Source organism: Streptomyces sp. NPDC046308 (assembly GCF_055588065.1).
Map to the genome: position 1 here is coordinate 57,672 of NZ_JBVJFB010000012.1, position 109,360 is coordinate 167,031.

General features: G+C 73.0%; 112 protein-coding genes (2 of these 112 only partly in view). 52 read left to right on the forward strand and 60 right to left on the reverse strand.

Annotation, left to right across the window (positions count from 1 at the left end; genetic code table 11):
• The 11 genes from ACZ6JT_RS34090 to ACZ6JT_RS34140 form a co-directional block, all read right to left on the reverse strand.
• Positions 1-3,031, reverse strand: partial view of an amino acid adenylation domain-containing protein gene (locus ACZ6JT_RS34090; protein ID WP_469215910.1) — the 5' portion only. The gene continues 1,664 nt to the left of window position 1, outside the view; only the first 3,031 of its 4,695 coding nucleotides appear in the window; it begins with the start codon at positions 3,029-3,031; its stop codon lies beyond the left edge, outside the window.
• A gap of 52 nt (positions 3,032-3,083) precedes the next feature.
• Positions 3,084-3,914 carry an SDR family NAD(P)-dependent oxidoreductase gene (locus ACZ6JT_RS34095; RefSeq protein WP_469215911.1) on the reverse strand — a complete coding sequence of 277 codons (831 nt, stop codon included), beginning with the start codon at positions 3,912-3,914 and terminating at the stop codon, positions 3,084-3,086.
• A gap of 29 nt (positions 3,915-3,943) precedes the next feature.
• Positions 3,944-5,140: an MFS transporter gene (locus ACZ6JT_RS34100; protein ID WP_469215913.1), complete on the reverse strand. Its 1,197-nt coding sequence runs from the start codon at positions 5,138-5,140 to the stop codon at positions 3,944-3,946.
• 177 nt (positions 5,141-5,317) lie between these two features.
• Positions 5,318-5,893, reverse strand: a complete 576-nt coding sequence (locus ACZ6JT_RS34105) for a streptavidin (protein WP_469215915.1) — start codon at positions 5,891-5,893, stop codon at positions 5,318-5,320.
• Between the two features lie 206 nt (positions 5,894-6,099).
• Positions 6,100-7,665, reverse strand: a complete 1,566-nt coding sequence (locus ACZ6JT_RS34110; protein WP_469215917.1) for a hypothetical protein — start codon at positions 7,663-7,665, stop codon at positions 6,100-6,102.
• Between the two features lie 164 nt (positions 7,666-7,829).
• Positions 7,830-8,024: a hypothetical protein gene (locus tag ACZ6JT_RS34115; RefSeq protein WP_469215919.1), complete on the reverse strand. Its 195-nt coding sequence runs from the start codon at positions 8,022-8,024 to the stop codon at positions 7,830-7,832.
• A gap of 98 nt (positions 8,025-8,122) precedes the next feature.
• Positions 8,123-8,782, reverse strand: coding sequence for an ABC transporter ATP-binding protein (locus ACZ6JT_RS34120; RefSeq protein WP_469215921.1), 660 nt, complete (start codon positions 8,780-8,782; stop codon positions 8,123-8,125).
• A complete protein-coding gene (locus tag ACZ6JT_RS34125) occupies positions 8,775-9,773 on the reverse strand; it encodes an ABC transporter ATP-binding protein (protein ID WP_469216102.1) in 999 nt (332 codons plus the stop codon). Before ACZ6JT_RS34125 ends, ACZ6JT_RS34120 begins: the two co-directional genes overlap by 8 nt.
• Before the next feature lie 47 nt (positions 9,774-9,820).
• The gene (locus ACZ6JT_RS34130; RefSeq protein WP_469215923.1) at positions 9,821-10,693 is read right to left on the reverse strand and encodes an ABC transporter permease; all 873 of its coding nucleotides are present in this window, start codon (positions 10,691-10,693) and stop codon (positions 9,821-9,823) included.
• On the reverse strand, positions 10,686-11,651 hold the full coding sequence (locus ACZ6JT_RS34135; RefSeq protein ID WP_469215925.1) for an ABC transporter permease: 966 nt from the start codon (positions 11,649-11,651) through the stop codon (positions 10,686-10,688). Before ACZ6JT_RS34135 ends, ACZ6JT_RS34130 begins: the two co-directional genes overlap by 8 nt.
• Before the next feature lie 17 nt (positions 11,652-11,668).
• Positions 11,669-13,258 carry an ABC transporter substrate-binding protein gene (locus ACZ6JT_RS34140; RefSeq protein ID WP_469215927.1) on the reverse strand — a complete coding sequence of 530 codons (1,590 nt, stop codon included), beginning with the start codon at positions 13,256-13,258 and terminating at the stop codon, positions 11,669-11,671.
• Between the two features lie 181 nt (positions 13,259-13,439).
• On the opposite strand from ACZ6JT_RS34140, the gene ACZ6JT_RS34145 reads away from it, so the two are divergent.
• The gene (locus tag ACZ6JT_RS34145; RefSeq protein ID WP_469215929.1) at positions 13,440-14,399 is read left to right on the forward strand and encodes a fibronectin type III domain-containing protein; all 960 of its coding nucleotides are present in this window, start codon (positions 13,440-13,442) and stop codon (positions 14,397-14,399) included.
• Between the two features lie 210 nt (positions 14,400-14,609).
• Positions 14,610-16,556 (forward strand): ATP-binding protein, encoded by a 1,947-nt coding sequence (locus ACZ6JT_RS34150; RefSeq protein WP_469215931.1) that lies wholly within the window; start codon positions 14,610-14,612, stop codon positions 16,554-16,556.
• A gap of 158 nt (positions 16,557-16,714) precedes the next feature.
• On the opposite strand, the gene ACZ6JT_RS34155 is transcribed toward ACZ6JT_RS34150, so the two are convergent.
• Positions 16,715-16,900, reverse strand: a complete 186-nt coding sequence (locus ACZ6JT_RS34155; RefSeq protein WP_469215933.1) for a DUF5999 family protein — start codon at positions 16,898-16,900, stop codon at positions 16,715-16,717.
• 156 nt (positions 16,901-17,056) lie between these two features.
• Here ACZ6JT_RS34155 and ACZ6JT_RS34160 point away from each other — a divergent pair, with 156 nt between their 5' ends.
• Positions 17,057-17,494, forward strand: a complete 438-nt coding sequence (locus ACZ6JT_RS34160; RefSeq protein WP_469215935.1) for an SRPBCC family protein — start codon at positions 17,057-17,059, stop codon at positions 17,492-17,494.
• 64 nt (positions 17,495-17,558) lie between these two features.
• Entirely contained in the window at positions 17,559-18,323 is a 765-nt protein-coding gene (locus tag ACZ6JT_RS34165; RefSeq protein WP_469215936.1) for an LppU/SCO3897 family protein, read from the forward strand.
• Positions 18,324-18,374: 51 nt separating this feature from the next.
• Here ACZ6JT_RS34165 and ACZ6JT_RS34170 read toward each other — a convergent pair whose 3' ends face one another.
• Positions 18,375-19,604, reverse strand: a complete 1,230-nt coding sequence (locus tag ACZ6JT_RS34170; RefSeq protein ID WP_469215938.1) for an acyl-CoA dehydrogenase family protein — start codon at positions 19,602-19,604, stop codon at positions 18,375-18,377.
• Positions 19,605-19,809: 205 nt separating this feature from the next.
• On the opposite strand from ACZ6JT_RS34170, the gene ACZ6JT_RS34175 reads away from it, so the two are divergent.
• The gene (locus tag ACZ6JT_RS34175) at positions 19,810-20,457 is read left to right on the forward strand and encodes a TetR/AcrR family transcriptional regulator (protein ID WP_365482252.1); all 648 of its coding nucleotides are present in this window, start codon (positions 19,810-19,812) and stop codon (positions 20,455-20,457) included.
• 114 nt (positions 20,458-20,571) lie between these two features.
• Here the strand turns inward: ACZ6JT_RS34175 and def are convergent, their stop codons facing one another.
• On the reverse strand, positions 20,572-21,117 hold the full coding sequence (gene def / locus ACZ6JT_RS34180; RefSeq protein ID WP_469215940.1) for a peptide deformylase: 546 nt from the start codon (positions 21,115-21,117) through the stop codon (positions 20,572-20,574).
• A 123-nt stretch (positions 21,118-21,240) separates the two neighbouring features.
• On the opposite strand from def, the gene ACZ6JT_RS34185 reads away from it, so the two are divergent.
• The 6 genes from ACZ6JT_RS34185 to ACZ6JT_RS34210 all read left to right on the forward strand — a co-directional run bounded on the left by ACZ6JT_RS34185 (position 21,241) and on the right by ACZ6JT_RS34210 (position 26,509).
• On the forward strand, positions 21,241-22,479 hold the full coding sequence (locus tag ACZ6JT_RS34185) for a MurT ligase domain-containing protein (RefSeq protein ID WP_469215942.1): 1,239 nt from the start codon (positions 21,241-21,243) through the stop codon (positions 22,477-22,479).
• Between the two features lie 28 nt (positions 22,480-22,507).
• Entirely contained in the window at positions 22,508-23,236 is a 729-nt protein-coding gene (locus tag ACZ6JT_RS34190; RefSeq protein WP_030841891.1) for a type 1 glutamine amidotransferase, read from the forward strand.
• Between the two features lie 215 nt (positions 23,237-23,451).
• Positions 23,452-24,477 (forward strand): 6-phosphofructokinase, encoded by a 1,026-nt coding sequence (locus ACZ6JT_RS34195; protein ID WP_030711550.1) that lies wholly within the window; start codon positions 23,452-23,454, stop codon positions 24,475-24,477.
• Positions 24,478-24,566: 89 nt separating this feature from the next.
• Complete coding sequence (locus ACZ6JT_RS34200; protein WP_469215944.1) at positions 24,567-25,523, forward strand: cytochrome c oxidase assembly protein; 957 nt, start codon at positions 24,567-24,569, stop codon at positions 25,521-25,523.
• 32 nt (positions 25,524-25,555) lie between these two features.
• A complete protein-coding gene (locus ACZ6JT_RS34205; protein ID WP_030711544.1) occupies positions 25,556-25,714 on the forward strand; it encodes a hypothetical protein in 159 nt (52 codons plus the stop codon).
• Positions 25,715-25,798: 84 nt separating this feature from the next.
• Positions 25,799-26,509, forward strand: coding sequence for a lysophospholipid acyltransferase family protein (locus tag ACZ6JT_RS34210; RefSeq protein WP_365480592.1), 711 nt, complete (start codon positions 25,799-25,801; stop codon positions 26,507-26,509).
• 29 nt (positions 26,510-26,538) lie between these two features.
• On the opposite strand, the gene ACZ6JT_RS34215 is transcribed toward ACZ6JT_RS34210, so the two are convergent.
• The 7 genes from ACZ6JT_RS34215 to ACZ6JT_RS34245 form a co-directional block, all read right to left on the reverse strand.
• Complete coding sequence (locus ACZ6JT_RS34215; RefSeq protein ID WP_469216104.1) at positions 26,539-28,140, reverse strand: alpha/beta hydrolase; 1,602 nt, start codon at positions 28,138-28,140, stop codon at positions 26,539-26,541.
• A gap of 248 nt (positions 28,141-28,388) precedes the next feature.
• Positions 28,389-29,156 carry an urease accessory protein UreD gene (locus tag ACZ6JT_RS34220; protein ID WP_469215947.1) on the reverse strand — a complete coding sequence of 256 codons (768 nt, stop codon included), beginning with the start codon at positions 29,154-29,156 and terminating at the stop codon, positions 28,389-28,391.
• 44 nt (positions 29,157-29,200) lie between these two features.
• Positions 29,201-29,896 (reverse strand): urease accessory protein UreG, encoded by a 696-nt coding sequence (gene ureG, locus ACZ6JT_RS34225; protein ID WP_469215948.1) that lies wholly within the window; start codon positions 29,894-29,896, stop codon positions 29,201-29,203.
• A 20-nt stretch (positions 29,897-29,916) separates the two neighbouring features.
• Positions 29,917-30,591, reverse strand: coding sequence for an urease accessory protein UreF (locus ACZ6JT_RS34230; protein ID WP_469215950.1), 675 nt, complete (start codon positions 30,589-30,591; stop codon positions 29,917-29,919).
• 31 nt (positions 30,592-30,622) lie between these two features.
• Positions 30,623-32,344, reverse strand: a complete 1,722-nt coding sequence (locus ACZ6JT_RS34235) for an urease subunit alpha (RefSeq protein ID WP_469215952.1) — start codon at positions 32,342-32,344, stop codon at positions 30,623-30,625.
• Entirely contained in the window at positions 32,337-32,648 is a 312-nt protein-coding gene (locus tag ACZ6JT_RS34240) for an urease subunit beta (protein ID WP_386531190.1), read from the reverse strand. Before ACZ6JT_RS34240 ends, ACZ6JT_RS34235 begins: the two co-directional genes overlap by 8 nt.
• Positions 32,649-32,662: 14 nt before the next feature.
• Positions 32,663-32,965, reverse strand: a complete 303-nt coding sequence (locus ACZ6JT_RS34245; RefSeq protein ID WP_469215954.1) for an urease subunit gamma — start codon at positions 32,963-32,965, stop codon at positions 32,663-32,665.
• 352 nt (positions 32,966-33,317) lie between these two features.
• Here ACZ6JT_RS34245 and ACZ6JT_RS34250 point away from each other — a divergent pair, with 352 nt between their 5' ends.
• Positions 33,318-33,710 (forward strand): VOC family protein, encoded by a 393-nt coding sequence (locus ACZ6JT_RS34250; RefSeq protein ID WP_469215956.1) that lies wholly within the window; start codon positions 33,318-33,320, stop codon positions 33,708-33,710.
• 6 nt (positions 33,711-33,716) lie between these two features.
• On the opposite strand, the gene ACZ6JT_RS34255 is transcribed toward ACZ6JT_RS34250, so the two are convergent.
• Positions 33,717-34,172, reverse strand: a complete 456-nt coding sequence (locus ACZ6JT_RS34255) for an ATP-binding protein (protein WP_362856921.1) — start codon at positions 34,170-34,172, stop codon at positions 33,717-33,719.
• Positions 34,173-34,370: 198 nt separating this feature from the next.
• On the opposite strand from ACZ6JT_RS34255, the gene ACZ6JT_RS34260 reads away from it, so the two are divergent.
• Both ACZ6JT_RS34260 and ACZ6JT_RS34265 read left to right on the forward strand, forming a co-directional pair.
• Positions 34,371-35,255, forward strand: coding sequence for a helix-turn-helix domain-containing protein (locus tag ACZ6JT_RS34260; protein ID WP_469215958.1), 885 nt, complete (start codon positions 34,371-34,373; stop codon positions 35,253-35,255).
• Positions 35,256-35,267: 12 nt separating this feature from the next.
• Positions 35,268-35,489, forward strand: coding sequence for a DUF397 domain-containing protein (locus ACZ6JT_RS34265; RefSeq protein ID WP_376614895.1), 222 nt, complete (start codon positions 35,268-35,270; stop codon positions 35,487-35,489).
• Positions 35,490-35,495: 6 nt separating this feature from the next.
• On the opposite strand, the gene ACZ6JT_RS34270 is transcribed toward ACZ6JT_RS34265, so the two are convergent.
• Positions 35,496-36,668: an 8-amino-7-oxononanoate synthase gene (locus ACZ6JT_RS34270; RefSeq protein ID WP_469215960.1), complete on the reverse strand. Its 1,173-nt coding sequence runs from the start codon at positions 36,666-36,668 to the stop codon at positions 35,496-35,498.
• 156 nt (positions 36,669-36,824) lie between these two features.
• Here ACZ6JT_RS34270 and bioB point away from each other — a divergent pair, with 156 nt between their 5' ends.
• From bioB to ACZ6JT_RS34290, 4 genes are all read left to right on the forward strand, one after another.
• Positions 36,825-38,078 (forward strand): biotin synthase BioB, encoded by a 1,254-nt coding sequence (gene bioB / locus ACZ6JT_RS34275; protein ID WP_469215962.1) that lies wholly within the window; start codon positions 36,825-36,827, stop codon positions 38,076-38,078.
• Positions 38,071-39,438, forward strand: coding sequence for an adenosylmethionine--8-amino-7-oxononanoate transaminase (locus ACZ6JT_RS34280; protein WP_469215964.1), 1,368 nt, complete (start codon positions 38,071-38,073; stop codon positions 39,436-39,438). Before bioB ends, ACZ6JT_RS34280 begins: the two co-directional genes overlap by 8 nt.
• A gap of 1 nt (position 39,439) precedes the next feature.
• Positions 39,440-40,183 carry a dethiobiotin synthase gene (bioD, locus tag ACZ6JT_RS34285; RefSeq protein WP_469215966.1) on the forward strand — a complete coding sequence of 248 codons (744 nt, stop codon included), beginning with the start codon at positions 39,440-39,442 and terminating at the stop codon, positions 40,181-40,183.
• 440 nt (positions 40,184-40,623) lie between these two features.
• Positions 40,624-41,310, forward strand: a complete 687-nt coding sequence (locus ACZ6JT_RS34290; RefSeq protein WP_469215968.1) for a class I SAM-dependent methyltransferase — start codon at positions 40,624-40,626, stop codon at positions 41,308-41,310.
• Here the strand turns inward: ACZ6JT_RS34290 and ACZ6JT_RS34295 are convergent.
• The gene (locus ACZ6JT_RS34295) at positions 41,282-41,716 is read right to left on the reverse strand and encodes a GNAT family N-acetyltransferase (protein WP_469215970.1); all 435 of its coding nucleotides are present in this window, start codon (positions 41,714-41,716) and stop codon (positions 41,282-41,284) included. The two genes, ACZ6JT_RS34290 and ACZ6JT_RS34295, sit on opposite strands and share 29 nt — an antisense overlap.
• Positions 41,717-41,920: 204 nt before the next feature.
• Here ACZ6JT_RS34295 and ACZ6JT_RS34300 point away from each other — a divergent pair, with 204 nt between their 5' ends.
• From ACZ6JT_RS34300 to mug, 5 genes are all read left to right on the forward strand, one after another.
• Positions 41,921-43,255, forward strand: a complete 1,335-nt coding sequence (locus ACZ6JT_RS34300) for a hemolysin family protein (protein WP_469215972.1) — start codon at positions 41,921-41,923, stop codon at positions 43,253-43,255.
• Entirely contained in the window at positions 43,252-44,277 is a 1,026-nt protein-coding gene (locus tag ACZ6JT_RS34305; RefSeq protein WP_469215974.1) for a hemolysin family protein, read from the forward strand. Before ACZ6JT_RS34300 ends, ACZ6JT_RS34305 begins: the two co-directional genes overlap by 4 nt.
• A 66-nt stretch (positions 44,278-44,343) precedes the next feature.
• Complete coding sequence (locus tag ACZ6JT_RS34310) at positions 44,344-45,126, forward strand: SGNH/GDSL hydrolase family protein (RefSeq protein WP_469215976.1); 783 nt, start codon at positions 44,344-44,346, stop codon at positions 45,124-45,126.
• Positions 45,127-45,197: 71 nt separating this feature from the next.
• Positions 45,198-46,631 carry an adenylosuccinate lyase gene (gene purB, locus ACZ6JT_RS34315; RefSeq protein ID WP_365480642.1) on the forward strand — a complete coding sequence of 478 codons (1,434 nt, stop codon included), beginning with the start codon at positions 45,198-45,200 and terminating at the stop codon, positions 46,629-46,631.
• On the forward strand, positions 46,628-47,194 hold the full coding sequence (gene mug / locus ACZ6JT_RS34320; protein WP_469216106.1) for a G/U mismatch-specific DNA glycosylase: 567 nt from the start codon (positions 46,628-46,630) through the stop codon (positions 47,192-47,194). The genes purB and mug overlap by 4 nt, the downstream gene beginning before the upstream one ends.
• On the opposite strand, the gene ACZ6JT_RS34325 is transcribed toward mug, so the two are convergent.
• Genes ACZ6JT_RS34325 through ACZ6JT_RS34335 form a run of 3 tightly spaced genes read right to left on the reverse strand, consistent with a single transcriptional unit; the run spans position 47,191 to position 49,362 of the window.
• Positions 47,191-47,628: a hypothetical protein gene (locus ACZ6JT_RS34325; protein ID WP_469215978.1), complete on the reverse strand. Its 438-nt coding sequence runs from the start codon at positions 47,626-47,628 to the stop codon at positions 47,191-47,193. The two genes, mug and ACZ6JT_RS34325, sit on opposite strands and share 4 nt — an antisense overlap.
• A 40-nt stretch (positions 47,629-47,668) precedes the next feature.
• Entirely contained in the window at positions 47,669-48,418 is a 750-nt protein-coding gene (locus ACZ6JT_RS34330) for an ABC transporter permease (RefSeq protein WP_469215980.1), read from the reverse strand.
• Positions 48,419-48,450: 32 nt separating this feature from the next.
• Positions 48,451-49,362, reverse strand: coding sequence for an ABC transporter ATP-binding protein (locus ACZ6JT_RS34335; protein WP_469215982.1), 912 nt, complete (start codon positions 49,360-49,362; stop codon positions 48,451-48,453).
• A 108-nt stretch (positions 49,363-49,470) separates the two neighbouring features.
• On the opposite strand from ACZ6JT_RS34335, the gene ACZ6JT_RS34340 reads away from it, so the two are divergent.
• The 3 genes from ACZ6JT_RS34340 to ACZ6JT_RS34350 all read left to right on the forward strand — a co-directional run bounded on the left by ACZ6JT_RS34340 (position 49,471) and on the right by ACZ6JT_RS34350 (position 52,555).
• On the forward strand, positions 49,471-50,646 hold the full coding sequence (locus ACZ6JT_RS34340; RefSeq protein ID WP_469215984.1) for a sensor histidine kinase: 1,176 nt from the start codon (positions 49,471-49,473) through the stop codon (positions 50,644-50,646).
• Positions 50,647-50,650: 4 nt separating this feature from the next.
• On the forward strand, positions 50,651-51,301 hold the full coding sequence (locus tag ACZ6JT_RS34345) for a response regulator transcription factor (protein ID WP_469215987.1): 651 nt from the start codon (positions 50,651-50,653) through the stop codon (positions 51,299-51,301).
• A gap of 99 nt (positions 51,302-51,400) precedes the next feature.
• Entirely contained in the window at positions 51,401-52,555 is a 1,155-nt protein-coding gene (locus tag ACZ6JT_RS34350; RefSeq protein WP_469215989.1) for an ROK family transcriptional regulator, read from the forward strand.
• A 70-nt stretch (positions 52,556-52,625) separates the two neighbouring features.
• Here the strand turns inward: ACZ6JT_RS34350 and ACZ6JT_RS34355 are convergent, their stop codons facing one another.
• A complete protein-coding gene (locus tag ACZ6JT_RS34355; RefSeq protein WP_469215991.1) occupies positions 52,626-53,396 on the reverse strand; it encodes a GntR family transcriptional regulator in 771 nt (256 codons plus the stop codon).
• 311 nt (positions 53,397-53,707) lie between these two features.
• Here ACZ6JT_RS34355 and ACZ6JT_RS34360 point away from each other — a divergent pair, with 311 nt between their 5' ends.
• The 4 genes from ACZ6JT_RS34360 (at position 53,708) to ACZ6JT_RS34375 (ending at position 59,950) form a co-directional block, all read left to right on the forward strand.
• Entirely contained in the window at positions 53,708-54,559 is an 852-nt protein-coding gene (locus ACZ6JT_RS34360; protein WP_469215993.1) for an alpha/beta fold hydrolase, read from the forward strand.
• Positions 54,560-54,782: 223 nt separating this feature from the next.
• The gene (locus tag ACZ6JT_RS34365) at positions 54,783-56,342 is read left to right on the forward strand and encodes an alkaline phosphatase D family protein (protein ID WP_469216108.1); all 1,560 of its coding nucleotides are present in this window, start codon (positions 54,783-54,785) and stop codon (positions 56,340-56,342) included.
• A 184-nt stretch (positions 56,343-56,526) separates the two neighbouring features.
• A complete protein-coding gene (locus ACZ6JT_RS34370; RefSeq protein WP_469215995.1) occupies positions 56,527-57,975 on the forward strand; it encodes a GNAT family N-acetyltransferase in 1,449 nt (482 codons plus the stop codon).
• 253 nt (positions 57,976-58,228) lie between these two features.
• Entirely contained in the window at positions 58,229-59,950 is a 1,722-nt protein-coding gene (locus tag ACZ6JT_RS34375; RefSeq protein ID WP_469215997.1) for a DUF885 domain-containing protein, read from the forward strand.
• Between the two features lie 135 nt (positions 59,951-60,085).
• Here the strand turns inward: ACZ6JT_RS34375 and ACZ6JT_RS34380 are convergent, their stop codons facing one another.
• Positions 60,086-60,601, reverse strand: a complete 516-nt coding sequence (locus ACZ6JT_RS34380; protein WP_469215998.1) for a rhodanese-like domain-containing protein — start codon at positions 60,599-60,601, stop codon at positions 60,086-60,088.
• A gap of 95 nt (positions 60,602-60,696) precedes the next feature.
• On the opposite strand from ACZ6JT_RS34380, the gene ACZ6JT_RS34385 reads away from it, so the two are divergent.
• A complete protein-coding gene (locus tag ACZ6JT_RS34385; RefSeq protein WP_469216000.1) occupies positions 60,697-61,143 on the forward strand; it encodes an Lrp/AsnC family transcriptional regulator in 447 nt (148 codons plus the stop codon).
• Here the strand turns inward: ACZ6JT_RS34385 and ACZ6JT_RS34390 are convergent.
• From ACZ6JT_RS34390 to ACZ6JT_RS34400, 3 genes are all read right to left on the reverse strand, one after another.
• The gene (locus tag ACZ6JT_RS34390; RefSeq protein WP_469216001.1) at positions 61,133-64,144 is read right to left on the reverse strand and encodes an AAA family ATPase; all 3,012 of its coding nucleotides are present in this window, start codon (positions 64,142-64,144) and stop codon (positions 61,133-61,135) included. The two genes, ACZ6JT_RS34385 and ACZ6JT_RS34390, sit on opposite strands and share 11 nt — an antisense overlap.
• Positions 64,141-65,310 carry an exonuclease SbcCD subunit D gene (locus ACZ6JT_RS34395; protein ID WP_469216003.1) on the reverse strand — a complete coding sequence of 390 codons (1,170 nt, stop codon included), beginning with the start codon at positions 65,308-65,310 and terminating at the stop codon, positions 64,141-64,143. The genes ACZ6JT_RS34390 and ACZ6JT_RS34395 overlap by 4 nt, the downstream gene beginning before the upstream one ends.
• A gap of 85 nt (positions 65,311-65,395) precedes the next feature.
• Positions 65,396-66,022 (reverse strand): YigZ family protein, encoded by a 627-nt coding sequence (locus ACZ6JT_RS34400; RefSeq protein ID WP_469216004.1) that lies wholly within the window; start codon positions 66,020-66,022, stop codon positions 65,396-65,398.
• A 106-nt stretch (positions 66,023-66,128) separates the two neighbouring features.
• Here ACZ6JT_RS34400 and ACZ6JT_RS34405 point away from each other — a divergent pair, with 106 nt between their 5' ends.
• Positions 66,129-66,533 (forward strand): CoA-binding protein, encoded by a 405-nt coding sequence (locus tag ACZ6JT_RS34405; RefSeq protein ID WP_469216005.1) that lies wholly within the window; start codon positions 66,129-66,131, stop codon positions 66,531-66,533.
• Positions 66,534-66,584: 51 nt separating this feature from the next.
• Here ACZ6JT_RS34405 and ACZ6JT_RS34410 read toward each other — a convergent pair whose 3' ends face one another.
• Positions 66,585-67,169: a helix-turn-helix domain-containing protein gene (locus ACZ6JT_RS34410; protein WP_365480693.1), complete on the reverse strand. Its 585-nt coding sequence runs from the start codon at positions 67,167-67,169 to the stop codon at positions 66,585-66,587.
• A 119-nt stretch (positions 67,170-67,288) separates the two neighbouring features.
• On the opposite strand from ACZ6JT_RS34410, the gene ACZ6JT_RS34415 reads away from it, so the two are divergent.
• Positions 67,289-68,155, forward strand: coding sequence for an EamA family transporter (locus tag ACZ6JT_RS34415; RefSeq protein WP_469216008.1), 867 nt, complete (start codon positions 67,289-67,291; stop codon positions 68,153-68,155).
• 59 nt (positions 68,156-68,214) lie between these two features.
• Here ACZ6JT_RS34415 and ACZ6JT_RS34420 read toward each other — a convergent pair whose 3' ends face one another.
• Positions 68,215-68,976 carry an acyltransferase gene (locus ACZ6JT_RS34420; protein WP_469216010.1) on the reverse strand — a complete coding sequence of 254 codons (762 nt, stop codon included), beginning with the start codon at positions 68,974-68,976 and terminating at the stop codon, positions 68,215-68,217.
• Between the two features lie 143 nt (positions 68,977-69,119).
• Between ACZ6JT_RS34420 and ACZ6JT_RS34425 the strand changes: the two genes are divergently transcribed.
• Positions 69,120-69,665, forward strand: coding sequence for a gamma carbonic anhydrase family protein (locus tag ACZ6JT_RS34425; protein ID WP_469216012.1), 546 nt, complete (start codon positions 69,120-69,122; stop codon positions 69,663-69,665).
• A gap of 18 nt (positions 69,666-69,683) precedes the next feature.
• Here ACZ6JT_RS34425 and ACZ6JT_RS34430 read toward each other — a convergent pair whose 3' ends face one another.
• The 5 genes from ACZ6JT_RS34430 to ACZ6JT_RS34450 all read right to left on the reverse strand — a co-directional run bounded on the left by ACZ6JT_RS34430 (position 69,684) and on the right by ACZ6JT_RS34450 (position 74,551).
• The gene (locus ACZ6JT_RS34430) at positions 69,684-70,328 is read right to left on the reverse strand and encodes an ankyrin repeat domain-containing protein (RefSeq protein WP_469216013.1); all 645 of its coding nucleotides are present in this window, start codon (positions 70,326-70,328) and stop codon (positions 69,684-69,686) included.
• A 38-nt stretch (positions 70,329-70,366) separates the two neighbouring features.
• Positions 70,367-71,038, reverse strand: coding sequence for a DedA family protein (locus tag ACZ6JT_RS34435; protein ID WP_469216015.1), 672 nt, complete (start codon positions 71,036-71,038; stop codon positions 70,367-70,369).
• A gap of 55 nt (positions 71,039-71,093) precedes the next feature.
• Positions 71,094-73,622, reverse strand: coding sequence for a beta-glucosidase (locus ACZ6JT_RS34440; protein ID WP_469216017.1), 2,529 nt, complete (start codon positions 73,620-73,622; stop codon positions 71,094-71,096).
• Between the two features lie 116 nt (positions 73,623-73,738).
• Positions 73,739-73,939, reverse strand: a complete 201-nt coding sequence (locus tag ACZ6JT_RS34445; RefSeq protein WP_030711446.1) for a type II toxin-antitoxin system VapB family antitoxin — start codon at positions 73,937-73,939, stop codon at positions 73,739-73,741.
• Between the two features lie 159 nt (positions 73,940-74,098).
• Complete coding sequence (locus ACZ6JT_RS34450) at positions 74,099-74,551, reverse strand: DUF4442 domain-containing protein (RefSeq protein ID WP_189973593.1); 453 nt, start codon at positions 74,549-74,551, stop codon at positions 74,099-74,101.
• A gap of 96 nt (positions 74,552-74,647) precedes the next feature.
• On the opposite strand from ACZ6JT_RS34450, the gene ACZ6JT_RS34455 reads away from it, so the two are divergent.
• Positions 74,648-75,664, forward strand: a complete 1,017-nt coding sequence (locus ACZ6JT_RS34455) for a DUF8017 domain-containing protein (protein WP_469216019.1) — start codon at positions 74,648-74,650, stop codon at positions 75,662-75,664.
• 69 nt (positions 75,665-75,733) lie between these two features.
• Positions 75,734-77,086, forward strand: a complete 1,353-nt coding sequence (locus ACZ6JT_RS34460; RefSeq protein ID WP_469216021.1) for an MFS transporter — start codon at positions 75,734-75,736, stop codon at positions 77,084-77,086.
• A 30-nt stretch (positions 77,087-77,116) separates the two neighbouring features.
• Here ACZ6JT_RS34460 and ACZ6JT_RS34465 read toward each other — a convergent pair whose 3' ends face one another.
• From ACZ6JT_RS34465 to ACZ6JT_RS34480, 4 genes are all read right to left on the reverse strand, one after another.
• Entirely contained in the window at positions 77,117-77,908 is a 792-nt protein-coding gene (locus tag ACZ6JT_RS34465) for a spermidine synthase (protein WP_469216110.1), read from the reverse strand.
• 134 nt (positions 77,909-78,042) lie between these two features.
• Positions 78,043-78,888, reverse strand: coding sequence for a patatin-like phospholipase family protein (locus ACZ6JT_RS34470; RefSeq protein WP_469216023.1), 846 nt, complete (start codon positions 78,886-78,888; stop codon positions 78,043-78,045).
• 104 nt (positions 78,889-78,992) lie between these two features.
• A complete protein-coding gene (gene tuf, locus ACZ6JT_RS34475) occupies positions 78,993-80,177 on the reverse strand; it encodes an elongation factor Tu (RefSeq protein WP_469216025.1) in 1,185 nt (394 codons plus the stop codon).
• Positions 80,178-80,451: 274 nt separating this feature from the next.
• Complete coding sequence (locus ACZ6JT_RS34480) at positions 80,452-81,168, reverse strand: DNA alkylation repair protein (RefSeq protein WP_469216026.1); 717 nt, start codon at positions 81,166-81,168, stop codon at positions 80,452-80,454.
• Positions 81,169-81,217: 49 nt separating this feature from the next.
• Between ACZ6JT_RS34480 and ACZ6JT_RS34485 the strand changes: the two genes are divergently transcribed.
• The 5 genes from ACZ6JT_RS34485 (at position 81,218) to lnt (ending at position 85,333) form a co-directional block, all read left to right on the forward strand.
• Positions 81,218-81,946, forward strand: a complete 729-nt coding sequence (locus ACZ6JT_RS34485) for a TVP38/TMEM64 family protein (protein ID WP_469216028.1) — start codon at positions 81,218-81,220, stop codon at positions 81,944-81,946.
• A gap of 48 nt (positions 81,947-81,994) precedes the next feature.
• Positions 81,995-82,873 (forward strand): undecaprenyl-diphosphate phosphatase, encoded by an 879-nt coding sequence (locus ACZ6JT_RS34490; protein ID WP_469216030.1) that lies wholly within the window; start codon positions 81,995-81,997, stop codon positions 82,871-82,873.
• Between the two features lie 125 nt (positions 82,874-82,998).
• Complete coding sequence (locus ACZ6JT_RS34495) at positions 82,999-83,175, forward strand: hypothetical protein (RefSeq protein WP_365480734.1); 177 nt, start codon at positions 82,999-83,001, stop codon at positions 83,173-83,175.
• Between the two features lie 69 nt (positions 83,176-83,244).
• Positions 83,245-83,712 (forward strand): nuclear transport factor 2 family protein, encoded by a 468-nt coding sequence (locus tag ACZ6JT_RS34500; protein ID WP_469216032.1) that lies wholly within the window; start codon positions 83,245-83,247, stop codon positions 83,710-83,712.
• A 43-nt stretch (positions 83,713-83,755) separates the two neighbouring features.
• Positions 83,756-85,333 (forward strand): apolipoprotein N-acyltransferase, encoded by a 1,578-nt coding sequence (gene lnt / locus ACZ6JT_RS34505; protein WP_469216034.1) that lies wholly within the window; start codon positions 83,756-83,758, stop codon positions 85,331-85,333.
• On the opposite strand, the gene ACZ6JT_RS34510 is transcribed toward lnt, so the two are convergent.
• Entirely contained in the window at positions 85,278-86,183 is a 906-nt protein-coding gene (locus ACZ6JT_RS34510) for a Gfo/Idh/MocA family protein (RefSeq protein WP_469216036.1), read from the reverse strand. The genes lnt and ACZ6JT_RS34510 overlap by 56 nt on opposite strands.
• A gap of 83 nt (positions 86,184-86,266) precedes the next feature.
• On the opposite strand from ACZ6JT_RS34510, the gene ACZ6JT_RS34515 reads away from it, so the two are divergent.
• Together ACZ6JT_RS34515 and ACZ6JT_RS34520 are read left to right on the forward strand one after the other, a co-directional pair.
• A complete protein-coding gene (locus ACZ6JT_RS34515) occupies positions 86,267-86,791 on the forward strand; it encodes a DinB family protein (protein ID WP_469216038.1) in 525 nt (174 codons plus the stop codon).
• A gap of 148 nt (positions 86,792-86,939) precedes the next feature.
• Complete coding sequence (locus ACZ6JT_RS34520; RefSeq protein WP_469216039.1) at positions 86,940-87,458, forward strand: hypothetical protein; 519 nt, start codon at positions 86,940-86,942, stop codon at positions 87,456-87,458.
• Positions 87,459-87,476: 18 nt separating this feature from the next.
• Here the strand turns inward: ACZ6JT_RS34520 and ACZ6JT_RS34525 are convergent, their stop codons facing one another.
• The 8 genes from ACZ6JT_RS34525 to ACZ6JT_RS34560 form a co-directional block, all read right to left on the reverse strand.
• Entirely contained in the window at positions 87,477-88,013 is a 537-nt protein-coding gene (locus ACZ6JT_RS34525) for a hypothetical protein (protein WP_469216040.1), read from the reverse strand.
• Positions 88,014-88,109: 96 nt separating this feature from the next.
• On the reverse strand, positions 88,110-88,778 hold the full coding sequence (locus tag ACZ6JT_RS34530; protein WP_469216112.1) for a uracil-DNA glycosylase: 669 nt from the start codon (positions 88,776-88,778) through the stop codon (positions 88,110-88,112).
• A 110-nt stretch (positions 88,779-88,888) separates the two neighbouring features.
• On the reverse strand, positions 88,889-90,472 hold the full coding sequence (locus ACZ6JT_RS34535) for an ABC transporter substrate-binding protein (RefSeq protein ID WP_469216043.1): 1,584 nt from the start codon (positions 90,470-90,472) through the stop codon (positions 88,889-88,891).
• Positions 90,473-90,624: 152 nt separating this feature from the next.
• Positions 90,625-91,386: an SDR family oxidoreductase gene (locus tag ACZ6JT_RS34540; RefSeq protein WP_365480756.1), complete on the reverse strand. Its 762-nt coding sequence runs from the start codon at positions 91,384-91,386 to the stop codon at positions 90,625-90,627.
• Positions 91,387-91,420: 34 nt separating this feature from the next.
• A complete protein-coding gene (gene fabG / locus ACZ6JT_RS34545) occupies positions 91,421-92,182 on the reverse strand; it encodes a 3-oxoacyl-ACP reductase FabG (RefSeq protein WP_030722338.1) in 762 nt (253 codons plus the stop codon).
• A gap of 199 nt (positions 92,183-92,381) precedes the next feature.
• Complete coding sequence (locus tag ACZ6JT_RS34550; protein ID WP_469216045.1) at positions 92,382-92,765, reverse strand: DUF3037 domain-containing protein; 384 nt, start codon at positions 92,763-92,765, stop codon at positions 92,382-92,384.
• On the reverse strand, positions 92,762-93,601 hold the full coding sequence (locus ACZ6JT_RS34555; protein ID WP_469216047.1) for a HipA family kinase: 840 nt from the start codon (positions 93,599-93,601) through the stop codon (positions 92,762-92,764). Before ACZ6JT_RS34555 ends, ACZ6JT_RS34550 begins: the two co-directional genes overlap by 4 nt.
• An 18-nt stretch (positions 93,602-93,619) precedes the next feature.
• The gene (locus ACZ6JT_RS34560; protein WP_469216048.1) at positions 93,620-94,234 is read right to left on the reverse strand and encodes a cysteine hydrolase family protein; all 615 of its coding nucleotides are present in this window, start codon (positions 94,232-94,234) and stop codon (positions 93,620-93,622) included.
• A gap of 76 nt (positions 94,235-94,310) precedes the next feature.
• Between ACZ6JT_RS34560 and ACZ6JT_RS34565 the strand changes: the two genes are divergently transcribed.
• On the forward strand, positions 94,311-94,784 hold the full coding sequence (locus ACZ6JT_RS34565) for a pyridoxamine 5'-phosphate oxidase family protein (RefSeq protein ID WP_469216049.1): 474 nt from the start codon (positions 94,311-94,313) through the stop codon (positions 94,782-94,784).
• A gap of 4 nt (positions 94,785-94,788) precedes the next feature.
• Here ACZ6JT_RS34565 and ACZ6JT_RS34570 read toward each other — a convergent pair whose 3' ends face one another.
• Positions 94,789-95,691 (reverse strand): LysR family transcriptional regulator, encoded by a 903-nt coding sequence (locus ACZ6JT_RS34570; RefSeq protein ID WP_469216051.1) that lies wholly within the window; start codon positions 95,689-95,691, stop codon positions 94,789-94,791.
• 75 nt (positions 95,692-95,766) lie between these two features.
• Here ACZ6JT_RS34570 and ACZ6JT_RS34575 point away from each other — a divergent pair, with 75 nt between their 5' ends.
• Complete coding sequence (locus ACZ6JT_RS34575) at positions 95,767-96,732, forward strand: DMT family transporter (protein ID WP_469216053.1); 966 nt, start codon at positions 95,767-95,769, stop codon at positions 96,730-96,732.
• A gap of 52 nt (positions 96,733-96,784) precedes the next feature.
• On the forward strand, positions 96,785-97,036 hold the full coding sequence (locus tag ACZ6JT_RS34580) for a hypothetical protein (protein ID WP_469216055.1): 252 nt from the start codon (positions 96,785-96,787) through the stop codon (positions 97,034-97,036).
• A 142-nt stretch (positions 97,037-97,178) separates the two neighbouring features.
• On the opposite strand, the gene ACZ6JT_RS34585 is transcribed toward ACZ6JT_RS34580, so the two are convergent.
• A complete protein-coding gene (locus ACZ6JT_RS34585) occupies positions 97,179-98,513 on the reverse strand; it encodes an aminotransferase class I/II-fold pyridoxal phosphate-dependent enzyme (protein WP_469216057.1) in 1,335 nt (444 codons plus the stop codon).
• A 37-nt stretch (positions 98,514-98,550) separates the two neighbouring features.
• Here ACZ6JT_RS34585 and ACZ6JT_RS34590 point away from each other — a divergent pair, with 37 nt between their 5' ends.
• On the forward strand, positions 98,551-99,252 hold the full coding sequence (locus tag ACZ6JT_RS34590) for a pyridoxamine 5'-phosphate oxidase family protein (protein ID WP_469216059.1): 702 nt from the start codon (positions 98,551-98,553) through the stop codon (positions 99,250-99,252).
• Here ACZ6JT_RS34590 and ACZ6JT_RS34595 read toward each other — a convergent pair.
• Complete coding sequence (locus ACZ6JT_RS34595; RefSeq protein ID WP_469216061.1) at positions 99,234-100,199, reverse strand: DMT family transporter; 966 nt, start codon at positions 100,197-100,199, stop codon at positions 99,234-99,236. The two genes, ACZ6JT_RS34590 and ACZ6JT_RS34595, sit on opposite strands and share 19 nt — an antisense overlap.
• A gap of 161 nt (positions 100,200-100,360) precedes the next feature.
• Positions 100,361-101,335 carry an EamA family transporter gene (locus ACZ6JT_RS34600; protein WP_469216063.1) on the reverse strand — a complete coding sequence of 325 codons (975 nt, stop codon included), beginning with the start codon at positions 101,333-101,335 and terminating at the stop codon, positions 100,361-100,363.
• 172 nt (positions 101,336-101,507) lie between these two features.
• Here ACZ6JT_RS34600 and ACZ6JT_RS34605 point away from each other — a divergent pair, with 172 nt between their 5' ends.
• Complete coding sequence (locus ACZ6JT_RS34605) at positions 101,508-101,936, forward strand: type II toxin-antitoxin system Rv0910 family toxin (protein ID WP_469216065.1); 429 nt, start codon at positions 101,508-101,510, stop codon at positions 101,934-101,936.
• A gap of 88 nt (positions 101,937-102,024) precedes the next feature.
• On the opposite strand, the gene ACZ6JT_RS34610 is transcribed toward ACZ6JT_RS34605, so the two are convergent.
• Entirely contained in the window at positions 102,025-102,648 is a 624-nt protein-coding gene (locus tag ACZ6JT_RS34610; protein WP_469216067.1) for a PadR family transcriptional regulator, read from the reverse strand.
• Between the two features lie 232 nt (positions 102,649-102,880).
• On the opposite strand from ACZ6JT_RS34610, the gene ACZ6JT_RS34615 reads away from it, so the two are divergent.
• Complete coding sequence (locus tag ACZ6JT_RS34615) at positions 102,881-103,624, forward strand: hypothetical protein (protein WP_469216069.1); 744 nt, start codon at positions 102,881-102,883, stop codon at positions 103,622-103,624.
• A gap of 104 nt (positions 103,625-103,728) precedes the next feature.
• Complete coding sequence (locus tag ACZ6JT_RS34620) at positions 103,729-104,571, forward strand: PhzF family phenazine biosynthesis protein (RefSeq protein WP_469216071.1); 843 nt, start codon at positions 103,729-103,731, stop codon at positions 104,569-104,571.
• A gap of 48 nt (positions 104,572-104,619) precedes the next feature.
• Here the strand turns inward: ACZ6JT_RS34620 and ACZ6JT_RS34625 are convergent, their stop codons facing one another.
• The 3 genes from ACZ6JT_RS34625 to ACZ6JT_RS34635 form a co-directional block, all read right to left on the reverse strand.
• Positions 104,620-105,348, reverse strand: coding sequence for a hypothetical protein (locus ACZ6JT_RS34625; protein WP_469216073.1), 729 nt, complete (start codon positions 105,346-105,348; stop codon positions 104,620-104,622).
• Between the two features lie 87 nt (positions 105,349-105,435).
• The gene (locus ACZ6JT_RS34630; protein WP_469216074.1) at positions 105,436-106,257 is read right to left on the reverse strand and encodes a CPBP family intramembrane glutamic endopeptidase; all 822 of its coding nucleotides are present in this window, start codon (positions 106,255-106,257) and stop codon (positions 105,436-105,438) included.
• A 127-nt stretch (positions 106,258-106,384) separates the two neighbouring features.
• Positions 106,385-107,923 (reverse strand): glutamate-cysteine ligase family protein, encoded by a 1,539-nt coding sequence (locus ACZ6JT_RS34635; protein ID WP_469216076.1) that lies wholly within the window; start codon positions 107,921-107,923, stop codon positions 106,385-106,387.
• 494 nt (positions 107,924-108,417) lie between these two features.
• Between ACZ6JT_RS34635 and ACZ6JT_RS34640 the strand changes: the two genes are divergently transcribed.
• On the forward strand, positions 108,418-109,038 hold the full coding sequence (locus ACZ6JT_RS34640; RefSeq protein ID WP_469216078.1) for a hypothetical protein: 621 nt from the start codon (positions 108,418-108,420) through the stop codon (positions 109,036-109,038).
• Between the two features lie 261 nt (positions 109,039-109,299).
• Positions 109,300-109,360: the 5' end (the start) of a DUF5999 family protein gene (locus ACZ6JT_RS34645; protein WP_030009772.1), read on the forward strand. The gene runs 128 nt beyond the window's last position; the window shows 61 of its 189 coding nt (coding positions 1-61); its start codon is at positions 109,300-109,302; its stop codon lies beyond the right edge, outside the window.

Sequence of the window (109,360 nt, forward strand, 5' to 3'; positions counted from 1 at the left end):
TGTACGAGGGGAGCTTGGCCCCGAGGTGGGTGCGCAGCTCGTCGTCGGCGAAGGAGGCCCCGCTCTCGGGTACGGCGTAGCCGATCAGCCGCTTGGCGTCCTGGGCCACGACGACGGCGGCCTTGACCCCGGGGTGGCTGCCGAGCACGGCCTCGATCTCGCCGAGCTCGATCCGGTGGCCGCCAATCTTGACCTGGAAGTCGTCCCGGCCGAGCAGTTCGATGGATCCGTCGGGCAGGTAACGGCCGAGGTCGCCGGTCCGGTACAGGCGCTCGCCGGTGACCGGATGCACGATGAACTGCGCCGCGGTGCGCTCGGGGTCGCCCCAGTAGCCCCGGGCCACGCCCGCACCGCCGATGTGGAGATCGCCGGTGACGTGGTCCGGCTTGTCGGTGAGTTCGGCGTCGAGCACGTGGAAGGTCTGGTTGCGCAGGGGGGTGCCGTAGGGAACGCTGCGCCACGCGGGATCGATGCGGTCGATCGGGTGCCAGATCGACCAGATCGCCGCCTCGGTGGCACCGCCGAGGCTGATCAGGTCGGGCCCCCCGGAGGCGATGGCCCGGACCCGGCCGGGCAGGGTCAGCGGGATCCAGTCACCGCTGAGCAGGGCCGTGCGCAGCGAGCGCGGGAATCCGCCGCCCTGCTGCTCGCAGTGCTCCACCAGCAGTTCGAGCAGCGGCGGCACGGTGTTCCACAGGGTCACCCGGTGCTCGTCCGCGAGCGTGGCCCAGCGGCCGGGGTCGCGCGTCTCGCCGGGTGCGGGCAGCACCAGCGCGCCGCCGGCTCCGAGCACGCCGAAGACGTCGTACACGGACAGGTCGAAGCTGAGCGAGGACAGTCCGAGGACCCGGTCCGCGCGGCCGACGGCGAAGCGGGTGCTGATGTCGTCGATCGTGTTCACCGCGGAGCGGTGGCTGATCATCACGCCCTTGGGGCGGCCGGTCGATCCCGAGGTGAAGATGACGTACGCGAGGTCGTCGGGGCCGGTGACCGGGGCCGGGGCCGGTCCGTCGGGCACGTCCGGCCACGGCTGCCGGTCCACGGCCAGGCCCGTGACGCCGTTCGGTACGTACCCGCCGGGCTGGGTGAGGGCCACCGTCACCCCGCCCGCCCCGATCAGCTGGTCGATGCGCTGGCGCGGGAGGCCGGCGTCCACCGGCAGGTAGGCCGCGCCGGCCCGGAGCACTCCCAGTACGGCCGGGATCTGCTCCCAGCCCTTGTGCATGAGGACGGCGATCAGGGTGTTCGGCGCCGCGCCGAGCTCGCGCAGCCGCCGGGCGATCTGGTCGGCGCGGCGGTCGACTTCGCCGTACGTGAGCGTGGCGTCGGCGGTGATCACGGCCGGCGCATCCGGGTGCGCGGCGGCCTGCCGGCCGACGGCCGCGTGCAGGAGCTCGTCGGGCAGCGGGCCGGCGGTGTCGTTCACGGCCGCGCGTACGGCGAGCTGCCGGGACGGCAGGGCCACCGGCGCGGGCGTCTCCTGCTCCGCGATGCGCTCGACCAGGCCCAGGTAGGCGGCGAACATGTCGTCGAGGACGCCCGCGGGGAACATCTCCTCGACGGCGTCCCAGCTGATCAGCAGATCGCTGCCGCGGGCCACGACCTGGTTGTCGAGGTAGACCTGCGGGGTCTGGGAGATGGCGTACACGGTCTCGAAGACCATGCCTTCGAGGGAGCCGAGGCTGTCCTGCTCGCGCAGCAGGCTGGTGAACACGACGGGCATCCGCGCCTGCGTGCCGTCGCCGCGGCGGGCCAGCTCGCGCTGCACCTCGACACCGCTGAACCGGGCGTGGGCCAGGTCCTGCCGCAGCTGCGCCTGGAGCCGGCCGGCGACCGTGGCCAGGTCCGGGGCGCCGCCGAGGTCGCACTCCAGCAGGATGGTGCTCGTGAAGTCGCCGATCACCCGGTCGATGTCGGCGTGCCGGCGCGGCCGGTCGGCGAGCGTCAAGTTGAGGGTGAAGCGGGAGCTGCGGCTCCAGGTGCGCAGGACCTGCGCGTAGGCGGCGCACAGCAGTACGGAGGGCGTGACGCCGAGGGTGTTCGCGCGGTCCCTGATCTGCCGCCACACCCGGCCGGGCAGCCGGCGCTCGCGGCGCACGAAGGCCGGGGCCCCGGTGTCGGCGATGGCGCGGACGGGCAGTTCGGGGGCCGGCGGCAGCGAGTCCAGGCGGTCGGACCAGTACGCGCGGGCCATCGCGTGGCCGGGCTGCGCACGCTGTGCGGCGACGTCGTCGAGGCAGTCGCGGAAGGTCACCGCGGGGGCCGGGCCGAGGGAGTCGGGGTCGAGGACGAGGCGGATCCACTCGGCCAGCAGGACCTGGATGCTGCCGGCGTCGGCGAAGAGCAGGTCGATGCTGAGGTGGAGGCGGAGCCGGCCCGCGTCCAGCTGGTGGGTGCGTATGTCGTACAGCGGCCAGGTGTGCGGGTCGAAGAGCTGGGCGGCCATCTCCTCGCGGGTCTCGTCGAGACGACATCGGCCGTCGGCTTCCGGGAGCCCGCTCAGGTCGCCGTGGCGGAAGCGGTAGTACGGCACCTCGGGGGCCACCTGCTGGCGGCCGTCGGGGAGCAGCGTCGCCCGCAGCATGCCGTGGCGGCCGATCAGGGTGTTGAAGGCTTCCTCGACGCGTTCGTGGTCCCCGGCGAACAGGTCCACTTCGACGTAGAAGTGGGCGGAGCGCCCGCCGAGGTCGAAACCCCGGCTGCCCAGCCAGTACGCCTGCTGGACGTCGGTGAGGCCGAAGGGCTCGTGGTCCCGCTCGGGTGCCGGAACCAGCTGCGGGACGGACCCGCCGTCCGTACCATGGTTGAGCAGCGCCCCGGCGAGCGTTTCGAGCGTGCAGTGGCCGAAGAACATCTCGAGCGGGAGGTCGACCGTGCACGCGGTGTCGATGGCGGACTTGAGCCGTACGGCGTCCAGCGAGTCGAGGAACAAGGGCTCCTGCGGATCGACCCAACGGTCGTAGTCGCTGTTGACCTCGGCCAACAGGTCTCGTAACCGGTTCAGGCCCTCGTCCTGGTCGGGAATGGGCACAGCGGATTTCTCGGACATCAGTCCCCCGTATCAACCAGCGGGTCATGCTGGTTCAGCGTGATTGCGATGTGGCCTGCGCGTCGGCGACCTTGCGCAGGTAGGAATAGATGCCGCCGTTGCGGGCGATCCAGGCGGTGAGTCGCGGCGAGAGGGCGCTGACCACGTCGGCGACCTTCTCCATCACGGGAGCCACGGTGATCTCCACCTTGTTCTCCCTGACGCACTTCAGCACCGCGCGCGCGACCTCGTCGGGTCCGACCCGGCCGAGCAGCGGCGGCCGCCGGCCCGCCTGCCAGCCGGCGGAGATGCCCACGTCGGCGATCAGCGTGGGGTACACCGCCGACACCCCCACCCCGGTCCCCCGCAGCTCCTCGCGCAGGGACCAGGTGAAGCCGACGAGACCGTGCTTGGCCGAGGAGTTGATGGTGGCGTAGGGGTAGGCCGTACGTCCGCCCACGGAACCGATGTTGACCACGTGCCCGCGTCCGGCGTCGAGCATGTGCGGCAGCACCAGCCTGGTCATCGCCTCGACACCGAAGAGGTTCACCATGAGGACCCTCCTGATGCTCTCCACCGAGGCGTCCTGGAAGCGGGTGATGTGCTCGATGCCGGCATTGTTGACCAGGAGTTCGGGCGGCCCCAGTTCACGGTGGACGGTTTCGACGATCCGCCGCTGCGCCTCCTCGTCGGAAACGTCGGCGGGCACCACGAGCGGCTTGGGTCCGAAACGGCCGGCCCTTTCCGCGGTGGCCCGCAGGCCTTCCTCCGAGCGGGCGACGAGTGCCAATTGGACACCGGCCTTCGCCAAATGCTCGGCGATGTGCGCGCCGACGCCCCGCGAGGCCCCCGTGAGGATTCCCACCACATTGTTCAATTCGCGCACGGACGTGGTCCTTTGCCGAGAGGAGAGGTCTACCGGGACGGTTGGAGCGCGGAACGCCGGGCGGAGAGCACCTGGATCACGACGGCCACGCAGCACAGCAGCGCTCCGGTGAGCGTCACCGCGCCGATGCCGGCGTGGTCGAGCACCGCGCCGCCGAGGACACCGGACAGTCCGATGCCCAGGTACAGTGCCGACGCGTTGAGCGCGAGCAGCAGGCCGCCGGCGCCCGGTGACAGTTCGAGCAGCCGGCGCTGGACCGGCGGGTTGAACCCCCAGCTCGACACGCCCCACACGAACAGCAGCACGGCGGCCATCGCCGTGCTGTGTACCGCGGACAGCGCCGACAGTGCGATCACACTGCCGGAGACGGCCACCAGCAGCGGCACCCGGTAGCCGTACCGGTCGGCCGCGACGCCGCCGAGGACGTTGCCGATCGCACCGCCGATCCCGTAGCCGAACAGCAGCAGGCTCAGCCCGGTGCCGTGCGCGCCGACGGTCTCGGCCAGCACCGGCGCCGCGTACGTGTACACGGTGAACACCCCGAGGCTGGCGGCCAAAGTGATCCCCAGGACGGTGACCACCCGCGTGTCCGCGGCGACTTCGAGGCGCCGGCGCAGCGTCACCCGCGGGGGCGCCGCGACCTCGGGCACCACCACCGCCACGGCCAGCGCGGAGACCGCGCAGAAGGCGGCGACCAGCCAGAAGACTCCCTGGTACCCGAGCGGTCCGACGAGCAGCGTGCCCGCGGGTACGCCGACGATGGTGGCCGTCACCAGGCCGCCGAACACCCAGGCCGCGGCGCGCGCCCGGCGCTCGGGCCCGCTCAGCTCGGCGGCGACCGCGGTGGCCGCCGGGGTGAACACCGCGGCGCCCACGGCGGTGACGATCCGGGCGGCCATCAGGACGCGGAAGTCCGGTGCCACCGCGGCGAGCGCGTTGCCGGCCGCGGCCACCAGCAGGGCGGCGACGATCAGCGGGCGGCGGCGCCATCCGCCGAGGGCCACGGCCAGCAGCGGGGAGCCGATGGCGTAGGCCACCGCGAAGGACGTGGTCAGCAGTCCGGCCGTGGACAGCGGGACCGACAGTTCCGCACTCAGCTGCGGCAGCACGCCGGTGACGACGTAGCCGCTCGTTCCCACTGCGAACGCCCCGAGCGCCAACGTAAAGATCTTGCCCAACACGAAACGAACCCCCTGCCCCGGCCGGTCAGTGCCGAAAGTGATCATGGCACGGGTCCCGAAGGCCACGCGAACCGGAGTCCGAACCACACTCCCACAACAGAACTTGCAGGCCAACGGGGGTTTTGCGCCAAGATCACCTGGCCGGGCGCGGACGTGCGCGACCCGCCCACCAGGGGAACCCCATCGCTGCGGGCGGATCACACGCTCGGCAGTGCGGCCGGATCACTCCCCGTCGGCGGCCGGCGGATTCGCAGAGGTGACGCCCTGCCGGCGCGCCTCCTCGACGGCGGCGGCGGAGGGCTTGACCCGGGTGAACTCGTCGTGGCCGAGGATGGTCGACTTCCACTGGTCGGCGGGGGTCGTGCCGTAGCTCAGCAGCCACTGGGTGACGATCCGCTCCTGGGCACCGCCGACGTACTGGCCGCTCCAGGTGGCGACGGAGTGGGCGTTGCGGTAGGCGTTGCGGTAGGCGACGGTCCAGCCGACGGCGGTCCCGGTGCCGTCGGCGGGGGCGCTGTCGTAGCGGCCGGTCATGACGTAGCGCTTCTCGGCGTTGCCGACCGCGGACTCGTAGGTACCGGTGAACCCGCCGTCGGCGGCCCGGGTCACGACCATGGTCGAACCGAGCTGGTTGTACCAGGTGCCCAGGATGCCGGGGCGGGAGTCCGTCGCCGACCCGGCTGCGTCGGCCTCCGCGGACACGGTCCCCCGGGTGTCCGCCGAAGCGCTGGCGGACACGGTGACGAAGGTCAGGGACATGGCGCACACGGCGACCAGTACTTGGCGTAAACGCGTCACGAGATGATTCCCCCTGTGAGGGCCCAAGGGCCCGCCCGTCGCCCGTGATGGTGGAAGGTCACGGGCGCTTTCGGGGAGCAGCGTAGGGGCGTGACCGGCGGTACGCCGGGGTCGGTCACGCGAATTGTCGGAGTTCATGCGCAGAGTCGGCGTGATGTGTTCGCCCGCCGGCCTCCGGGGAATTCCGGAGGCCGGCGGTCCGTCGGTCAGCTGTCGCGGACCGCGACGATTCCGTTGAAGACGCCGACGTACGCGGTGCCGTCGGGGCCGAGGGTGATCGGGGCCCAGTTGTTGTCGTAGAGCGGGCCGGTTCCGACCAGTTGCCGCCAGCGGCGTTCACCGGTGCGGAAGTCCACGGCCGTGAGGTACCAGCCGTCGATCCCCCAGAAGTTGGGCTCCTTCTCGTAGAAGTAGAGCAGCCCGTTCGCGGTGGAGAGCTTCGGGACCACGGAGGGAGCGCGGATCGCGCTCTCCCACACCGTGTCGCAGCCGCTGCCGTCGGCCCGGACGTCGATGCGGGTCACGCCGCCCACGACCGACTTGCCCAGCAGCAGGGTGGTGGGGTTCTCGTAGCCGTAGTTGTTCTCGACGACGATGCTGTTGCCCCAGGTGATCAGGGAGTTGTCGGTGGTCGAGGCGCCGGAGCCGAAGACCGGCACCTTGCAGACCAGCCGCTGGGCGGCGGGGACGTCCGTGCCCCGCTTGTAGACCAGGACGTTCATCCGGTCGTCGGCGTTGTCGGTGATGGCGACGTATCCGTTGCCGAAGAGGTCCGGGGTGGTTCCCGAACCCTGGTTGACGGAACCGGGCTTGGCGGCGGTCCCGCGGTCGTACGTCTGGCGCCACTGCACCTCGGGGGTGCCGTCGGCGGCGGCGCGGAAGCTGTAGAGCGCGTGGTCGGAGACGATGGAGACGCCGTCCTCGGCGACCGAGAAGGAGTTCTGGATCTCCTCGCCCGGCAGCCGGACGGAGCGGATCACCGAGGTCGCCGGGTCCACGGTGCCGACCCGGCCCTGGCGGGTGACCCACCAGATCCGGCCGTTCCAGTCGGGCATGACCGAGGTCACGGGGTCACAGGTGCCGCTGGGCCACAGGTTGGTCCAGGTCACGCAGTCGTGCGGGACCTGGCCGGTGAGGTCCCAGTCGTTGTCGACGGTGAACTTCCAGCTCCCGTCGGGATTCCGGGAGTGGGCCAGGCGCAGGATGTGCTGACGGGAGTCGGCCAGCACCGCGCGGTCCTGGTCGTCCAGGTAGAAGTATGCACCGCCCGAGGTGTCCTTGAAGATCTTCGCGAAGTCGAGCGAGGTGATCGCCTCGACCGTCGAAGAACGCTGCGGGAGCTGGTACTCCGCGAGCGTGGCGAGCGTACGGGGCTCGAGGAGCTTGACCTTGAAGCCCGAGAAGGTCCCGCACACGGTGACGAGCCGGCCGCCCGCGTCGAAGGTGGCGGTGGCGCATTCGCCGCCCAGTGCGGCGATCTTCTCGCTGGTCACCTGGGGGTTCCTGCCGAGCGGGCCCGACCAGGGTGAGGTGGCGCTGCCGGCCGCGTCGGAGTGCATGCCGCTGCGGCCGTTGGGCGCGAGGTGGGGGTGCTGCGGCGGAGCCTGGCCGGGCAGCGGTGCGGCGGCCGCGGGGCTGCCGTCGTAGTGGCTGATCAGGCGGTGGCCGGGGGCTTTGGGTATCTCCTCGGCCTGGGCCGGCGAGCCGCCGTACATCACCGTGAAGGCGGCGACGACGGGCAGCACGGCGCAGTTCAGCGCTCTTCGGAACATCCAGACTTCCTCCCTGTCTCTTCGGTCTTGTTGACGTTGCGTCTGACATCGCGCCGCGGCCAGACGCTAGATCGCAGTGCCCGAGGAGTCCATGGATGCGCCGGATGATTCACGAAGGCGCAACAGTCGATCAACGCCGTCCCTTTCGAAGGGGACGGCCCGGGTCACGGGCGGAGGCCGGAGACCACGTTCGCGGTGGCCGTCAGTCCGTCGTGGATGGTCCCGGCCACGCTGCTGCTCGCGAGGTAGAAGCCGAGCAGTACGCAGACGAGCGCGTGCGAGAACTTGAGTCCGCCGCCGCGCAGGAAGATCCAAGCGAGGATGAGGAGCAGGACGACCACCGAGAGGGAAATCACCATCGAAACCTCCTTACTCGCCGCCATGGTGGCGCAGGAGGGGGTGCGCTCGGGCGAAACACGTGTCCGCCGTACGGGTGTTGACCGTCCGTGACGGGCGGTCAGTCCTTGACGATCTCGTTCCAGTGGGTCGTGCGGCCGCACCAGCGGCCGAGGAGCACCGGATCGTGACCGACAGCGAGGAGTCCCGCCCCGCTCTCGGCGCGGTACTCCTCGACGACCGCGACCAGGGCCGCGGCGGTGGAGGCGTCCAGCATCGCGGTCATCTCGTCGCAGACCAGCCAGCGCGGACGCAGCACCAGGGCCCGGGCCAGGCAGGCGCGTTGCAGCTGGCCGTCGCTGACCTCGTGGGGACGGCGGGCGAGCAGGTCCGCGCCGAGGCCGACCCGCTCCGCCAACTCGGGCACCACCGTGGCGGCTTCCGCACGCCGTCCGCTCGCGCGGAGGGGTTCGGCGACGAGGTCGCGCAGCCTGAGGCGGGGGTCCGCGGCGAGCCGGGGCTGCTGGAACACGACGCCGACCGCGGTCCGCAGGGAGCGCGGGGCACGGTGGGAGAAGCCGGTCACGGGGCGGCCGTCGAGCACCACGGTCCCGCGGTCGGGGCGGTGCAGCAGGGCCGCGACCCGGGCCAGCGTGGACTTGCCGCAGCCGCTCGGGCCGAGCAGCCCGCGGGACTCGCCGGGCCACAGGGTCAGGTGCGCGCCCCGGACCACGGGCGCGCGGCGGTCGTAGCCCGCGGTGATGTCCTTGAGCTCAAGCACGGTGGCAGGCCACCCCTTCGGTGAGCACGGGCCGCCGGCTGCGGCAGGTCTGGTCGGCGGCCGCGCACCGGACGGCGAAGGCGCAGCCCGCCGGGAGCGCGCCCAGCTCGGGCGCAGTCCCGGGGACCGGCGTGAAGGCGCGTTCGGGGAGCGCGTCGAGGAGGCCCCGGGCGTACGGGTGACGGGGGCCGGGGCTGCCGAAGAAGGCTCCGGCCGGGGTGATTTCGACGATCCGCCCGGCGTACATGACCGCGACGGTGTCGGCGATCCGCTCGGCCGCCGCGAGGTCGTGCGTGATCATCAGTAGCGCGCGGCCGGCCTCACGGGTGCGGGCGCGCAGCTCGTCGACGGTGCGGCGGACCAGGTCGCGGTCGAGGCCCGTGGTCGGCTCGTCGGCGAGGAGCAGCGGCGCGTCACCGACGAGGGCGAGGGCGGTGGCGGCCCGCTGGGCGAGCCCGCCGGAGAGTTCGTGCGGGTGGCGGTCGAGGTGGGTGGCGGGGAAGGCGGCCCGCTCGGCGGCCGCCTCGGCCGCCGCGCGCAGGGCCGCCCTGCCGAACCGCCCGCGGCGTGCGGGCCGCTCCGGCCCGCCGGGCCCGGCGGCCGGGCCGGGCGGACCCGGCGGCCGGGGTCCGGCCGCCGTGGCCGGGCCGGCGCGGCCGGCGTCGGCGGCCAGTTCGCGGACGGTCTCCTCCAGGTGGGCGCGGACGGTGCGGACCGGGGTGAGGTGCGCGGCCGGGCTCTGCGGGACCAGGCCGATGCGCCGGCCCCGTACGGACCGGGCCAGGGTCCGCTCGTCGGCGGCGAGCACGTCCAGCCCGTCGGCGAGCCGGGCCGACCCGGCGGTCTCGGCGTTGCCCGGGAGCAGGCCGAGCAGGGCGGAGGCGAGCACGGACTTGCCGCAGCCGCTCTCGCCGACCAGGGCGAGACACTCCCCGGGCGCCAGGGAGAAGGTGGCGTCGGTGACGGCCTCGACGTACCGGCCCGCGGGCATGCGGAAGCGGACGGAGAGCTGCTCGACGCTGAGCACGGGAGGCGGGGTCACAGGGTCAGCTCCGAGCGGCGGCGGGGGTTCAGGCGCTCGCGCCAGGCGCCCGCGAGTCCGGCGAGGGCCAGCGTCGGGACGATCAGGAGGAGGCCGGGGAAGAGGGTGGGCCACCAGTCGCCGGCGAGCAGCGAGCCGCGGCCGCTCTGCGCGAGGCTGCCCAGGCTCGCCTGGTGGGCGGGGAGTCCGAGGCCCAGGAACGACAGGGCGGACTCGTGCCACATCGCGTGCGGAATCATCAGAACCGCGGCCAGGCCCGCCTGCGGCAGGACGCCCGGCACGAGGTGGCGGACGGCGACCCGCCACCGGGAGGCGCCGCCGGAGACGGCCGCGTCCACGTAGGGGCGGCCGCGCAGGGACAGGACCTCCGCACGGACGATGCGGGCCGTGGACAGCCAGTGGGTCACGGCCACGGAGACCACCACCGGCCACACGCCCGGCCGGAACATCGCCACGATGAAGATGCCGAGGAGCAGGTGCGGGATCGAGGACAGGGTGTCCACGGCCCGCATGACCACCCGGTCCGTCCAGCCGCCCAGGGCGCCCGCGGCCGCGCCCACCGCCGTACCGATCACGGTGGCGACGAGGGCGGCCACCAGGCCGACGAGGAGGGAGAGCCGCAGACCGTGGACGCACCGCAGCAGCAGGTCGCGTCCGACGTCGTCGGTGCCGAAGGGGTGGGCCCACGAGGGTGGCCGGAGCCTGGCCGACAGGTCGACCGCCTGCTGGTCGAGCTGCGCCAGCGGCGGAACGATCAGCACCACCAGCACGATCACCGCCGTCACGAGCGCCGAGGTGCGCACGCGCAGGGTGCGGGTGGAGCGCCGGGTGCGCCCGGCCGGCCGCCACCTGACCGGGGGCTCAGCCATCGAAGCCCACCCTCGGGTCGGCCAGCCCGTACAGCAGGTCGGACAGCAGGTTCCCGGCCAGCACCGCCGCCGTGGCCAGCATCGTGAGGGCGGCCAGCAGCGGGAAGTCCACCGAGGTGGCCGCCTGTACGGTCGCCGCCGCGATGCCCGGCCAGCTGAAGACGGTCTCCACCAGCAGCGCACCGGTGATCAGCTCGGGTACCCGGGATCCGATCAGGGTCAGCACCGGCAGCATGCCGGAGCGGAGCCCGTGCCCGAGCAGGACGCTCCGCTCCGCGAGACCCCGCGCGCGGGCCCCGCGGACGGGGTCCTCCGCCAGCGCGTCGGCCACGCCCTGGCGCACGTACAGGAAGAACCACGGCAGTTGGGAGACGCCCAGCACCAGCGCGGGCAGGACCAGGTGCGAGGCGACCTGCCCGAAGGTGACCGTGTCGCTGCCGGCGTCGGTCAGGCCGCCCGAGGGCAGCGCCCCGAGCCGGACCGAGAAGAACCAGATGGCCAGCAGGCCCAGCCAGAAGGCCGGGGCGGCCTCCAGGGTGTAGGCGAGCGAGGACGCGAGCCGGTCCAGTGGGCCGCCCTGTCGGCGGGCGGCCAGGACACCGAGCACGGTGCCCGCCGACACCGCCACGGCGAACGCGCACGCGGCGAGCAGCGCCGACCAGCCCATCCGCTCCCCGATGACGTCGGCGACGGGCTGGCGCATGACGGAGGAGGTGCCGAGGTCTCCCGTGACCGCCGAGCCGAGCCAGTCCCACCAGCGCGGGACCAGGGCCTGGTCGACTCCGAGGTTGGCCCGGAGCTGGTCGAGTTCGGCCTGCGAGGCGGTGAGGCCCGCGGTGCCGGCGTAGGCCTTCACGGGGTCGAAGGGGGACAGCGCGGCGATGGCGAAGACGCCGAAGGTGACGGCGAGCAGGACCGGGGCGGCGAGGAGGGTCCGCCGCCCCACCATGCGTGCCATCGGCCCCCAGGGGAGGGTCACTTGGCCTTCGGCTTCCAGCTCTCGACGTTCCACCAGGGGCCCGAGCCGAGGCCGTGGTCGTGCGGCTCCACCTGGGTGGTGAGCCCCTCCCAGCGGTCGTTCACGACGTACAGGTGGTCGATGTGGGTGAGGAAGACGTAGCCGGGGTCCTTGACGAGCTCACGTTGCACGGTGTCGTACGCGGCCTTGCGCGCGGCCGGGTCGCCGCTCCTGCGGGCCTCGTCGAGGGCGCGGTCCACGGTCGGGTTGGCGTAGCGGGCCATGTTGTTGAAGCCGTCGCCGCCGAGGGAGGAGGTGAGGAGCAGGTACTGGTCGAAGTCGGGGTCGGCCGGGGACCCGCCGCCGGCGAGGACGGCGTCGGTCTTCATCCGCGGCTCGATGACCTCCCAGGTGCCGGCCTCGGCCTTGACCTCGATGCCGGCCTTCTTCGCGTCGGAGGCGAAGGCGAGTGCGTGGTCCTGGCGGATCTTGTCGCCGGAGGTGTACCAGAGCGGGAAGGAGGCGCGGACCCCGTCCTTGACGCGGATGCCGTCGCCGCCCGCCTTCCAGCCGGCCTCGTCGAGGATCCTCTTCGCCCGGTCGAGGTCGTGACGGCGCTCGGTGCCGGCCGTGAACCACGGGCTGTCGGTGGGCACCGGGCCGAAGGCGGGCTTGCCCGCGCCCTCCAGCAGCTCGTCGACCATGGCCGTGCGGTCCACGGCGATGTCGAGCGCCTGCCGGACCGCCATGTCTCCGGTGACCCGGTGGTGCGTCGGGAGCGTCACGTTGCGGTAGTCGAAGGTCTTGGCCGCGTACGTGCGGCGCGCGGGGTCCTTCTCGAAGCCCTGGGCGAGGTTGGGCGGCAGGATCGCCCCGTCCAGCTCGCCGGAGCGCAGCCGGGTGGCACGCACGTCGTCGTCCTTGACGACGGCCATGGTGAACTTCTTCACCGCGGGCTCGCCGCCCCAGTAGCCGGGGTTGGCCCTGAAGCTGAGCTTCTCGCCCTTGGACCAGGCGGTGAGGACGTACGGGCCGGTGCCGACGGGCCTGGTGGTGAAGTCGCCGCTGTTGACGTCCTGCGCGCCCGCGATGTGCTCGGGGGCGATCGGCAGCACGGTCCGCTCGGCGAACGGGGCGTAGGGGTACTTCAGGGTGAAGACGACGGTGTCCTCACCGCGCGCCTCGACGCCCTCGATCGCGTCCAGCTCGGTCTTGGAGGCGTTGTTCGTCCTCGCGTCGAGGATCGTCCGGTAGGTGAAGACCACGTCCTTGGCGGAGAAGGGCGCCCCGTCGCTGAACCTCACGCCCCCGCGCAGCTTGTAGGTGTACGTGCGGCCGTCTGCGGAGACCTCCGGCAGGGCCTCGGCCAGCGCCGGCTTCAGCTTCATGTCCGCGTCGTGCGTGAGCAGTCCGTCGAAGATCTTCGAGTTGCCGTCCTTGCCGTAGCCCAGCAGCGGGCTGAGGCTCTCGGGCTCGGTGGCTATGCCGACCACCACCGCGTCGGCGGCCGCGGCGGTGCCGCCGGGGCCGGAACAGGCCGCCACGCCCGTGATGAGTGCGGCGGCCAGCGTCGCGCCGGCCGCTCCCCGTACTGTCCGGGCCGTCATGCTCTGCACATCCCTGTTCAAGATCATCCGCTATTGCAAAGAGCTCGCAATAATGCCAGACAGGATCGGAAGAAGACGAACCGGGGCACATCGCCGACGACCGGCCGCAGGGGTCTTGCCGGGCTCCCGCCCTCCGTGCCATATATGTCTAGACCTTTACGGAGCGGAGGAAGGCACCCCCGTGCGACGCAGCGCCGCCCCCACGCTCGCCCTCTGCCTGGCCCTCACCGGCCTCACGGGCCTGACCGCCTGCACCGCGCCCGACACCCAGGCCCCGCCCGCCCCAACCGGACTGACCGCGCAGGCCGGCAGCGCCACCACCGTGCACGTCATGTGGGACGCGGCGGCGGACCGGGACGGGGTGCGCGGCTACCGGGTCTTCGAAGGGGACCGGCTGGTCCGCGAACTCCCGGCCGAGAAGACGATGGTGGACGTCACCGGCCTCTCCCCGCAGACCGGTTACGCCTTCACGGTGCGGGCCGAGGACGCCGCCGGGAACCTCTCCGAGCCCGCTCCCGCCGCCCGCGCGACCACCCCGGCGGCCAAGGCCGAGGACCGCGCGGCGCCGACCGCCCCGGCGGCCACCACCGGCCGCGCGAGCGGCCCCCGGGCCGCCTGGGTGTCCTGGACCGCGGCCACGGACGACACGGGCGTGACGGCGTACGACGTCTACCAGGGCGGCGTCCGGATCCACACCGCCGGCCCGGGCGAGAGCGGCACCGCCCTGAGCGGCCTCCAGCCGGACACCGTCTACACCTTCACCGTCCGGGCCCGGGACGGGGCGGACAACTCCTCCCCCGACGGACCGGCCGTGGACGTGACGACCCCGCCCGCCTCCGGCGACGGGCCCGGCACCGCCCCCTCCGCGTTCGTCGCGGCCGCCTCGCCGGGGGCGGTCACGCTCACTTGGACCGCCCCGGACACCGGCCGCGAGACCACCGAGTACGAGCTGTACGTCAACGGACGGCCCACGACCGTCATCCAGTTCGGAGCGGGCGCCGTGCCCACCGGACGGGTGGAGCACCGGCTCACGGTGACGGAGCCCACAGGCACCGAATGGGCCGTCAAACTGCGGGCCAGGCTGCCCGACGGCAACTGGGGCGCCTTCTCCGCGGAACGGCGGATCACCCTCGTGGCGTGAAATTGAGGCACCGATCCGGCCCGAACGGCACGGTCGGATAAGAAGATCACGCACAATACATCCGTGTTCGGTGAGTACTCGGTCAATGACAATCAGGCAGCATCCGCGGACGACGACCCCCCACCGGGTTCCCGCACGCCGGGGAACCTGCCACCCGAACCGGCGAGCTTCGTCGGCCGGGAACCCGAACTCCGGCTCCTCGGAGATCTTTTGCTCGAGCGGCGGCTGATCACCCTCACCGGGGTGGGCGGGGTCGGCAAGTCCCGCCTCGCCCTGCGGGCCGTCGCCGATCCCCGCCAGTCCCGGCCCGACGGCGTCTGGTGGGTGGAGCTGTCGCCGCTGCGCGATCCCGGCCTGCTCACGGCGACCGTCGCACACGCCGTCGGCCTCGCCGAACACTCCCCGCGCCCGCTCGACGAGGAGTTGTGCGCGTGGATGGCCGACCAGCGGCTCCTCCTCGTCCTCGACACCTGCGAGCACCTGGTGGCCGCCTGCCGCCACCTCGTCGGCGAACTCCTGCAGTCCGCACCGGGACTGACGGTCCTGATCACCTCCCGGGAACCGCTCGGCTCCGCGGCCGAGGAGGTCGTCGAGGTCCGGCCGCTGCCCTGCGAGGGGCCCGACAGCGACGCCCTCGCCCTCTTCCGGGCCCGCGCCCTCGCCGCGACCCCGCAAGCGGTGACCGTCTTCACCGACCCCGTACGGACCGCGCTCGCGGCCGAGGTGTGCCGGCGCCTGGACGGCATCCCGCTCGCGCTGGAACTCGCCGGAGCCCGGCTGCGGTTGTGGACGCTGGAGGAGACGGCCGAGCGGATCGGCGAGCGCTTCGAGATGCTGTCCGGCGCCCGCGCCGCCCTGCCGCCCCGGCACCGGACGATGCGGACCACGATCGGCTGGAGCCACGAACTGTGCGAGCCGCTGGAGCGGTTGCTGTGGGCCCGGCTCTCCGTCTTCACCGGGGACTTCGACGTGGCCGCGGCCCGCGCCGTCTGCGCGGGCGGCCCGCTGCCCGCCGCGCGGGTCGAGCGGGTCCTGGCGGGGCTGGCCGCCAAGTCGGTGGTCCTGCGCACCGATGAGCGGGGCGCGGGCGCCCGCTACCGGCTGCTCGACACGATCCGCGAGTACGGGCAGGACTGGCTGGCCGAACTCGGCGAGGCGCGGCTCGTGAGCGATCGGCACGCCCACTGGTACGCGGCGCTCTGCCAGGCCGCCGACCGGGGCTGGCTCGGCCCGGGCCAGGTGGACTGGTACCGCAGGATCACCGCCGAGCACGCGCAGCTGCGCACGGCCCTGGAGCACCTGCTCACCGCCGACCCGACGGCGGCCCTGGAGATGGCCGGGGCGCTGTGGTTCCACTGGTTCGCCTGCGGACACGCGCACGAGGGCCGGGCCTTCCTGGAACGGGCGCTGCGGTCCGCTCCGCCCACGGGGGCCGCGTACAACCAGGCCCAGTGGGCCCTCGGGCTCACGCTGCTGCTCCAGGGCGACATGGAGGCGGCCGGGCGGATCGCCGAGGAGTGCACGCGGGACGCGGCCCGCCTCGCGGACCCCGAGCGGGAGCTGCGCGCGGCCTATCTGCAGGCGGTGGCGGTCCTCATGCCGGGCGATCCCGTACGGGCGCTGGCGCTGGCGGGTCCGCGGGCCAGGGCGGGCCACGGCGGGCGGACGAGCGGCCCGGGCTGGCTGCTGTGCAAGCTGGCGACCGGCTACGCCCTCTGCGACCAGGGGCGGTTCGAGGAGGCGACCGATGAGGCACGGTCCCTGCGGGAGGCGTGCGCGGAGCTCGGCGAGCGCTGGCTGCGGGCGTACGCGGACTACATCCTGGCGGTGGCCTCGCTGGGCCTGGGCGACCACGGGGAGGCGGCCAGGCACGTGCGGGCGATGCTCTCCGGCAAGCGGCTGCTGGGCGACCGCTTCGGCATCGCGCTGGGCCTGGACGTACTGGCCGCGGCGGTGGCCGGGCTGGGCGACGGAGAACTGGCGGCGCGGCTGCTGGGCACCGGGCACGCCTGGTGGCGCACGGTGGGCCGGCCGCAGATGGGCTCGCCCTCGCTGACGGCCCTGCGGGACCAGGGCGAGCGGCAGGCCCGGGCCGCGATCGGCGACGCCGCGTACGAGACGGCGTTCCGGGGCGGCGCGGCGACGCCCACCGGCTGAGCAGCGGCCGGTGGACGCCGTGCGTACTGGATCGGCTTCGTCGGAGCTCCCGTCAGTACGGGAGGGGTCTGCCCGACGGCGTGCGCAGGTCCAGGTCTCGTGGAGCGGGCTTGGGGACGGGCTTGCGGATCAGCTGCTGGCGCATGCTGCCTCCTCGCTCAGACCAGGGCCGGGCGGCGGGGTTCCACCGTGCGGCTGTCGGGGAGCAGTTCACCGGTGTCGTCGAACACCACGACCCCGTTGCACAGCAGGCTCCAGCCCTGTTCCGGGTGGGAGGCCACGGTGCGCGCGGCGTCGTGATCGGCGCTGTCGGCGGGTGGGCAGGGTGGCTGGTGGGAGCACATGGCGCACCTCCTCGCAAAGTGGGGCGGGAGGGCCGGTGGTCACCCGGTCGATTCCGCGATCCACGGTGGCTGGTGAGTATTGCTGATCGCCACCCCCGGACGGAACCCGTATTCGCGGTCCAGTTCACGGTGTGTATGCCCGATTACCATGCGCTCATGCCCGGTATCCGGATCATTCACCATACGTCTCGGCCACCCGACGAGACCTGGCTGCGGCTCACCGACTGGGAACGCCACGGCGCGCAGGTCCCCCTCACGCGGACGATCATCCGCACGGCGCCCCCGACGCGCGTCGGAACGATCTTCGCCGCCCGCACGGGTGTGGGCAGGATCACTTTCGACGATCCCATGGAGGTCGTGGTCTGGCAGCCCCCGGCGGGCGGCTCGGCGGGGCTCGTCCGGCTGGAGAAGCGCGGCCGGTCCGTGACGGGCTGGGCGGAGATCGAGGTCCGGCCCCTCGCCTCGGGCGGCACGGAGGTCCACTGGCGCGAGGACCTGCGCGTGCGCGGCCTCCCCCGCGCCCTGGACCCCGTGGTCGCGGCGGCGGGCCGGCTGCTCTTCGGGCGGGCCCTCGCCCGGCTGCTGCGGACCTGAGGGCGCGGGCTAGGGTGCCGTGATCACCACGCCGGTGATCATCGACCGACCGAGGAGAATCCCCGTGGCCACTCCGCCACCGCCGCAGCAGGGCGCCGGAGGCCCGTACAGCCCGGCGGGCCCCTACGTACCCCGACAGCCGACCGGGGCCGACGGCCCCGTGTTCACCGGACCGCAGCAGCCGTACGGTGCGTACGCGGCCCACCCGCAGCCGGGCCGGTACGGCTGCACCCTGTGCGGGGCCTGGCCCGCCGCGCCCGCGACCGTACGCGGGCACCAGGGCCTGATCGTGCTGATGCGGTTCCTGAGCTTGCGCGGGCCGTTCTGCCGCGACTGCGGACTCGCCACCTACCGCCGCATGTCCTCGGACACCCTGTGGCAGGGCTGGTGGAGCCCGTTGTCCCTCTTCGTCACGCCGGTGACCCTGCTGATGAACCTCGGCCCGCGGGCGGCCTTCCGCAGACTCGCGCCCCCGGCGGGCGGCTTCCGCCCGCCGCTCGACCCGGGCAGGCCGCTGTGGCGCCGGCCCCCGGTGCTGCTCTTCCTCACACCGGTCCTGCTGCTCTTCCTGGCCGTCCAGGCGCTCCTCGTGATCGGCCTGGTCGTCGACGGCCCGGAGAAGCTCTCGGTGGGGCAGTGCGTGCGCAACGAGGGCAGCTGGACCGACCAGGACCTGGAGGTCGTGTCCTGCGGCTCGTCCCGGGCCCAGTACGAGGTCACCGCCGTACTGGACACGCCCGGCGCGCACTGCGCCCCGCTGGACTACCTCGCCGATCCGAAGTACGGCCCCGACGAGTTCACCAGCGCCTGCCTCACGCCGCTGCGCTGAGACCGGGCCGGGGGGTGTGGAACCCGGGTCCCGCACCCCCCGGCCACAGCACTAGCGGATCGGCATGCCGGAGATCGTGCGGGCGATCACCAGCCGCTGGATCTCGCTGGTGCCCTCGAAGATGGTGTAGATCGCGCTGTCCCGGTGCATGCGCTCCACCGGGTACTCGCGGGTGAAGCCGTTGCCGCCGAGGATCTGGACCGCCTGCGCGGTGACCTTCTTGGCGACCTCGCTCGCGAACAGCTTCGACATCGAGCCCTCGGCCGACTCGAACGGCCGACCTGCGACCGCCATCCAGGAGGCCCGCCACACCAGCAGCCGGGCCGCGTCGATCTGCGTCCGCATGTCGGCGAGCTGGAAGGCCACGCCCTGGTTGTCGATGATCGGGCGGCCGAACTGCGTGCGGGTCCTGGCGTAGTCGAGGGCGACCTCGTACGCCGCGCGCGCGGTGCCCACGGCCATCGCGCCGACCGCCGGCCGGGAGGCCTCGAAGGTGGCCATGGCCGCGTTCTTCACGCGTTCCCCGCCACCGCTGCGGGCGCGCTCGTGGGCCCGCGCGAGGCGCTCGTCCAGCTTCTCCTTGCCGCCGAGCAGGCAGGAACCGGGGATCCGTACGTCCTCCAGCACCACCTCGGCGGTGTGCGAGGCGCGGATGCCGTGCTTCTTGAACTTCTGGCCCTGGGACAGCCCCGGCGTGTTCGGCGGCACGATGAAGGAGGCGTGTCCCTTGGTGCCGAGCTCGGGGTCGACGACGGCGACGACGATGTGGACGTTGGCGATGCCGCCGTTGGTCGCCCAGGTCTTGGTGCCGTTGAGCACCCACTCGTCCTTGGCCTGGTCGTAGACCGCACGGGTGCGCATCGAGCCGACGTCGGAGCCGGCGTCCGGCTCGGAGGAGCAGAAGGCGGCGACCTTCACGTCGTCCGGGGTGCCGTACATCTGCGGGATCCAGGTGCCGATCTGCTCCTCGGTGCCGTTGGCGACGACGCCGATGGCCGCGAGTCCGGTGCCGACGATGGACAGGGCGATGCCCGCGTCCCCCCAGAAGAGCTCCTCCATCGCCATCGGGATGCCGAGGCCCGTCGGGTCGAAGAACTGCTGGGCGTAGAAGTCCAGCGAGTAGATGCCGACCTTCGCGGCCTCCTGGATGACGGGCCAGGGAGTCTCTTCGCGCTCGTCCCATTCGGCGGCCGCGGGTCGCATCACATCGGCGGCGAAGCCGTGGATCCAGTCCCGTACCTGCTTCTGGTCGTCGTTCAGCTCCATGGTGAACTCCGCCATGTCCCCTCCACCTGTCCGTTCTCGTCCCTGCGGGAGGTTACTAGCGGTAACCACCACGAGGGCCACAGTCTGTTACCGGCGAGTAAGGCCTGTCAAGCACGGAGGATTCAGCCGGCGGCGGCCGCCGATTCGATCCCCGGGGTGCACCGGGTGTTACGTTGCGTGGGCGTCACGCACATCGCAAGGGCGGGGAGAGAAACACGTCATGGAGACCACTCAGCAGGCCGGCGAACCGGGAGCGGCCGAACGCCGCCGGCGGGAGCTGCTCGAAGCCGCGGACCGGGTCGTGCTCAGGGACGGCCCCAAGGCCTCCATGAACGCCATCGCGGCCGAGGCCGGCATCACCAAGCCCATCCTGTACCGGCACTTCGGGGACAAGGCGGGCCTCTACCAGGCACTCGCCGTACGGCACACCGACGCCCTGCTCGACTCGCTGCGGGCCGCGCTCGACGCACCCGCCTCCACCCGGCGCCACCGGGTCGAGGCGACCCTCGACACGTACCTCGCCGCCATCGAGGCCCGCCCGCAGGTCTACCGCTTCCTCATGCACCCGGCCGAGGACTCGCACAGCGCGGAGCGCGGCTTCGACGTGGGCCTGCACTCGGCGCCGCTGCTGCGCAGGCTCGGCGAGGAACTGGCCGAGGTGATCGGCGAGCGGGTCGACCTCGGCCCCGGCGGCGAACGCCTGGCCCGGGTCTGGGGCCACGGCATCGTCGGCATGATGCACGCGGCCGGCGACTGGTGGCTCGGCGAACGCCCCTGCGAGCGCGCGGAGCTCGTCGCCGGCCTCACCGACCTCCTCTGGGGCCGCCTCTCCTCCGCCGGCAACCGCGTGGACGGCCCGGGCTTCTGACGAACCCCGGCCGGCGAATTCAGCCCCTCCGGGTGTGAGGAGCGGTCCGGGCGGAGCCCGGTGCCGCTCCTCCAACGCCGGAGGGGCCTGATGTGACTCAGCCGAAGAGACGACCTAGCCCTGAGAGGACCAGGGGGCCTTCCGGATGGCGCGCCGCAGGCGACGGGCTCGCAGGCCGGTCACGCGGTCCGCGTACACGGTCCCCTCCAGGTGGTCGCACTCGTGCTGCAGGCAGCGCGCGAAGAACCCCGTACCGACGACCCGCACGGGCGCCCCGCCCGAGTCGACCCCCTCGACGACCGCCCGGTCGAAGCGCGCCGTCCCCGCCTCCAGGCCCGGCAGGGACAGGCAGCCCTCGGGCCCGAGGAACTCGTCCCCGTCGGCCTCGACCAGCCGCGGGTTGACGATGTGTCCGACGTGGCGGACGTCCTCGTCGTCGGGGCAGTCGTAGACGAAGACCCGCTGTCCGACGCCGATCTGGTTCGCGGCGAGGCCGACGCCCTCCGCGGCGTACATCGTCGCGAACATGTCCTCGATGAGCCGCTCGAGCTCCGGGCCGAATTCGGTGACCTCCGCGCAGGCCGAGTGGAGCACCGGAGCACCCAGCAGGCTCATGGTGCGGACGAGTCCGGTGGTACCGGGAATGGGGCGCTGTCGCATGGCCGTAAGCGTACGACGGGCGACTATATGAGGAGATCCGCGGCGGGGCGGGGGCGCCGCGGTCAAGGCTGCGGCCGGTACTGGATAGGCTGGGGCCGACCGACGCAAGGAGGACAAGGGACGATGGCAGGCAACACGGAGCCGCTTTCGCCGCGGGCCAAGCTGGCCGTGACGGCGGGCAAGGCCGCGGCGGCGGTGTCGCGGGCCGCGGGACGCGGAAGCGGATCGGTGATCGGTGGCAAGGTCGCACTCAAACTCGACCCCGATCTTCTCGGCGCGCTGGCGCAACACCTCGACGTCGTCCTCGTCTCCGCGACGAACGGCAAGACCACGACGACCCGGCTGATCGCGGAGGCCCTGCGGGCCAGCGGTCCGGTCGTCTCCAACGCCCTCGGCGCCAACATGCCGGCCGGCATCACCTCGGCCCTGGCGGGCGGCTCGGACGCCAAGTACGGCGTCATCGAGGTCGACGAGAAGTACCTGGCCGGAGTGGCCCGGGACGTCACCCCCAAGGTGATCGCCCTGCTGAACCTCTCCCGCGACCAGCTGGACCGCGCCGCCGAGACCCGCATGCTCGCGGAGAAGTGGCGCGAAGGACTCCAGGGCTCGAAGGCGGTCATCGTCGCGAACTGCGACGACCCGCTGATCGTGTGGTCCGCCTCCTCCTCGCAGAACGTCGTGTGGGTCGCGGCCGGCCAGGAGTGGAAGGACGACGCCTGGTCGTGCCCCTCCTGCGGCGGTGTCATGCAGCGCCCGGGCGACGACTGGTTCTGCGGCGAGTGCGGTTTCCGCCGCCCGGCCCCGACCTGGGTGCTCTCCGGGGACCACGTGCTGGACCCGCACGGCTCGGCCTGGCCGATCCACCTCCAGCTGCCCGGCCGCGCCAACAAGGCCAACGCCGCCACCTCGGCCGCCGTGGCCGCCGTGTTCGGCGTGCCGCCGCAGGTCGCGCTGGAGCGGATGTACCAGGTGCAGGCCGTCGCCGGCCGCTACGACGTGGTGCACTTCCAGGGCCGTGAGCTGCGGCTGCTGCTCGCGAAGAACCCGGCGGGCTGGCTCGAAACGTTTTCGCTGATCGACCCGCCGCCGACGCCGGTGATCCTCTCGGTGAACGCGCGCGGCGCCGACGGCACGGACACCTCCTGGCTGTGGGACGTGGACTACCCGCGCCTGGCCGGCCACCCGATCTTCGTGATCGGCGACCGCAAGCTGGACCTCGCGGTCCGCCTGGAGGTCGCGGGCCTGGACTTCCGGGTGTGCGAGACCCTCGACGAGGCCGTGCAGCTCGCGCCGCCCGGCCAGATCGAGCTGATCGCCAACTACACCGCCTTCCAGGACGTCCGCCGCCGCGTCGGCAACTAGGCCCGTCACAAACGCAGAGGACAAGAGCATGAGCGACAACAGCCTGCGTCTGGTGTGGGTCTACCCCGACCTGCTCAGCACGTACGGAGACCAGGGCAACGCCCTCGTCGTGGAGCGCCGGGCCCGCCAGCGCGGCCTGGACGTGCAGCGCGTGGACGTGCGCAGCGACCAGCCGATCCCCACTTCGGGCGACATCTACCTGATCGGCGGCGGCGAGGACCGGCCGCAGCGCCTGGCCGCGGAGCGGCTGCTGCGCGACGGCGGTCTGGAGCGCGCCGTCTCGAACGGGGCGATCGTCTTCTCGGTCTGCGCCGGGTACCAGATCCTCGGCAAGGAGTTCGTCAACGACCAGGGCCAGCGCCAGGAGGGCCTCGGCCTGCTGGACGTCGTCACCCTGCGCGGTGAGGGCGAGCGGTGCGTCGGCGACGTCCTCGCCGACATCGACCCGCGCCTGGGGCTGCCGCAGCTGACGGGCTTCGAGAACCACCAGGGCGTCACGCACCTCGGCCCGACGGCCAAGCCGTTCGCCCGGGTCACGATGGGCCGCGGCAACGGCACCGGCGACGGCACCGAAGGCGCGTACAACGACACGGTGTTCGGCACCTACATGCACGGCCCGGTGATGGCCCGCAACCCGCAGATCGCGGACCTGCTGCTGAAGCTGGCCCTCGACGTGAACGCGCTGCCGGCCATAGACGACCGGTGGTACGAGGCGCTGCGCGCGGAGCGCATCGCGGCCGCGACGCAGCCCGCCTAGCACCCGGCGGACCGCTCATCGGGGCGGCCCCGTCATCATGTGTTCGGCCCGGTTTTCCCTAGGGGGAACCGGGCCGACGTGGTTTCGTACGACGAGTGCGACCAGCATGTGGAGGATGGTTCAGCCCACTGCTCCACCGCTTGTAGGGTGGCCGTAGTTCCAACCGGACGACGTGGTCCGGTCGTCGGCCCACGTTGCAAAGGTCTCTCCCTGCCATGCGCATTGGTGTGCTCACTTCCGGTGGCGACTGCCCCGGCCTCAACGCCGTCATCCGCTCCGTCGTGCACCGCGCCGTCGTCGACCACGGCGACGAGGTGATCGGCTTCCTCGACGGCTGGAAGGGCCTGCTGGAGGCGGACTACCGCAAGCTCGACCTCGATGCCGTCGCCGGCATCCTGGCCCGCGGTGGCACCATCCTCGGCTCTTCCCGGGTCCAGCCCGCGCACCTGCGCGACGGCGTGGAGCGTGCCCGCGGGCACGTGGCCGACCTCGGCCTCGACGCGATCATCCCGATCGGCGGCGAGGGCACCCTGAAGGCCGCGAACCTGCTGTCGCAGGCCGGTCTGCCGATCGTCGGCGTCCCGAAGACCATCGACAACGACATCGCCTCCACCGACGTCACCTTCGGCTTCGACACCGCCGTCGGCGTGGCCACGGAGGCCCTGGACCGCCTGAAGACGACCGCCGAGTCCCACCAGCGCGTGATGGTCGTGGAGGTCATGGGCCGCCACACCGGCTGGATCGCCCTGCACTCGGGCATGGCGGCGGGCGCGCACGCGATCGTCGTGCCGGAGCGCCCCTTCGACATCGAGGAGCTGACGGCGATCGTCGGCGAGCGCTTCTCGGCGGGCAAGCGTTTCGCGATCGTCGTCGTCGCCGAGGGCGCCAAGCCGCGCCCCGGGTCGATGGACCTCGAGGAGGGCGGCGTCGACATGTACGGCCACGAGCGGTTCGCCGGCATCGGCAACCGGCTCGCGGTGGAGCTGGAGCACCGCCTGGGCAAGGAGGCCCGGCCGGTGATCCTGGGCCACGTCCAGCGCGGCGGCACGCCCACCGCCTACGACCGCGTCCTCGCCACCCGCTTCGGCTGGCACGCCGTGGAGGCCGCGCACCGCGGCGAGTTCGGCATGCTGACCGCGCTGCGCGGCACGGACATCGAGATGGTGCCGCTGGCCGAGGCGACCTCGACCCTCAAGACGGTGCCGGCCGACCGGTACGACGAGGCCCAGACGGTTCTGTAACCGTATGCCCGTTACGGCCGCCCCCGCGCGCGGGAACGTACGGGGGCGGCACTACTGTGGTGGGGCGCCACAGTCAAGGGAGTGAAGAGATGGACCACAGCGGGCACGGCATGGACATGAACATGGACCTGCCGCCCTTCACTCTCGGACGCGGGCTGGAGTTCTCCTTCGACGCGTTCTTCCTGATCGGCTCGCTGGTGGGGCTCGCCCTGTACGGGTGGGGGGTGCTGCGGCTGCGCCGGCGCGGGGACGCCTGGCCGCTGGGCCGGACCATCGCCTTCACCGCGGGCGTGCTGACCGTGGTCCTGGTGATGTGCACCAAGCTGAACGACTACGGCATGGTCATGTTCAGCGTGCACATGGTCCAGCACATGGTGATCAGCATGATCACCCCGATCCTGCTGCTGCTGGGCGCCCCGGTGACCCTGGCGCTGCGCGCGCTGCCGCCCGCCGCACGCGGCCACAAGGGCCCGCGCGAGCTGCTGCTGGCGCTGCTGCACAGCCGGTACATGCGGGTGGTCACCCACCCCGCCTTCACCATCCCCATGTTCATCGCGAGCCTCTACGCCCTGTACTTCACCCCGCTCTTCGACTTCCTGATGGAGAGCCGCACCGGGCACATCGCGATGATGCTCCACTTCCTCGCCGTCGGCCTGATCTTCTTCTGGCCGATCATGGGCATCGACCCGGGTCCGCACCGTCCGGGCTACGTGATGCGGATGCTGGAGCTCTTCGCCGGCATGCCCTTCCACGCGTTCTTCGGCATCGCCCTGATGATGGCGAGCGAGCCGATGATCAAGACGTACGCGAACCCGCCGGCCTCCCTCGGCATCGACCCGCTCCTCGACCAGCAGTGGGGCGGCGGGATCGCCTGGGCCTTCAGCGAGATCCCCTCGGTGCTCGTCCTGATCGCCCTGGTCTACCAGTGGTACCGCTCCGAGCAGCGGGCGGCGAAGCGCTCCGACCGGGCCGAGGACCGCAACGGCGACAAGGAGCTGGAGGCGTACAACTCGTATCTCGCCTCGCTCCAAGCGCGTGGCCAGTAGCGCAACCGCCCTGTCGCGCGCGACCATGGGGCATGACCGGATCCGTTAAGGCGATGGCCGTCATGACCTTCGCCGCACTGGTGGCCGTCGCCACGTACTCCGTGGCCCTCGGCAGCAACGGCTGGCTGTGGTTCGGCTGGGTGGTGCTGGGGCTGCTGACCGCCGGGATGGCCGCCTCGCGCAATGTCTGAGGTTGGTTCCCACCGCCCCCTCCAGCCCGTGACTCACCGTCCGTAAACTGGCGGTGACAACGGGATATCGACGGGAGCGGCCTGGTGTTCTACCACTTGCTCAAGCACGTGCTGATCGGTCCTCTGCTGAGACTGCTGTTCCGGCCCCGGATCGAGGGCCTGGAGAACATCCCGGCGGAGGGTGCCGCGATCGTCGCGGGCAACCACCTGTCCTTCTCCGACCACTTCCTGATGCCCGCGATCCTGAAGCGGCGGATCACCTTCCTCGCGAAGGCCGAGTACTTCACCGGCCCCGGTGTCAAGGGCCGGCTCACCGCCGCCTTCTTCCGCAGCGCCGGGCAGATCCCGGTGGACCGCTCGAGCAAGAACGCCGGACAGGCGGCGCTGCGCGAGGGGCTGGCGGTGCTGGCCAAGGACGAGCTGCTCGGCATCTACCCGGAAGGGACGCGCTCGCACGACGGGCGGCTCTACAAGGGGAAGGTGGGCGTGGCCGCGATGGCCCTGGGCGCCGGGGTGCCCGTGATCCCCTGCGCGATGGTCGGCACCTTCGAGATCCAGCCGCCCGGGCAGAAGATCCCGAACATCCGGCGGGTGACGATCCGCTTCGGCCGGCCGCTGGACTTCTCCCGGTACGCGGGCATGGAGGGCGAGCGGGCGATCCTGCGGGCTGTCACCGACGAGATCATGTACGCCATCCTCGAACTGTCCGGCCAGGAGTACGTCGACCGGTACGCGGCCGAGGTGAAGGCCGAGGAGGAGGCGGAACGGAAGAAGGCCCGGCGCACCTCGCGCTGAGCCTCCTCCCGTTCCACGACCGCTCCCGGCTAGCGGACCGCCGGGAGCTCCTCACGCGCCGGAAGGTCCGCGGCCGGCGCCTGCGCCGTCAGCGACTTCGCGGCGGCCGGGGCCGGGGCGACCGGAGTGGCGTGCGGAGCGCACTTCACGTCCTTGGCGTCGACCTTGCCGGTGAGCAGGTAGGTGTCGACCCGGGTGTTGATGCAGGGGTTCACCAGGCTGGTGACACCGTGCGAGCCGGCGTTCTGCTCGGTGATCAGGCGCGAGCCGGCCAGTCGCTTGTGCAGGGAGACGGCGCCCTCGTACGGGGTGGCCGCGTCCCGCTCGGACTGGACGATCAGGACCGGCGGCAGACCGCGCTTGGCGCCGACCTCGATCGGGGTGCTCTGCTTGGACTTCCAGGTCGCGCAGGGCAGGTTCATCCAGGCGTTGGACCAGGTGAGGAACGGGTACTTCTGGTGCAGCTTGCTGTTGTCCCGGTCCCACTTGGCCCAGCTGGTGGGCCACTTGGCGTCGGCGCACTCGACCGCGGTGTAGACGGCGTTGCCGTTCTCCGAGGCCGCGTTGCCCTTGGTGTCCGACATGTCCGGGGCGATGGCGTCGACGAGCGCCTGCTCGTCACCCGCCTCGTACGCGGCCCAGGTCTGGGCGACGGGCACCCAGGAGGAGTCGTAGTACGGGGCGCCCTGGAAGAACCCGATCAGCTCGGCCGGACCGACGACCCCGCCGAGCGGGTTGGCCTTGGCCTTGGCGCGCAGCTTCTGGTAGCGCTCCTCGACCTGGGCGCGCGTGGTGCCGAGGTGGAAGGAGGCGTCGTTCTTGGCGACCCAGTCCTGCCAGTCGTTCCAGCGGGTCTGGAAGGCGACGTCCTGGCCGAGGTTGGCCTCGTACCAGATGTTGTCCTGGTCGGGGTCGACCACGCTGTCGACGATCATGCGGCGCACGTGGGTCGGGAAGAGGGTGGCGTAGACCCCGCCCAGATAGGTGCCGTAGGAGACGCCGAGGTAGTTCAGCTTCTGCTCGCCGAGGGCGGCACGGATGACGTCGAGGTCCCGCGCGGTGTTCGGCGTGGTCATGTGCGGCAGCATCTCGCCGCTGCGCTCCTTGCAGCCGTCCGCGTACTCGGCGGCGAGCTTGCGCTGGGCGCGCTTGTCGGCCTCGGAGCCCGGGACCGGGTCCGCCTTGGGGGCCTTGACGAACTCCTGGGGGTCGATGCAGGAGATGGGCGCGGAGTGGCCGACGCCGCGCGGGTCGAAGCCCACGAAGTCGTACGCCTTGGAGGCGTTGACCCACAGCGCGCTCTTGGTGGTGACCCGGCGCGGGAAGCGCATGCCGGAGCCGCCGGGGCCGCCGGGGTTGTAGACGAGGGCGCCCTGGCGCTCCTCCTTGGTGCCCGTGCTGCCGATGCGGTCGACGGCGAGCTCGATGGTCTTGCCGAACGGCTTGGTGTAATCGAGCGGGACCTTCACCCAGCCGCACTGGATGGGCTTCTCGAAGCCCCAGTCCGCGGGGCAGTCCTTCCAGTCGATCCCGGTACGGGCGGCGCGGGCGGCGGCGATCTGGACGCCCACCGCCTCCGCGGCACCGTTGTCACGGCCGGCCGAGGCCGCCGAGGCGGACGGCGCGAGCATCAGGCCCGCCGCCAGCGTGCCGGTGATCAGTGTGGCGGCGCTCCCCAGCGCCGCGTTGCGTATCACGTGGTTGTTCCCCCTGCGTCAGGTGCCGCCGTGGGCGGCCGGGTTGGCCGTTTTCGGTCATCGGCGTGCACAGGGATCCTGTCCTCTGATCCGGGACCGGCGACAGGGCTCGATCGACTTCTTTGCCAACCCGATAACCGGAAAGGCGTGTACCGCTGAGCGGTGCCTGCTGCGTCCCGCTTTCACCACCCGTGGGTACGGCAGGCCGCGTCGAGCAGTTCCCGTAGCCGCAGGGCGTCCGGGGCCAGGGCCGTCACCAGGACGGCCGGACCGGCCAGCGGCGTCACCGCGGCGAACTCGCCCAGGACCGCCGCGACGGGCGGGGCCTCGGCGAAGGCGGGGTCCACGACGAGGAGTTGACCGAGCGCGCGGTGGCCGGCCAGGCCCGCCGGGCCGTCCCAGCCGCCGGGCGCACCGGGGCCGCAGGCGAGTTCCTGGTCCAGCAGCGGACGGCCGCCGCGGGTGACGGTGAGCCGGCTGCTCAGCAGGCCCGGGCCCTCCCCCGCGCGTCCGAGCACCTGCTCCTCGCGCAGCAGCAGCCGGGCGGTGGGGGCCAGCGCGACCCGGGTGCGCACCCGCAGGTCGCTGCCGCGCACCGAGACCAGCGGCTCCGGCAGCCAGCGCACCGACGCCCCGTCCTCCAGGGTCAGGCGTACGTCGTACCGCGCGGGTTCGCCGCCGCGGCCGGGCAGTGCCAGGGTGGCGGCGGCCGAGGCGAGGGCGAGGCGCGCGCCGGGCCCGGCGGCGGCCTCGACGGTGAGGTGGTCCCCGCCCAGCGGCGCGCTCATCGCGCCGACCAGCACGACCCGGGCCTCGGCCCCGGACCCGCGGGTGCGGCGCAGCGCGAGCGGCCCCTCGCCGGCCAGCAGCGGCAGGGCGGTGCCGCCCCGTCCGTCGGCTACGGCGTGGATGCGGGCGGTGGCCCGCAGCCCCGAGGCAGGCACGGGCACGGAGAGCGGAGGGTCCCGGGGCGGGGAGAGGGGCGGCGCGCTGGTCACCGTGCGCTCCAGGCGGTGATCCGCTCGCGCACCCAGGCGGCCACCGGGGCCACCCCTTCCGGTCCGCGCAGCGACTGGAAGGCGACGGGCAGTTCACCGCGCTGCTCGGCGGCGTCGCGGGCCATCCGGCCGAGGTCGGAGCCGACGTACGGGGCGAGGTCGGTCTTGTTGACGACGAGGAGGTCGGCGGTGGTGACGCCGGGGCCGCCCTTGCGGGGGATGTCGTCCCCGCCGGCGACGTCGATGACGAAGATCTGGGCGTCCACGAGGCCGCGGGAGAAGGTGGCGGTGAGGTTGTCCCCGCCGGACTCGACGAGGATCAGGTCGAGCGGGCCGCTCTCCCGGAAGGCGTCCTCCAGTTCCTCGACGGCCTCCAGGTTGGCGGAGATGTCGTCGCGGATGGCGGTGTGCGGGCAGGCGCCGGTCTCGACGGCGGCGATTCGCTCGGGCGGCAGGACGGCCTCGCGGAGCAGGAACTCGGCGTCCTCCCGGGTGTAGATGTCGTTGGTGACGACGGCCATGGACAGTTCGGTGCGCAGCGCGCGGCACAGGGCCGCCACGGTGGCGGTCTTGCCGGAGCCGACGGGCCCGCCGAGGCCGATGCGCAGGGCGCGCCGGGTGCCGTCGGCGCGGAGCGGGGCGGCGCTGTGGGTGTGCCGGTTGGGGTGGGTCACGGCATGGTCGAGGTGCATGGGGGGTGTCTCCTTCGGGGTCAGGATGCGAACAGCCGTACCGGCCAGTCGGCATGAATCTCCGCCGAGATGTCCAGCAGCGGCGAGGAGGCGGCGGGCAGCACCTCCGGCCCTTCGGCGCGGGCGCGCAGCGCGGCCCCGGCGGCCCGGGCGGAGACCGCGTCGAGTTCGGGGGCGAGCCGGGCCAGGACCCCGCTCGCCTCGAAGGGGTCCAGACCGAGCAGCCGTACGGTCGCGGTCGCGGGCCCGCCGACGCTCTCGTACGCCGCCGCGTGCGCGGCGTCGAGCGGCCCGAGCCCGGCCGCCCGGGCCGTGACGCCGAGCACCACGGGCTGGTGGGCGCCGCGCGGGAAGGCGGCGGCCAGAGCCTCCAGTTCGGGGGCGGGCCAGGTGGCGCGGGCGGCGCGCAGCAGCTGCCGCCCGAGTCTGCGGGCGGCGGTGCGCAGGGCGGGTGAGGGCGTGCGGGCGTCGGCGGCGGCGTCGAGTTCCGCCGGGTCGAGCCCGAGGGCGGCGGCCGCCGCCAGCGCGGCCGCGGTGAGTCCGGCGGTGTTCAGCCGGCCCCGGCAGAACTCCTCCAGGGTGGCCGCGTCGTGGATCCGGCCCGCCTTGCAGGCGGCCTCGGCCCCGCCGGAGTGGGCGTGCCCGCCGGCGGGGAAGCGGCCGTCCGCGAGGACGAGCAGGGCGGCGAGGCTCATGGCAGGGGGCCTCTCATCGGGCTGCGCTCCATCAGAAGAGGAAGTACCGCTGGGCCATGGGGAGTTCCGCCGCGGGTGCCGGTTCGACGACCTCCCCGTCGATGGAGACCGTGAAGGTGTCGGCGTCGACCTTGACCCTCGGCATGGCGTCGTTGTTGCGCATGTCGGCCTTGCCCACCTTCCGGGTGCTCTCGATGGCGGTGAACTGCTTCCCCAGTCCGAGGCGTTCGGGCAGTCCGTGGTCGAGGGCGGCCTGTGCGGTGAAGTTCAGCGAGTTCAGGGCGGGGGCGCGGCCGTGGCTGCCGAACATCGGGCGGGGCAGGACGGGCTGCGGGGTGGGGATGGAGGCGTTGGCGTCGCCCATCTGCGCGTAGGCGATCTGGCCGCCCTTGATGACGAGTTCGGGTTTGACGCCGAAGAAGGCCGGGTTCCACAGGACCAGGTCGGCGAGTTTGCCGGTCTCGACCGAGCCGATCTCGCGGGCGAGCCCCTGGGCCACTGCGGGGTTGATCGTGTACTTGGCGACGTAGCGGCGGGCCCGCTGGTTGTCGGCGGGTCCGTCGCCGGGGAGGAAGCCGCGCCGCTTCTTCATCACGTGGGCGGTCTGCCAGGTGCGCAGCACGACCTCGCCGACCCGGCCCATGGCCTGGGAGTCGGAGGAGATGATGGAGATGGCCCCGAGGTCGTGGAGGACGTCCTCGGCGGCGATGGTCGAGGGCCGGATGCGCGATTCGGCGAAGGCGAGGTCCTCGGGGACGGCCGGGTTCAGGTGGTGGCAGACCATCAGCATGTCGAGGTGTTCCTCGACGGTGTTGACGGTGTGCGGCCGGGTGGGGTTGGTGGAGCTCGGCAGGATGTTGGGCTCGGAGACGACGGTGATGATGTCGGGTGCGTGCCCGCCGCCCGCGCCTTCGGTGTGGTACGAGTGGATGGTGCGTCCCGCGATGGCCGCGAGGGTGTCGTCGACGAAGCCGGCCTCGTTGAGGGTGTCGGTGTGGATGGCGACCTGGGCGCCGGTCTCGTCGCAGACGCTCAGGCAGGCGTCGATGACGGCCGGGGTGGACCCCCAGTCCTCGTGGATCTTGAATCCGAGGGCGCCGCCGCGGAGTTGTGAGTGCATGGCCTCGCGGGACATGGTGTTGCCCTTGCCGAGGAGGCCGATGTTGACCGGGTAGGCCTCCAGTGCCGCGAACATCCGGGCCAGGTGCCAGGGTCCGGGCGTGACGGTGGTGGCCTTGGTGCCTTCGGCCGGTCCGGTGCCGCCGCCGACGAGGGTGGTGATACCGGAGGCCAGCGCCTCCTCGATGACCGTCGGGGAGATGAAGTGCACGTGGGCGTCGATGGCGCCGGCGGTGACGATCTTCCCGTTGCCCGCGATGATCTCGGTCTCGGGGCCGATGACGAGTGCCGGGTCGACCCCGTCCATGGTGTCGGGGTTGCCGGCCTTGCCGATGCCGCAGATCCGGCCGTCGCGGATGCCGAGGTCGGCCTTGACGATGCCCCAGTGGTCGAGGACGACGACGCCGGTGATCACGGTGTCGGGGGCGCCCTCCGCGCGGGTGGTGCGGGCCTGCCCCATGGATTCGCGGATCACCTTGCCGCCCCCGAAGACGGCCTCGTCCCCGGCCCGGCCGGGGCCGCCGCTGCGGTCCTCCTCGATCTCGACGAAGAGGTCGGTGTCGGCGAGCCGGATCCGGTCTCCGGCGGTCGGCCCGAAGAGGTCGGCGTACACCTGGCGGGAGATCTCAGCCATCGAGCGGCCCCCCGGTCTCCCCGCGCAGTCCCGGCACGGTGCGCAGGCCGCCCAGCGGTACGAGTTCCACCGCGACCGGGATGCCCGGCTCGAAGCGGACGGCCGTACCGGCGGCGATGTTGAGGCGGAGCCCGCGGGCGGCGGCGCGGTCGAAGTCGAGGCCGGGATTGGCCTCGGCGAAGTGGTAGTGGGAGCCGACCTGGACCGGGCGGTCGGCGGCGTTGAGCACGGTGAGGCGGGTGACGGGGCGGCCCTCGTTGAGGCGCACCGGGCCGTCCCCGTGGGCGATCTCGCCGGGGATCATGCGGGCACTCCTCTTCAGACGATGGGGTCGTGGACGGTCACGAGCTTGGTGCCGTCCGGGAAGGTCGCCTCCACCTGGACGTCGTGGATCATCTCGGGGATCCCCTCCATGACGTCCTCGCGGCGCAGGACGGTGCGGCCGGAGGCCATCAGCTCGGCCACGGTCCGCCCGTCGCGGGCCCCTTCGAGGAGGTGCGACGTGATCAGCGCGATGGCTTCGGGGTGGTTGAGGCGGACCCCGCGCGCCCTTCGCTTCTCGGCCACGTCGGCAGCCACGTGGATGAGCAGTCTCTCCTGCTCGTGGGGTGTCAGATGCACTCGTCATCACCAAGTTTCCGGGACAAGATCAACAGCGCGCCGGAGCGACCCTAGCCGCCTTCAACACTTTGTTGACCTGCACATATCCGAGCCAAGCATGTCTTGCCCAACGCAGGAGAAGGCTTTCCGTCCCGACCACCGCCGCTTTACCGGATCATGGGTGATCATTGGCGGTCGAACGTGGCCGCCACGCTAGGGCCCGCGTTTTTCCGCTGCGTTAACCCACGTTTCGGGCAGGCGCCCGGTTCAACTGCGCCGCCCCAAGAACCCGGTTCCGTATACGGATTCGCGTACGCCCTCGCATACGGCCTCGCACACCGCCCCGCACACGGAATCCCCCTCGAGGAGTCACATGTTCGTCAACCCCGTTCGGCACATCACCTTCGACGCCCTCGACCCCTACCGGGTCGCCGAGTTCTGGTCCGCGGTGACCGGCTTCCCCATCCACCCCGACGACGTGGAGGGGGACGACGAGATCCTGCTGGAGCCGGGGCGGCCCGGGGTGCCCGGACTGCTGTTCATCCGGGTGCCGGACGCCAAGTCCGTCAAGAACCGCGTCCACTTGGACATCGCGCCGCCCACCGGCACCCGGGACGAGACCGTCGAGCGGCTGATCGGGCTCGGCGCGAAGCTCGTGGACGACCGCCGCGACGAGGACGGCGTCATGGGCTGGGTCGTGCTCGCCGACCCCGAGGGCAACGAGCTGTGCATCGAGCGCGGCGCGGTGGAACGCGGCACCGCCTGAGCCCCGTCAGCAGCCGGTGGCGCTCCGCGCCGCCGTCGGCGCCCCGACGGCCCACGGCAGTGCGATCCACACCGTCTTGCCGCCCTCCTCGGTCGGTGTGACCGAGAGCCGGCCGCCGGCCTCCGCGGCGAGCCAGCGGATGATGACCATGCCCCGGCCGTTGTCCTGCTGGACGGCGGCCGGGAGCCGCTTGGGCCAGCGCGGGTGGCTGTCGGTCACCCCCACGCGCAGCCACTCCTGACGCTCCAGCCGGATGTCGACGGTGAAAGTGGGCGACTGGCCGAAAGTGTGCTGTACGGCGTTGGTGGCGAGCTCCGAGACGATCAGCCTGACGCTGTCCGCGGTCTCGGCGTCCTCGGGGAGTCCCCATTCGCTCAGCACGTCCGCCACGTAGCGGCGGGCGGCGGCGACCGAGGCGGGATCGCTCGGCAGAGTGACGGATGCTTCCTGGTGGTCTGCCATGGCGACGGTCCCTTTCCCACCGGAGCGGAACCGCCCCGGATCTGTGCTGGACGCCAGAGTGCCACCCATCGTGCCGCCGCACCTGCCGTTCTCCCAAGATCTGCATATATCTGTCGCTCGATGCGGTGAACTCTGCTACGGAAGAGCGTATTTGGACGGCAGACTGGTGCGAGCTGTGCCGGTTGAAGGGAGGCGGGTGTGCAGCACGGTCCCGCGGTGCGTCGGCGCAAGCTCGGCGAGGAACTGCGTGCCCTGCGTGACCGGTCCGGCCTCACCAGTGGTGAGGCCGCCCGGATCATGGGATGGCACCAGTCGAAAATCAGCCGTATCGAGACAGGCCGCAGCGGTGTGAAGCCGGAGGACATCCGGCTGCTCCTCGACGTCTACGGGGAGGTCGTGAGCCCGGAGCAGCGCGCCCTCCTGGAGGCCCTGTCGGCCTCGGCGGCCGGCCCCGGTCCGGCCGGTGACACCGGGCGGGGCCGCCAGTGGTGGCACGACTACCGCGGGCTGCTGCCCCAGGAGTACCGGGACTTCATCAGCCTGGAGGCGGGCGCCCGGTCGGCCCGCACCGTGGAACTGTCCGTGGTGCCCGGCCTGCTGCAGACCTCCGAGTACGCGCGGGCGGTGACCCGGGCCGCGCTGGGCGGGCTGCCGGAGCCGAAGGTGGACGCGCTGGTCGACGTACGGCTGGCCCGGCAGTCGGTGCTGCGGGCGGATCCGCCGCTGGAGCTGAGCGCGGTCCTGGACGAGGCGGTGCTGCGCCGGCAGATCGGCGGGCCCGGGGTGATGGCCGCCCAGTTGCGGCACCTGGCGGAGGTGGCCCGGCTGCCCCAAGTGTGCCTGCAGGTGCTGCCGTTCAGCGTCGGCGGCCATCTCGGCCTCACCGGACCGTTCGTGATTTTTTCATTTCCGGACATCGCTGATCTGGATGTGGTGGTACTCGACCATTTGACGAGTAGCCTCTATCTGGAGCGGAAGGAAGACCTAGAGGCGTACAGCGCCGCGTTCCGCACCATCCAGGAACACGCCCTCCCGCCCCAGGACTCGTCGGATCTCATCAGCAGGCTTGCTGACGACGCGTAAGGAGGCACCCCCGTGTCCGCAACCCCCTTATCCAGCGGCGGACTTCTGATCAGCGCGCGGTGGCGGCGGAGCAGCCGCAGCACCGGAATGAACAACTGCGTGGAAGCGGCCGCCCTCGGCGGCGGCCTGCTGGCCGTCCGCGACTCCAAGCGGGCGGACGGCCCGGCCGTGCTCTTCACCGGGCCGGCCTGGGACGGCTTCCTCGCCTCCGTACGGGCGGACGCGCGCGCGTAGCTCCGCCTAGCGGTCCGTGGCTCCGGCCGGCGCGGTCCGCAGGATCGTCCCGACCGCCCTGTCGATCTCGTCCCCCGTGAGATCGGCCCGGGCGGTCAGCCGCAGCCGGGAGATGCCGTCCGGCACCGACGGCGGGCGGAAGCACCCCACGGACAGACCTGCCTCGCGGCAGTCGGCGGCCCAGCGCAGTGCCGCCGACGCCGACGGGGCCCGTACCGACACCACGGCCGCGTCCGGCCTGGCCGCGGTCAGGCCGGACGCGGTGAGCCGCCCGTACAGCCGGTCGGCCACCTCGCGGGCGCGGCCCGCCCGCTCCGGTTCACGCCGCAGCAGGCGCAGGCTCGCCAGCGCCGCGCCCGCGGCGGCCGGGGCCAGCCCGGTGTCGAAGATGAAGGTGCGCGCCGTGTTGATCAGGTGTCTGATCACCCTGGCCGGACCGAGCACGGCTCCGCCCTGGCTGCCCAGGGACTTCGACAGGGTCAGCGTGGCCACCACGTAGGGCGCGCCCGCGAGCCCGGCGGCGTGCAGCGCGCCCCGGCCGCCCTCGCCGAGCACGCCCAGTCCGTGCGCGTCGTCCACGATCAGGGCCGCGCCCGCGTCGCGGCAGGCGGCCGCGTACCCGGTGAGCGGGGCGGCGTCCCCGTCCACGGAGAACACCGAGTCGCTGACCAGCAGCGCCCGGCCGTCGTGCGCGGCGAGCGTCTTGCGCGCGGTGTCCGGGTCGGAGTGCGGGATCACGGCGGTCTCGGCGCGCGAGAGCCGACAGCCGTCGACGATCGAGGCGTGGTTGCCGGCGTCGGAGAGGACCAGCGTCCCCCAGTCGCCGAGCGCGGTGACGGCGGCGAGGTTGGCCGCGTACCCGGAGGAGAGGACCAGCGCGGCCTCGAAGCCGCAGAAGTCGGCGAGCTCCCGCTCCAGCTCCGCGTGCAGCTCGGTCGTCCCCGTCACCAGACGCGAACCGGTGGCTCCGGCGCCCCAGCGCTCGGCCGCCTCCCGTGCCCCGCGGATCGTCTCGGGGTGCCGGGACAGGCCGAGGTAGTCGTTGCTCGCGAGGTCGAGGAGCGGCGACACCGGCGGCCGCGGGCGGAGCGTGCGGACCAGCCCCGCCTGTTCCCGCGCGCTCTCCGCGGCATCGATCCAGGCGAAGACATCCTCGGGCTCGGGGGTGTGCTGGGGCATCGGCATGTCCTCGTGTTTTGTCGGCAGTCCACAGACCTGCCCGACCCTAGCGGCCGTGACTTGTGCGCCAGGTGTGGTGATACACACACACCCATCCGGCCATGTTGTGCGATCTCTCCTTGGCCGGGATGGGTGCTGTGGTCCAGGATCGGGTGCATGGACCTGCTGAACACCCTGGTGGACAAGGGGCTGCGGCGCGAGCTGCCGACCCGCGAAGAAGCGCTCGCCGTACTGGCGACTTCTGACGACGAACTGCTCGACGTGGTGGCCGCGGCCGGCAAGGTGCGCCGCCAGTGGTTCGGGCGTCGGGTCAAGCTGAACTACCTGGTCAACCTGAAGTCGGGCCTGTGCCCGGAGGACTGCTCCTACTGCTCCCAGCGCCTGGGGTCGAAGGCGGAGATCCTCAAGTACACGTGGCTGAAGCCGGAAGAGGCCTCCCAGGCCGCCGCCGCCGGTGTCGCGGGCGGCGCGAAGCGGGTCTGCCTGGTCGCGAGCGGCCGCGGGCCGACGGACCGGGACGTGGACCGGGTCGGCAAGACCATCGAGGCGATCAAGGAGCAGAACGAGGGCGTCGAGGTCTGCGCGTGCCTCGGCCTGCTCTCGGACGGCCAGGCGGAGCGGCTGCGCGACGCGGGCGCGGACGCCTACAACCACAACCTGAACACGTCCGAGGCGACGTACGGGGCGATCACCAAGACCCACACCTACGCGGACCGGGTCGACACGGTGCAGAAGGCGCACGCCGCCGGCCTGTCCGCCTGCTCCGGTCTGATCGCGGGCATGGGCGAGACCGACGAGGACCTGGTCGACGTCGTCTTCTCGCTGCGCGAGCTGGACGCGGACTCGGTCCCGGTCAACTTCCTGATCCCCTTCGAGGGCACTCCGCTGGCCAAGGAGTGGAACCTCACCCCGCAGCGCTGCCTGCGGATCCTGGCGATGGCGCGGTTCGTCTGCCCCGACGTCGAGGTCCGCCTCGCCGGCGGGCGCGAGGTGCACCTGCGCTCGCTGCAGCCGCTGGCCCTGCACGTGGTCAACTCGATCTTCCTGGGCGACTACCTGACCAGTGAGGGCCAGGCCGGTCAGGCCGACCTCGACATGATCGCGGACGCCGGTTTCGAGGTGGAGGGCGCCGGTACGACGACCCTTCCCGCGCACCGCTCCGACGCGGCGGCCGCGGCCGCCGCCGGAGGCTGCGGCTCGAACGGCGGCGCGTCGGTCTGCGGTTCGGGCGCGGCCCCGGCCGACGACGCCGAGGCGGCGGGCTGCGGCTCGGCGTGCGGCGGCTGCTCCGGGCACGGGCCCGCGGAGGCGAAGCCCGTACCGGCCCAGGCCGAGGCGGGCCAGGTCCGGCCGGAACTGGTGGCCGTACGCCGTCGCGGCGCGGGAACGGACATCGCTCCCAATGCCTGATCGGCTCCACCCGCTCGACGCGCCTGACCGGCTCGACGCGCCTGACCGGCTCGACGCGCCGTCGGCGGGCGCGGAACTGCTCGCACTGGACCGGCAGCACGTCTGGCACCCGTACGGTCCGATGCCCGGCCGGCAGGAGCCGCTGGTCATCGCCTCCGCCTCGGGCGTGCGGCTGCGCCTCGCCGAGCCCTCCCAGGGGGAGGGCCACGAGGAGCTGGTCGACGGCATGTCCTCCTGGTGGTCGGCCATCCACGGCTACAACCACCCGGTGCTCAACGAGGCCGTGACCACGCAGCTGGGCCGCATGTCGCACGTGATGTTCGGCGGGCTCACCCACGAGCCCGCCGTCCGGCTCGCCACGAAGCTCGTCGAGATCACCCCGCCGGGGCTGGAGCACGTCTTCCTCTCCGACTCGGGCTCGGTGGCCGTCGAGGTCGCGGTCAAGATGTGCCTCCAGTACTGGCGTTCGGTGGGCCGGACGGGCAAGACCCGGCTGCTGACCTGGCGCGGTGGGTACCACGGGGACACCTGGCAGCCGATGGCCGTCTGCGACCCCGAGGGCGGCATGCACGAGCTGTGGCAGGGTCACCTGCCGCGGCAGGTCTTCGCGGACGCGCCGCCCGGCGGTTTCGACACGCCCGTGGACCCGGCGTACGCCGACCACCTGCGGTCCCTGATCGCCGCGCACGCCGACGAACTGGCCGCCGTCATCGTGGAGCCGGTCGTGCAGGGCGCGGGCGGCATGCGCTTCCACCACCCGGGCTACCTGCGGGTGCTGCGGGAACTGTGCGACGAGTACGGCGTCCTCCTCATCCTGGACGAGATCGCGACGGGCTTCGGCCGGACCGGCGCGCTCTTCGCCGCCGACCACGCCGGGATCACCCCGGACGTGATGTGCCTGGGCAAGTCCCTGACCGGCGGCTACCTCACCCTCGCGGCGACCCTGTGCACGGAACGGGTCGCCGACGGGATCTCGCAGGGCGAGGTGCCCGTGCTCGCGCACGGGCCGACCTTCATGGGCAACCCGCTCGCCTCGGCGGTGGCGCTCGCCTCGATCGAACTCCTCCTCGGGCAGGACTGGGCGACCGACGTCAAGCGGATCGAGGCCGGGCTGCGCGAAGGACTGGCCGCCGCGGCCGGGATCCCCGGGGTGCGGGACGTACGCGTCCTCGGCGCCATCGGCGTGGTGCAGCTGGACCACGAGGTCGACGTGGCCGCCGCGACCCGGGCGGCGGTGCGCGAAGGCGTGTGGCTGCGGCCGTTCCGGGACCTGATCTATGTGATGCCGCCGTTCGTCACGGGCGAGGCGGATGTGACCCGTATCTGCCGCGCGGTGTGCGCGGCGGCGCAGGAAGGCTGAGATGTCCGTAGTGATGGTGTCCGGGACGGGCACCGAGATCGGCAAGACGGTGGTCACCTCGGCGATCGCGGCCGCCGCGCTCGCGGCCGGCCGCTCGGTGGCGGTGCTCAAGCCCGCACAGACGGGCGTCGGTCCGCAGGAGCCCGGGGACGCCGCGGAGGCGGTCCGCCTGGCCGGCTCCGCCGTCACCGCGGTGGAACTGGCCCGCTACCCGGAGCCCTTGGCCCCGCACACGGCGGCCCGCCGCGCGGGGCTGCCGGCCCTCTCCCCGGCGCAGATCGCGGAGGCCGCGCGGCAGCTGTCCGAGAAGCACGACCTGGTCCTGGTGGAGGGCGCGGGCGGGCTGTTGGTCCACTTCGACGACGAGGGCAACACCCTGGCCGACGCGGCCCGGCTGCTCGGCGCGCCGACCGTGATCGTCGCCCCGGCGGGCCTCGGAACCCTCAACTCCACCGCCCTCACGGCGGAAGCCCTGCGGGCCCGCGACCTGACCCCGCTGGGCGTGGTCGTCGGCAGCTGGCCGCGGGAGCCGGACCTGGCGGCCCGCTGCAACCTGGCGGACCTCCCGACGTCCTCGGCCCTGCCGCTACTGGGCGCGGTCCCCGAGGGCTCGGGCGCCCTCTCCCCCGAGGAGTTCCGCGCGTCGGCCCCCACCTGGCTGGCCCCACCCCTCTCGGGCACCTGGTCGGCCCAGTCCTTCCTCACCACCTGGTCCCCCCCGGCCTACACCCTCACCAACGCCTGACCCCCACCCCACCCCCACACCGGGCCCCGCCGCCACAAACCCAGCCCCGCCGTCACACATCCAGCCCCGCCGGCGTTTGAGGCGCGGGGCCCGGGGCGGAGCCCCGATCTTTGAGCCGCGCCGCCCCAACCGGGCCCCGCCGCCACCCATCCAGCCCCGCCGTCACAAACTCAGCCCCGCCGGCGCCTGAGGCGCGGGGCCCGGGGCGGAGCCCCGATCTTTCAGCCGCGCCACCCCAACCGGGCCCCGCCGCCACACATCCAGCCCCGCCGGCGTTTGAGGCGCGGGGCCCGGGGCGGAGCCCCGATCTTTCAGCCGCGCCGCCGTCCGAGGGCGCGGGCCCCGGGGGCGGCCGAGCCCCGGCAGCCGGACCGCGGGGATGAGGCCCCGCCGACCGGGCACGCTGAAGGTACCGGCACATCCGCCCCCGGGAGGTCCTCATGCCGCGCCCCCGCAAGAACCGCACCGCCCACACCACCCCGCCCCACGACCCCGTCCACCACCCGGTCTTCGCCCGCTTCTACGCCCGTGCGAGCCAAGCCGCCGAGACCCGCGCCGGCATCGCCCCCCTCCGCCGCGAGCTGCTGCACGGCGTCTCCGGCCGCGTCATCGAGATCGGCGCCGGCAACGGCCTGAACTTCCCGCACTACCCCCGCGCCGTCTCCGAGGTCGTCGCCGTCGAACCGGAGCGCACCCTCCGCCGCCTCGCGTCCTCCGCCGCGCTCCGCTGCGAGGTCCCCGTGGACGTCGTACCAGGCGCCGCCGAGGCCCTCCCGGTCAAGAGCGAGGCCTTCGACGCCGCCGTCGCCTCGCTGGTGCTGTGCACCGTACGGGACCTGCACCGCTCCCTCGCCGAACTGCACCGCGTGCTCCGCCCCGGCGCCGAGCTGCGCTTCTTCGAGCACGGCCGCGCGCCCGGTCCCGGCATGGCCGCCGTCCAGCGGACGCTGGACCGGACCGTCTGGCCCCGCCTCTTCGGCGGGTGCCACACCGCGCGCGATCCGCTCGCCGCCATCGAGGCGGCCGGTTTCCGGATCGTCTCGCAGCGGCGCGTGCGGCTGCCCGAGCACGGTCCGGCGCTGCCGACCTCCTACTGCGTCATCGGGTCGGCCCGCCGAGAGACTTGACCCAGCGCCTCCACTGGTCCTGGGGCCCGTAGCCCGCGGCCTCCCAGGCCAGGTGGGCCCGCTCGTTGCGGACGAGCACCATCGCGTCCGCCCGCCGCCCGCCGAGCGCCACGAAGCGCTCCTCGGCGGCGGCCAGCAGCGCGGTCCCGATCCCCTGGCGCCGGTGGCCGGGGTGCACCGCGAGCCGGTACAGGTGGCAGCGCCACCCGTCGAATCCGGCGATCACCGTGCCGACGAGCTCTCCGTCGCGCCGCGCGAGCAGCAGCGCCTGCGGATCGCGGGCGTGGAGGCGCTCGACCCCGGCGAGGTCGTCGCTGATACTCGTTCCCTCGGCGGCGGCCTTCCAGAAGTCCAGCACGGCGCCGAGGTCGGCGGTCGACGCCGGTCCGATCTGAAGATCACTCATGTCCGGATCCCATCATCCGGCCGTGCTCCGCCAAAAGAATGATCCGTTCTCTTTGCCCGTCCTTTACTATGTGGACAAAGTCCCTCTGAGTGAAAGGTGTGAGCGTCCGCCCATGGGCGAGCCTCCCGGTCCCCGACACAGCCGTCCGCGACACCGCGCGGTCCCCCTCCTCCTGGCCGATCATGGGACGGAGGTGATCGACCGATGACCGAGGTGCTCCTGCTCGTCGTGGCACTGCTGCTCTGCGTCGCCTGCGGGGTCTTCGTCGCGGCCGAGTTCTCGCTGACGACCGTGGAACGGAGCGAGCTCGAGCGAGCCGTCGAGCGCGGTGAGCGCGGGGCCGACAGCGCCCTGGCCGCCGTCCGCACCCTGACGTTCCAGCTCTCCGGCGCCCAGCTCGGCATCACCGTGACCGGCCTGGTCATCGGCATGATCTCCAAGCCGTCGATCTCGACCCTGCTCCAGGGCCCGTTCGAGGCGATGGGCCTGTCGGCCGCCGCCGCCTCCTCCACCGCCCTGGTCCTCGGCACCGTCGTGTCGACCGTGGTGCTGATGGTCGTCGGCGAACTGGTGCCCAAGAACTGGGCCATCTCCTCCCCGCTGGCGATCGCCAAGCGCGTGGCGACGGCGCAGCGCGTCTTCAGCCGCGCCTTCCGGCCCCTGATCAGCCACCTCAACACCACCGCTAACCACATGGTGCGGCGCCTGGGCATGGAGCCGGCCGAGGAGCTGGCCTCCGCGCGCACCCCGCAGGAGCTGGTCGCGCTGGCGCGGCACTCCGCGAAGGAGGGTGCCCTGGAGAAGGACACCGCGGAGCTGTTCGTGCGGACCCTGAACCTGGCCGACCTGACCGCGGAGAACGTGATGACCCCGCGCGTCCAGGTCACCGCCCTCGACGTGCAGACCACCGCCGAGGACGTGGCGAACGCGACGCTCGCCACCGGCCTGTCCCGCTTCCCGGTCTACCGGGGGAGCCTGGACACCGTCGTCGGCACGGTCCACATCAAGGACGTGCTGGCGCTGCCCGCCGAGGAGCGCCGTCTGCGTCCCGTGTCGCAGCTGCTGCGCGAGCCCCTCCTCGTACCGGAGTCCCTGACCGTGGACCGACTGCTGGACCGGCTGTCCGGCAAGCAGACGATGGCCGTCGTCATCGACGAGTACGGCGGCACGGCCGGCGTGGCCACGCTGGAGGACATCGTCGAGGAGGTCGTCGGCGAGGTCCGCGACGAGCACGACCCGCACGAGACCCCGGACCTGGCCCCGGCCGGTACGGACGACTCCGGACGCCTCCTCTACTCCGCCGACGGCGCCGCGCGCACCGACCAGCTCCAGCGGATCGGCCTGCGCGTGCCGGACGGTCCGTACGAGACGCTGGCCGGTCTGATAGCGACCGAGCTGGGCCGGATCCCGGCCGTCGGCGACCAGCTGGAACTGGACGGCTGGCGCCTGGACGTCGTGGACGCCGGCGGACGCCGGGCGGCGCGGGTGCTGCTGCACGCGCCGGCCGGGCGCCCCGGGGGAACGGAGGAGGCCCGATGACCGTCATCCAGCTGCTGATCGGCCTGGCGACCCTGGTCGTCAACGCCTTCTTCGTCGGTGCGGAGTTCGCTCTGATCTCGGTCCGGCGCAGCCAGATCGATCCGTACGCCGAGCAGGGCGACCGGCGTGCCCGCGCCGTCCTGTGGGGCCTGGAGCACGTGTCGGCGCTGATGGCGGCGGCGCAGCTCGGCATCACGCTGTGCACCCTGGTGCTGGGTGTGGTGGCCGAGCCGGCCATCGCGCACCTGCTGACACCGCTGTTCGACCTCGTCGGGGTACCCGAGGGGCTGACGCACGCGATCTCCTTCGCGGTGGCGCTGTCGCTGGCGACGTACCTGCACATGCTCTTCGGCGAGATGGTGCCGAAGAACGTGGCGCTGTCCGAGCCGGTGCGCACCGCGCTGTTGTTGGGGCCGCCGCTGGTGACCCTCACGCGGGCGCTGCGGCCGGTGATCTTCGCGATCAACGCCTTCGCCAACGTCCTGCTGCGACTGCTGCGGGTGGAGGTGAAGGACGAGATCGCGGCGAGCTTCTCGGACGACGACCTGGCTCGGATGGTCAAGGACTCCAGCGAGGCGGGGCTGCTCGACGACCGGGCGAGCGAGCGCCTGCACGACGCCCTGGAGCTGGGCCGGCGGCCGGTGGCCGATGTGGTGCTGCCGGCGGACCGGGTGGTCTCGGCCACGGTGGGCATCACTCCCGCCGGACTGGAGCGGCTGTCGGCCGAGTCGGGGTACTCCCGGTTCCCGGTGGTCGACGAGCAGGGCCGGATCCTGGGCTACCTGCACGTGAAGGACGCCCTGGACGCGGACGGGGACGCGCGGAACGAGCCGTTCCCGGTGTCGGAGCTGCGGCCGATCGCCCAGGTGCGGGCGGAGACCCCGCTGGACGACGTACTGACCGCCATGCGACGCAGTCGTACGCATTTGGCGGCGGTGCTCGGCGCGGAGGACGCCATGACGGGCCTGGTGACGATGGAGGACGTGCTGCGGGAGCTGTTCGGAAGGCCCGCGGCCGCCTGATCCCGGGGTGAGGTGCGGTCCCCGGCCCTGCGGGGCCGGGGTACCGCGCGGTAACATCACTCCGCCATGGAGATGAATGCCTCTTACACCAGTTTCGTCGCGATCGGCGACTCCTTCACCGAGGGCATGTCGGACCTGCTTCCGGACGGCTCCTACCGCGGCTGGGCCGATCTGCTGGCCGCCCGCCTCGCCGCGCGCGAGCCGGGCTTCCGCTACGCCAACCTCGCGGTCCGCGGGAAGCTGATCGGCCAGATCGCCGAGGACCAGGCCCCGGTGGCGGCGGCGATGGGCGCCGACGTGGTGACCCTGGTGGGCGGGCTGAACGACGCGCTGCGCCCCAAGGTGGACATGGGCCGGGTCCGCGGCCACCTGGAGGCGGCGGTGGAAACCCTCGCTCCGTCCTGCAAGCACCTCGTCCTCATGCGCTCCCCCGGGCGCAACGGTCCGGTGATGGAACGCTTCCGGCCCCGCATGGAGGAGCTTTTCGTCATCATCGACGAGCTCGCCGCCCGGCACGGCGCGCTGGTGGTCGACCTGTACGGGGCCTCCGCGCTCGGCGATCAGCGGATGTGGGACGTGGACCGGCTGCACCTGACGGCGGAGGGGCACCGCCGGGTCGCCGAGGCCGTCTGGCAGGCCCTGGGTCTGCCCGCCGAGGAGGACTGGCGCACGCAACTGCCCGCCGCCGCGCCCGCCGGCTGGACGGTGCGCCGGGCCCAGGACGTGAGCTTCGCCCGGCAGCACCTGATCCCCTGGATCGGCCGCCGCCTGACGGGCCGCTCCTCCGGGGACGGCCGCCCGGCCAAGCGCCCGGAACTCCTGCCCTACGGGGACGCACCGCTCTCGTAGCAAGCCACAATCACGAGCGGGGGCCCTACCTGCGTAAACGCACAGCGGCAGCCCAAGTAGAATCCCTCCACGTGACTGCCAAGCCCCGCATCCCCAATGTCCTGGCCGGCCGCTACGCCTCCGCGGAGCTCGCCGTCCTGTGGTCCCCCGAGTACAAGGTGACGCTGGAGCGGCGGCTGTGGCTCGCCGTGCTGCGCGCCCAGAAGGACCTCGGTATCGAGGTCCCGGACGAGGCCCTCGCCGACTACGAGCGCGTCCTGGAGACCGTCGACCTCGCCTCCATCGCCGAGCGCGAGAAGGTCACCCGGCACGACGTGAAGGCCCGCATCGAGGAGTTCAACGCCCTCGCCGGTCACGAGCACGTCCACAAGGGCATGACCTCGCGCGACCTCACCGAGAACGTCGAGCAGCTGCAGATCCGGCTCTCGCTGGAGCTGGCCCGCGACCGCACGGTGGCGGTCCTCGCCCGCCTCGGCAAGCTCGCCGGCGAGCACGCCGAGCTGGTCATGGCCGGCCGCTCCCACAACGTGGCCGCGCAGGCCACCACCCTCGGCAAGCGCTTCGCCACCGCGGCCGACGAGCTGCTCGTCGCCTACGACCGCCTGGAGAACCTTCTCGGCCGCTACCCGCTGCGCGGGATCAAGGGCCCGGTGGGCACCGCCCAGGACATGCTCGACCTGCTCGGCGGCGACGCCGCGAAGCTCGCCGACCTGGAGCAGCGGATCGCCGCCCACCTCGGCTTCGCCCAGGCCTTCACCTCGGTCGGCCAGGTCTACCCGCGCTCCCTCGACTACGACGTCGTCACCGCGCTCGTGCAGCTGGCCGCCGCCCCCTCGTCGATCGCCAAGACGATCCGCCTGATGGCCGGCCACGAGCTGGTCACCGAGGGCTTCAAGCCCGGCCAGGTCGGCTCCTCCGCGATGCCGCACAAGATGAACACCCGCTCCTGCGAGCGCGTGAACGGCCTGATGGTCATCCTGCGCGGCTACGCCTCGATGACCGGCGAGCTGGCCGGCGACCAGTGGAACGAGGGCGACGTCTCCTGCTCCGTGGTCCGCCGGGTCGCCCTGCCGGACGCGTTCTTCGCCTTCGACGGCCTGCTGGAGACCTTCCTGACGGTCCTCGACGAGTTCGGCGCCTTCCCGGCCGTCGTCGCCCGCGAACTGGACCGCTACCTGCCCTTCCTCGCGACCACCAAGGTCCTGATGGGCGCGGTGCGGGCCGGGGTCGGCCGCGAGGCCGCCCACGAGGTCATCAAGGAGCACGCGGTGGCCTCCGCGCTCGCCATGCGCGAGCAGGGCGCCGAGCGCAACGAGCTGCTGGACAAGCTGGCCGCCGACGAGCGGATGCCGCTGGACCGGGCCCAGCTCGACGCCCTCATGGCCGACAAGCTGTCCTTCACGGGCGCCGCGGGCGACCAGGTCGCGACCGTGGTCTCCCGGATCGAGGCGATCGCCAAGCAGCACCCGGAGGCCGCCGGGTACGCGCCGGGGTCGATCCTCTGACCCCCGAAGAGCTGGCCGCCGCCCGTGACCGCGTCCTCCCGGACGTGGTCGCGGGCGGTCTGCGTGTGTTGTTCTGCGGGATCAACCCCGGCCTCCTCTCCGCCGCGACGGGCCACCACTTCGCCCGCCCCGGCAACCGCTTCTGGCCCGTCCTGCACCTGTCGGGCTTCACCCCGCGCCGGCTGGCCCCCGCGGAGCAGGAGGAACTCCTCACCTACCGCCTCGGCATCACCAACGTGGTGGCCCGGGCCACGGCCCGCGCCGACGAACTGAGCGCCGAGGAGTTCCGCGAGGGCGGCCGCATCCTGACGGCCAAGGTGGAACTCCTGCGCCCCCAGTGGCTGGCAGTGGTCGGGGTGACGGCCTACCGCACCGCCTTCGGCGAGCGGAAGGCGCAGATCGGCCCCCAGGAGCGGACCATCGGCTCCACCCGCATCTGGGCCCTCCCCAACCCGAGCGGCCTCAACGCCCACTGGACCGCCGAGTCCATGGCTCAGGAGTACGCCCGCCTCCGCGCCGCCGCCGAGGCCGCCCCCGAGCGCCCCGAGTTCCCGAAGGGCTAGGGCGGGTCGATCACGGTGACCCCTGCCATCAGCAGGTAGGGGTCCCCCTCGGCCCCCTGCGCCACGTAGGCCACCAGCCACTGCTCCCCGGCCCGCCACAGGTGCACGTGGTCGGTGCTGTTGCTCAGCTCGTCCCACGGCTCCGGTATCTCCTCCCCGTCGAGTCCCCTTTCCAGCAGCGATCCGAGGCTGAAGACCTGCGGCTCCCCCCACCTGTCGGAGAGCACCTGGGCGAGCGCCCCGTACTCGGCGTTGATCTGGTCGGTCGCCTCGGTCCGGCCCGCCCCGCCGTCCTCCCAGAAGTCCGCGGTCCGGCCGACCGGGACGAGGTGGTAACCCGGGCCGCTGCTCTGCCCGCCGGACCGGACCGGCTCGGTGGGGAACTCCCGCACCCGGAGCCGGTCGATCATGTCGAGATGCTCTGCCGTGGTCATTGCGTCAGTATCCCGACCACCACTGACAACTGGCTTGGCGTCACGCGTCCCGGCGCCGCACAGAGAACCACCCTCCGACCACCGCGACGGCCGCCCACAGCGCCATCACACCGAGTCCCGTCCAGGGTCCGACGAGGTCGCCGGGCTCCATGCGCATCATCATCTGCCCGGCCCGGTCGGGCAGGAGCTGGGCCACGCCCTCGGCGCCGGCTCCGATGACGAAGGACACGAGCAGGACGAAGGGTATGAGCAGGCTCAGCACGGCCGCCGCGCTCCGCAGGACGGCCGTCAGGCCCGCCGCGAACAGCGTCATCAGCGTCAGGTACATCCCGCAGCCGAACACGGACCGGATGGTGCCGGGGTCACCCGGTTCCATCGCGTACGGCCCCATGAACGACTGGCCGGCCACGAAGGTGACGAGGGCGGTGACCTGCCCCATCACGAAGGCGAGTGCCCCCACCATGGCCATCTTCGACAGGTAGAAGCGGGTGCGGTTCGGCACGGCGGCCAGCGAGGTGCGCAGAGCGCCGTTGTGGAACTCGGCGGACAGCGCGTTCGCTCCGAAGGCCATCGCCGCTATCTGGCCGAAGTTGAGCCCGTAGTAGGCCGCGAGGAGTCTGTCGTCCCCCATGCTGCCCTCTTCGGACTGGCCTATCGCCGCGGCGGTCAGCGCCTGGATTCCGGCGGTGGCGACGAAGACGGCGATGTAGGCGCCTATGGTGCCGCGGAGGGATCGCAGCTTGATCCATTCCGAGTGCAGGACGGGCAGGGTGGGCAGAGCGGCGCTCATGGGGAACCTCCTGAGTGGGGAAGTGGGGAAGATCAGCGGGTTGCGGTGAACTGGGCGTGGCCGGCGGTGAGATCCAGGTAGGCCTGCTCCAGCGAGGCCCTGTCGTCGGCGAGTTCCAGCACGGGCACGCCTTCCCGGGCGGCCAGGCTGCCGACCTGATCGGCCTGTATGCCCTCGACGGTCCACCGCCCGCCGTCCGCGGTCACCAGCTCGAATCCGTCCCGGGCCAGCGCGGCCCGCAGCCGAACCGGGTCGGAGGTGCGCAGGCGCACCCTCGGGGTGCTGCGGGCGTCGATGAACTCCTCCATCGAGGTGTCGGCCAGCAGCCTGCCGTTGCCGAGCACGATCAGGTGGTCGGCGAGCGCCGAAGTCTCCGACATCAGATGGCTGGAGACGAGGACGGTGCGTCCCTCGGCGGCGAGAGCGCGCATCAGCTCGCGGATCCAGATGATGCCTTCGGGGTCGAGGCCGTTGGTCGGCTCGTCCAGCAGCAGCACTCCGGGGTCGCCCAGCAGCGCCGCCGCTATGCCCAGGCGCTGGCGCATGCCGAGCGAGAAGGACTTGATCCTCCGCCCGGCCACGGAGGCTATCCCGGCCTGCTCCAGGACGTCGTCCACCCTGCGCATCGGGATCCGGTCGGCTGCCGCGAGGAAACGCAGGTGGTCCCGGGCGGTGCGCCCGCCGTGGGCCGCCTGGGCGTCCAGCAGCGCGCCGACCCTGTGCAGCGGGTCGGGGAAGTCGGTGAAACGCTGCCCGCCGATCGTGGCCGTACCGGACGTGGCCCGGTCCAGGCCCAGCAGCAGGCGCATTGTGGTGGACTTACCGGCGCCGTTGGGGCCGAGGAAGCCGGTGACCCGTCCGGGCAGGACATCGAAGGTGAGGCCGTCCACCGCACGGTGGGTGCCGTATGCCTTGGTGAGTTCTCGGATCTCGATGCTGTTCATGGCTCAAGACTCGCCGCCGGCCCCACCCCCCTTCCTCCCCCATGCGAGGGTGCCGTCTCCCCCACGCGGGGGAGACGCTGGCCGGCCGTCGGCTGTCACGATGAGTGCATGTACCGACTGCTCCGTGCCCCGCTCCAACCGGTGACCTACTCACGCTGGTTGCACCTCTGCGTGCCCGTGCTGCTGGTGGCCCTCTGGTTGTTCATAGGGCCCGAGGTGCCGTGGGTTCCGCTGCTCATCGCGGTGCCGCTCGGTCTGGTCCCCTGGGTGCGGCTGGTCGAGGGGCTGCAGGCCCGGTTCCTGCTCACCCCGCACGACTGGGACCGCTCGGAGAGCACCATCAGCGCAGTCCGCTCAAAGCGGTGGAACGACCGGTGGCGGACGCTGCTGTGGCTCGAGGTGCGGCTCGTCCTCGCGGGGGTCGCCTGGGTCCCGACGGTGTGGCTCCCGGCCATGACGGTCGAGCTGGTCTCGATCGCGATCGGGCATCCGCTGGGTGGCGACCTCATGCTTCCCGTCGTGCTCCCGTGGTGGGCCGCCGCGCTGCTGGTGCCGGTGCCGCTGGTCCTGCTCATCGCCATAGTGGTCCTGCTCGGGGAGCTGATCACCGCGATCGCCCAGCGGTTGCTGGGGCCTTCGGCGGCCGAGCGGCTCACCGCGCTGGAGGCCCGGACCGAACAGCTGCTGGAGCGGAACCGGATCGCCCGCGAACTGCACGACTCCATCGGGCACGCGCTGACGGTGGCGGTGGTGCAGGCGGGGGCCGCCCGGGCCGCCGGCGACCCGGAGTTCACGGACCGGGCGCTGTGCGCGATCGAGGAGACGGGCCGGGCCGCGCTGGAGGATCTGGAACGGGTCCTGGGAGTCCTGCGAGAGTCCGGGCACCGACCGTCGCAGCGCCCGACGCTCGTTGAGGCGGACCGGCTGCTGGAGTCGGCCCGGGCCTCCGGGGCGGCGGTGGACGCCCAACTGACCGGCCCGCTCGACACGTTGCCCGGGCCGGTCACCCGGGAGGGGTACCGGATCCTTCAGGAGGCGCTCACGAACGTGCTGCGGCACTGCGGTCCGGTACCCGTCCGGGTGAGGATCGAGATGGCCGGGGACCGGCTGGACCTGGAGGTGTCGAACCCGCTGCCGGCGGGGCCGGCCCTGACGCAGGGCAGCGGGAGCGGGCTGCGCGGGATGCGGGAGCAGGCCGCGCTGCTCGGCGGGGAGGCCGAGACCGGTCCGTACGAGGGCAGTTGGAGGGTGCGCGCCCGGCTTCCGCTGGAGCGAATACGCTGACCGGATGCCGGTTACCGTACTGCTCGTCGATGACGAACCCCTCGTGCGCGCGGGTCTGCGCGCCGTCCTGGACTCACAGCCCGACATCGAGGTGGTGGGTGAGGCGGCGGACGGGGCCTCCGTGGTCCCGCTCGTCCGGCAGCTCAGGCCGGACGTGGTGGCCATGGACGTGCGGATGCCGCTGCTCGACGGGATCGAGGCGACCCGGGCGGTCCTGAAGTCGGTGGACTCCCCGCCGAAGATCCTGGTGGTCACCACCTTCGAGAACGACGAGTACGTCTACCAGGCGCTGCGGGCCGGAGCCGACGGGTTCCTGTTGAAGCGGGCCAGGCCTTCGGAGATCGTGCACGCGGTGCGGCTGGTGGCGGAGGGCGAGACGCTGCTCTTCCCGGCGGCGGTGCGGGCTCTGGCCGCGGAGTACGGGAACCGGAAGGCCCGGGCGGTGCTGGAGCGGGCCGCGCTGACCGAACGGGAGGAGGCGGTCCTGCGGCGCATGGCGCGGGGACTCACCAACGTGGAGATCGCCGGTGAGCTGATCATCAGTACGGAGACGGTCAAGTCCCACGTCAGCGCGATCCTGGCGAAACTGGGGGCGCGGGACCGCACCCAGGCCGTGATCATGGCGTACGAGTCGGGGTTCGTCTCGCCGGCCTGAGGAAGAGCTGATTCCGGCCGATGGGGGGCCGCTTCTCGCCGCCGCACCGGGGGCGCAGTACGATCCGGCTGACAAGCTCGCTAGCTGGGAGGACACACGTTGGGGCAGCTGACCGGCGGGGACCCCTCTCTGCTCCGGCGGATCAATTCCGCCGTCGTGCTGCGCGCCCTGCGCACGGCCGGATCTCCGACCCTCACCGACCTCACCCGGCTGACCGGGCTCTCCCGGCCGACCGTCGAAGGTGTCGTGGAGGGGCTGATCGGGACCGGGCTCGTCGTCGAGGCCGAGGCGGAGGAAGGCGCGCGTCGCCAGGGACGGCCGGCGAGGCGGTTCCGGTTCCGGGCCGAGGCGGGGCATCTGCTGGGCATCGAGATCGGTTCGCACCGGATCGCGGTGCTGCTGTCCGGGCTGGACGGCCGCGTCATCGGCGCCGGCACCAAGGACGTCGCGGAGGACGCCTCGGCGGACGAGCGGCTGGAGCGGGTGCGGGCGGCCGTCGCCGATCTGCTGCGCCGCGCCGGCGTTCCGCGCGACTCCCTGCGGGCGGTCGGGGTCGGCAGCCCCGGGATCGTGGAGGCGGACGGCACGGTCCGCCTCGGCACGGCGCTGCCCGGCTGGACCGGGCTGCCGCTCGGGGAGCGGCTGCGCCGCTCGTTCCGCTGCCCCGTGCAGGTGGAGAACGACGCCAACGCGGCGGCGGTCGCCGAGCACTGGAAGGGCGCCGCGCGGGACACCGACGACATGGTGTTCGTGATGGCCGGGCTCAGTCCCGGCGCCGGCTCACTGATCGGCGGACGACTGCACCGGGGCTTCGGCGGGGCGGCCGGTGAGATCGGCGCCCTGCACCTGCTGGGCCGCGAGGTCACGCCCGAGCGGCTGCTGTCGACCACGGGCGAGCCGCTGCACCCCCTGGACGAGCCCGCCGTGGCCGAGGTCTTCGCGATGGCCGGGCGGGGCGACGAGCGCGCGGTGGCCGCCGTGGAGCGGTTCCTGCAGCGGCTGGTCCACGACGTGGCGGCGCTGGTCCTGGCGATGGATCCGGAGCTGGTGGTCGTCGGCGGCTGGGCGGCCGGACTCGACGGGGTCCTGGAGCCCCTGCGCCGGGAGCTGGAACGCTACTGCCTGCGCCCGCCTCGGGTGGCCCAGTCCCTGCTCGGCGAGGCCGCGGTGGCGACGGGGGCCCTGCGGCTCGCGCTGGACCACGTCGAGGAGGAGCTCTTCGCCGTGGAGAAGACGGTCACGGCCCGCCGCTGACCGCTTGCCCGGCGGGCCCGCGGTCCCTCCGGGGCCGGCCGGGGCCGTGACGGCCCGGCCGGGGCCGGGTTCAGGAGGCGACGCGGGGTTCGTGGGTGATCTCGACGTGGCCCGAGTCGCCGAAGGTGAGGCGGCAGGTGTCGGCGCGGTAGGTGGCCACCGAGACGGCGGCCGTGCCCGCGGCGGTGAAGTAGCGGGTGGTGACCAGGAGGACCGGGGCGCCGGGCAGGCGGTCCAGTTCCTTGGCGTCGTCGGCGCGCGCGGAGCCCAGCTCGACCGAGCGGTCCTGGCCGTCGAGGACCAGTCGCTGCAGCTCGCGCAGGACGGCGCGGGCACGGGCCGGACCGGAGGGGGCCTCGATCGCGGGAAGTCCGGGCACCGAGGCGGCCGGTACGTAGAGCAGCTCGGCGGCGACGGCCTGGCCCTGCGCGACCCGGGTGCGGCGCACCGTGTGCACCGGCTGGTCGGCGGCGAAGTCCCCACTGGTACCGAGGAGCCCCAGCACCGCGGCGGGCGGCAGGCTCTCGGCCGCGTCCACCGGCTGCCAGTCGTCGGCGCCGTCGCCGGGCCAGCTGTGCTGCGCGGTGCCGACGGCGACGCCCACGCGCGGCGGGGCGACGGTGGTGCCGACTCCGCGGCGACGCTGCAGCCGGCCTTCGAGCTCGAGCTGCTCCAGCGCCTGACGCAGCGTCGCGCGGGCGACGCCGAAACGGGCGGCGAGTTCACGCTCGTTGGGCAGGACCTCACCGACGGCGAAGTCCTGGTCGAGCGCCTCGCTGAGGACGGTCTTGAGGTGCCAGTACTTCGGCTCCGGCGCCGTTTCGAGCTGCGTGGTCCCCACCCTGACTCCTCCTGCCGTCGCTGCACTCGCCGTGTGTTCCAGCGGCAGTTCCGCGCCTTTGTTTATTAAAGGTTCCTGCACTATCCCTGCGACGATAGGACGGTGCACCCCCTTGGTCAAGACCAATGCTCATCCCTTTGCCGGGCAGATCGGGCATACGTATCAAGCCGTTCACGGGATGTTCTCGTGGTTCTCGTGCGCCCCGAAGGCTTGTAGTCAAGGCCTACCGGACGGTAATCATGGCGGTAGGCCTACTGACAGCCTGTCTGACAGCCTGTCTCGCACGCGTCCCCCCGACGAGGAGCAGCAGCATGACCGCCACGGTCTCCTTCACGTTCGATTCGCCGCTCGGCCCCCGCACCACCACCGTCGCCTACGAGCGCAAGGGCTCCGGCGAACCGCTTCTCCTCCTCCACGGCATCGGCCATCACCTCCAGGCCTGGCAGCCCGTGACCGACATCCTGGCCGCCGAGCACGACGTGATCGCCGTCGATCTGCCGGGCTTCGGCGCCTCGGAACCCCTGCCGCAGGGGGTTCCGTACACGCTGGGGACCGTGGCCCCCGCGCTCGGCGCGCTCTGCGCGGCCCTCGGCGTCGAGCGCCCGCACGTCGCGGGCAACTCGCTCGGCGGGCTGCTCGCCCTCGAAATGGGCCGGAACAAGCTCGTCCGGTCGGTCACCGCCCTGTCCCCCGCCGGGTTCTGGACGGAGGGCGAGCGGCGCTACGCCTTCGCCGCCCTCCTCGCGATGCGGGCCGGCGCCAAGGCCCTGCCCCTGCCCGCGGTACGGCGGCTCTCGCTCAACGCCGCCGGCCGTGCCGCGCTCACCGGCACCATCTACGCCCGCCCGGCCCGCCGTTCGCCCGAGGCCGTGGTCGCCGAGACACTCGCCCTGCGCGATGCCACCGGTTTCGAGGAGACCCTGGCCGCCGGCGGTTCCGTACGGTTCACCGACGACGTGCCCGGTCTGCCGGTCACCATCGCCTGGGGCACGCGCGACCGGCTGCTGCTGCGCCGCCAGGGCGTGCGCGCCAAGCACACCGTCCCGGGCGCCCGGCTGGTCCGGCTCCCGGGCTGCGGTCACGTCCCGATGAACGACGATCCGGCGCTCGTCTCCCGGGTGATCCTGGACACGGCCCGCCGCGCCAGCTTCGTGCCGGCCTGAACGACTGCCCGGGTGACTGCCCCGGCGGCTGCCCGAACGACCACCCGCAGCGCCTCCCGAAGGACCGGGCGACGTACGGGACGAAGTACCGGGCGGCTGAACGGATGAGCGGCTGACGGCTGTTCATCCGAGGTTCGCGTGGGCGACGCGGCCGGGCCGGGGTGCGACGGCACGCTGGTCCGACCCGTCCTCGCCGGCCCCTGGAGACCCACCGATGGCATCGATGCCGCACACCCGACGGACCCTCATCGGGGGTTCCCTCGCCCTGTCCTCCGCGCTGTTCGCCGCTCCGGCTCTGGCCGCCCCCGCCTTCGCCCGCTCCGGCCGGCCGAAGGCGCTCTGGGGCGTCCAGTCCGGCGAGATCACCGCCCACTCGGCCACCGTCTGGACCCGTGCCGACCGCCTCGCGCGGATGTACGTCGAGACCTCCCCGAGCGAGGCGTTCCGCTACGCCGTACGCCGCCACCGCGGTCCGCTGCTCGGCCCGTCGAGCGACTTCACCGGGACCACCGTCCTGCGCGACCTCCCGCCCGGGCAGCAGATCCACTACCGCGTCGTCCTGGCGGACCCCGACGACCCTCGCCGCACCGCCGAGCCGGTCCACGGCACCTTCCGCACCACCCCCGTCTCCCGCCGCCACGGCGTGCGCTTCCTGTGGTCGGGAGACCTGGCGGGCCAGGGCTGGGGCATCAACCCCGACCTCGGCGGCTACCGCGTCTTCGACGAAATGCGGCTGCGCAACCCCGACTTCTTCCTCTTCAGCGGGGACACGATCTACGCCGACGGGCCGATCAAGGAGTCCGTGCCCCTGCGAGACGGCAGCCTCTGGCGCAACGTGACCACGGAGGAGAAGGCGAAGGTCGCCGAGACGCTCGCCGAGTTCCGCGGGAACTTCCGCTACAACCTGCTCGATCGCAACCTCACCGCCTTCAACGCCCAGGTCCCCGTCCTCGCGCAGTGGGACGACCACGAGGTCCGCAACAACTGGTACCCGGGCCAGCTGATCGACGACCCCCGCTACACCGTCAAGGAGGCCGACACCCTCGCCGCCCGCGCCCGTCGGGCCTTCGGCGAGTACTTCCCCGTCACCGACCTGCGCGGCGGCCGCGCCGAGGGCCGGATGTACCGGGTGATGCGGTACGGCCCGCTGCTCGACGTCTTCGTGCTCGACATGCGCACGTACCGGAACGCCAACTCCCCCGGCACCCAAGCCGAGGACCCCATCGGCATCCTCGGCCCAGAACAGCTGGCCTGGGTCAAGCGCGAGCTCTCCCGCTCCCGCGCCACCTGGAAGGTCATCGCCGCCGACATGCCGCTCGGCATCGTCGTCCCCGACGGGGCCGCGAACTTCGAGGCGGTCGCCCAGGGCGACCCGGGCGCTCCGCTGGGTCGCGAGCTCCAGATCGCCGAACTCCTGCGCCACATCAAGCACCAGCGCATCACCGGCACCATCTGGCTCACCGCCGACGTGCACTACACCGCCGCGAACCACTACGCGCCCGAACGGGCCGCCTTCACCGACTTCGCGCCGTTCTGGGAGTTCGTGTCCGGCCCGATCGGCGCCGGCGGCTTCCCGGCCGGGCGGCTCGACGCCACCTTCGGCCCGGAGACGGCGTACGTCCAGTCGGCCCCCTTCGCCAACATGTCGCCGTCGGAGAACCCTCCGTACTACGGCGAGGTCGACATCGACGGCGGCAGCGGGGAGCTCACGGTCCGGCTGCGCCGCCAGGGCGGCGGCGTCCTGTTCACCAGGACGCTCCAGCCCGGCCGCGTGGGCCAGTAGGGCGCGGGGTCCGGGGGCGCGCGGCGCGGCCCGGAGGCGCGGCCCGGAGGCACGGCGCCGGGGCCCCCACGCTCGTTTCCGGAAATGGCTCGGAAAACTGGATGAAATCGGCCAGATGGACACTTAACCAGTCGGTCACAGATCGTTCGTGATCACGCAACACCCCTGAGCCACAGTGGTGTGCATGACTGACCGTAGCCTCGCCTCCGCCCAGCGTCCCCACCGCCACCACTGGCGCCGCGACCTCGTCGAACTCGCCGCCCTGTTCTGCGCGGTCGCGGTCGCCGACGCCATCGCCAATCTCGTAGCGCACGGCCCGAGGGGCCCGATCCTCCTGGTCGCCTCGGCCGTCGCACTCCTGGTGACCGCGGCGTTCCACACCTGGTGGGCGCGGCGGCACAGCCATGCGCCGCCGCCGCAGAGCACAGCGCCCGGTGATCCGACGCCGGCCCCGGCCGCGGCCTCCGGTCCGACCGCGACGGCGACCGCCAGCCTGTGGCGGATGCGCACGACCGTACGGGACGAGCCCGGCTCCCTGGCGGCCGTCTGCACCGCGCTCGCCCGCAGCGGCGTCGACATCCTGACCCTCCAGACGCACCCGCTGCCCGAGGGCGGCACGGTCGACGAGTTCCTGCTGCGCGCCCCTCAGCAGCTGGCCTCCGCCGAGCTGACCCGCGCCATCTCCGGGGCCGGCGGCCACAGCACCTGGATCGAGCGCGCCGACGCGCACGACCTCGTCGACACCCCGACGCGCGTCCTGGGTCTGGCCACCCGCACCGCCCTCGACGCCGCCGAGCTCCCGCTCGCACTGCGCCAGCTCCTCGGCCGCTGCACCATCCACTCGATCCCGGCGACCACCCTCTCCGGCCGCCCCAACCTCGGCGCGGACGCGCCCGTCGAAGGGGTCCTGGAGGCCACCGTCATGCGGCTGCGCGACCCCTCGGGCGGCGCGATCACCGTGGAGCGGCCCTACCTGCCCTTCACCCCGACCGAGTTCGCCCGGGCCCGCGCCCTGGTCGAGCTCGACGCCCGGCTCGGTCCCCGCGTCCCGCGCAGCCAGGACGTGCTGACCCTGCCCGAGGGCAACGAGATCACCGTGCGCCGCGCCGACGGCTCCGACCAGGCGGCGGCCCGCGCCATGCACGACCGCTGCTCCGAGCGCACCCTCGGGCTGCGCTACCACGGGCCGGTCGCCGACGCCGACCGCTACCTCGGCCACCTGCTGAGCCCCCGCTTCGGCCGCACCCTCGCCGCCACCACCGCCTCCGGGAAGCTCGTCGCCCTCGGCCACCTGCTGTGGGACGGCGACGAGACCGAGGTCGCCCTGCTCATCGAGGACGACTGGCAGCGCCGCGGCATCGGCTCGGAGCTGCTGCGCCGGCTCATCGCGATGGCTGTCGAGGCCGGCTGCGACAGCGTGTACGCCGTCACGCAGGCCGCCAACACCGGCATGGTCGCCGCCATGCGCGGCCTCGGCCTCCCCCTCGACTACCAGATCGAGGAGGGCACCCTGGTGATCACCGCCCGGCTCGACGCCACCCCGGTCAGCGCGCGCCCGCCCTACGAGCTCCCCCGCGAGCTGCCGTACGAGCTGCCGCGCGACCAGCAGGCCGCCGCGCGCCGCCCGCGCTGAAGCCCCGTCACCCCGAGTCGGCCCCGACCAACCAAAGCCAACCAAGACCAGCCCAGACCAGCCCGATCCGGCCCCAACCGGCCCGCGGACCGCCGCGGGCCGGTCTCGCCGGGTCCGGGCCGGATCGCCGTAAGCCCGTACGAACCGCCCGGAACGGGACGACCAGCAACCGGACGGCCGGCCCCGGTGCACGTCGGAAGGCCGATGGCAATCTGTGATGACGGGAGCACGTCCCTCGTACGAAGATGGCCGCATGTCAGAGATCCTCCAGAACGGCAGCGCACCCCAACTGCCCCGCCAGGTGGCCGACGCGTACGTCGATGCCCTCATCGCCCTCGACCCGATCACGGGCACCTACCTCGGTGTCGCCGCGAGTTCCACCAAGCTTCCGGACTTCTCGCCGGCGGGTCGCGCGGCCGTCGCCGAGCTGGCCCGCGACACGCTCGCCCGCCTCGAGGCCGCCGAGGCGCTGCCGGGTGCCGAGGCCGACGCCGAGCGCCGCTGCGCCCGTCTGCTGCGCGAGCGCCTCACCGCCGAGCTCGCCGTCCACGAGGCCGACGAGCACCTGTGCGCCGTCAGCAACATCCACGGTCCCGCGCACGAAGTCCGCGAGGTCTTCACCCTGACGCCCTCCGACACCGAGGAGGACTGGGCGGCGATCGCCGAGCGCCTGCGCGCCGTCCCGGCCGCCTTCGCCGGTTACCGCGAGAGCCTGCAGCTCGGCCTGGAGCGCGGCCTGTACGGCGGCCCGCGCGCCACCACGACCCTGATCGGCCAGCTCGGCGCATGGGCCGGTGAGCCCGGCGAGGGCGGTGAGGGTGGCGAGGGCGGTGCCTTCTTCCAGGAGTTCGTCTCCGCCGGCCCGGACGCCCTGCGCGCCGAGCTGGACGCGGCCGCCGCCGGCGCCACCGCCGCCGTCGTCGAGCTGCGCGACTGGCTGAGCGCGGTGTACGCCCCGGCCGTCCAGGACAAGCCGGACACGGTCGGCCGCGAGCGCTACGCCCGCTGGTCGCGGTACTTCAACGGCACGGACCTCGACCTGGACGAGGCCTACGCCTACGGCTGGGCGGAGTACCACCGGCTGCTCGCCGAGATGAAGACCGAGGCCGCCAAGATCCTCCCGGGCGTCGGCCCCTGGGAGGCGCTGAAGCACCTGGACGAGCACGGCACCCACATCGAGGGCGTGGACGAGGTCCAGGCCTGGCTGCAGGGCCTGATGGACGAGGCCATCGAGAACCTCGACGGCACCCACTTCGAACTCGCCGAGCGGGTGCGCAAGGTGGAGTCCCGGATCGCCCCGCCGGGCGGCCCCGCGGCCCCGTACTACTCCTCCCCCTCGGAGGACTTCTCCCGCCCGGGCCGTACCTGGCTGCCCACCATGGGCCAGACCCGCTTCCCGGTCTACGACCTGGTCTCCACCTGGTACCACGAGGGCGTGCCGGGCCACCACCTGCAGCTCGCGCAGTGGACGCACGTGGCGGACCAGCTCTCCCGCTACCAGGCCACCGTCGGCTGGGTCAGCGCCAACTGCGAGGGCTGGGCCCTGTACGCGGAGCGGCTGATGGACGAACTGGGCTACCTCAAGGACGCCGAGCAGCGCCTGGGTTACCTGGACTGCCAGATGATGCGCGCCGCGCGCGTCATCGTGGACATCGGCATGCACGTGGGGCTGCGGATCCCGGACGACTCGCCGTTCCACCCGGGCGAGAACTGGACGGTCGACCTGGCTCAGGAGTTCTTCGGCCTGCACAGCGGCCGGCCGGCGGACTTCATCGAGAGCGAGCTGACCCGCTACCTGTCGATGCCGGGGCAGGCGATCGGCTACAAGCTGGGCGAGCGCGCCTGGCTGCTGGGCCGGGAGAACGCGCGGGCCGCGCACGGCGCGTCCTTCGACCTGAAGGCCTGGCACATGGCGGCGCTGTCGCAGGGCTCGCTGGGGCTGGACGACCTGGTGGACGAGCTGTCGAAGCTCTGACGGCGCGGCTCGTGCGGTCCGCCGCGAACGACGGACGGGCCGCTCGTCTCCCCCGGGGGACGAGCGGCCCGTCCGCGTAGGCCGCGTAGGCCGCGTAGGCCGCGTAGGCCGCGTACGCCTCGTAAGGCGCTCACGTCAGCAGCCGCAGTCGTCCGAGTCGGTGGGCGCGGTCAGCGGGTCGGCCTCGGCACGCTGCTCGCTGCCCTGCCAGGTCTCGACCTCGAAGCCCTCGCGGATCCAGTACTCGATGCCGCCGAGCATCTCCTTGACCTGGAAGCCGAGTTCGGCGAGGGCGAGGGCGGAGCGGGTGCCGCCGTTGCAGCCGGGGCCCCAGCAGTACGTCACCACGGGGACGCTCTTGTCGAGGAGCCGCTCGGCCTGCTCGGGGATGAGGGCGGTCGGCAGGTGGATGGCTCCGGGCACGTGGGCCTGGTCCCAGGACGGGGTGGAGCGGGAGTCGATGAGCTGGAAGCCGAGCTCGACGCCCTGTTCCCGGTGGGCCTTGAAGGCGCTCGCGACGTCCGAGACGTCCGCGTGGAAGGCCAGGCTCGCGGCGAAGTACGCGGCGGCCGCGGCCGGGGAGGCCGGGGGCACCCGGAGCACGGGGTTGGCGGTGGCGGGGGCGGTGGCGGTGTTCTGCGTCGTCGTCATGGCAAGAAATCTACGATTTGTTGATCACTTCTCGGAAGTGACTTTCCCCGGCCTTTTCCTTGTCCTGCCGGGGAATCCCCTGCTACACCTGCGCCATGACCGACTATTCCCCTGACGCCACCGACTGGCGCATCCTCGAAGCCCTCCAGCGGGACGGCCGCGCCAGTTTCACCGAGCTCGCCCGGTCCGTGTCCATGTCCGCGAGCGCGGTCACCGAGCGGGTCCGCCGGCTGGAGGAGACCGGCATCATCACCGGCTACACGGCGGTGGTGGACCCGGACAAGCTCGGCAAGTCGATCCTCGCCCTGGTGCGGCTGCGCTATCCGCACGGCAACTACAAGCCGTTCCACGACTTCCTGGACGCCACCTCCGAGATCCTGGAGGCCCACCACGTCACGGGGGACGACTGCTTCGTGCTCAAGGTCGCGGCCCGCTCGATGGGGCACCTGGAGGAGGTGACGGGCCGGATCGCCGGCCTCGGTCCGGTCACGACGAGCATCGTCTACTCCTCGCCGCTGCCCAGGAGGCCCCTCAGTCCGTGAGCGCCGCCGTGCGGTGGCGCACGACGGAGCCGCCGCGCTGCTTGACGATCTCCAACTGGGCCTGGACCCGGGTCCGCAGGTCGGCGACGTGGCTGACGATGCCGACGCTGCGGTCGCGCTCGCGCAGCGAGTCCAGTACGTCGAGCACCTCGTCCAGCGCCTGGTCGTCGAGGCTGCCGAAGCCCTCGTCGATGAAGAGGGTGTCGAGGCGCACGCCGCCCGCCTCGTCGGTGACCACGTCGGCGAGGCCCAGCGCGAGGGCGAGCGAGGCGAAGAAGGTCTCGCCGCCGGACAGGGTGGCGGTGTCCCGCTCGCTGCCGGTCCAGGCGTCGACCACGTGCAGGCCGAGGCCGGAACGCCCGCGTCCGCCCGCCCGCGCGTCGGAGTGGACCAGGGTGTAGCGGCCGCCGGACATGCGCAGCAGCCGTACCGTCGCGGCGGCGGCCACCTGCTCCAGGCGGGCCGCCAGCACGTACGCCTCCAGCCGCATCTTGCGCTCGTTGTCGGCGGAGGTGCCCGCGGTGAGTCCGGCCAGCCGGGCGACGCGGTCGTAGGCCTCCCGCAGCGGGCCCAGCGCGCGCAGTTCCTGCTCGGCCTGCCGGGAGAGGCGGTCCAGCTCCGCGCAGCGCTCCCGGGCCGCGTCGGCGGCCGACCCCGCCGTACGGAGCCTTGCCGCGGCCTGGGCGGCGTACGCCTCGGCCCGCTCCGGTTCGGCCGGGGGCAGCGCCGCCGCTTCGGCGGCGCCGGTCTCGCGGCGGCGGTCCGCGAGGAGGGCCTCCTCCGTCTGCCAGGCGTCCAGCCGGTGTTGGAGCGCGGTGCGTTCGTACTCGGGGAGCACCGCGTCGGCGGCGGCCTCGATGGTGTCGAAGCCGGCCTTGAAAGCGGCGTCGGCGAGCTGGTCGTCGGCCTCCTTCAGACGGGCCGCGGTGCCCTCGGCGCGGCGCAGCGCCACGGCGGCGGACGAGACCATCCGGACCCGGTCCTCCAGGGTGCGGGCGCGGGCCGCGACGGTGGGCGCGCCGTCCCGTACGAGGGTCAGTTCGGCCTCCAGGGCGGCCTGTTCCCGGTCCAGGGCCTCGCGGCGGGAGGCCCGGGCGGCGGCCCGGGTCTCGGCGCCCTGCCGCTCGGAGCTGCGCGCGGCGTGCTCCCGTTCGGCGCGGGCGAGCCGCTCGCGGGCGGAGTGCAGTCCGGCGGCCGCGGCGTGGGCGGCGGCGTGCCGGGCGCTCAGGTCCGAGGTGAGGGCGAGGAGTTCGGCGGTGGTGGCGTCGCCGGCGGCGGCCGCGGCCTCGGCGCGGGCCTCCCGGGCGGCGGCGAGCCGGCGTTCGACGGAGGCCCGGGCCTGTTCGGCCCGCTCGAAGAGGCCGTGGGCGGCGTCCTCGGCGGCGCGGTCCACGTGGCCGGGGGCCGGGCGGGCCGGAGCGGGGTGTTCCGCGGACCCGCACACGGTGCAGGCCTCCCCCGCCACCAGGGCTTCGGCGAGTTCGGCGGCGATCCCGCGCAGCCGGGCCTCCTTGAGCTCCAGCCAGCGCTCCCGGGCGGCGGCCGACTCCTCGCGCAGGGTGAGCAGTTCGGCCTCGGCGCGGTCCGCGTCCGCGGCGAGCTCGTCCCTGCGGCGGGCGGCGTTGAGGTGCATCCGGGCCGGTTCCAGCCGGCCCGCGAGCTGTTCGGCGAGGGTGGCGGCCTGCTGGGCGGCGTCCACGCGCTCCTGCAGGGCGGCCCGGGTCGCCTCCCAGCGCTCCAGCCACTCGGCGGACTCCTGGTGCTGTTCCTCGGCGGCCCGGGACTCCCGTTCCAGGTCGGCGCGCTCGCGGCCGATCTCGGAGCTGCGCTGTTCGGCCCGGTGGGCGGCGCCGAGCGCGCCGAGGTCCTCACGCAGCCGCTGTTCCACGGCGGCCAGCTGTTCGGTGCCCGCCTCCTTCAGCTGCGGCGGGAGTTCCGCGCGGGCGGCCGCCTCCGCGTGCGCGGCGGCGAGGTGGGCGGCGGAGGCGGCGCCGCGCAGTTCCAGGGCGGGCGCGACCAGGGCTCCGCGCCGGGCCCGGTCCAGCAGCTCGCGCACCCGCTGCCGCTCGGGCTCCGCCTCGGCGAGCAGGGCGGCCCGGCGGACGGTCTCCGCGTGCCGGCGCTGGAGCCGGTCGAGCTCGCGCGCGTCCTCGGCGGCCCGCCGGGCGGCGTGGTGGCGGCTCTCGACGGCCGCGAGCGCGTACTCGGCGACGTCCAGCCGTTCCCGGGCCGAGCAGCGGGCGACGGCCGCCCAGGCCCGGACCGCTTCGGCGAGCCCGGGATCCCCGGGCTGGTGTCCGGGCAGCGGCCAGGCCCGCAGGTCGGCGCTGTCCCCGGCGGCCTGGGCGAGCCGCTGCGCGGTGTGCAGCACTTTCTCGTCGCCGGCCCGGACCTTGGCCTCGGCGGCCCGGCGGCGCTCCCCGAGGAGTGCCTCGACGGCGGCGAAGCGGCGGGTGTCGAAGAGGCGGCCGAGGAGCCGGCCGCGGGCGGCCTCGTCGGCCCGCAGGAACTTCGCGAACTCCCCCTGCGGCAGCAGGACGACCTGGCAGAACTGCTCGCGGCTCATGCCGAGCAGCTGCTCGATCTCCTCGCCGATCTCCTGGTGGGAGCGGCTGAGCGGTTCCCAGCCCTCGCCGGTGTGCTCGCGCAGCCGGCTCTGGGCCTTGTCCTTGGTGGTGCCGGTGCCGCGCTTCTTCGGGCGCTCCTGCTCGGGGCGGCGGGTGATCTCCAGGCGGCGGCCGCCCGCGGTGAGTTCGAGGGTGACCTCGGTGGGGGTCCCGGCGGCGGCGTGGTCGCTGCGCAGGCTGGTGCCGGGGGCCTGGCGGGGGCCGGGCACGGATCCGTAGAGCGCGTAGCAGACGGCGTCGAGGACGGAGGTCTTGCCCGCTCCGGTGGGCCCGTGGAGCAGGAAGATCCCGGCGGCGGACAGGGCGTCGAAGTCGATCTCCTGGGGCTCGGCGAAGGGCCCGAAGGCGGTGACGGCGAGCCGGTGCAGCCTCATCGGTGGGTCTCCTGACGGCTGTCGTCGGCCCGTACGTCGTCGAAGGCGCCCTGGAGGACGGCCCGTTCGGCCTCGTCGGCCCGGCCGCCGCCGCGCACGTGGGCGACGAAGTCCTCGGCGATCTCCTGGTCGCTGCGGCCGCGCAGCCGCTGGGCGTAGGAGGAGCCGGCCTCCTCCTCGCGGCCCTCGGGGTCGAAGGCGAGGCTGAGGGTGTGCGGGAAGCGGGCGGCGAGCCGGGCCATGGGGTCGTCGGGGCGTACCGGGTCGGTGAGGGTGGCCTCGACCCAGGCGTCCTCGTGCACCGCGTGCGCCGGATCCGCCAGCAGGTCGTCGAGGCGTCCGCGCAGCCGTGCGAGCGGGCGGGGTACGGGGGTGTCGATCCGCTCGGCGCCGGCGATCTCCCCGTTCGCGCCCAGTTCGATCAGCCACATGGTCTTGCGGTGGTGGACTTCCGAGAAGGAGTAGGCGAGCGGGGAACCGGAGTAGCGGACCCGTTCGTTGATCGTCTGGCAGCCGTGGAGGTGGCCGAGGGCGGCGTAGTCCACTCCGTCGAAGACGGAGGCGGGCACGGCCTCGACCCCGCCGACGGTGATGTCGCGCTCGCTGTCGCTGGCCTGTCCGCCGGTGACGAAGGCGTGTGCCAGGACGACGGAGCGGGTGCCGGGCGCGCGGGCGGCCAGGTCGGCCCGGATCCGGTCCATGGCCGCGCCCAGCACCGCCTCGTGGCTGACCTTGTCCGCGCTGAACTGGTCCTTCACCAGGGCCGGTTCCAGGTAGGGCAGGCCGTAGAGCGCCACCTCGCCGTGCGCGTCGGCCAGGACGACGGGGTGGGCGCAGCCGGCCGGGTCGGTCCGCAGGTGGATCCCGGCCCGGTCGATCAGTCCGGCGCCGACGCCGAGCCGGCGCGCGGAGTCGTGGTTGCCGGAGATCATCACGGTGGGCACGCCCAGGTCGGCGAGCCGGTGCAGGGTCCGGTCGAACAACTCGACGGCGGGCAGCGGGGGCACGGCCCGGTCGTAGACGTCACCGGCGACGAGGACGGCGTCGACCTCGCGCTCGCGGACGGTCTCGACGAGGTGGTCGACGAAGGCGGCCTGGGCGCCGAGCAGGTTCACCCGGTGGAAGGCCCGGCCGAGGTGCCAGTCCGAGGTGTGCAGGAACTTCACTCGCCGGCCCCGCCGCGCATGCCGTCTCCCCCTGGTCGTCTCCCGCTCGCTGAACCCCTCTACGCTAACCCGTCCCCGGGGGCGCTCAGGGCGCGTACGTCTCTCCGCCGAGGGTGAGGCCGGCGGTACCCGCCGTGCTGTCGGCGAGCCAGGCCTCGAAGGCGGGCAGGTCCGCCTCCGGGAGGGCGACCTCGATCTCCACCGCGGAGCCGTAGCGCAGGTCCACCACGGTCCGGCCGGTGGCGCGCAGGTCGTTCTGGGTCTTGCCGGCCCGCTGGTGGTCGACGGTGACGGTGGCCAGCCGGTAGCGGCGCCGGGTGACGGTGCCGAGCTCGTCGAGGGCCTCGCCGACGGCTCCGCCGTAGGCCCGGATCAGACCGCCGGCGCCGAGTTTCACGCCGCCGTAGTAGCGGGTGACCACGGCGACGGCGTAGCGGATGTCGCGGCGCATGAGCATCTGCAGCATGGGGACCCCGGCGGTGCCGCCGGGCTCGCCGTCGTCGCTGGCCTTCTGGACGGAGGCGTCGGCCCCGATCACGTAGGCGAAGCAGTTGTGCGTGGCGGTGGGGTGTTCCTTGCGGATGCGTGCGACGAACTCCTGCGCCTCCTGCTCGGTCGCGGCGGGCGCGAGCGAGCACAGGAACCGCGAGCGGTTGATCTCGGACTCGTGCACGCCCTCGCGGGCCACCGTCGCGTACTGGTCTGCCTTCACCGCTCCACCCTACGGGGAATCGGACATGTGTCCTTTCGGTTGATCAGGCTGAACGGCAACGGCAGCAGACGCGAACGACGGACGAGAACCACAGGAGGCGGCGCCCGTGTACGGCGACCCGGCAACCATCCGCAAGATCCTCACCGAGCTCGGCGACACCTGGGCGGTGGTGGGCCTTTCGAACAACCGGGACCGGGCGGCCTACGGGGTGGCGCGCGTGCTCCAGCGGTTCGGCAAGCGCGTGATCCCGGTACACCCCAAGGCCGAGACTGTGCACGGCGAGCCCGGGTACGCCTCGCTGGCGGAGATCCCCTTCCAGGTGGACGTCGTCGACGTCTTCGTGAACAGCGAGCTGGCCGGGCCGGTGGCCGACCAGGCGGCCGCCATCGGCGCCGAGGCCGTCTGGTTCCAGCTCGGCGTGATCGACGAGGCCGCCTTCGAGCGCACGCGCGCGGCCGGGCTGAGCATGGTCATGGACCGCTGCCCGGCGATCGAGATCCCGGCGCTCTAGTGCTGTGGCCGGGCGGGTTTGCCAACCCGGTGCACCTTTCCGGTCACAGCACTAGGCTCCGGCCGGACGGACGGGCGGGATGGAGACGGCCATCGTCATCTCCATCGGCCCGGGTCCCTCGTTGCGGTAGGCGTGCGGGAGGTTCGCCTCGAAGGAGACGGCTCCGCCCGCAGGGACCGCGTACCGCTCCCCGTCCACCTCGAGCGTCAGCTCCCCCTCCGTGACGTGCAGCATCTCGAAGGTGCCGGCCGGGTGCGGGTCCGAGGCGGTCCCGTCCCCGGGCTCCAGGCGGTAGATCCACATCTCCACCGGACCGCGCCGGTCGTCGCCCAGCAGCATGCTCGCGGCGCTGCCCGCCTGGGACGACCACATCCGCACCCCCTGCCCTGGCAGCACCACGCGCACCTGCGGGGTGCGGTCGTGGTCCAGCAGCGTGGTGATGCTGACGCCGAGGGCGTCGGCCAGTTTGACCGTGGTCCCGACGCTGGGATTCGTACGGGCCTGCTCGATCTGGATGATCATCCCGCGGCTCACGCCCGCCCGGGCCGCCAGCCCGTCCAGGGTGAAGCCGCGCTCCCCGCGCCACCGCTTGAGGTTGCGGGCGAGCGCCTGGGTGAGCTCTTCAAGATCGGACACGGACCCCCCACTCCATTTCGTCCAACATAGTGGATGACACGGTCCAGTAGGCTGAACTACCGTGCCGTGTATTCGATGCTGCACTACACCGTTCACCACACTGTACTGCGAGGCCCCGCATGACCGCCCTTTTCGCCCTGGCCACAGCCGTGCTGTGGGGCCTCGCCGACTTCGGCGGCGGGCTGCTGACCCGCCGGATACCGGCGCTCACGGTGGTCGTCGTCTCGCAGATCGTCGCCGTCCTCGTCCTCGGCGCGGTGGTCCTCGGCACCGGCGCCTGGCGGGAGGCCGGACCGCAGCTGTGGTTCGCGGTCGGCGCCGGTGTGGTCGGGCCGGTCGCGATGCTCAGCTTCTACAAGGCGCTGGCCCTCGGCCCGATGGGCGTGGTCTCCCCGCTGGGCTCCCTCGGCGTGGTCGTGCCCGTCACCGCGGGTCTGGTCCTGGGCGAGCGGCCCGGCCTCGGCCAGTTCGCGGGCATCGCGGTGGCCGTCGTCGGCATCGTCCTCGCGGGCGGCCCGGAGCTGCGCGGCGCGCCCGTCCAGCGGCGGGCCGTCGTCCTCACCCTGGTCGCGGCCTTCGGGTTCGGCGCGGTGATGGCCCTGATCGCGCAGGCGTCCACCACCCTCACCGGGCTGTTCCTCGCACTGTTCGTCCAGCGGGTCACCAACGTCGCCGTCGGCGGCGCCGCCCTGTGGGCGCAGTCCCGGCGCGGCGTCCCGGCCCTGCCGGCGGGCACCGGCCCGCGGATCCTGTGGGGGCTGCTGCCCGCCCTGGCCTTCGTCGGCCTCGCGGACGTCGCGGCGAACGGCACGTACTCCCTCGCCGCCCAGAGCGGCCCGGTCACGCTGGCCGCCGTCCTGTCCTCTCTCTACCCGGTGGTCACCGCGCTCGCCGCCTTCGCCGTGCTCAAGGAACGGCTGCGCGGCATCCAGGCGGCGGGCGCCGGCCTGGCCCTGGCGGGAACGGTCCTCCTGGCCGCGGGCTGACAGGCCCCGGACAGCACACCTGCTAGTGCTGTGACCGGCAAGGTTTGCCGGTCACAGCACTAGGCGGTCTCGACCCGCGCCTGTTCCGCCTCGGCCAGCCGGGCCAGTCCGCGCAGCTGCTCCGGGGTCATCCCGTCCGGGATCGGCACCGGCGCCGGCGTGCGCAGCGGCGGCTGCCAGCCCGTCTCCGGCTCCCAGCGCCGTACGATGCGCGCCGGCGCGCCCGCCACCACGGCGTGGTCCGGCACCTCGCCCCGTACGACGGCCCCCGCGGCCACCACGACGTTGCGGCCCAGCCGCGCGCCCGGGAGGATCACCGCGCCGGTGCCGAGCCAGCACCCCGGGCCGATCTCCACGGGCGCGCTGCGCGGCCACTGCCGGCCGACGGGCTCGTGCGGATCGTCGTAGCTGTGGTTCGTGGACGTGATGTAGACCCCGGGACCGCAGAAGGTGTTCGACCCTATGGCGATCCGGGCGTCGGCGATGACATGGCTGCCCCGGCCGATGACGACCCCGTCGCCGAGCACCAGCATCGGCTCCGTGCCCAGGTCGAGGTCCGGCATCATCCCTGCGGTCAGCGTGACCTGCTCGCCGATGATGCAGTGCCCGCCGAGGCGGATCCATGCCTCGCCGAAGATCGTGCCCTGCGGGAAGGCGAGCCGGGTGCCGTCACCGATCGCCCCGAACCGCAGGGGCCCGGGGGTCTGCGCGGTGACAGCGCCGGCCCGCTGCATCCAGCGCCAGCCGGTGTGGACCGCGCGGCTCGCCAGCCGGCGGCGCAGGGCCGCCAGAGATGAGAACGTGTTCTGCTTTTTCGGCACCCGGCCACGGTAATGCGCCGGGCGGCGGTCGTCCGGACCCCCATCCTGTGATCTTCACCCCATCGCCGGTCCGCCGGACCCCGTGCCCTACGGTGCTGTTGGCGCGGCACCCCGGCGACATCCAGACGGCAGAGGAAGAGAACATGACGCACCAGGCGGCCCAGGCACTCGTGGCGGGTGTCGGCGGCAAGAACCCGGACATCGACCCGACGGCCTTCACCGCGCCCACCTCGGTCGTGGTCGGCGACGTCACCCTCGCCGCCGGCGCGAGCATCTGGTACTCGGCGGTGCTGCGCGCCGATTGCGGCCCCATCACGTTCGGCGCCGACAGCAATCTGCAGGACAACTGCACGGTCCACGTGGACCCGGGCTTCCCGGTCTCGATCGGCGAGCGGGTCTCCATCGGCCACAACGCCGTCGTGCACGGCTGCACCGTCGAGGACGACTGCCTGATCGGCATGGGCGCGACCGTGCTGAACGGCGCGGTCATCGGCGCCGGTTCGCTGGTCGCCGCGCAGGCGCTGGTACCGCAGGGCATGGTCGTGCCGCCCGGCTCGCTGGTGGCGGGCGTCCCGGCCAAGGTGCGCCGCGAGCTGTCCGAGGAGGAGCGCGAGCACATCCGGATCAACGCGCTGATGTACGTGGAGCTGGCCAAGCAGCACCGCGCCTCGGTCACCCCGGAGGGCTAGTGCTGCGACCGGCAAGGTTCACCGGGTTGCGACGCCCGGCACCGCACCTCGCCGCGTTGACGTACGCGGGCGGCCCGCCATCGCGCCGGGCACGGTCTGCTTCGTGACCGCTGCGCCGCGCGCGAGCAGCTGCGCCACCATCGCGGGGTATCCACAGGCGGCCGCCCAGTCGAGGGCGGTACGGCCCTTCATCCGCCCCTCGATGTCAGCGCCCCGCTCCAGCAGGAGATCCACGGTTTCCGGGTATCCGCCCTCCACGGTGGTGGCCCCGAGGACCAGCGGCACGTGGTGGAGCTTCCCGTCCGGACCATTCGGGCCGGCGCCCGCGTCGAGGAGCGCCCGTACGACGTCCGTGTGCCCCCTCATCGCCGCCAGCGACACCAGCCCCGACTCGTCGTACGGCCCGGCGACGTGCCGGGGGTCGGCGCCCGCGGCGAGGAGCAGCCGCACGGTGTCCGCGTGCCCCGCGCACACCGCCAAGTCCAGCGCCCTGCGGCCGCCCTGGACCCATTCGTCGACATCGGCTCCCTCGGCCAGGAGGCGCCGCACCAGGTCCGTGTCCCCGGCTTCGGCGGCGCGTCCGAGCCCGTTCGCCAGCGGGTGGTAGTGGTCTTCCCTGCCCTCGGCCGACCAGTCCGGCGCCGGGCGCTCCGCCGCCGTCACTCGTCGACCGTCACTCGTCGACCGTCACCCGTCGACCGTCACTCGCCGACCGTCGCCCGGGCCTCCGACTGGGCGGGGATCCCGGCCCCGCCCGCGCCCGCCTCGGCGGCCGCCTTCTTCATCCGGCTGCGCACCACCAGGGTCACCACGAGGCCGAACAGCACGGCGAGGCCCAGGGCCAGCCAGGAGAACCGCTTCAGCCACGGCTCGGCGACGATGCCGACCGTGTAGATGACGGCCGTGGTGCCGCCCGCCCAGAGGATCCCGCCGAGGACGTTGGCGACGAGGAAGCGCCAGTACGGCATGTGCAGCACGCCCGCGAGCGGCCCGGCGAAGATCCGCAGCAGCGCCACGAACCGCCCGAAAAAGACGGCCCACATGCCCCACTTCTCGAAGGAGCGTTCCGCCAGCGCCACCTGCTGGGGGCCGAAGTGCTTGGGGAAGCGCCGTCCCAGCTTCTCCAGCAGCGGCTTGCCGCCCCGGCGGCCGATCGCGTAGCCGATCGAGTCACCCACGATCGCGCCGGTGATCGCGCAGAGCCCCAGGATCACGGGGTCGATCTCGCCGTGCTGTGAGGCCAGCAGCGCCGAGCTGACCAGGATGATCTCGCCCGGCAGCGGAATGCCGAGGCTCTCCAGCCCGATGACCAGACCCACCAGGAGATAGATGCTGACCGCCGGAATCGTCTCCAGCCATTCCTGGATGTGCACCGGTACGTCCTCCCGTGTCGACCCGGCGCCCCCTGTGACACGCCGAACGGGCAGCCTATCGGCTCCCCACCACCACCCTTGACTTCAGCGGCAGCTCGCGGGAGGAACGGCCCGCGAACACCTCCCGACGGCCGGAACCGAGCACCCACGCGTGCCGCTCCGGGTCCCAGGAGGACAGCGTCCGGGCGTCGACGTCGACGGTGACGCGCTGCGCCTCGCCGGGCGCCAGGGTGAGCCGCCGGTAGCCGGCCAGTGCGCGCACCGGCTGGTCGAGCTGCAGCTCCGGGGACGGGCCGACGTACACCTGGGCCACCTCGGTGCCCTTGCGGCGGCCGGTGTTGCGGACGGTGAACTCCGCGCGCAGCCCGCCGCGCTCCGGCCGGACCGTGAGCTTCTCGTAGTGCCAGGTCGTGTACGAGAGCCCGTGTCCGAAGGGGAACAGCGGCTCCACCCGCCGGGCGTCGTACCAGCGGTGGCCGACGTGGATGCCCTCGGCGTACTCCTGGCGGCCGCCCACGCCCGGGTAGCGCAGCGGGTCGCCGCCGACCGGGGTCTCCCGTTCGTCGGCCGGGAAGGTCTGGGTGAGGCGGCCGCCCGGGTCCACGTCGCCGAAGAGGACGTCGGCGGTGGCACCCGCGCCCTCCTGGCCCGGGTAGTACATCTGGAGGACCGCCCCGGTCCGGGCGAGCCAGGGCATGGTCGTGGCGGAGGAGGTGTTGAGCACCACCGTCGTACGGGGGTTGGCGGCGGCCACCGCCTCGATCAGCCGCTCCTGCCCGCCCGGCAGGGCCAGGGAGGTCCGGTCCCGGCCCTCGGTGGCGTCCTCGTAGGCGAAGAGGACCACGCTGTGGGCCGACTTCGCGGCCTTCACGGCTTCGGCGAGGTCCGCGGCCCGGATCGCGCCGGTGGTGTGCCGGAGCCGGAAGCGCTGGCCCGCGTCCCCGCCCCGGGCGGTCACGGTGAGCCGGTGCGGGCCCGCCTTGAGGGCGAGGGTGCGGCGGCGGACGGCCATCCCGTCGGGTGCGGAGCCGAGCAGTCCGCCGGCGAAGTGCTCGGCCATGCCCTGCCGGACGGGAAACAGCTCCTCGCCGTCGAGGCGCACGACGGGCCGCTGCCCGGTGTAGTGGACGATCAGGGTCCACTCGTCGTCCGCCGCCAGCCGGAACTCGCCCGCGTGCGTCCACTCCCGCCCGGCGGCCACCCGCTGGTCGTCCAGGCCGGCGGCCGGGGTCAGCAGGCTCGCGGGGAGCGGCCGTCCGTACAGGTCCTCGCCGAGGACGTGGTGCACGGTGGAGCCGTTCCCGGCCCGCTGCCGGATGGCGGTGAGCGGGGCGGCCGCCCCGTCGGGGACCACGTGCGCGCTGCCGCCGCCGCCGACGAACGGCACCTGGGCGGTGGGGCCGATCACCGCGACCGAGCGGGCGGCGGCGCCGGTCAGGGGCAGGGTCCCGGCCTCGTTGCGCAGCAACACGGCTCCGGCGGTGGCCACCTTCCGGGCGGTCCGGGCCCCGGCGGCGGGGTTGCGCGCGGGCCGGGCGGCGGGCCGGGCCGCCAGCAGCCCGAAGCGGTCCATGGTGGTCAGGATCCGGTGGACGGCGAGGTCGACGGTGGCCTCCGTCACGGAACCGCCGCGCACCGCCTCGCGCAGCGGCCCGCCGAAGTGGGTGCCGCCGGGCAGCTCCATGTCGAGGCCGGCGCCGATGGCGGCGACGGTGCTGTGGGTGGCGTTCCAGTCGGACATCACCCAGCCGTCGAACCCCCAGCTCCCGCGCAGCAGTTCGTCGAGCAGCGGCTTGTTCTCGCAGGCGTGGACGCCGTTGACCCGGTTGTACGCGCCCATCACGGCGCCCGCCCCGGCCGCCACGGCGGCCTCGAAGCCCCGTAGCTCCGTCTCGTGCAGGGTCTGCTCGGCGGCGATCACGTCGACGGTGTCGCGGCCGTGTTCCTGGTTGTTGAGGGCGAAGTGCTTGACGGTGGCGATGAGCCCTTCGTCCTGGACGCCGCGGACCACCTCCGCGACCAGGTCCGCCGTGAGCCGCGGGTCCTCGGCGAAGGTCTCGAAGTTCCGGCCCGCGTACGGGGTCCGGATGAGGTTGGCCATGGGCGCCAGCAGGACGTCCTGGCCGAGCGCGCGGCCCTCGCGGCCGAGGACCCGTCCGTACTCGCGGGCCAGCGCGGGGTCGAAGGCGGAGGCGAGCAGGACCGGCGCGGGCAGTGCGGTGGCGGGTTCGGCGGCATGTAGCCCGGCGGGCCCGTCGGCGAGGCGCAGCGCCGGGATGCCCAGGCGCGGGACGCCGGGCACGTAGCCGGCCTGGCCGAGGGGGGCGGGGTCCCGGGCGCCGTGCAGCAGGGCGGTCTTCTCGTCGAGGGTGAGCCGCTCCAGCAGCGCTTCGATGCGGGCGGCGCCCGAGCCCTCGGGCCCGGCGGCGGGCCCGGCCGGAGCCCCCGCCGCGGGTGCGGTCGGGCGGGGTCCCGCACCCGGCGGGACGGTCGGCGCGCAGGCCGCCGTGCCGAGGGCAGCGCCCACTGCGCCCGCCGCCGCGAGCAGCCGCATCGCCGAACGTCTGGACACGGCCTCGGCCATCGGCGCTCCCTGCGGCGGGGTTCGGCGGGAGCGGCCCGCGCCGGACCGCTCCCCCGCCCACTGTGCGCCGCGCGGGCGCGGGCTCCGCCGAGACGCGCCACCGCGGTCGTCCAGGTTCAGCCCTCCGGCAGCGGCGGCAGGCTGTCGGCGGCCCGCCGCGGCTCGTCCTGCCGCTGGATCCGCGCCTCGGTGCGGTGCCCGCGCGCGATGTAGTCCCGTACGACGGCCTCCACCGCGTCCTGCGGCGAGCCGACCCCGGCGAGCACCATCACCTCCACCACGAGCTCGGCATCGAGGCTGATGTTGACCTTGGCCACGGTCGCTCCCTCCGTCGTCGTCCGACGGACTCTAGTCGCGTGGTTGCGCCGCTTGGTGGAGCCGGCTCGGCCGGCCACGGACCACGGGCACGCGAAAGGCCCCCGCCAGGCAGGTGCGGGGGCCTTCGAGGCGGCGCCGGGAGCCCGGGCGCCGGGAGCCTAGGCGTTGGGGCGCAGGGTCCAGACGACGGTCATTTCCCCGGTCACGGCCTCGTCCTCGCGCTGGATGGCGATGGTGACCGGGAACTCGGGGCGGCCGCCCGCGTCGAGTTCGGCGACGACCTCCGCGGCCGGACGGCCGAGGGTGGCGGTGGCGGTCACGACGCCCTTGGCGAGCTTCTTGTAGCCGATCTCGGCCTTCACGGCGAGGGGCACGGCGCGCGAGAGCTGGTCGCCGAAGGCCGCCAGGACGATCGCACCGCTCGCGGACTCGGCGAGGGTGAACATGGCGCCGGCGTGCGGGCCGCCGACGTGGTTGTGGTAGTCGGGCTGGTCCGGAAGCCGGACGACCGCGCGCTCGGGGGTGGTCTCCAGGAACTGGAGGTTCAGGGTCCGGGCCATCGGCACCGTCGCGGCGAGCAGTTCGCCCACGTTCATCTGATCTGCGCTCATGAAACGCGATGTTACCCGTGAGTAGGCGCCCTTGGCCAGAGCCTGCAAGGGGGCGGCCGTGGCTCCCGTGATCCGCTCCCACTATCGTTACCGGCCATGTGGCCAGGACAGCAGCAGCCCCCCGGGGGCGAACAGAACCCTCAGGACGCGCACCAGAACCCGTACCAGCAGCAGCCGGGTCAGCCGAACCCGTACGCGCAGGAGGCCGGTTACGGATACCCGCAGCAGCCGGGCTACCAGCCGCCCGCGGGCGGTCCCGGCCAGCAGTGGGGCCCGCCCCAGCAGCCTCAGCAGCCCCAGCAGCCCCAGGGCGGCGGCGGGAGCCCCTACTCGACCAAGACCGTGGCCATCGTCGCGGCGACCGCCGTCTTCGTGGCCGCCGCCGCGACCGGCGCGTACGTCCTGACTCGGGACGACAAGAAGACCGAGGCCAACGACAAGCCGCCGGTGGCCAGCTCCCCGCCGGCCTCCGAGACGCCCGCCCCCGCCGGCAGCAGCGCCAACCCGCGGGCCGGCGGCACCATGCAGCCCGTCATCCCGGGCTGGAAGGTCGTCGTCAACACCAAGTACAACGTCGCCTACGACGTGCCCCCCGAGTGGAACGTCAACGACTCCGGGGTGTCCATCTCCATCCACGACGAGACCGACGGCAAGCCGGTCGTCACGATGTCCGGGACCGCCACCCTCAAGCAGGAGTGGTGCACGGTCGACAAGAACGCCGACGGCACCATGGAGAAGTACTCGCTCGCGGACAGCGGCGTCAAGGGCGCCCAGGGCGCCAAGGACACCGCCCAGGTCGCGACCGACAACACCGCCACCTGGGTCTGGGCTGGCTACGCCCAGAAGGAGCCCAAGGGGACGGTGAAGGTCGGCGAGGCCAAGGAGTACACGACCGCCTCCGGCCTCAAGGGCCACACGGTGGTCGTGACCGCCCCGGGCGTGAAGAAGGAGAACAAGTGCTCCAGCGACGGCAAGGGCATCGGCTTCGGCTTCAAGAACGCCGTCGGTGACTTCGCCAGCTTCGTGGTATTCGGCGCGGCGGGCGTGAAGGACGAGGTCCCGACCGACGTCTCCGACAAGATGCTCAGCTCCATCCGGCTCTCCACCGGCTGATCTCCGTCTCCGCCGCCCCGGTCCGGGAATCCGTTTGGATTCTCGGCCCGGGGCGGGGATAGTCCGGGGGTGAGTTCTCCCCCCGCCGCAGCACCCCTTACGCCCGCGCCCGGTACGCCCGCAGGCCGTCGTCGGCCCGACTGGGCGGGCCGCAACTACACCCTGCTCACCGGTGCGGCGGTCGTCACGAACCTCGGCAGCCACGGAGCACTCATCGCGGCCACCTTCGCGGTGATGGAGGCCGGCGGGTCCAGCGGTGACATCGGACTGGTGGCGGCCGCCCGCACGCTGCCGCTCGTCCTCTTCCTGCTCATCGGGGGCGCCGTCGCCGACCGGCTGCCGCGCCACCGCGTGATGGTCGCGGCCAACGCCCTGAACTGCCTCTCGCAGGCCGCCTTCGCGCTGCTCGTCCTCACCGGCGAGCCCCGGCTCTGGCAGATGATGCTGCTGACCGCCCTGTGCGGCACCGGCACGGCCTTCTTCAATCCCGCGGCCGAGGGCATGCTGCTGTCCACGGTCTCCGGCGAGCACTCCAACCGGGCCTTCGCGCTGTTCCGCATGGCGATGAACGGCGCGGGCATCGGAGGCGCCGCCCTCGGCGGGGCGATGATCGCCGTGCTCGGCCCGGGCTGGGTCCTGGCCGTGGACGCGGCCGCCTTCGCCGTCGCGGGCCTGCTGCGCGCGTTCCTCGACGTGAGCCACGTCCCCGACCGGGCCGCCGGCGGCGGCCTGCTGGCCGATCTGCGCGAGGGATGGGTGGAGGTCCGGACCCGCCCCTGGCTGTGGAGCATCGTGCTCCAGTTCTCCGTCGTCGTCGCCGTCGTGGGCGCCGCGGAGGCGGTCTACGGTCCGCTGGTCGCCCGGGACCGGTTGGGCGGGGCGGCGCCCTGGGGCGTGGCCCTGGCCTTCTTCGGGGTCGGCACCATCGCCGGGGCCGTCCTGATGATCGCGTGGAAACCGCGCCGGCTGCTGCTGATCGGCACGCTGTGCGTGTTCCCGCTGGCACTGCCGTCGGCGGGCCTCGCCGTGCCGCTGCCGGTGTGGGGGCTGTGCGCGGTGATGTTCGTCAGCGGGGCCGCGATCGAGGTCTTCGGCGTGAACTGGATGGCCACGATGCACCAGGAGATCCCGGAGGAGAAGTTCTCCCGGGTCTCCGCCTACGACTGGTTCGGCTCGGTGTCGATGCTCCCCCTGGCCACCGCCCTGGCCGGCCCGGCCGAAACGGCCTTCGGCCGCACCGAGGCCCTGTGGGGCTGCGCGTCCCTGGTAGTCCTGGCCACGGCCCTGGTCCTGCTGATCCCGGACGTCCGCCACATGACCCGCAAGACCAGACCGACCGCCTTCACCCAGCAGCCCGCCGCACCATCCGGCCCCACCACCCCGGCCGGCCCGGCCGCGCCCTCCAGCCCCGTCGGCGTCTGAGGCGCGGGGGCGCGGGGCGGAGCCCCGGCACTACCCCACCGAGAACGCGCCCTCCGGCGGAGCCGGCGACGGCCCCGCGTCCGCGTCGGCCACCGGCACCGCCCCCTTCCCGAACCGCACCAGCCCGTCCCCGTACTCCACCCTCGCCGGGAACACGTCCCCCGCGCACCGCCGGGCCAGCGCGGCCACCGGAAGCCCCGCGTCGGAGGCCAGGAGCACCGCGTTCCCGAACCGCCTCCCCCGCAGCACCCCCGGCTCCGCGATCAGCGCCAGCTCCCCGAACGCCTCCGCGAAGTTCGCCAGCTGCGCCCGCAGGAAGTCGAACGGCGCCCCGTCCGCCAGGTTCGCCGCGTACAGCCCGCCGGGCCGCAGCACCCGCGCCGCCTCGCGCGCGTACTCCACCGACGTCAGCTGCGCCGGTATCCGCGAGCCCCCGAAGACGTCGGCCACCACCACGTCCGCGCTCGCCGCGGGCGCCGCCTCCAGCCAGGCCCGGGCGTCGGCGGTGTGCACCGTGATCCCGGATGCCGCCGGCAGCGGCAGGTGTTCGGCGACCAGCTCGACCAGGCCCGCGTCGAACTCGACGACCGCCTGCCGGGATCCCGGCCGGGTCGCCGCGGCGTACCGCGGCAGGGTGAGCGCGCCGCCGCCCAGGTGCAGGAGGTCCAGTGCGCGCCCCGGCTCCGCCGCGCAGTCCAGGACGTGCGCGAGGCGGCGTACGTACTCGAACTCCAGGTGCTGCGGGTCGTCCAGGTCCACGTACGACTGCGGGGCCCCGTCGACGGTCAGCAGCCAGGCCCGCTCGGCGTCCACGTCCGGCATCAGCTTGGCGGTGCCCTGGCCCACGTCCCGGACGACCGGGATCTGTTCGTCGCTCACCCCACCATTGTCGGGCCGGGCCGGGGCGGGGCGTTCCGCCGGGTGCGGGAGCCCCGCGGCCCGGCCCCTTCCCCGGCTCAGCCGGACCAGACCGCGGCCGCCGCCTCGACGTGCTCGGCCGCCTGCGCCAGACCGGCGCGCGCCGCGGGGTCCCGCCGGGCGGGGTCGAGTACGTTGCGCCCGAAGGCCTTGCGGGCCTGCGCCGACGGGCTGATCACCAGCACCCGCGCGCCTGCCTCCCGCAACCGCGCCGCCTGCGCGGCCGGCGAGGGGACGAGCCCGGAGCCGAGCGAGATCGGCGCGATGACCACGACGCGCGCGTATCCGGCGGCGAGGTCGGCGTTGGTGGCGGAACGGACGCCTCCGTCGATGAACCGCCGTCCGCCGACCGTCACCGGCGGCCAGACGCCCGGCACGGCGCAGCTCGCCGAGACCGCGTCGACGAGCCCGGCGCCGCTCTCGCGGTCGAAGTCGGCCGGTTCGCCGGTGAGCGCGTCGACGGCGGTGACCACGAGCCGCCGCTCGGGCCATTCGTGCGAGACCAGCCGGGCCGCGAGCACCTCGCGGCGCTCGGCCTCCGCCCCGGTGTCGGCGGCCAGGGCCATGGCGCCGACCCGCTGCCGGTAGGCCGTCGCGTCGCGGGAGCGGGCCATCGCGAGGGCGTACCGCGCGATGACGCCGGCCCCCAGTCTCGCGGGGATCTCCCCGGTGGCGTCGCCGAGCTGGCGTTCGTACAGCTCCTGCACGGACAGCTGCCCGGAGGTGAGCTGGGCGCCGACGACCGAGCCCGCCGAGGTGCCGACGACGAGGTCGGCGGCGGTGAGGTCGACGCCCGCGCGGGCGAGCCCGTACAGGATCCCGCACTCCCAGCCCACGCCGGTCAGTCCCCCGCCGCCCAGCACGAGTGCCGTCTCGCCGCCCATGTCCGCCCGCCCCTCTGCTTCCGCGCATGCCTGTGGTGACGGCAGTCTGACGCAGCAGCCCTGCCGTCACCACAGAGGGGTCGGTGCGGTTCCGGCCGCCCGGGTCAGCCCAGGACGGCCGTGACCGTGCCCGCGCCGACCGTCCGCCCGCCCTCGCGGATCGCGAAGCCGAGCCCCGACTCCAGCGGCACGTCCCGCCCGAGCTCGACGGTCATCGTGACCGTCTGCCCCGGCCGGGCCGGGCCGGCCTCGCCCAGGTCCACGTCGCCGACCACGTCGGCGGTGCGGATGTAGAACTGCGGCCGGTAGCCGGTGGCGACCGGGGTCGTACGGCCGCCCTCGCGCCCGGAGAGCACGTACACCTGGGCGGTGAAGAGCCGTTTGGGCGTCACGCTGCCCGGCGCGGCCACCACGTGTCCGCGGCGCACGCCGTCGCGCGGGACCCCGCGCAGCAGCAGCGCGACGTTGTCCCCGGCCTCGGCTGACTCCATCGGCTTCCCGAAGGTCTCCAGCCCGGTGACGACCGTCTCGACGGGCTCGCCGTCGCCGCCGCCGAGGACCGCGACGCGGTCGCCGAGGCGGACGCTGCCGCGCTCGACGGCTCCGGTGACGACGGTCCCGCGCCCGGTGATGGTCAGCACGTTCTCCACGGGCAGCAGGAACGGCGCGTCCGTGTACCGCACCGGCGTCGGCACGTACGTGTCCACCGCGTCCAGCAGCGCCTCGATCGCGCCGGTCCACCGCGGGTCGCCCTGCAGCGCCCCGAGTCCGGAGACCCGTACGACCGGCGCGGCGTCCCCGCCGTAGCCGTGCGCGGTGAGCAGCTCGCGGACCTCGAGCTCGACCAGGTCGGTCAGCTCGGGGTCCCCGGCGTCCGCCTTGTTCAGGGCGACGACGATGTGGTCGACGCCGACCTGCCGGGCGAGGAGCACGTGCTCGGCCGTTTGCGGCATGACCCCGTCGAGGGCGGAGACGACGAGGATCGCCCCGTCGAGCTGCGCGGCCCCGGTGACCATGTTCTTGATGTAGTCCGCGTGACCGGGCATGTCCACGTGGGCGTAGTGCCGGGTGTCGGTCTCGTACTCGACGTGCGTGAGGTTGATCGTGATGCCGCGCCGGGCCTCCTCGGGGGCCCGGTCGATGCGGTCGAAGGGCACGAAGGAGGCGCCGCCGCGCTCGGCGAGGACCTTGGTGATGGCGGCGGTAAGGGTGGTCTTGCCGTGGTCGACGTGACCCATGGTGCCGATGTTGAGGTGCGGCTTGGTCCGCACGAAGGCCGTCTTGGCCATGATCGCTTGTCTCTTCCCGTTGCTCGAAGCGTGGACGGGACCCCTGAACCGAGCCGACCCTCCCCCTGCGGGGTCCGCCGGACGATCCGGGAAGGGTCAGCTTCGTGCGCCGTCGAATGCGGCGAAGGCCTCTGCGGGAAAAGCGAATGCGGCAGCCTTCGGCGCGTCCGCGACTGCGGACGGCGCTGCGGGGAAGGCGAACCGGGACATGCCCCTGATCCTGCCGGACGGTCCCGGGCCCGTCGAATGATTTACGGGGTGAACCGGCTGTGCCTCAGAGGTTCTTGAGCGCCTCGCGCACGGACAGCGGGGACAGGGAGCCGCTTTCGGAGGCGACGAAGGCGCGCACCGCGTCGGGGTCGGTCTTCGCGTACTCGCGCAGGGACCAGCCGATGGCCTTGCGCAGGAAGAAGTCCGGGTCGCCGGCCCGGCGGCGGCAGTGGGCGAACAGGCGCCCGGAATCGGTGGCGGCTTTGTAGCGGAGCTGGTGCAGCAGGGCGGCGCGGGCGAGCCAGATGTCCTCGTCCCCGATCCACTCGTCCATCACCGGCGCCAGCTCCGGGTCGGCTGCCACCAGCGGGCCGACCGCGTGCGCGGCCAGCAGGTCGACGGTGTCCCACCAGGGGACCGTGACGATGAGGTGCCGGACCACCGGCAGGAGGCCGGACGAGCACCGGGAGACGTGGCGGCGCAGGTAGTCCACCGCGAAGTAGTGGTACTCGCGCTCCGGGAGCCGCCAGCAGCGCAGCGCGAGCGCCGCGCAGTCCGCCTCGGACGGCTTGGGGGTGTCCCGCAGGACCGCCTTCGACAGGTCCCGGCGCAGCGGTGTCGGGATGCCGAGGAAGGGCGCGACGCCCTTCATGTACGCGGTCATCGCCTCGGCCCGCACGGGGTCGGCGGCCCCCGCGTACGTCCCGGTCAGCCGCTCCAGCAAGGTGTCCGCGAGGGCGCTGGCGGGAACCTTCGGGGGGCGTCGGCCGTTCGACAGCATGAGGCCCAGATTACGGCGCGACGCCGCATACGTCGGCTAGTCTCCCGGGATGTCCCTCCTCCTCGCGCCGTGGACCCGGCTGTCGCTGCTCGTCGTGCTGCTCGTGGCGGCCGGCGTGAGCGTGCTGCTGTTCGAGCCCCAGCGCCTGCTCTCGGAGGGCTGGCCCCCGGGCCTCCCGGTGGGCACGGCGGTCCTGCTGTTCGCGGCCGCGTACGGGGTGTGCGCGGCGGCCTTCGTGCCGCGCCCCCTGCTGAACCTGGCCGCGGGAGCCGTCTTCGGCACCCAGTTCGGCCTCGTCGCCGCGGTCGGCGGCACCGTCCTGGGCGCCGGGATCGCCTTCGGCCTCGGGCGGATCATGGGCCAGGAGGCTTTGCGTCCGTACCTGCGCGGCCGCTGGCTGGAGGCTGCGGACGGCCAGCTCAGCCGGCACGGCTTCCGCTCGATGCTCGCCGTCCGGCTCTTCCCCGGAGTCCCCTTCGTGGTGGCCAACTACTGCGCGGCGGTGTCCCGCTGCGGCTGGGGCCCGTTCCTCCTCGCCACGGCGCTCGGCGTCGTGCCGAACACCACCGCGTACGTGATCGCGGGGGCCAGCGCCTCCTCCCCCGGCTCGCCCGCGTTCCTCGTCTCCTTCGGCTTCATCGTGGTCTCGGTGGTGGGGGCCGGAGCCGTCGCCTGGCGCAAGCGGCACCGCCTGGCACCCCCGCGGAGCCGGGAATCCTCGTACGAGCTGACGGCCCAGCACCCCCCAGTGGTCAGCGGCACTTCGCACGGGCCCTAGCATCGGGGGCGAACTGCCCGACGATCACAAGGACGAGCGCACCCCGACATGAGCTGGTTCGAATCCCTAATCCTCGGTCTCGTCCAGGGGCTTACGGAGTTCCTCCCGATCTCCTCCAGCGCCCACCTGCGGCTGACCGCGGCGTTCGCCGGCTGGCACGACCCAGGAGCGGCCTTCACGGCCATCACGCAGATCGGCACCGAGGCCGCCGTGCTGATCTACTTCCGCAAGGACATCGCGCGGATCATCTCCACCTGGTTCCGCTCCCTTTACACGAAGGCCCTGCGCTCCGAGCAGGACGCCAAGATGGGCTGGCTGGTGATCGTCGGCTCGATTCCGATCGGCGTCCTCGGCCTGGTCTTCAAGGACGCGATCGTGGGCCCGGCCCGGGACCTGCGGCTGACGGCGACCACCCTCATCGTGATGGGCGTCGTGCTGGGCGTCGCCGACCGGCTGGCCGCCCGCGACGAGGAGGGCGGCCGGCACCGCGCCATCCGCGAGCGCAAGACGCTCCAGCAGCTGGGCGTGAAGGACGGCCTGATCTTCGGTCTCTGCCAGGCGATGGCGCTGATCCCGGGCGTCTCGCGGTCCGGCGCGACGATCTCCGGCGGTCTGCTGCTGGGCTTCACCCGCGAGGCCGCGGCGCGCTACTCGTTCCTGCTGGCCATCCCGGCCGTGCTGGCCTCCGGTGCGTTCGAGATCAAGGACGTGATCGAGGAGCCGGGCCACATCTCCTGGGGTCCGACGATCTTCGCGACGGTCATCGCCTTCTTCGTGGGCTACGCCGTGATCGCGTGGTTCATGAAGTTCATTTCCACGAAGAGCTTCATGCCCTTCGTGATCTACCGGATCCTGCTGGGCATCCTGCTGTTCGCGCTGATCGGCGCGGACGTGCTGAGCCCGCACGCGGGCGAGTCCGGCTCCTAGCAGGGCGCCGCTCCACCGCTTCGGGTGAACCGGAAGCCGCTCGGGAACGTTCCCGGGCGGCTTCCGCGTCGTTGTGCCTGAAGAGACCTGAAGAGACCGGAAGGCAAGCAAGCAGGGGGTGTCCCATGGGTCGAGTGGTGCTGGAGCGTTTTCCGGCCGGAAGTCCGCGGGGAAGCTGGCCCGCCGAGGAGTACGCGGCGCAGCGGATGCGGGAGGGGGTGCAGGCCGAGGTGGTCATGGACCTGGACAGCGACGCGTTCCTCGTCGTGGTCCGGCAGCGGGAGGCCCGTTCCGGTCACTGAGCGGTCGCCGGAAGATCCGGTCCCCGCACGCCCCTTGGCCTCGGGCACGCGCAGCCCCACACTGACCCGATGACTCAGCGTGTGGATCTCGCGACGGTAATGGACCGGATGGCGATCGACGAGGTGGTCACGGGCTACGCGGTGGCCGTCGACGACGGTGACTGGGACGCCTACCGTGCCCTCTTCACCGCCTCCGGCCGGGTCGACTACAGCTCGGCGGGCGGGATCGAGGGGTCGGTCAGGGAGGTCGCGGACTGGCTCGCGGAGACCATGCGGCTCTTCCCCGTGCGCCAGCACCTGATCGTCAACCGGCTGGTCCGGCTGGAGGACCTGGGCGGTTCGCCCGGCGACCGCGCCGAGGTCCGGGCCGACTTCCTCAACCCGATGCGCCTGGCGGGTCCTGAGTTCGACGGCGCGGTCACCGCGCCCAACTTCGTCGCCGCCGGACGCTACTCCTTCGCACTGGCCCGCACCCGTGACGGCTGGCGGCTCACGCGCGTCACCGTGCACGAGACGTGGCGGCACATGTCCGCCTGAGCCTGCCCGGCACTGCACTGCCAGACTGGAAGCGGAGGCGCGCATGATCACGATGCGGGACGAGTGGACGGACCGGTGGCGCGTGCCCGCCGCGGTCGCCGCCGGAGCGCTGCCCGCGCTCGCCTTCCCCGCCCCCGCGCTCTGGTGGTTCGCCTACGTCGCCCTCGCGCCCTGGATGCTGCTGCTGAGGTCGGCCCCCACCGGGCGGCGGGCGGCCCTGGAGGGCTGGCTCGGCGGCGCGGCGTTCATCGTGGCCGTCCACCACTGGCTCCTGCCCAGCCTGCACGTCTTCCTGGTGCCGGTGGCCGCCCTGCTGGGGCTGCTCTGGATCCCCTGGGCACTCCTGGTACGGGAGTTGCTCGGTGGGGTCCCGTCGGCGGGCCGGGCCCTGTCCGCGCTGGTCCTCGTACCGGCGGGCTGGCTGCTGTCGGAGCTGGTCCGGTCCTGGCAGGGGCTGGGCGGGCCGTGGGGGCTGCTGGGGGCGAGCCAGTGGCAGGTGCCGCCCGCCCTGCGGCTGGCCTCCGTGGGCGGGGTGTGGCTGGTCAGCCTGCTGGTCGTGGCGGTGAACTGCGCCGTGGTGCTCCTGGTCGCGGTGCCGGGGGCGCGGATCCCCGCGGTGGCGGGGCTTTCGGGGTGCGCGGTGCTGACCGCGGTGGTGTGGGTGTGGGCGGCGGCGCCGGCGGAGTCCGGCCGGCTGCGCGTCGCCGTCGTACAGCCGGGTACGGTGCCGGACGGCCCGGACAGCGCGGAGCGGCGGTTCGCCGTCGGGGAGCGGCTGACGCGGCCGCTGGCGGGGCAGCGGGTCGACCTCGTGGTGTGGGGCGAGAGCAGCGTCGGCGAGGACCTGACGGCCCGCCCGGACCTGGCCCGGCGGCTGGCCTCGCTGTCGGCGGAGGTCGGGGCTCCGCTGCTGGTGAACGTGGACGCGCGGCGGGCGGACCGGCCGGGGATCTACAAGAGCGCGGTGCTCGTGGGCCCTGGCGGCCCCACCGGCGACCGCTACGACAAGATGCGGCTCGTCCCGTTCGGGGAGTACGTACCGGCCCGGGCGCTGCTCGGCTGGGCCACCTCGGTCGGCAAGGCGGCGGGCGAGGACCGGGTGCCCGGCACGGCCCCCGTGGTCATGGACCTGCCCGACCGGCGGGACGGGGCGGGCAGCGCCCCCGCCGGCGTCCGTCTCGGCCCGCTGGTCTGCTTCGAGTCGGCCTTCCCCGACATGAGCCGGCACCTGACCCGGGACGGAGCCTCGCTGCTCGTCGCCCAGTCGGCGACCTCCACCTTCCAGGAGAGCTGGGCCCCGGCCCAGCACGCCTCGCTGGCCGCCCTGCGCGCGGCCGAGAACGGCCGTCCGATGGTGCACGCCACCCTCACCGGCATCAGCGTGGTGAACGGCCCGTCCGGCGAGCGGATCGGCGCGGTCCTGCCGACCTCCGCGAGCGAGGCGGCGGTGTACGAGGTCCCGCTCGCCCGGGGCACGACCCTCTACGGGCGCTTCGGGGACTGGCCGGTGGGGGCGGCCCTCGCCGCGCTCGCGGTGTACTGCGCGGTGGCGGGCGCCCGCTCGCTCAGGAGGCCTGCCCCAGAGCCGACTCCACCACCCGCTCGCACAGCTGGTGGGTGAGGAGCGCGTCCCGGGCGCTGAGGGTCCTGCCGGTCTCGACGGCCTCCAGGAAGTGGTCCACGACCTGCTCGATGCCGCGCTGGCGGGCCACGGACACCCAGTCCCCGCGGCGCCGGACGGTCGGCTGGCCCTTGTGGTCGATGACCTCGGCGAGGTTGACGACCTGCCGCTTGGTGTCCCGGCCGGAGACCTCCAGGATCTCCTCGGTCGAGCCGGACAGCCGGTTCATGATGCCGAGCGCGGTAAAGCCGTCGCCTGCCAGCTGGAGCACCACCTGGTGCATCAGCCCCTCGCGCACCACGGCGCGGACGTCGACGTGCTCGGCCTCGCCGGGCAGCAGGAAGCGCAGGGTGTCGACGACGTGGATGAAGTCGTCGAGGACGAGGGTGCGCGGGTCCTCGGGCAGTCCGACCCGGTTCTTCTGCATGATGATCAGCTCGCGCGGGTGGTCGGCGCACTGCGCGTAGCCGGGCGCGTGGCGGCGGTTGAAGCCGACGGCCAGGGAGACCCGGCGTTCCTCGGCCAGTTCCACGAGCCGCGTCGAGTCCGCGAGCTCGTAGGCGAGCGGCTTGTCCACGTACGTCGGCACGCCGGCCCGCAGGAGGCGCGTGACGATCTCGGGGTGGGCCGCGGTCGAGGCGTGCACGAAGGCCGCGTCGAGCCCCTCGGCGAGCAGTGCGTCGAGATCGGTGTGCCGCCGCGCGGCGGGGACGTGGTGGATCTCCCCGACCCGCTCCAGGGTGGCGGGGGTACGGGTCTGCAGGTGCAGCTCGATCCCGGGGCGGGTGGTGAGGACGGGGAGGTACGCCTTCTGCGCGATGTCGCCGAGTCCGATGCAGCCGACCTTCACCGGGGAACCTCCAGGTTGATCCTTGTGGGACTTCCGCAGCTTAATCCCTGGTGACAGGGGCCCCGTTCACCGAGGATGACCCCATGACCACCAGTTCCGGATCACATCGCACCGAGCCCGCCACCACCGCCGACGAGCGGGACATGCTCGACGGCTGGCTCGACTACCACCGCGCCACCCTCGTCTGGAAGTGCGAGGGGCTCCAGGACGAACAGCTGCGCCGCGCCGCGCTCGCGCCCTCCGAGTTGAGCCTCCTGGGCCTCGTACGGCACATGGCGGAGGTGGAGCGGTACTGGTTCCGGGAGATCATGCTCGGCGAGGACCTTCCCGAGCTGTACTGCACCGACGAGGACCCGGACGGCGACTTCCACTTCGCCGAGGACCCCACCTGGGCCGAGACCGAGCAGGTGTGGCAGACCGAGGTCGAACTGGCCCGCCAGGCCGCCTCCGGCCGCTCCCTGGACCTCGTGTCGAAGGCGGAGAGCCACCACCGCGGCGAGGTCTTCAGCCTGCGCTGGGTCTACACCCACATGATCGAGGAGTACGCGCGCCACAACGGGCACGCGGACCTGCTGCGCGAGCAGATAGACGGCGCCACGGGCGACTAGGACGACCAGGCCGTCCGGGGCCGTCTGCGGGTGGCCCGGCTTCCGGAGCGGGCCGGATCCGCCGGACACCTGCTCCTCGTCACCCGTGCGGGGTGAATATCCGCTCCGGGTTTTCGCAACGGGGTCCTCGCACAGCAGAGTTGCGCGGGTGCATCCAACCCGAACCACGACAAGCCTGCTGCTCGGAGTCGCCTGTGCCGTTTCGGCCGTCTCCGGCTGTGTGAACGTGAGCCCCGGTCCCGTGCGGCCGGCGGCGGTCCCCGCCGCCGGCGAGCTGCCCCGGCACGCGCCGCGCGGCGGGCCCGGGGCCGCCCCCGTGGTCGTCCAGGCGCCCGCCCTGGAGGCGCTGAAGGCGGTCCCGGAGCAGCCCCCGCACCCGGCGGCCCCCGCGCCCGCCCGGAGGTCCGCCCAGCGCTCCTCCGGCGGGCCCGCGGCGGACACGGCGCCGGTCCCCGACATCCCGGAGCCACCGAAGCCGGCCGGGCCCGCGTCCGGGCGTCCCGGCGGGCGGGCCCACCCCTCCCGGCCCGACGCCGAGGTGGAGCGCGAGCTGGTGCGCAGGCTGCCGGTGCGGCCGGCCGACGTGTGCGCGCTGGGCCGCCGGCACGGCCGCTGGCACCCCGACAGCCCCGAGGCCCGCATCTGCGCGGGCGTCCACGACGGCTGACCGCCGGGGCGCCCGCCCCTACGGGGACTGCTCGGGGAACGGACGGGGACCTGCGCCCGGTTCCGTGGCCAGACGCCGCTCCAGCCGTGCGATGGCCTCCCGTACGCCGTTCCCGTACCCGTCGTCGGGGAGCGCCCCGGTGGCCGCGCGGGCCCGCGCCAGGTGGACCCGGGCGGCTTCGGGGTGCTGGAGCTTCAGGTAGTCGGCGGCCAGGCTGAGGTGCAGGGACGGGTAGAACACGCGCATCGCGAGGTGCGGTTCCCGGGGGGCGGTCGCCCCGTCCCGGGGCCCGTCGGCGGGCGGGTCGCGCAGCGCTTCGGCCGCGGTCAGGGCCCGCAGGTCCCAGGCCAGTTCGTCGGCGGGATCGTCCTGGGCGTCGGCCATGTAGTGGGCGAGGGTGCAGCGGTGCAGGTCGTCCCCCTCCTCGCCGATCTCCGACCAGATCGCGCCGAGCCGGTTGCGGGCCTCCTCGCGGTCCCCGGCGTGCAGCAGGATGACCGCCTGGCCGATCCTGGTCATGACGGCGTCCTCCGACGCCTCCTGCTGCTCAGTCACCGCGGCCTCCGGCTCGCTCCGCCAGACCTGCTCCGGGTCTGATCATCAAGAAGCTAACCGGAGGCACCGGCAATGGTGCCGAGGCGCGGTGGGACGTCAGCCGAGGTCCGGGATCCGCCAGTCGATCGGCTCATGGCCCTGGGCGGCGATGGCCTCGTTGATCTGGGTGAAGGGCCGGGACCCGAAGAACTTCTTGGCCGACAGCGGGGAGGGGTGGGCCCCCTTGACCACGACGTGCCGCTCCTCGTCGATCAGCGGGATCTTCTTCTGGGCGTAGGCGCCCCAGAGGACGAAGACGGCCGGGTCGGGCCGCTCGGACACCGCGCGGATCACGGCGTCGGTGAACTTCTCCCAGCCCTTGCCCTTGTGCGAGTTGGGCTCGGCCTCGCGGACGGTGAGCACCGCGTTGAGCAGCAGGACGCCCTGCTCGGCCCACGGCATCAGGTACCCGTTGTCCGGGACGGGCAGGCCGAGCTCCTCCTTCATCTCCTTGTAGATGTTGCGCAGCGAGGGCGGGGTCTTGACCCCAGGCCGCACCGAGAAGCACAGGCCGTGACCCTGGCCCGCGCCGTGGTAGGGGTCCTGGCCCAGGACGAGCACCTTCACCTGGTCGAAGGGGGTGGCCTCCAGGGCCGCGAACACCTGCTCGCGGGGCGGGTAGACCGGCCCGTTCGCCCGTTCCTTCTCGACGAACTCGGTGAGTTCCCTGAAGTAGGGCTGGTCCAGCTCCCCGCCGAGGACGGGGAGCCAGGACTCGGGCAGCATCTGGGTCACGGCGACAACCTCCGGTACAAGTTCGTGCAACTGCTCCAGAACCTACCGGGGGCCACTGACAACGCGTCGGCCGCCCGGGGCGCAAGCCCCGGGCAGGGCCGCTACCAGCTGGTCTTGCGGTACAGCTCCCACATCTGCATGGCGGTCTGCGGGTCCAGGGCCCGCTCGGCGCCCGCGATGTCCTCCTGGGCGGCGACGTACAGCTTGCCCTGCCACAGGGGCAGCAGGCGGACGTCCTCGGCGAAGATCTGCTGCGCCTTCTCGAACTGCTGGACGCCGGCGGAGCGGTCGCCGTCGCGGCGGGACTTGGGCAGCAGGTCGTTCATGATCTCGGTGGGCTCGTACGGGGTGCCGACCGCGTTCTCCTTGCCGACGAACGGCGCGATGAAGTTGTCCGGGTCCGGGAAGTCGGGGAACCAGCCTCGGCCGAAGACCGGGTACTCCTGGCCCTTGTAGCCCTCCTGGAAGGTCTTCCAGGGCTGGCTGCGCAGGGTGATCCGGAACAGGCCGCTCTCGTCCAGCTGACGCTTGAGCTCGGTGAACTCCTCGGCGGTGGAGGAGCCGTACCGGTCGGTGGTGTACCAGAAGGTCAGGTCGACCGGCGTGGGCACCCCGGCGTCCTTGAGGATCTTCCTGGCCTTGGGGACGTCGGCGGGGCCGTACTTGTCGTAGTAGGGCGTCTTGTGGCCGACGACACCCTTGGGAACCATCGAGTACAGCGGCTCCGCGGTGCCCTGGTAGACCTTGGAGACGAGGGTCCCGCGGTCGACGGTCTGGGCGATGGCCTGGCGGACGGCCGGCTTGGCGACGGCGGGGTCCTTGGGGTTGAAGACCAGGTAGCGGATCTCGGCGCCGACGTTCTCGACGACCTGGACGCCCTGCGCGTGCGCGGCGGGGCTCTGCAGGTCCGTGATCTCCGTGGCCGACAGGCCTCGGTAGGTGGCGTCGATCTCCTTGGCCTTCAGGGCCGCGACCATCTTCTGCGAGTCCTGGAAGTAGCGGATGGTCACCGCCTTGTTACGGCGATTGGCGAAGCCGGTGTAGCTCCCGTTGTTGCCGAGGACGGCCTCGGCGCCCTCCTTGTACGAGTCGAGCACGTACGGGCCGGAGCCGGTGATCTTGCCGTCCTGGCGCACCTTGTCGGCGGGGTAGTCCTTGGGCGCGACCAGCGAGGCGGCGGGCGAGCCGAGGACGTACGGGAAGGTGGCGTCCGAGGTGTTCAGGTGGAAGACGACCGTCAGGGCGTCCGGGGTCTCGATCTTGTCGAGACTGCCGAAGAGGTCCTTCGGACCGACCTTGGAGCCGATCGTCTTGATCCGGTCGAGGGAGTACTTGACCGCCTTGGCGTCGAGCGGCTCGCCGTTGGAGAACTTCAGGCCCTTGCGCAGGGTGCACCGGTAGGCCTGGCTCGCCCCGTCCGTGAACTCACAGTTCTGGGCGGCGTCGGGCTGGGGCTTGGTGGAGCCCGTGGGGAACGCCAGCAGGGTCTGGTAGACGTTCCGGTACAGCTCCCAGGAGCCGTCCCACGCCGCGGCGGGATCGAGAGTGCTCGGTGCGCTCGTGGTGCCGACGACGATCTTCTTGACGTCGTCGTCGTTGTCCTCCGACAGCAGGCCGCATCCGGCGAGCAGGGATATGGACGCAAGGGCCGCAGTGATCTGCAGGCATCTGGTCCGGTTGAACACTTGCACGCTCCTCGATCAGCCAGGGGTGCGGCAGACCCTACCGCAGTGCCCCACGAATCCAATGGGGTGGTTTCGTGGGGCACTTGACCGGTTACGTGCATATTCAGTACGCATTTACCTCCCTTTCGGAGGCAAATGTGTCCGACTATCGGTCAGTGCACACCGGCATTGAGGAACATCCCACCATCGACGACCAGAGTTTGGCCCGTGATCCATTCCGCTTGTGCAGATGTAAGAAACGCCGCGGCCCCTCCGATGTCCTCCGGGAGCCCCAGCCGGCCGAGCGGATAGGCCGCCGCGGCCTCCTGCTCCCGGCCCTCGTAGAGCGCCTGCGCGAACTTCGTCTTGACCACCGCGGGGGCGATCGCGTTGACCCGGACACCCGGTGCCATCTCGTGGGCGAGCTGGAGGGTGAGGTTGACCATGGCGGCCTTGCTCATCCCGTACGCCCCGATGAAGGGCGAGGCGGAGACGCCGGCGATGGAGGCGATGTTCACGATCGCCCCGCCATTGTCCTTCTGCCAGGCGTGCCAGGTCCGCTGGGCGAAGCCCAGGGCCGAGATCACATTGGTCTCGAAGACCTTGCGCGCGACCCCGAGGTCCAGGTCCGCGATCGGCCCGAAGACCGGATTGGTGCCCGCGTTGTTCACCAGGAAGTCGACGCGGCCGAAGGCCTCCATCGTGCGCTCGACGGCGACGGCCTGGTGGGCCTCGTCGTGCGCCTTGCCGGCCACCCCGATCACCCGGTCCGCTCCGAGCCGCTCGACGGCCTCCTTGAGCGCGTCCTCGCTGCGTCCGGTGATGCAGACCCGGTCGCCGCGGGCGACCAGCGCCTCGGCGATGCCGTAGCCGATGCCCCGGCTCGCCCCGGTGATCAGGGCGACCTTGCCGCTGTCGATACCGTCGTACGTCATGACGTGCGCCTGCCTCTCGTGATCTCTTCGCTCGTCAGTTGAGCGGGCCGCCGGCGACGTACATGACCTGGCCGGAGACGAAGCCCGCGGCCTCGCCCGTGAAGAAGGCGATGGCGTTGGCGATGTCGTCCGGGCGGCCGACGCGCTGGACGGGGATCTGGGTGGCGGCGGCCGCCTGGAAGTCCTCGAAGCCCATGCCGACGCGGGCCGCCGTCTGCGCGGTCATCTCGGTGACGATGAAACCGGGGGCGACGGCGTTGGCGGTGACGCCGAACTTGCCGAGCTCGATGGCCAGGGTCTTGGTGAAGCCCTGCAGACCGGCCTTGGCGGCGGAGTAGTTGACCTGGCCGCGGTTGCCGAGCGCCGAGCTGCTGGAGAGGTTCACGATGCGGCCGAACTTGGCCTCCACCATGTACTTCTGACAGGCCTTCGACATCAGGAAGGCGCCGCGCAGGTGCACGTTCATGACCGTGTCCCAGTCGGTCTCGCTCATCTTGAAGAGCAGGTTGTCGCGCAGCACGCCGGCGTTGTTGACCAGGATGGTCGGGGCGCCGAGCTCGTCGGCGACGCGCGCGACGGCGGCCTCCACCTGCGCGGCGTCGGAGACGTCACAGCCGACCGCCAGGGCCTTGCCGCCGGCCGCCGTGATCGCCTCCACGGTGTCCTTGCAGGCCGCCTCGTCGAGGTCGAGTACGGCGACGGCCCGGCCCTCGGCGGCCAGGCGTACGGCGGTGGCCGCGCCGATGCCCCGGGCCGCCCCGGTCACGATCGCGACGCGCTGCTCGGTGGTGGACATGCTGGATCTCCTCGCCCTTGAGAGGCGGCTGCCCAGAGGTGAGCAACCGCTTAGTAGCTTCAGCTGAGGAGACGCTAGGAGCCCTGGCACCCGGTGTCAACGGCGACAGGTCCAGCCCCGCCGGCGTTTGAGGCGCGGGGGCCCGGGGGCAGCGCCCCCGGCAACGGCGCCGCACCCGGACACCCGGCACGCGTCCGCGTCAGCGGACCAGGAGGTCCAGCAACCTCTCCACCTCCGCGGCGGGATCGACCGTGAGGCCGGTGTGCACGGGCCCCGGCTGCACCACCGTGCTCCGCGGAGCGATCAGCCACCGGAACCGCCGCCCGGCATCGTCACCGGCCGCCTGCCCGGCGGACGCCCCACCCGCACACACGCCCTCGACCCCGTGCAGGGCGGCCCGTACCCCGGCCACGTCGGCGTCCGGATCCAGCGCGAGGAGCTTCGCCTCGTCGAGGTGGGTGCGCGCGGCGACGTACGCGTGCGCCCGGCAGTAGACGATCACGCCGGCGTTGAAGCACTCGCCCCGTTCCATCCGGGGCACCACACGCACCAGCGCGTACTCGAACACGTCCCGCTTGGTCACTCGTCGTCGCTCTTCTTCTTGTGGGGCAGGGGGGCGAGGCGTTCGGCCAGCCAGCCCGGCGGACCGGACCGCTGCCTGACCTCGGCCTCCATGGTGATCCTCTCGTGGATCGTGGCCGCGCGCGGCAGCAACGCCTCCACGTAGGCGCGGCGCAGCGCGTCGGTGGAGTCGAAGCCCGGCTCGTCGACCAGCCACTCGTCGGGGACGTCGGCCGCGACCTCGGTCAGCAGTTCCTCGGTCACGAGCGGCGCGAGGGCGGCGGCCGCGGCCCCGATGTCCGGGCCCGCGGGGGCCAGTACGTGGTCGGAGGCGTTGTAGGGCTTGGCGGCCGCGGCCCCGGCGGTGGGCCAGTTGTGGTGCCAGATCATGGTGGCGCCGTGATCGATGAGCCAGAGGTCCCCGTGCCAGACCAGCATGTTCGGGTTGCGCCAGGAGCGGTCGACGTTGTTGATGAGGGCGTCGAACCACACCACGCGTCCCGCCTCGACCGGGTCCACCTGGTAGGCGAGCGGGTCGAAGCCGATCGAGCCGGGCAGGTAGTCCATGCCGAGGTTGAGCCCGCCGCTGGCCTTGAGCAGCTCCTGCACCTCCTGGTCGGGCTCGCCGAGCCCGATGACGGGGTCGAGCTGCATCTGGACCAGCCTCGGGACGCGCAGTCCCAGCCGCTGGGCCAGGCGGCCGCAGATGACCTCGGCGACCAGGGTCTTGCGACCCTGGCCGGCTCCGGTGAATTTCATGACGTAGGTACCGAGGTCGTCGGCCTCGACGATTCCCGGGAGCGAGCCGCCCTCACGCAGGGGCGTGACGTAACGGGTCGCGATCACTTCGGACAGCATCCGCCCAGGTTACGGGGGTCAGGGTGCGGGAGCCCACTGGTTCAGGAGCTCTTCGGCCGTGGTGACGGACGCCACCAGGGCGAGGGAGTTGCGGATCACCTCGGCCGTGCAGGAGGCGGGCACTCCGGCGATGGCATCGGCGGGGACCACGACCTGGTAGCCGAGGTTCACGGCGTCGAAGACGGTGTTGGGGATCGCGACGTTGGAGGAGACCCCGGTGACGACGAGGGTGCGGATGCCGAGGTTGCGCAGCAGGGCGTCGAGGTCGGTGCCGGCCATCGGGGAGAGCCCGTGCAGCCGGCGGACCACCAGGTCCTGCTCGGCGACGGCGATGGGGGCGGCGACCTCCACGGCCCGGCTCCCGGTCAGCTGGCGCACGGGCAGCCTCCCGGCGGCCCGGAACAGCCGGGCGTTGGTGTTCGCCCCGAGCCCGTCGGGCCGCCGTTCGGCGACGGCGTGCAGCACCTGTACGCCGGCCCCGCGCGCGGCGTGGACCAGCGCGGCCACCCGCTCCAGCATCCCCGAGTCCCGGGCCTCCTTGGCGAGCTCGGGCAGCGCGCTCTCCTCGCCCACGACACCGTTCTGGCACTCGACGGTGAGCAGCGCGGTGGTGGTGGGATCGAGATCGGGCATGGCTCCCCCTGGCGTGGCGACGGAAGAGCCCTCATGATTCCTGACACATAGTCAGATGTGAAGGGGTGCAGGGCGGATGGACGAGTCACGGACCGGAACCTCGCAGCGGCGGGGCCGGCGCATCATGATGAGCGACGCGGAAGTGGACTCCTTCCTGCGCGGGCAGAAGACCTGCCGGGTCGCGACGGTCTCCCCCGACGGGCGCCCGCACGTGGGCGCCCTGTGGTTCGCCTGGGACGGCAGCTCGCTGTGGCTGTACTCGATCACGCGCAGCCGCCGCTGGTCCGACCTGCGCAAGGACCCGCGGATCTCGGTGGTGGTGGACTCGGGCGAGTCCTACGACGAACTGCGCGGGGTGGAGCTGTCCGGCAGCGCCGTCTTCGTGGGCGAGGCCCCGCGCACCGGCGAGCCCTGCCCCGAACTGGCGGAGGCCGAGCGGATCTTCCCGGTCAAGAACTTCGGCATCGAGGAGATGCCGCACGACGGCCGGCACGCCTGGATCCGCCTGACCCCCGACTCGATCGTCTCCTGGGACTTCCGCAAGCTCTAGGGGGCTACCGGAGTCCTTCGGCCGCCTGCCGCAGGGCGTCGACCGCGGCCCGGATCGAGGGCCTCCGGTCGGCGTCCGCGCGCCAGACGACGTACACGTGGCGGCGTACGGCATCACAGACCGGCAGCAGCCGCACCCCCGGCGGCACCGGGCCGCGGCCCAGCTTCGGCGCCACGCACACGCCGAGTCCGGCCTCCACGAAGGCCAGCTGGGTGTGGTGCTCCTCGGCGATGTGGGCGATGCGCGGCTCGACGCCCGTACCGCGCAGGGTGAAGACCAGCCACTCGTGGCAGAACTGCCCCTCGTTCCAGGAGATCCAGTCGTCCTCGGCGAAGTCGGCGAGCGAGATCCTGCTCTTGTCGGCCAGCGGGTGACCGACCGGGACCGCGATGTCGACGGAGTCGTCCAGCAGATGGGTCCGGGTGAGCTCGGCGGGCACCGGCATCCGCTTGTTGTGCCAGTCGATGGCCAGGGCCAGGTCGAGGTCCCCGCGGACCACGGCGGCCATGCTCTCCTCGGGCTCCTGCTCGCGCACCCGCGCCCGCACGTCCGGGTGCCCGGCGCGCAGCGCGGACAGGGCCTGCGGCAGCAGTCCGCGCATGGCGGTCGGGAAGGCGCCGATCCGCAGCTCGCCGACGGCGCATCCGCGCTGGGCCTCGACATCGGCCTGGGCGAGCTCCACCTGGGAGATGATCCGCGCCGCGTGGTCGGCGAGCAGCCGCCCGGCGTCCGTGAGCCGGACCCCGCGACCGTTCCTGGCCAGCAGCGGCTGTCCGACCTCGCGTTCCAGCTTGGCCATCTGCTGGGACACCGCCGAGGTGGTGACGTGGAGTCCGTCGGCCGCCCCGCTGACCGAGCCGTGGCGGGCGAGGGCGTCGAGGGTGCGCAGGCGCTCCAGGTTCAACATGTAAGAGATGCTACGCCGTGGACTGGAGAAACTCTCGCTTGTCCTACGAAGTTGACACGAGCAGAGTAAGGGGTCATGAGCGCACCGACCGCCCCGCGGCCCACCCTCTCCACCACCGCCACCCCTGCGAGCACCGCCGCCGGCTGGCGCACCGGACTCCTCGACTGGCGCGTCCGGTTCGCGATCCTCTCGGTCGTCTGGGGCTTCAGCTTCCTCCTGATCAAGGTGGGCACGGAGGCCTACGCCCCCTTCCAGGTGGCCCTGGGCCGGGTCCTGTTCGGCGCGCTCGCCCTCCTCGCCGTCCTGCTGGTCCGCCGCGAGAAGCTGCCCCGCGGCCCGCGCACCTGGGGCCACCTGACCGTGGCGGCGCTCCTGCTCAACACCGCCCCGTTCTCGCTCTTCGCGTACGCGGAGCTGAGCATCCCCTCCAGCCTGGCCGGCATCTGCAACGCCACTTCGCCGCTGTGGGGCATGGCGCTGTCGATGGTCGCCCTGTCCGAGGACCGCCCCACGCGCCGCCGTTTCGCGGGCCTGGGCCTGGGCTTCCTCGGCGTTCTCATCGTCCTCGGCGCCTGGCAGGGCTTCTCCGGCGTCGATGCCCGGGGCACCGCGCTCGCCCTGCTGGCCGCCCTCTGCTACCCCGTCGGCTGGATCTACGTCCGCCGCACGCTGGCCGGCACCCCCGGCTCCCCGGTGGCCCTGACCGGCGGCCAGCTCGTGGTCTCCACCCTCCAGCTCTCGCTGGTCAGCGCCCTCTTCACCACGGCGCCGGACACTTTCCCGCTCTGGCCGACCCTCTCGGTGATCGCCCTGGGCGCCCTCGGCACGGGCATGGCCCTGCAGATGCAGTACGGCCTGGTGACGGAGGTCGGCCCGACCACCGCCCAGATGGTCACCTACTTCATCCCGGTCATCGCCACCGCGGCGGGCGTGCTGGTCCTCGGCGAGCAGCTGCACTGGAACACCCCGGTGGGCGCCGCGATCGTCCTGGCCGGAGCGGCCCTCAGCCAGACCCGCCCCGGCCCACGAAAGCCCGTCTGACCAGTGCTAATGTCCGGGCGATCACCACACCGCCCGGAGGCACCCCTTGAGCTTGGCCGTCGTTCTGCTGACCCTCGGACCCACCCTGATCGTGGCCGGCGGCTGGCTCGCCCTGAACATCCGCGGAGCCGCCACCGGCCTCGAGCGCTGGTCCGCCGCCAACGCCGAACTCCGCATGCACGCCCGGGGCGACCTCGGCCCGGCCCCGCGGGTCGCCGCCGCCGTGTTCTACCGCTACCTGGGCTCGGTGAACGCCGTGTGCGGAGTCCTCCTGACCCTGGGCGGCCTGCTCGAACTCGCCTGATCGCGGACGCCGGGGCCGCCGCGTCCAGTCCTGCCGACAGGACCGGAGGCGGCGGTCCGGGCGGTGTCGGGCCGCGGCCCGGGGGCCGACCCGTACGGGTCAGTCGGTGTCCGGGCCGCGGCCCGGGAGCCGACCCGTACGGTCAGTCGTTCCGCCCGCCCGCGGCCCCCGTCCGGACCGCCGCCGCCACGGCGTCCGCCAGGCCCGGCACCTCCGAGACCCCCAGCTGCGACACCGTCAGCCGCACGCCCGGTCCCGCCTCGACCCGGAAGATCGCCCCGGCCGCCACCGCCCATCCGGCGGCGAGCAGCCTGGTGACCACCACGGTCTCGTCGGCCACCGGCACCCACACGTTCAGCCCGCTCCGCCCGTGCGCCCGCACCCCCCGCTCCCGCAGGGCCTCGACCAGGGCGTTCCGCCGCTCGCCGTACGCACGGGCCACGGCGGCCCGGTCCACGGCCTTCGAGGTCCACAGTTCCACCACCGCGTGCTGGAGCAGCCGGCTCACCCAGCCCGGGCCCAGCCGCTGGCGGCCCCGTACGCGGTCCAGGGTCAGCGCGTCGCCCGTGAGCACGGCGAGTCGCAGATCGGGCCCGTAGGCCTTCGCCGTGGACCGGATCAGCGCCCAGTGCCGGGTGACCCCGCTCAGCGGGTGCGGCGGCAGGTCGACGATCCCGTGGCCGTGGTCGTCCTCGATCAGCAGCACCCCGGGGTGGCGTGCCAGCAGCTCCCGCAGCTCCGCCGCCCGCTCCGCGCCCACCGCGGCGCCGGTCGGGTTCTGCGCCCGCGAGGTCACCACCAGCGCCCGGGCCCCGGCGGCGAGCGCCCGGGCCACCGCGTCGGCGCGCGGCCCGTCGTCGTCCACCGCCACCGGCAGCACGCGCAGACCCAGCGCCGGGACCAGGTCGAGCGAGCCTCCCCAGCCCGGGTCCTCGACCGCCACCGCGTCCCCCGGCCTCAGGTGGGCGACCAGCACCCGTTCCATCGCGTCCAGCGCGCCCGAGGTCACCGCCACCGGGCCGGGCGGCACGCCGTCCGCGTCGAAGTCCGCCCGGGCGAGCCGGGCCAGGTCCGGCGCGACGGGATCCGCCCCGTAGAGGCCGGGGGCCTGCGCGTACCGCCGGGCGGCCGCCGCCAGCGCCCCGTCCAGGGAGGGGAGCAGCGCCACGTCCGGGTTGCCCTCCGCGATGTCGCGCACGCCCGCCGGCACCACCATCCGCAGCGCGTCCCGCGGGGTGGTGGAAGGGCGCGGCCGCACCCGGCTGCCGCGCCGCCCGTCGGTTTCGATGACCCCGCGCTCGCGCAGTGTCCTGTAGGCGGCCGCCACGGTGTTGGGGTTGACGCCCAGTTCGCCCGCCAGCTCCCGCATCGGCGGCAGCAGCGATCCGGGCGGCAGCGCACCCGATGCCACGCCCGCCTCGACGCTGGCCGCGATATCCGCTGTGCCCCGCCCTGTGATCCGATACTCTACTAGCACAAACCCAAGTATGCACTAGTGCAATGGAGTCGGCATCATGACCGCCACGCCCGCCACGGACACGACGACCGAGCGCACCGGGACGACCGGCGCGTACGAGCCCACCGACCGCACGGTCCCCACCCGATCCCGCGACCGGGCGCGCTACGACCGCGAGACGGTGCACTCGATACTCGACGAGGCCTACATCTGCCACCTCGGCTTCGTCCGTGACGGCGCGCCGGTGGTCCTGCCCACGCTGTTCGCCCGGGTCGGCGAATCGATCTACGTCCACGGCTCGACGGGCTCCCGCCCGCTGCTCGCGGCCGGCAAGGCCGATCCGGGGCTGCCCGTCTGCGTGACCGTGACCCACGTCGACGGTCTCGTACTGGCCCGCTCGGCCTTCCACCACTCGCTCAACTACCGCTCGGTGGTCGTGCACGGCACCGCCTACCAGGTCACCGACGAGGCGGAGTGCCGGATGGCCCTGGACGCCCTGGTCGACTCGGCCGTGCCGGGCCGCTCCGCGGACATCCGGCCCGCCAACGCCCGGGAGCTCGCCGCCACGGCGGTGATCCGGGTGGACCTGACCGAGGTGTCCGCGAAGCTGCGCACCGGCCCGAGCAACGACGACGCCGAGGACCTGGAGCTGCCCCACTGGGCGGGCGTGGTCCCTGTCGCCCCCGTGTTCGGCACCCCGGTGCCCGCCGCGGACCTGGCCCCCGGCATCGCCGTCCCGGACTACATCACCGCGCTCTGAGGACTGCGCCGGACGGCGGCGGGCACGGCCGCCCCCGCCGGACGGCGCGATTCCGCCGCGATCAGGGCGCCCACCGCCGTCAGCAGCAGTACGGTGCCCAGCACGACCGCGCCGGTCAGCCGCTCACCGAGGAGCAGGACGGCGATCACGGCCGCGCTCACCGGCTCGATCAGCATGATCACCGACACGGTGGCGGCCCGTACCGCCGCGGCGCCCGTGAAGTAGAGCGCGTAGGCCAGCGCCGTCGGCACGGTGGCCACGTACAGCAGCAGCCAGAGCACCCGCCCGATGTCGGCGGTGTGCGGCAGCAGCCCCTCCGCCGCCGCGAGCGGGAGCAGGCACACCGTGCCCACCGCGACCGACCAGGCGGTGGTCACCAGCGGGTCCCCGCCCGCACCGCGCTGCCCGAGCCACCGCGCCCGCAGGGTCATCCCCGCGTAGCCGGCGGCCGACAGGAGCGCCCAGCCGACGCCGAGCGGCCGCACCTCCCCGCCGCCGCTGCCCAGCACCAGGACGGCCAGCCCCGCCAGCGCGCCGAGCACGGCGGCCACGCCGCCGCGACCGAGCCGCTCGCCCATCCAGTAACGGGCGCCGAGCGCGATGATCACCGGCCCGGCGCCGAGCGTGACCACGGTGCCCACCGCGAGGCCGGTCTCGCGCACGGCGGCGAAGTACGCGGCCTGGAAGACGGTGAACAGCAGCCCGGTCGCGATCAGCGAACCCACCGGGGGCCGCGTCCGCCCCGGCCCGGGCCGGGATCCCCGTACGGCGAGCACCCCCAGCAGGACCACGAGCCCGCCCGCGCACCGCCAGAACGACAGGGCGAGCGGGCCGAGGTCACTGGCCAGGAAGAGGAGTGAGGCGGCCGCCCCGGCGGTGCCCCAGGCGGCTCCGGCGACGACGAGGTACAGCAGACTGCGCCCGGCAGCGGGCGAATGGTTCGACACGAGACTCTCCGCGCTTGCGTGAAGGATGAGAAGAAGCAGGTCATCGCTTCGCGGGCAGCACGTACCAGCCCGGGGACTCCCCGGGCCGGGTCAGATCGTCGAGGCGCCGCCCGCGCTAGGCGGCAGGAGGCGGAAGCACGGTCGAATGCATGATCGCCACCCTAGGCCGTCGTCGTCTCGCGGTCCAGCAGGGCCGGACCGCCCACGGCGGGCGGTACGGGCGGGACCGGCGGCGCCGGCCGGGAGGACTGCGCGATGAAGGCGCCGCCCAGCACCAGGCCGCCGCCGACGATCTGCCAGGTCGAGAGGTACTCGCCGAGCAGGACCCAGGCCAGCACGGTGGCGACGACCGCCTCCAGGAAGGCCACCACGCCCGCGACCTGCGGCGAGAGCCTGCGCACCGAGACCACACCGGTCAGGTAGGCGAAGACGGTCGCGACCAGCACCACCCAGGCGAGCAGCACCGACGCGGGCACCATGGTGCCGCCCACGGAGGCCTGGCCGCCCAGCACCTGCCAGTCGATCTCCCACGGCCGGGCGATCACGGTCATCACCAGGGCGCCGACGAGCATGCCGTACGCGATCACCCCGAGCGGGTCGGGGGCGTCGTCGCCGTCGGCGCCCTGATCGGCGAAGACGAAGTAGAAGGCCTGGCAGCAGGCAGCGGCGAGGCCGAAGAGCACGCCGAGGGGGTCCAGGCTCAGCCCGGACCAGATCTCGACCACGCACGCCAGGCCGACGACGGCCACGGCCGCGCCCGCGGCGGCGCCCCGCGTCACGGGCTTGCGCTGCACGAAGCGGATGTAGCCGAGCAGCAGCGCGGGGCCCAGGTACTCCAGCAGCAGGGCCACGCCCACCGGGATCCGGGAGAGGGAGGCGAAGTAGAAGGCCTGCACGCCCGCGACGGCGACCAGCCCGAAGCCGGCGAGCAGCAGGGGCTTGCGCAGGACCAGGTCACGGTGGCGCCAGGCCAGCGGGGAGAGCACGAGCGCCGCCCCGGCCACCCTGAGCCAGACCATGTGGAGGGGGTCCAGACCCGCCTCGATCAGCGGCTTCGCCGCCACTCCGGAACCACCGAACGCGAACGCCGAGACGAGGGCGAGGCCCAGTCCGGCATTTTTCCCTGACGCTTGCATCCGGCCATCATGACAGGGCCGGTCAGGACCGTCACGGCGGTGACACCTGTTGAGACGCACTCGATACCGGAGCCCGTCGACCCCCACGGTTTCTGACAGGTCGTCAGTATTGAATGTTCCGCCCGCCGGGGCTACGTTCCGCCGCACGTACCCGACGAGAAGGGGTGGTCGCATGGCCGAAGTCACCGCGGAATCACGCATCGAGGCGTCCGCCGCGAAGCTCTGGTCCCAGCTCACGGACTGGGACGCGTACGGCCAGTGGAGCATGACCCACACGAACTTCCCGAAGGGCGGCCCGCAGACCCTCTCGGTCGGTTCCACCTTCGCCGAGAACATGAAGATGATGGGTTTCCCGGCCGAGGTCGTCTGGACCGTCTCGGAGCTGGAGGAAGAGCACCTCTTCGCCATCACCGGCAAGGGCCCGATGGGCGTGGCCGTCCTCACCCGCTACACCCTGATCCCGGACGGCGGGGCCACCACGGTCCGCATCGACGGGGAGTTCACCGGGGCCGCCGTCTCGCTGATGGCGGGCAAGCTCAAGGACTCGGCCACCGCCGCGCTGAACGAGTCGCTGCGCAAGCTGGCCGCCCTGGTCGCCTGACCGGCCGCCGCCCACCCCCGTACGCGACGGCGCGCCCCGCGAGAGGACTCGCGGGGCGCGCCGTGTGGCGCCGGGACCCGCCCGGCCCTCAGTGCTCGTCGGCAAGGATCAGGTAGAGCTTCCTGCGGGCGTCGTTGATGACCCCGAGCGCCTTCTCGCGCTGCTCGGGCGAGCCGGTCTTGAAGACCTGCCCGAAGGCTTCCATCAGGCCGATCCCGGCCGTCCGGATCTCGTGCATCGCCTCGAAGTCGAAGCCGCGGCCGGCGTCGGCCCACGGCGCGTCCGGGCCCGACTCGGCCTCGGCACGGCCGGCGTCGGTGAGCGTGAACAGCTTCTTGCCGCCCTCGCTCTCGCTCGTGATGAGCCCTTCGTCCTCGAGCAGCTGCAGGGTCGGGTAGACCGAGCCCGGACTGGGCTTCCAGGCCCCGCCGCTGCGCTCGCCGATCTCCCGGATCATCTCGTAGCCGTGCATCGGCCGGTCGGCGAGCAGCGCCAGGATCGAGGCGCGTACGTCACCGCGCCGGGCCCGTCCGCCGCCTCGTCCACCGCGACCGCCCCGGCCTCCGAAGGGTCCGCCGCCGAAGGGCGGCCCGAACGGCCCGAAGGCGGCGCGGCGCCCCTTGAAACCCTCCCGACGATCGGGCCCGCAGTGGTCGTGGCCCCGTCCGTGGTCATGTCCGTGGTCGTGTCCGTGCTGTCCGTGTGAACGCATGACTGCGCTCCTTTCGTCACGTTGCGGTTCTTCGTGCCATCGGTGGTCCGATGACTCAACTATCGCTGATCCATCGCGATGCGTCAACGATATATCGGAAACTCGTCAGCGACAGGTGATCCGACGGCACACCTTGGGGTGGATTGGCGACCGAACTTTCGGGCGAAGGGCGTGCGGGTGTGTGCTGTGCTGGGCCGCGAACATGCCCAAACAATCCGCAAAGGGGACATCCGTGCGCCTTCAGGGACGCGCCAGGAAGTGGCTCGCCGCCGCGGCCGCCGCCGCACTGCTGCTCGTAGTGCCTGGCCCGGCCACCGCCGACGGCCGGCAGCTGGCCGGCGATTACCTCAACCTCCACCAGTGCGTGTACTCGTCCCCCCGCGTCGTCGACTACTTCACGACCGTGGTCCCGAGCCGCGACGGCCGGTTCACGACAGGGACCGCCACGTCCGCCGCCCCCGACCAGACCCGGTCCTGCGGCGCCGGGGACGGGAACTTCACACCCCACCACCCGTGGGCGGCCGTCCAGGCCCTCGACCTGAGCGCCGGGCGCTATCTGAACCTGCACCAGTGCGTCTACTACTCCGGCGGCCAGCGGGACCACCTGACCACCGTGATCTCGCTCGGCGGCGGGGAGTTCTCCGCCGGGACGAACGTCTCCGACACGCCCGACACCGTCCCGCGCTGCGGCCCCGGCCGCGGCCTCTACGACCTCGTCCCCCTGCTCTCGGACGTCAAGGCCCTGGACCTGTCCGCCGGGCGTTACGTGAACCTCCAGCAGTGCGTGTACTACTACGGCGCGGGCGGCTTCGACGACCACTTCACCACGGTGGTGCCCACCCGCCGCGACGGCCGCTTCACCACCGGTACCAAGGTCTCCAACACCCCCGACACGGCCCCGACCTGCGGTCGCGGCGACGGGAACTTCGACCTCATCCCGCTGCTGTCGGGCACGAAGGCCCTCTCCAGGACCTGAGCCGGCGACCACCCGGACCGGTCGGAACCCCTCCGGCCCCGACCGGTCCAGTCACCCCGGATTGGCCTTTGTCCGTGATCAAGGAACCGTCCTACCGTCGGTGCATGCGCATCCGAATCGTCGACGCCTTCACCGACCGGCCCTTCCACGGGAACCCCGCCGGAGTCCTGCTCCTCGACACCGCCTTCCCCCCGGACGCCTGGCTCCAGCAGGTCGCCTCCGAGGTGAACCTCTCCGAGACCGCCTTCGCCCGTCCCCTGCCGCCCGGCGGGGACGCCGACTGGGCGCTGCGCTGGTTCACCCCGGCCGCCGAGGTCGACATGTGCGGCCACGCGACCCTGGCCACCGCGCACGTCCTGGCGTCCGCGGGCCTCGCCTCGGGGCTGATCCGCTTCTCCGCCCGCTGTGGGATCCTCACGGCCGAGACGGCCGGGGACGGCACGATCACCATGGACTTCCCGACGTCGTCACTGACCCCGGCCCCGGCGCCGCCCGCCGTGGACCACGCGCTCGGCGGGGCGCCGATCCTCTCCGTGCACGACACCGCCGCGCACATCGGCGACCTCGTGATCGAGCTCGCCGACGAGAAGACCGTCCGCGAACTGACCCCGGACCACGCCGCCCTGCGCGCCTTCGCCAGGCGCGGGGTCATCGTCACCGCGGCCGCCGAGGACCCCTCCCGCGGGTACGACTTCGTCTCCCGCGGCTTCTTCCCCGCCTTCGGGATCGACGAGGACCCGGTGACCGGCAGCGCCCACACCGCGCTGGCCCCCTTCTGGGCCGAGCGGCTGGGCCGTACGGAGCTGACCGGCCTCCAGGGCGGCGCGCGCCGCGGTCTCGTACGGGTGACCCTGGCGGGCGACCGCACCCTGCTGGCGGGCCGGGCCGTCACCGTCCTCGACGGCGAGCTGCTCGCGTCCCCGCCCGGTGCCGAGCAGGCGGGGTGATCACGGGCACGGACGCGGGCGCCGGCCTCCGGACGGGGCGGGGCGAGGTCAGCCCGCGGTCCCGCCACCGGCGCCCTTCCCGTGCCCCTTCGCCCGCGCCTTCGCCGCCTTCGCCTCCGCCTTCGCGCGCGCGGCACTCCGCCGCTTCTCCTCCTGCGCCACCCAGGCGGCCGAGTCGATGCGCTTGCGGTAGACCTGCTCCGGCTCCGCCTTGCCCAGGTGCACCGTCCACACCCACAGGACGGCCGACACGACGAAGAAGACGCCCGCCGCGGCCAGGTAGGACGCGATCTCCTCGGACTCGGAGGCACCTTCCTCGTGCGCGAAACCGGGTACGCCGGTGACGAGCGCGTTCACCCACCAGGCGAGCGCCCCGTTGAAGAGGACGAGGGAGATCCAGTACGCGACCCGCATGCTCTTCGCCGGGCCGCTCGCCTCCCCCAGCAGCAGGAGGCGCCTCAGCGAGACCGGCGCCGTCCCGTGCCGGCCGCCGGTGTCCGCCTTGGCGCGGCGCACCGACGCGTAGCACTCGTCCAGCCAGCGCCCCGGCTCCGGGTCCGGGTCCGGGGAGTCGGTCGGCGCCAGCTCCTTGGCCTGGATCCAGCCGCTCAGGAACTGGACCTCCAGCTGCGCCTTCTCCAGTCGCCTGCGGTAGTGGTGGTCGGAGCTGCGCGCCTCGCGGCGGTCACGGATGAGAAGGCTGGCTCCGCCCACCAGGCCGCTGACCACGGGCACGAAGAACGGCGCGAACGGCACCAGGGAGTCCAGAACAGCCACCGGGCGCGCCTCCTCACCTCCCCTTCAGCGTCGCACCGCTGCGGCCTCCGCCCCCGCCCGGAGGGGCCGATCGGGTGGTCCGCCGCGTCACGGCGTGGGCAGCCAGCCCACCTTGCCCGCGAGCAGGGCGTAACCGCCGAAGGCCACGATGTCGAGGAGCGCGTGCGCGACGACGAGCGGTCCCACCCGGCCCCAGCGGCGGTAGGCCAGGACGAAGACGACGCCCATCACCATGTTGCCGACGAAGCCGCCGATGCCCTGGTAGAGGTGGTAGGAGCCGCGCAGGGCCGAGCTGGCCAGCAGCGCGGCCAGTGGCGACCAGCCGAGCCCGTCCAGCCGGCGCAGCAGGTAGGCCAGCACGATGACCTCCTCCACCACGGCGTTCTGCAGCGCGGAGAGGATCAGTACGGGGAACTTCCACCACACGTCCGGCAGCGCCTCGGGCACCACCGTGAGGTTGAACCCGGCGGCCCGCGCCCCCAGGTAGAAGGCGAGCCCCGCACTCCCGATCCCCGCGGCGACGAGAGCGCCCCGGGCCAGGTCCCCCCCGGGCCGGGTGCGGTCGAAGCCCAGCACCCGCAGCCCGGGGGCGCCCTCGCGGGTCAGCAGGTGCGCCACCAGCAGGACGGGGACCAGCGCGCTCGCGATGCCGAAGAGCTGCCACGCCAGGTCCAGCCAGGGCCGGCCGGGGGCGTACGAGCCGTTGAGGGTGGCGGCCTGGTCCTTCAGTCCCCCCGGCTTGGTGAGCGAGCCGATGAAACTGATCAGCGCCGAGACCCCGCTGGCGCCCAGCGACAGCGCGAGGACGAGCAGCGTCTCGTCGCGCAGGAGAGCCCGCCGCCCGTCCTCGCCCAGCTCCACGAACACCGGCTCCGGATCCGCCCGCACGCCCGACTCCCGTCCTGCCATCCCGTTGCGACCACCCCATACTGCCTCCTCGGAAGACCGGGAGGATCACTGCGGGGGGGGGATCATTGCGGGGGCCAACGGGATCGACATCGACGGGACCGCCGGACGGCCCCGGCCGCGCGCCCGCTCAGCGGGGCTCCGGCACCGGCACCGAGAGGCTGACCTCCTCCCCGAGCCCCACGGGCCAGGTGTGCACGGGGTCGCCCTTGTGCATCAGCTCGCTGTACCTCCGGGTGGTCGCGGCCAGTGCCTCGTCCCGCTCCAGCCCGGCCGCCAGCGCCCGGTGGTAGGTGTCCACCTGCCAGGTCGCCCCGTTGACCCGCCGCCGGCAGCGCTCCTCGATGATGCCGAGGTAGCGGTCCCGGTCCGCGGGCTCGATGCCCCAGGCGTCCAGCCCGGCCGCCGCCATCGGCAGCAGCTCGTCCAGGACCAGCCGTACGGCGGGCACGCTCGCCAGCCCCCCGGCCCGGCCCCGGCGCGGCCACCGCAGCCGCGCGTCGATCCCGTACCGGCAGGCCGCGTCGAAGTTCGCCTCCGCCTCGGCGAAGGGCAGCCGGGTCCACACCGGGCGCTGCTCGTCCGCGAGGGTGCGCACCAGCCCGTAGTAGAAGGCGGCGTTGGCGACGACGTCGGCGACCGTCGGGCCGGCCGGCAGCACCCGGTTCTCCACCCGCAGGTGCGGCACCCCGTCGGCGACCCCGTACACGGGCCGGTTCCAGCGGTAGACGGTCCCGTTGTGCAGGACCAGCTCCTGCAGCCCCGGCACCCCGCCCTCGGCGAGCACCCGCAGCGGCTCCTCCTCGTCGCATATCGGAAGCAGGGCCGGGAAGTAGCGGACGTTCTCGGCGAAGAGCTCGTACGCCGAGTCCACCCACCGCTCCCCGAACCAGGTCCGCGGCCGCACTCCCTGCGCCTGGAGTTCGGGCGGCCGGGTGTCGGTGGCCTGTGTGAACAGCGGGGGCCGCGACTCCCGCCACAGCTCGCGCCCGAACAGGAACGGCGAGTTGGCGCCGACGGCTATCTGCGCGGCGGCCACCGCCTGCGCCGCGTTCCACACGGCGGGGAAGCGGGCCGGTGTCACCTGGAGGTGCAGTTGTACGGAGGTGCAGGCGGCCTCCGGCACGATCGACCCGGAGGTCCAGATCAGCCGCTCGACCCCGTCGATGTCGAGCGTGAAGTCCTCCCCGCGCATCATCAAGATCTGCTCGTTGAGCAACGAGTAGCGGTCCACGGCCGACAGGTTGGCGGTGACCAGGTCGGCGCGGGAGATCGTCGGCAGAATGCCGATCATCACCACGCCGGCATCGATCTCCGCGGCCTGCCGGTGGGCGTAGCCCAGCCCTGCGCTGAGTTCCTCGGCGAGCTGGTCGAATACCCGTCCGCCGAGCCGGTGCGGCAGGACGTTCACCTCCAGATTGAACATTCCCAGTTCGGTCTGGAAATCTGGGCTCGCTATCCGCTCCAGTACCTGGGCATTCACCATTCTCGGCAACCCGTCGGCGCCCGCGAGATTCAGCTCGATCTCCAGTCCCATCATGTTCTTCGGGCGATCGAACCTCTTCTCCGCCAGGAGTCGCTCCAGCCCCTCCAGACACTCGTGAAGCTTCCTTCGATACCGCTGCCGATCGGACAGGTCGAATCCGCCCGCCACGACCTTCTCCCCCATCGAAGCGTCCCTCCTCGAGTGGGCCCGGCCCAGAACACCCGGGCGCGCATTACGGTCGATGATGCCCCGGCAGCGTGATCCATAACGCGGTGGGGGCGTGCGTGGCGAGGAGCGCGCGCCGGTTTGGCCGAAGGGCGCTTCGGCACATTCACCTGGCAAGTCGCCTCGCGCAAATTCCGCTTCGCCTTTGCGCGCTCCACAAAACCGATGCTTTCCAGCCGAGCCCCCGTCCGGTAACCTCCGAGGTCAGCGCGGCATGTTCGCGTGCATCCGGCATGAATGCCATGTCAGCGGGACCGGTAAGCGCCTTGTCGGCAATAGGCGGGACAGCTAGCCGAAACACTGCGTGAACACATGTCGTATAAACTCCGCAAACGAGGCAGAGAGTTGGCGCGCGGCCATTGCCCCTCGGCCCCCCTCTGGCCCCAGAATGCGACAGCGCCGTCCGCACCTGCCCCCGTTCCACAGGTCTCCCAAGTGAGAGGCGACCCACCATGCCGCTGCATGTCCCTCCGGCTCCCGCGCCCGCCCTGCGCAGCGTCCTCGCGGCACTCGGTTCTCCCACCGCCGTCCACGAGGCGCACACCCCGTCCCTGCGCGAGATCCAGGGGCCGCTGACCGCCGAACTCCCCCTTCCGGTGCACGTCCTCGACCGGCTGGGCATGTCCGCCCTCGCGGCCGGCGGCAGGCCGCCCCGCACACGGCTCATCGGCTGGCGGTTCCTGATCCGCAGCGGGGACCGGCACGTCGCGGCGGCCGACACCCGCCTGACACCCGACGGCTGGGCCTTCTCCCATTTCTTCGAGGGTCCCTACGTCGCCGCCACCGAACGCGCCCTGCGCCAGGCGGAGTCCCTCGGTACGAGCTACCAGCCGCGGCTGCTGTCCGTACCGGAGCTCTACATGCTGACCCTGTGGCTGCACGGGGCGGTGGGCGCCGACGCCTCCGCCGGACTGCCCGCCGGTGAGGACCTGCTGGTGCCGCTGGCTCCGGCCCCGCCCGGCATCGCCCCGTTCCGCCCGCATCCGGTCTCCGAGCTGCTGCCCGTGCTCACCCGCCGGCTGACCCCCGCCACGGCTCCCCTCCCTCCGTCGCTGGCCGCACCCGCCGCCTGACCCGAGTGACCCATTCGGCCTAGTCCGCTCGGGCCACTTGCGAACCATCCGAAATGACAGGGGAGTTGGCCTGAACCGCCCGCACGAGTGATGCGTCATCAATCTATGAGGACAGCTGCCGGGAAATCCCTGCGAAGCGGCTGTCATGGGGGAACACTGATGACACGCTCCCCGCGGGTGCGGGGATGACCCAGGGGGACGGCCATGAATCACGCATCGAGCCGTAGCACGCAGACCACAACGCAGCGAAAGAACGCATCCATGTGCCAGCACCAGCCAGCCTGCCCGTCAGCCGAATCCGCCGACCGGGAGGCCGCGCGCC

Excerpts from the sequence above, each read along its gene's own strand:
- ACZ6JT_RS34100 (WP_469215913.1), bottom strand. The coding sequence starts at position 5,140 with ATGATCACTTTCGGCACTGACCGGCCGGGGCAGGGGGTTCGTTTCGTG.
- ACZ6JT_RS34110 (WP_469215917.1), bottom strand. The coding sequence starts at position 7,665 with ATGTTCCGAAGAGCGCTGAACTGCGCCGTGCTGCCCGTCGTCGCCGCC.
- ACZ6JT_RS34115 (WP_469215919.1), bottom strand. The coding sequence starts at position 8,024 with ATGGTGATTTCCCTCTCGGTGGTCGTCCTGCTCCTCATCCTCGCTTGG.
- ACZ6JT_RS34125 (WP_469216102.1), bottom strand. The coding sequence starts at position 9,773 with ATGCCCGCGGGCCGGTACGTCGAGGCCGTCACCGACGCCACCTTCTCC.
- ACZ6JT_RS34130 (WP_469215923.1), bottom strand. The coding sequence starts at position 10,693 with ATGGCTGAGCCCCCGGTCAGGTGGCGGCCGGCCGGGCGCACCCGGCGC.
- ACZ6JT_RS34135 (WP_469215925.1), bottom strand. The coding sequence starts at position 11,651 with ATGGCACGCATGGTGGGGCGGCGGACCCTCCTCGCCGCCCCGGTCCTG.
- ACZ6JT_RS34140 (WP_469215927.1), bottom strand. The coding sequence starts at position 13,258 with ATGACGGCCCGGACAGTACGGGGAGCGGCCGGCGCGACGCTGGCCGCC.
- ACZ6JT_RS34155 (WP_469215933.1), bottom strand. The coding sequence starts at position 16,900 with ATGTGCTCCCACCAGCCACCCTGCCCACCCGCCGACAGCGCCGATCAC.
- ACZ6JT_RS34160 (WP_469215935.1), top strand. The coding sequence starts at position 17,057 with ATGCCCGGTATCCGGATCATTCACCATACGTCTCGGCCACCCGACGAG.
- ACZ6JT_RS34170 (WP_469215938.1), bottom strand. The coding sequence starts at position 19,604 with ATGGCGGAGTTCACCATGGAGCTGAACGACGACCAGAAGCAGGTACGG.
- ACZ6JT_RS34175 (WP_365482252.1), top strand. The coding sequence starts at position 19,810 with ATGGAGACCACTCAGCAGGCCGGCGAACCGGGAGCGGCCGAACGCCGC.
- def (WP_469215940.1), bottom strand. The coding sequence starts at position 21,117 with ATGCGACAGCGCCCCATTCCCGGTACCACCGGACTCGTCCGCACCATG.
- ACZ6JT_RS34185 (WP_469215942.1), top strand. The coding sequence starts at position 21,241 with ATGGCAGGCAACACGGAGCCGCTTTCGCCGCGGGCCAAGCTGGCCGTG.
- ACZ6JT_RS34190 (WP_030841891.1), top strand. The coding sequence starts at position 22,508 with ATGAGCGACAACAGCCTGCGTCTGGTGTGGGTCTACCCCGACCTGCTC.
- ACZ6JT_RS34195 (WP_030711550.1), top strand. The coding sequence starts at position 23,452 with ATGCGCATTGGTGTGCTCACTTCCGGTGGCGACTGCCCCGGCCTCAAC.
- ACZ6JT_RS34200 (WP_469215944.1), top strand. The coding sequence starts at position 24,567 with ATGGACCACAGCGGGCACGGCATGGACATGAACATGGACCTGCCGCCC.
- ACZ6JT_RS34205 (WP_030711544.1), top strand. The coding sequence starts at position 25,556 with ATGACCGGATCCGTTAAGGCGATGGCCGTCATGACCTTCGCCGCACTG.
- ACZ6JT_RS34215 (WP_469216104.1), bottom strand. The coding sequence starts at position 28,140 with ATGCTCGCGCCGTCCGCCTCGGCGGCCTCGGCCGGCCGTGACAACGGT.
- ureG (WP_469215948.1), bottom strand. The coding sequence starts at position 29,896 with ATGCACCTCGACCATGCCGTGACCCACCCCAACCGGCACACCCACAGC.
- ACZ6JT_RS34230 (WP_469215950.1), bottom strand. The coding sequence starts at position 30,591 with ATGAGCCTCGCCGCCCTGCTCGTCCTCGCGGACGGCCGCTTCCCCGCC.
- ACZ6JT_RS34235 (WP_469215952.1), bottom strand. The coding sequence starts at position 32,344 with ATGGCTGAGATCTCCCGCCAGGTGTACGCCGACCTCTTCGGGCCGACC.
- ACZ6JT_RS34240 (WP_386531190.1), bottom strand. The coding sequence starts at position 32,648 with ATGATCCCCGGCGAGATCGCCCACGGGGACGGCCCGGTGCGCCTCAAC.
- ACZ6JT_RS34250 (WP_469215956.1), top strand. The coding sequence starts at position 33,318 with ATGTTCGTCAACCCCGTTCGGCACATCACCTTCGACGCCCTCGACCCC.
- ACZ6JT_RS34255 (WP_362856921.1), bottom strand. The coding sequence starts at position 34,172 with ATGGCAGACCACCAGGAAGCATCCGTCACTCTGCCGAGCGATCCCGCC.
- ACZ6JT_RS34270 (WP_469215960.1), bottom strand. The coding sequence starts at position 36,668 with ATGCCCCAGCACACCCCCGAGCCCGAGGATGTCTTCGCCTGGATCGAT.
- bioB (WP_469215962.1), top strand. The coding sequence starts at position 36,825 with ATGGACCTGCTGAACACCCTGGTGGACAAGGGGCTGCGGCGCGAGCTG.
- ACZ6JT_RS34280 (WP_469215964.1), top strand. The coding sequence starts at position 38,071 with ATGCCTGATCGGCTCCACCCGCTCGACGCGCCTGACCGGCTCGACGCG.
- bioD (WP_469215966.1), top strand. The coding sequence starts at position 39,440 with ATGTCCGTAGTGATGGTGTCCGGGACGGGCACCGAGATCGGCAAGACG.
- ACZ6JT_RS34290 (WP_469215968.1), top strand. The coding sequence starts at position 40,624 with ATGCCGCGCCCCCGCAAGAACCGCACCGCCCACACCACCCCGCCCCAC.
- ACZ6JT_RS34295 (WP_469215970.1), bottom strand. The coding sequence starts at position 41,716 with ATGAGTGATCTTCAGATCGGACCGGCGTCGACCGCCGACCTCGGCGCC.
- ACZ6JT_RS34300 (WP_469215972.1), top strand. The coding sequence starts at position 41,921 with ATGACCGAGGTGCTCCTGCTCGTCGTGGCACTGCTGCTCTGCGTCGCC.
- ACZ6JT_RS34305 (WP_469215974.1), top strand. The coding sequence starts at position 43,252 with ATGACCGTCATCCAGCTGCTGATCGGCCTGGCGACCCTGGTCGTCAAC.
- ACZ6JT_RS34310 (WP_469215976.1), top strand. The coding sequence starts at position 44,344 with ATGGAGATGAATGCCTCTTACACCAGTTTCGTCGCGATCGGCGACTCC.
- ACZ6JT_RS34325 (WP_469215978.1), bottom strand. The coding sequence starts at position 47,628 with ATGACCACGGCAGAGCATCTCGACATGATCGACCGGCTCCGGGTGCGG.
- ACZ6JT_RS34330 (WP_469215980.1), bottom strand. The coding sequence starts at position 48,418 with ATGAGCGCCGCTCTGCCCACCCTGCCCGTCCTGCACTCGGAATGGATC.
- ACZ6JT_RS34335 (WP_469215982.1), bottom strand. The coding sequence starts at position 49,362 with ATGAACAGCATCGAGATCCGAGAACTCACCAAGGCATACGGCACCCAC.
- ACZ6JT_RS34340 (WP_469215984.1), top strand. The coding sequence starts at position 49,471 with ATGTACCGACTGCTCCGTGCCCCGCTCCAACCGGTGACCTACTCACGC.
- ACZ6JT_RS34345 (WP_469215987.1), top strand. The coding sequence starts at position 50,651 with ATGCCGGTTACCGTACTGCTCGTCGATGACGAACCCCTCGTGCGCGCG.
- ACZ6JT_RS34360 (WP_469215993.1), top strand. The coding sequence starts at position 53,708 with ATGACCGCCACGGTCTCCTTCACGTTCGATTCGCCGCTCGGCCCCCGC.
- ACZ6JT_RS34365 (WP_469216108.1), top strand. The coding sequence starts at position 54,783 with ATGCCGCACACCCGACGGACCCTCATCGGGGGTTCCCTCGCCCTGTCC.
- ACZ6JT_RS34370 (WP_469215995.1), top strand. The coding sequence starts at position 56,527 with ATGACTGACCGTAGCCTCGCCTCCGCCCAGCGTCCCCACCGCCACCAC.
- ACZ6JT_RS34375 (WP_469215997.1), top strand. The coding sequence starts at position 58,229 with ATGTCAGAGATCCTCCAGAACGGCAGCGCACCCCAACTGCCCCGCCAG.
- ACZ6JT_RS34380 (WP_469215998.1), bottom strand. The coding sequence starts at position 60,601 with ATGACGACGACGCAGAACACCGCCACCGCCCCCGCCACCGCCAACCCC.
- ACZ6JT_RS34385 (WP_469216000.1), top strand. The coding sequence starts at position 60,697 with ATGACCGACTATTCCCCTGACGCCACCGACTGGCGCATCCTCGAAGCC.
- ACZ6JT_RS34390 (WP_469216001.1), bottom strand. The coding sequence starts at position 64,144 with ATGAGGCTGCACCGGCTCGCCGTCACCGCCTTCGGGCCCTTCGCCGAG.
- ACZ6JT_RS34415 (WP_469216008.1), top strand. The coding sequence starts at position 67,289 with ATGACCGCCCTTTTCGCCCTGGCCACAGCCGTGCTGTGGGGCCTCGCC.
- ACZ6JT_RS34425 (WP_469216012.1), top strand. The coding sequence starts at position 69,120 with ATGACGCACCAGGCGGCCCAGGCACTCGTGGCGGGTGTCGGCGGCAAG.
- ACZ6JT_RS34440 (WP_469216017.1), bottom strand. The coding sequence starts at position 73,622 with ATGGCCGAGGCCGTGTCCAGACGTTCGGCGATGCGGCTGCTCGCGGCG.
- ACZ6JT_RS34450 (WP_189973593.1), bottom strand. The coding sequence starts at position 74,551 with ATGAGCGCAGATCAGATGAACGTGGGCGAACTGCTCGCCGCGACGGTG.
- ACZ6JT_RS34455 (WP_469216019.1), top strand. The coding sequence starts at position 74,648 with ATGTGGCCAGGACAGCAGCAGCCCCCCGGGGGCGAACAGAACCCTCAG.
- ACZ6JT_RS34465 (WP_469216110.1), bottom strand. The coding sequence starts at position 77,908 with ATGCCGGACGTGGACGCCGAGCGGGCCTGGCTGCTGACCGTCGACGGG.
- ACZ6JT_RS34470 (WP_469216023.1), bottom strand. The coding sequence starts at position 78,888 with ATGGGCGGCGAGACGGCACTCGTGCTGGGCGGCGGGGGACTGACCGGC.
- tuf (WP_469216025.1), bottom strand. The coding sequence starts at position 80,177 with ATGGCCAAGACGGCCTTCGTGCGGACCAAGCCGCACCTCAACATCGGC.
- ACZ6JT_RS34480 (WP_469216026.1), bottom strand. The coding sequence starts at position 81,168 with ATGCTGTCGAACGGCCGACGCCCCCCGAAGGTTCCCGCCAGCGCCCTC.
- ACZ6JT_RS34485 (WP_469216028.1), top strand. The coding sequence starts at position 81,218 with ATGTCCCTCCTCCTCGCGCCGTGGACCCGGCTGTCGCTGCTCGTCGTG.
- ACZ6JT_RS34490 (WP_469216030.1), top strand. The coding sequence starts at position 81,995 with ATGAGCTGGTTCGAATCCCTAATCCTCGGTCTCGTCCAGGGGCTTACG.
- ACZ6JT_RS34495 (WP_365480734.1), top strand. The coding sequence starts at position 82,999 with ATGGGTCGAGTGGTGCTGGAGCGTTTTCCGGCCGGAAGTCCGCGGGGA.
- ACZ6JT_RS34500 (WP_469216032.1), top strand. The coding sequence starts at position 83,245 with ATGACTCAGCGTGTGGATCTCGCGACGGTAATGGACCGGATGGCGATC.
- lnt (WP_469216034.1), top strand. The coding sequence starts at position 83,756 with ATGATCACGATGCGGGACGAGTGGACGGACCGGTGGCGCGTGCCCGCC.
- ACZ6JT_RS34515 (WP_469216038.1), top strand. The coding sequence starts at position 86,267 with ATGACCACCAGTTCCGGATCACATCGCACCGAGCCCGCCACCACCGCC.
- ACZ6JT_RS34530 (WP_469216112.1), bottom strand. The coding sequence starts at position 88,778 with ATGCTGCCCGAGTCCTGGCTCCCCGTCCTCGGCGGGGAGCTGGACCAG.
- ACZ6JT_RS34540 (WP_365480756.1), bottom strand. The coding sequence starts at position 91,386 with ATGACGTACGACGGTATCGACAGCGGCAAGGTCGCCCTGATCACCGGG.
- fabG (WP_030722338.1), bottom strand. The coding sequence starts at position 92,182 with ATGTCCACCACCGAGCAGCGCGTCGCGATCGTGACCGGGGCGGCCCGG.
- ACZ6JT_RS34555 (WP_469216047.1), bottom strand. The coding sequence starts at position 93,601 with ATGCTGTCCGAAGTGATCGCGACCCGTTACGTCACGCCCCTGCGTGAG.
- ACZ6JT_RS34560 (WP_469216048.1), bottom strand. The coding sequence starts at position 94,234 with ATGCCCGATCTCGATCCCACCACCACCGCGCTGCTCACCGTCGAGTGC.
- ACZ6JT_RS34565 (WP_469216049.1), top strand. The coding sequence starts at position 94,311 with ATGGACGAGTCACGGACCGGAACCTCGCAGCGGCGGGGCCGGCGCATC.
- ACZ6JT_RS34570 (WP_469216051.1), bottom strand. The coding sequence starts at position 95,691 with ATGTTGAACCTGGAGCGCCTGCGCACCCTCGACGCCCTCGCCCGCCAC.
- ACZ6JT_RS34575 (WP_469216053.1), top strand. The coding sequence starts at position 95,767 with ATGAGCGCACCGACCGCCCCGCGGCCCACCCTCTCCACCACCGCCACC.
- ACZ6JT_RS34590 (WP_469216059.1), top strand. The coding sequence starts at position 98,551 with ATGACCGCCACGCCCGCCACGGACACGACGACCGAGCGCACCGGGACG.
- ACZ6JT_RS34600 (WP_469216063.1), bottom strand. The coding sequence starts at position 101,335 with ATGCAAGCGTCAGGGAAAAATGCCGGACTGGGCCTCGCCCTCGTCTCG.
- ACZ6JT_RS34605 (WP_469216065.1), top strand. The coding sequence starts at position 101,508 with ATGGCCGAAGTCACCGCGGAATCACGCATCGAGGCGTCCGCCGCGAAG.
- ACZ6JT_RS34610 (WP_469216067.1), bottom strand. The coding sequence starts at position 102,648 with ATGCGTTCACACGGACAGCACGGACACGACCACGGACATGACCACGGA.
- ACZ6JT_RS34620 (WP_469216071.1), top strand. The coding sequence starts at position 103,729 with ATGCGCATCCGAATCGTCGACGCCTTCACCGACCGGCCCTTCCACGGG.
- ACZ6JT_RS34630 (WP_469216074.1), bottom strand. The coding sequence starts at position 106,257 with ATGGCAGGACGGGAGTCGGGCGTGCGGGCGGATCCGGAGCCGGTGTTC.
- ACZ6JT_RS34635 (WP_469216076.1), bottom strand. The coding sequence starts at position 107,923 with ATGGGGGAGAAGGTCGTGGCGGGCGGATTCGACCTGTCCGATCGGCAG.
- ACZ6JT_RS34640 (WP_469216078.1), top strand. The coding sequence starts at position 108,418 with ATGCCGCTGCATGTCCCTCCGGCTCCCGCGCCCGCCCTGCGCAGCGTC.